Below are 112,780 nucleotides of genomic sequence, written 5' to 3'. Positions count from 1 at the left end.
GTCGTTCGCTGGCGCACTGGTGCGTTGGTTGAGGATCACCGTATGAGTGCTGTCGGTTGTCTCGGTCGCGTAATTCGATCCCTGCATGGAAGACCTCATGAATTGGAATCCGCGCAGGGTGCCGCAGGGCAGTAACGACCGTATGTCCGATTGATGTCGGGCGGGCAGGAATGTTTCCGGTTTGAAATATATGACCCTGGCCGCGGAATGGTTTTAGATACGCTCTTTTTTTGACCCTGGATCCCCTGAACGTGAGCAGACTGCTGATCGTCGACGACGATGTGGAAATCCTGTCCCTGCTGAAGCAGTTTTTTATCCAGCATGCCTACGAGGTGGACCTGGCCACCCATGGCGAGGCCATGTGGACGATGATCGAGAAAAATCGTCCGGACATCATCATCCTTGACCTGATGCTTCCCGGCGAAGGTGGCCTGAGCCTGTGCCAGAAATTACGCGCGCAGACGGACATTGCAATCGTCATGCTGACCGCGATGGGTGAACTGAGCGACCGCATCGTCGGCCTGGAACTGGGCGCCGACGATTACCTGACCAAACCTTTCGACCCGCGGGAATTGCTCGCCCGACTGCGCGCCGTGCAGCGTCGCGCTGGCGAGAAAAGCCAGGGGCGCGAGCCGTCGCGGCCGATCATCACGTTCGCCGATTGGCACCTGGATATCACCTGCCGCGAATTGCGCTCGCCCGAGGGCGTGATGATTCCGTTGTCCGCTGGCGAGTTCGATCTGCTGTTGGTGTTTCTCGAGCATCCGCAGCGCATTCTCACCCGGGAACAGCTGATCGACCTGGCTCGCGGCCAGAACCACGAGGCCTATGACCGCAGCATCGATGTGCAGGTCAGTCGACTGCGCCGCAAGATCGAGCCCGACAGCAAGCGCCCGGACCTCATTCGCACGGTGCGTAATGGGGGCTATATGTTCTGCGCCAAGGTGACCCGCTCGTGATTCGGCGCCTCGATACCCTCAGGTCGCGGATTGCACTGACAATCGTCGCGGCGATGCTCGCTTCGCTGGCCCTCAATGGCCTGTTCGTGCAGCTGGCGGGCACCTGGGGGCGCCCGCCGATCGACCGCACCGGCCTGCTGGAGCAGATTGCCGCGAACGTCCGGGTGATCGAGGCGGCGCCCGTCCCGTTGCGCTCGTCATTGGCTACCGCCGCGAGCCATCCGACGCTTGAGGTGGTCTGGCACGAACGGCGGGGCGACTTCCATCTGCCCTCGAACGGTACGCAGGTGGGGACTGAACATTCGCCGCTGCAAGAGTTGCTCGGTGATGTCCCCCGGGACATCCAGGTCTTCAACCCCGGCGACTGGCCGGACCACAGCCCCCAGGCGCACTACGTGGCCCTGGTTCAGCTACGCGATGGCAGCTGGCTGTCGTTCACGCCCCCGGAACGCAGCTGGGGGCTCGATTCCAATGTACGGATCCCGATCATCATCGCCTTGGGGCTGGTGGCAACCCTGCTGGTCGCCTGGATTGCCACGCGACAACTGGCCAACCCGCTGCAGCGTTTTTCCAGCGCGGCACGGCGCTTTGGAGGTGACCTGCGCGCGCCGCCGATCAAGATCGAAGGCCCCCATGAGATACGCCAGGCAATCATTGCCTTCAACACCATGCAGGCACAGATCCGCCACTTTCTCGGCGAGCGCACACAGATGCTCGCGGCGATCTCCCACGACTTGCGCGCGCCCCTGACGCGGATGCGCCTGCGCAGCGAATTCATGGAAGACCTGGAACAGCAGCGCAAAATGGTCCGCGACATCGAAGAGATGCAGACGATGATCAACGCGGCGCTGGGTTTTTTCCGGGATGAAAGCCACGGGGAGCAGAGCACCGCATTCGACCTTTCGGAACTGCTGCAGACGATCGTCGACGACTATCGCGACCAGGACATCGTCGTCGACTTCAGCGGTCCAGCCCATCTGGTGTACGAAGGCCGTCCGCTCGGGATCAAGCGGGTGATCGTCAACCTGCTGGAAAACGCCGTGAAATATGGCCAGAAACCGGCCATCGGGCTGACGGGGGATGGGCGCAGGGTCTGCATCGAAGTCAGCGACGAGGGCCCCGGTATCCCGGAGTCCGCCCTCGAACAGGTGTTCGATCCCTTTTACCGTCTGGAGACTTCACGCAACCGGGATACCGGTGGCGTGGGGCTGGGACTGTCCGCCGCGCGGGCGATCGTGCGCGAGCAGGGGGGGGAGCTGACGCTGCGCAATCGCAGCGGCGCGGGGTTGCTGGCGCGTGTTGAACTGCCGGGCGCTCGCGGCGCAAAGGCTATCGACCGTTAGTCGTTGATCAACCGTTAGTCAGTCCGGCCGCAAACCGTTGCCTTGGCTTAATAGGAAGCATTACTATTCACGCCCTCGCACCCACAGCACACCGCAATGACCCCCAAGCTGCCCCGCAGACACGGCTTTTTCGAGCACTACGAAGAGTTGGTTGGCACCTGGACCCGTCGCCTGAGAAACCGTCAACAGGCCGAGGACCTAGCCCACGATACCTTCGTGCGGGTGCTCGAGTCGGATTCGGCGGTGGTGCAGCAGCCCCGGGCCTATCTGCACCAGACGGCGCGCAACATCGCGGTGGACGGTTATCGGCGTGAGGATCGGCGGGGCGCCATGGAGTCGGAGGCGATCGATCTCAGTGTGTCGTCATCCGGCGACCCGGAGCATTTCATGCAAGCGATCCAGTTGGCGGATTCCATCGAACGGGCGCTCACCGAGCTGCCGGTCAACTGCCGCAAGGTGTTTGTCTGGCAGAAAATCGAAGGCCTGACCCAGGCTGAAATCGCCGAACGCCTGGGACTGTCCAAGAACATGGTGGAAAAGTATATGATCCGCACGCTGCGGCATCTGCGCGACCGCCTGGATGAGTTGCAGTCATGATGTGCGGTGGCCTTGAAAATACCCGTAGGAGCTGCCGCAGGCCGCGATCTTTTGGCGGTCTTGAAGTGGCCGAAGATCAAAAGATCGCAGCCTTCGGCAGCTCCTACACCAACCGCATACCGCGTGATTTCTCATCCCCGGCCAAACAGGAACTTCCATGATGGATACTCGTGATTGTGCGTGCGGGCAAACAGCGGTTCGCGATGAAGCGGCGCGGTGGTTTGTGCGTTTTCAGGAACCCGCGGTCGATGTCGAGGCGTATCGCCAATTCGACAGCTGGCTGAACCAGCATCCTCAACACCGCAACGAATTCGAAGTGCTCCAGGGCCTGTGGAGCGCCGCCGACCTGCTGCCGACGACGCGTCTGCAGGCGTTGTGCGAGGAAGCGCCGAATCGCAGCAAACGACGCCCGTTGCTGCGCTACGCGGTTGCGGCCAGTGTGTTGGCGATGGCCGTCGGCCTGGGGCTATTCAACGTTTTGCAGCAACCTTCGCCCTACACCGCCGAGTTCTCCACGGCGCTGGGCGAGCGTCGCCAGGTCGCCTTGCCCGACGGCTCGACAGTCGATCTGGATAGCCGCAGCCGCATTCAGGTGCGTTTTGAAAAGGATCGTCGCGCCATTGAACTGAGCGATGGCGAAGCGCTGTTCAACGTCGAACACGACAGCAACCGGCCCTTTGTGGTCGAGGCGGGTAGCGGCAAGGTCATCGTCACCGGCACGCGCTTCGATGTGCGCCGGGGCAGCAGCGACACTCGGGTGGTGGTGGAGCAGGGCACGGTCAAGGTGCAGGGACGCGACGCCGCCGCCGACGACTTCATCAGCCTGACCGCCGGCCTGGGCAGCCATGTCGATGCCGCGGGCAAGGTCGCGCCGGCCTACGCGGTCAATCCCGCCGAACTGACGGCCTGGCGCAGCGGCAAACTGGTGTTCAACAACGCCAGCCTGGCCGACGTTGCCGAGCAGGTCTCGCGCTATCGGGAAAAGCCGCTCAAGGTCGGCAATGCCGCCGTGGGCAATCTGCGCCTGACCAGCGTGTTCAAGTCCGACAATACCGACGCCTTGCTCAAGGCCTTGCCGAACATCCTGCCGGTGGCCGTGCGCACCCTCGACGACGGCAGCCAGGAAATAATTTCAAAATAAAATTCAGGTTTTTTTCGAGTTCATCGTCTTCCTGTTCAACTGCAACTGGTTTGCATTAACAAGCGCACACTCTTGCGATCTTCAGGATTACGTTCGACGTGAAAAAGACCACCGCTAAAAACAACAAATCCACTTGGTTGCCGCTGGCCCTTGCACTGGCGGTCAACCTGGCGCTGCCTCAGGCATTCGCTGCCGACGCTATCCACATTCCGGCGCAACCCCTGGGTCAGGCCCTGAGTCAGCTGGGCCAGCAAACCTCGCTGCAGGTATTTTTCAGTCCGGAATTGGTGGCCGGCAAACAGGCCCCGGCGGTGGAAGGCAATATCGCCCCGGAAGAAGCGCTGCGCCAGTTGCTGCAAGGCAGCGGCCTGCAGTACCAGATCGATGAAGGCTCGGTGACGCTGCTGCCAGCCGCGGCAGCGACCTCTGCGGCGAACGGCCCGCTGGAGCTCGGCGTGACCGACATCAAGGTGGTGGGCGACTGGCTCGGTGATGCCGATGCCGCGGTGGTACAGAACCACCCCGGTGCCCGTACCGTGATTCGCCGCGAGGCCATGGTCGAGCAGGGCGCAATGAATGTCGGCGACGTCTTGAAGCGTGTGCCGGGTGTCCAGGTGCAGGAGGCCAACGGCACCGGTGGTAGCGATATTTCGCTGAACGTCGGCGTGCGCGGATTGACCTCGCGCCTGTCGCCACGCTCGACTGTGTTGATCGATGGCGTACCGGCAGCCTTCGCCCCCTATGGCCAGCCGCAATTGTCCATGGCGCCGATTTCCTCCGGGAACCTCGACAGCATCGACGTGGTACGTGGCGCAGGCTCCGTGCGTTACGGGCCACAGAACGTCGGCGGGGTGATCAACTTCGTGACGCGAGCAATCCCTGAAACAGCCTCGGCGGAAATCGGCAGCACCCTGGAAACCTCCCAGCATGGTGGCTGGAAGCACATCGATACAGTTTTCGCCGGCGGCACCGCCGACAATGGCATGGGCGTGGCGCTGTTGTATTCCGCGGTGAACGGCAACGGTTACCGCAAGAGCAACAACGGCAATGACATCGACGACGTGATCCTCAAGACGCACTGGGCGCCGACCGATGTGGATGACTTCAGTCTCAATTTCCACTACTACGACGCCAGCGCCGACATGCCCGGCGGCCTGACCCAGGCCCAATATGACGCCGATCCGTTCCAGTCCGACCGCGACCACGACAACTTCAGCGGCCGGCGCAAGGATGTGTCGTTCAAGTGGATTCGGCAACTTGACGACCGCACCCAGGCCGAGGTGCTGACCTACTACACCGACAGTTTTCGTGGCAGCAACATCGCCGCTCGCGATCAGAAAACCCTCGGCTCGTTCCCGCGCACCTACTACACCTTCGGTATCGAACCACGGGTCTCCCATGTGTTCGATGTCGGCCCGAGCACCCAGGAAGTCAGCGTCGGTTATCGCTACCTGAAAGAAGCCATGCACGAAGAAGCCAGCCGCCTGGCGCTGGTCAACAACGAGCCGGTGGTGCGTCCGGGTTCGGACGGCCACGTCTATCAGGACCGTACCGGTGGCACTGAAGCCAACTCGGTGTACATCGACAACAAGATCGACGTCGGCAACTGGACCGTCACCCCGGGTATCCGTTTCGAACACATCAGCACCGATTGGCATGACCGCCCAGTGCTCGACACCGCTGGCAGGCCGGTGCCGGAGAAGAACCGCAGTATCGAAAGCAACGAGCCGCTGCCGGCCCTGAGCGTGATGTATCACATCTCCGATGCCTGGAAACTGTTCGCCAACTACGAGACTTCGTTCGGCAGCCTGCAGTACTTCCAGCTGGGCCAGGGCGGCACGGGTGACGAGACCGCCAATGGCCTTGAGCCGGAAAAAGCCAAGACCTACGAGCTCGGTACGCGCTACAACGATGAAGTGTGGGGCGGTGAAGTGACGCTGTTCTACATCGACTTCGATAAAGAGCTGCAATACATCAGCAACGATGCCGGCTGGACCAACCTCGGCGCCACCACGCACCAGGGGATCGAGGCTTCGGTGCACTATGACATGGCGGCCCTCGACCCGCGCCTGGCCGGCCTGACCGCCAACGCCGGCTACACCTACACCCGCGCTGTCTATGAAGGCGAGATTCCGGACTTCAAGGGCCGCGACCTGCCGTTCTACTCGCGCCAGGTGGCGACGGCCGGGCTGCGCTACGACATCAATCGCTGGACCTACAACCTGGATGCCTTTGCCCAGTCCAAACAGCGCTCGCCGGGCGTGGCGGTGAACGCTGACGGCAGCTTCAGCAACAACTACATCACCGAAGGCACGGCGGATGGGCAGTACGGCGACATTCCGGGCTACGTCACCTGGAACGCGCGTGCGGGCTATGATTTCGGTCCGCAGGTGTCGAACCTGAAGCTGGGGGCCGGGGTGAAGAACATCTTCGACAAGCAGTACTTCACTCGCTCCAGCGACAACAATGCGGGCATGTATGTGGGTACGCCGCGCACGTTCTTTGTGCAGGCCAGCGTCGGGTTCTGACAGACCGAGGTGCCTGCATTCGCTGGCAAGCCAGCTCCTACAAGGGTCGCGCAAACCCTGTAGGAGCTGGCTTGCCAGCGAAGCTTTTAAACCTTCAACACCTTCCCGCCAATCGCCACCGCCAGCAACAACAGCGCCATCAAGCCGAAGGCAAAACTCAAGCTGGCGGCATGGGCGACAAATCCGATCACCGCGGGCCCGGCGAGTATGCCCGCGTAACCCAGGGTGGTAATGGCCGGCACGGCGATGCTTTCCGGCATCACGGTTTGCTTGCCTACTGCGGTATACAGCACCGGCACGATGTTGGAACAGCCGGCGCCCAGCAATGCATAACCCACCAGCGCCGCTTCCCAACTGGGGGCGAACGTGGCCAGGCACAGCCCGGCCGCCGCCGTCACCCCGCCGAAGACAATGACCCGGGTCGCACCCAGGCGCCGCACTATCGAATCGCCGGTCAGGCGACCCACCGTCATGGTCAGGGCAAATGCTGCGTAGCCCAAACCGGCATAGGCCTTGTCGATGCCGCGTTCCTGCGCCAGGAATACCGCGCTCCAGTCCAGGGCGGCGCCTTCGGCGAGGAACACGATGAAACACATCCCGCCGATAAACAGCACGATGCCGTGGGGAACCGCGAACGCCGGCCCCGAACTTTCGCTGCCATAGGGCAGCATGTGCGGTGCAGCCTTCAACAGCGCAACCAGCAGCAGGACAATGACCACCAGCATCGCGCCCAGCGGCGCGAGCCCCAGGCCGAGCAGCGCACTGACGCCCGCCGCGCCGACGATTCCGCCCAGGCTGAACAAGCCGTGGAACCCCGACATCATGTTTTTGCCGCTGGCCCGTTCGACGATCACCGCTTGCAGGTTCACCGTCGAATCCACAGTGCCCAGGCCCGCGCCGAACATGAACAGTGCGCCAATCAGGGCTGGAATCGACGTTACCGTAGCCAGCAGCGGCAGCGCCGCACAGATCAACAGGGTGCCGCCGGTCGCCACCTTGCGGCAACCGAAGCGCGAGGCCAGGAGGCCGGCCACGGGCATGGCCAGTATCGAGCCGACACCCAGGCACAGCAGCAGCAAACCCAGGGTGCCTTCATCCAGCCCGGCCCGCGCCTTGGCATAGGGCACCAGCGGCGCCCACGCGGCGATACCGAACCCGGCGATGAAAAAGGCGATGCGCGTGGACATCTGTTCCTGGCGTCCTGGCACGAATGAGGTCCGGGTGTTGAGGTTGGTCATATCAATCCTTGGCAAAAAACGTCGCGTCTGCAAGGGACAATGACTTGCCCCGTGGGTTCGTTCAGCGGTCGTGGCGTCCTGCACGCCAACAGGCTGACATCCTTGCACAGCCAGGGCGTGTTTCGCGATATGTTGTGCCAAAGCCAAATATCCATCAGGGAGGGGCGCCATGGCGCGGATGTACGATGCACGGGGCAATATCTACGGGGTGGTGGCGCCAGAGACGCTGCGCCGGCAGGGCATCGATGTGCCCGGTCAGGCCGACCACGCCGCACAGACCCGTGAGGCCTGGACGCTGGCGGCCATCAATGCGTGCTGTGCCTGGGCACCCGGCACGCAACCGCCGGGCAGCAAGGATCATCGCAGCGACGGCTTGCTGGTCGGCCCCTTTCAGTCAGCGCCGCCCTTTGATCTGTTGATCGTCAATACCGACGGCACCCTGGCCGAGCGCAGCGGTAACGGGCTGACGATTTTTTCCCAGGCGTTGAGCGACCAGGGGCTTTTTCCCGGCGACGAAGCCTGCGTGCTCAGGGTGCATCACGACAAATCCGACACGCCTTCACCGGGGCAGACCGCAGTGAAAGCTGCGCAAGTCGAGGGCGTGCAGGGTTTCTGGCTCGACCTGGGCCAGCCTGGATTCGGGCCGTCGGCGGTCAGTGCCGTTGGTGTTGAAGCTGCCCAATTGAACGGGTGTGAGCTCAGTCACGTGCGGCAATTGTCGGCGCTTAATGGCGCCTGGTCGCGCAGTCAGTTCGTACGGGTCGGCAATCCCCATTGCGTGACGCTGGTGGACAGCGCCGAGGCCTTGCCGAGCAATGAGCAGATGCGCGAGCCGGCGATGGGCGAAGGGCTGACGCGTATCGCGTTCGCCATGCCCACCGGGGCCGGGCAGCCTTGTGCGGCGGGGATCAATTTGCAATGGGCGATGCATGAATCCGGGCAGTGCGTGGTTGCGCGAGTGTTCGAGCGGGGCGAAGGGCCGACGGCGTCCTCGGGGACGAGTGCGACGGCGGTGGCGTGTGCGGCGTGGCGGGTCGGTTGGGTCCGCGCTGGCGAGGTGAAGGTGACGATGCCTGGTGGCACGGCGCCGATTTTGCTGGAAGAAGAGCTGGGAGAGCTGAGTCGGGTCAGCCTGTTTGGTACGGCTCGATTGATCGGTTGAATTTGAAGTCGCCTTCGCGAGCAAGCCCGCTCCCACAGTGGGTCAGTGTTCGCAATCCACTGTAGGAGCGGGCTTGCCCGCGAAGGGGCCAGCCCAGTCACCGCAACCTTCAGATCTGCTCGCCGGAGAACTCCACCACCGGCATCGTCCGCTTCATCAACACCTTGCCGCCACGCACCGAATACAGCGGCAAGCCCTGGCTGCGAATGACCTCGTAATCGTTCTCCGCGGACAGGATCAGCAAGTTCGCCGGCCGTCCGGGTTCAAGCCCGTAGCGCTCATCCAATGCCATCGCCCTGGCGCTGTGGACGGTGACCAGGTCCAGGGCGTTTTGCAGGTTGCGATAACCGAGCATGTGACAGATGTGCAGGCCGGCTTCGAGCACCCGCAGGATGTTGCCATTGCCCAGGGGGTACCAGGGGTCGACGATCGAATCCTGGCCGAAACACACGTTCATGCCGGCTTCCAGCAGCTCGTTGACCCGGGTCACGCCCCGGCGTTTCGGGAAATTGTCGAAACGCCCTTGCAGGTGGATGCTTTCGGTGGGGCAGGAGACGAAGCTGATCCCCGCGTGCCCGAGCAGGCGAAACAGCTTGGCGCAGTAGGCGTTGTCATACGAGCCCATCGCCGTGGTATGGCTGGCGGTGACCCGCGAGCCCATGTCGCGGCTGCGGGCTTCTTCGGCCAGCACTTCGAGGAAGCGTGACTGCGGGTCATCGGTTTCATCGCAATGCACGTCCACCAGGCAACCGGTGCGCTCGGCCAGGTCCATGAGGAATTTTATCGAGCTGACGCCCTGGTCGCGGGTGTACTCGAAATGCGGAATGCCGCCCACCACATCGGCACCCATGCGGATGGCTTCTTCCATCAGCTCGCGGCCATTGCGGTACGACTCGATGCCCTCCTGGGGGAATGCGACGATCTGCATGTCGACCAGATGCCGGCTTTCTTCGCGCACCTCGAGCATGGCCTTGAGCGCGGTGAGCTGCGGGTCGGTGACATCGACGTGGGTGCGCACATGCTGGATGCCGTGGGCGGCAAGGGCCTGGAGGGTTTTCCTGGCGCGCACCTTGGTGTCTTCCTCGGTGATGGTGACCTTGCGCTCGCCCCAGCATTCGATGCCTTCGAACAGCGTGCCGCTCATGTTCCAGCGCGGTTCGCCAGCGGTGAGGGTGGCGTCGAGGTGGATGTGCGGTTCGACGAAGGGCGGCACCACCAGGTTGCCACCGGCGTCCAGATCGTCGGGACCCAGGGTCGGCGCTTCGGTCTGCCGGGCGATGTTGCTGATCAGGCCGTTTTCCAGGTGCAGTTCATGCAGGCCTTCCTGGTTGCGCAGCCGGGCGTTGATGATGTGCATCGGGCAGATCCTTTCAGAGAACCGTTTGGACGATATCTCTACGTTAGCTCGGCAGCGGCAAATGCCGCCAGCGGTCTTTTTTAGCGCCGCCATATGTTTTGTTGACCGCGTACATATCCATTCCTGCGGTAACGGCCACTTATGGTTTCGCTCTTACAGCGAGTCACTTGGAAAAACGGAACGCCGCCCGGCCCCAAGTAACCAAGGGCTCTTGCCCCTGGCGTTCGGTGCCTCGCTGTGGCTCGGCATGCCCTCGCTCCGGTCCTGCTCCGTGGGCCCGCCGCGATGGGCCATCCATGGCCCAGCGCGGCTAAACCGGCATCCATGCCGGTTTGCCCACTGCGCAGAACCTCCAATCGGCCTCTCGATGGGGCAAGAAAATCAAAAGCAAAAGCAGAGCAAAAGCCAAAGCGAGGCGAGCTAACGCTCGACCTCGTTGTCAGGTGGTGCGCGTTCCCCTGTAGGAGCTGGCTTGCCAGCGATGGCGGCCTCAAGACCAACCCAATGTTCAAGGCGGCCGCGTCAAACCGTCATGTTCAACGGCAAAAAACGCATCAATGCAGCGACAACGGCTTCCGGTGCATCTTCCTGAACCAGATGCCCGGCTTTAGCCACCGCATGAAACTGCGCCCCCGGAATCATGGCCTGCAGGGCCCGCCCGCGATCGATGGGAATCCACTGGTCGTCCTCGCCCCAGAGAATCTGCACCGGGCAGCGAATCGTCGGGTACAGCCCCTCGGCCTCGCGGGTGTAGCGCTCGTCCATCTGCGCGATCTGGCGATAGAACGCCGCCTGCCCCGGATCGCCCAGCCACGGTTGCACATAGGGTGCGAGTTCGTCATCCGGGATGTCGCGCTTGATCGCCCCGCGGATATAAGCCGGGACTATGGCCCGCTGAATGTAGTCCGGCACACCGCTGAACGCAGCTTGGTGCTGACGCACATGTTGCACGAACGGCGAACCCCAGGGCGTCAGTGCCACCGGGTCGATCAGCGTGAGGCTGCGGTAATCCTTGCCGTTGAGCAAATGGCAGCGCAGGGCGGTTGCCCCGCCAAAGTCGTGGGCCACTACGTCCGGGTGATCCAGGCCCCAGTGTTCCAGCAACTGCGCCATTAACTGGTTTTGCACACCCAGGGAGACGTCGCCATCGACCTTTTCCGATTGCCCGTAGCCCAGCAAGTCGAAGTAGTGCACCCGATGCGTGGTGATGAAGTGCGGCGCAATCCGGTGCCAGACATGGGAAGAGAAGGGCGTGCCATGCACGAACACCAGCGGCGGGCCATCGCCGCGCACGGCATAGCGAACGGAATGCCCATTGAAGCGATAGCTTTGAGCCAGCGGCCAGTCAGTCATGTGCGTGTCCTCTTGGCGGATGCGAGCCAAAAAGCATAGGCATAAAAAAACCACCGGTCTCGGTGGTTTTTTTGATCGATTGGCTCACTCGCCGCGATAGATGCACCCGCTGGTGCAGGTCTCGTGAATCCGGATGGCGCTCAATTCCGGCAGCAGCGGCTTGAGCTCAGCCCAGATGAATTTGGCCAGCACTTCACTGGTCGGATTCTCCAGGCCAGGAATATCGTTCAGGTAGTTGTGGTCCAGACGCTCATACAGCGGCTTGAAGATCGCCTTGATTTCCGAAAAGTCACGAATCCAGCCGGTGTGCGGATCGAGGTCGCCACTGAGGTGAATCGCCACTTTGAACGAGTGACCGTGCAGGCGGCCGCACTTGTGGCCGTCCGGGACGTGGGGCAGGCGGTGGGCGGATTCGAAGGTAAATTCTTTGAAGATTTCCACAGTGGTTTCAGCTCTGTTCAGGTGGCGATCGCCGCGGCGATGTGGGCAGGTGGCGAGTTTAACAGCTTGTCCTGACTAAAGGGTCAGCAAGCGTTCGGCGAGACGACCGTTGGCCGCCAGTTCGAGAAACTCGTCGCCCAGGCGGCGGCTTTCATCCATGGTCGTGCGCCAGTATTTCTGACGGCTCGGGGCGTCGCCCATGAAACGCTTGAAGTCATTGCGGTCTGGCAATTTGCCATAGGGCAGGCGCGCCAGGTACTCCTTCGAAGGCGCAAGCAGCAGCACATCCTGCAAGCGCTTGGGGCAGGCGCGACGCCATGGCAGGGTCTTGTCGAACCAGCCGGGAATCACCCGGTCGGTGAAGTGCGGATAAAGCACGATGTCGTTGCCGCTGTAGGGCAAGTCCAGGTGATAGTCCAGCAGACCGCCATCGCGGAATGTACCCGTACCTGCGCCAGGAAGATGACGCACGCCTTCCATCACCATCGGGATAGAACCCGAGGCGAGCAGGGCTTGGCGCAGATTGGCGCTGTCCAGGGCGACGAAGCGCGACGGAAAGTCGTTCAGCGCGTTGACCGGCGGTGCCAGGCGCGGATCGTGGATGATCAGCCGCTCGAAGTGCCGGGACAGCCGCGCACGTCCGCGCAGGTTGTCGGCGATCACTGACGACAGGCCCAGGCCCAGTCGGCCCCGGTGGTCGTCCGCGAGCAGTCCGTGGCTTTTGACCACCATGATATTCAAGCGGTAATGGGGGTTGTCGAGCACAGCCGCGTCACGCCCGTCGAGCAGATCATCGAGCATGCGCCGGGAGCTTTCGCTGATCTGCGCCATGGTCACGCCTTTGGCAAAGTTCTGCTCGGTATACAGCTGGCCGAGGCGCCGCAGGCCTTCGGCGGCATCCGGCAGGCAGGCACTGGCGAAACGCCAGGAGCCCACCGATGCACCGATCAACGAGCGCTCGCGCGGCACCGCCGGCAACCATTCGCCAAACAAGGCCAGGTCCAGTCCCTGAATGCCCAAGGCCTTGGGACCGCCGGCGGCACCGGGCAGCGTGCCGACATCGGCGGCGCTCAAGCCGTTCTGGCGAATGCGTGCCAGTGCCCGGGCGCCGGCCTTGAGCGTCAGGGAGGGGAACTTGATATGGATAGCGGTCATACCGGTCTCGAATGCGGGCGAACCGGCGGATTATAAGCGTGCTTACACGCAATTTCCCTGACGTGGTTCCCGTCTTTGGCCGATGACCGCTTGCGTGGGCCGTTTACTGGCGTGAAGTGACTTTGTCCGACGAGGCTACAGTACCGCCGCCGCAATTGATGTAAGAAGACGATTTCAGCCAACGCTGGTCCGGATAGTAGGAAAACAGCAGCTGTCCATCCTTCATCGAGTCAATCAGGCGATGAGCGATGGCGGGCCTGACCGCCGGGCAACCCAGGCTCCTGCCGATCCGGCCGTTGGCGCGAGCCAGCACCGGGCTGACATAGGGCGCGCCGTGAATGACGATGGCCCGGTCAAAGGCGTTATCGTTGAAGCCAGGCTCCAGGCCTTCCATGCGCAAGGAATAGCCGTTCTTGCCGACGTAACTCTGTTGGGTGCGGTACAGGCCAAGGCTGGTGGCGAAGCTTTCATTCTGGTTGGAAAACTGGGTGGTCATGTTTTCGCCGCTGTTGCGGCCATGGGCGACAAGTTCGTGGAACAGCAGCTTGCGTTTTTTCAGATCGAACACCCACAGGCGTTGTTCGGTCGAAGGTAGGGAATAATCGATCACTGCTAGTCTCTGTGCCGGAACAGAGCCTTGGGCGCGGGTACACTGTGTGGCGCGCACCGCCAGGGCAATGACCTTGGCATTGGCGTTTGGAGCCGCTTTGGCCAGCGCGACTTCGAGCGAATCGGCGTAGGCTGACGGGAGGATAGCCGACGTCAGCAACAGGGCTGTCAGGCCAAAGCGATGTAGCGCCATAAAAATGTCTCTTCAGGAATATTTCGAGTCTAGCAGTGAGTTGGACGCTAGCCCTTTGATTACAGGCGATTAAGGATTATCCATGGGTCAATTAACAAGGTCATTCGTCATAAGCCGTGTATTTTTTATGGTCTTTCTGATCAGCGGCGTTGCGATGGGTGAAACTTCGCCGATCGTGCAGGTATCTCCGGCGCTAGTGAGTGTGCTCGGTGCCGCGCCCGATGACGTCGTTGGTCAGGCCATCCAGTCGGAGCTCGAACCGCTGCAATCTTCATTCCCGCCTCTGTTGACCTCGCGCAAACATCAACGGGTGGATGTCGCCCGGGTAGTCCTGGATTTCTATTCGCATCGCAATTTCCGCGCCGCCTGGACCAACGGGCGAGATGTCAGCCAGTTGCTCCAAGGACTTGATGGTACCCAGGCCGATGGCCTGATCCCCGAGGATTACCGGGCTGGCGAACTGGCCCAGGCGCAACTGGCGCTGCAGGCCACGGCGCCGACGCCGGCGCAATGGGCGGCTTTCGACATCGCGGCAACTCGTACGTACATCACGGCGCTGCTGCAGTTGCGCCGTGGCAAGGTAGATCCGGCCCGGTTGGATTTTCACTGGAACTTCGAGCCCGAGGGCATTGACCCGCGCGAGGATATGAACAGCTTCTTTACTGCCCTGGATGATCACGACGTCGCTCGTGCGTTCGTTCTGGCGCCACCTCAGGAGGCGGTTTATCGCAGCCTGCGCGAGAGCCTTGCGCAGTTGCGCCAGATTCGTGACGCCGGTGGCTGGCCAAAAGTCGCCGAAGGGCAGTCGCTCAAGCCCGGCATGGACAATGCCGCGGTCCGGCAATTGCGCGCACGCCTGGTGGCAGCCGGTTATCTGGACCCGCACAAATCGAAGCGTACCGATTACGACGACAGTGTCATCGCCGCGGTGAAGAAGTATCAGCTCGAACAGTACCTCGGCGCCGATGGCGTGGCGGGGGCGACGACGCTGGCGGCACTGAATGTGCCGGTCGAGGCGCGAATCGATCAGGTTCGGGTGAACATGGAACGGGCGCGCTGGTTGCTCTATAAGCTGCAAGGCACTTTTGTCATCGTCGATATCGCCGGCTACAAGGTCGCCTTGTACCGCGACGGCCAGCCGGTCTGGCGTTCCCGGGTGCAGGTCGGCAAACCGTTTCGCAGCACGCCGGTGTTCCAGTCGGAAATCACCTACGTCACGTTCAACCCCACCTGGACCGTTCCGCCGACGATTCTGGTCAAGGATATGCTGCCCAAGATCCAGCAGAATCCGGGCTACCTCGCGGCCAACCGGATTCGCGCCCTGGACCGCGAAGGCAACACGCTCGATCCGTCGACCGTCGACTGGTCCAACGCGCGCGGCATCACGCTGCGCCAGGACGCCGGTCCGGAAAACTCACTGGGGCAGGTGGTCATCCGCTTCCCCAACGACTATGCGATCTACCTCCACGACACCCCCCATCGCGAGCTGTTTGCCAAATCCATGCGGGCCACCAGCTCCGGCTGCATCCGGGTGGAGAATCCGTTGCAGTTGGTCGAACTGCTGTTCAACGACCCTGTGCGCTGGAATTCGGCGGGTATTCAAAAGCAACTGGCCAACGGTAGAACCGAAAACATCAAGCTTCCCGTCAAGGTGCCCGTGCTGCTGGCCTATTGGACGGTGGACCTGAATACCGACGGACGGGTGACGTTCAAACCCGACGTTTACGGTTACGATTCCCCGGTGCTGCGACTCTTGAACCAGCCGTCGAAGTTGCCCGCTCTGGAGTTGCAACGTGCAGAACCGCCAATGGTGGTCACAGGCCAGGACAAATCGTAACCCCAGGCGTCTTTTCGAGATGCCGAGCCGAAGGTTTACCCGCTGAAAACTATCGACATGGAAGTGGGTCACAGTTGATCAATAACAGGGATAGAGACATTGACGATGGATGTTGCCGATAAAAAAATGACACACATCACAGATTCGTTTCGGGTGCATGATCTGGATGAGTGCCGCAACACTCAAACGGGTCCCGTGTTCATCGTGGCGTCGGGTGCGTCGGCAAAAGATTTCCCGTTACACAAGTATGCCGGCGTTCCAATGATTACCATGAACGGTGCCATTTCGAAATTCACCGGGACGGGGATCAAGCCGTACTTCTATGTCTGTACGGATCAGGGTTTTTCCGAGCAGCAACCGGAACTGTTTACCGAAGCCATGCGCCTCAGCGAGCGGGTTGCGCTGTGGGAAAAACATATCTGGCACACCTCGGTAAAGCCTCAGGGCAAGCTGTACTTGCTGAGCCGGGCACCCAGGCTTTCGTGGAGCGAGTTTTTCAGGACAGACAAGGATTTGGTCAGGGTCCGCAGGCTAGGCAGTGGCCGCAACAAAACCCTGGGTTTCAGCAAGAATCTCAAACGTGGTTTTTTTGACGCCCGTACCGTCGCCTACCTGGCTTTGCAGCTGGCCTACCACCTGGGATTTACCCGGGTATTCCTGGTGGGCGTCGACCTGGACCCGACGGCGGGGCGCTTCTATGAGAGGTCGGGCAGTTTCGCTTCTCCCTGTGTGCTCGATGAGCATTTTCATACGCGAATCCTGCCGTCGTTCAAGATCCTGTCGCAGCAGGTGGTGAACAAGGATTTTCAGGTTTACAACCTGTCCGACATCTCGAAAATTCCACCGCGGGTGATCCCCCGGATGACGCTGCAAGAGCTCGACAGGTTGCTCTGACGGATCACGCGACATTAATTATTTCGACTCACTCTCGTGGTGCGAAAGCGCTGGTGGCTATGCCAAAGTAGCGGCTTTTGATCGACCCATCGTCGGTCAAGCCACCCTGCGGGAGCGTGCCGATGAACAGACTTTACGCCGTGGTCGCGCTGATCCTGTTGACGTTCGCCAGCGTCGGCACGAGCAGCGCCCGGGACTCGCGAAATGGCGGGCCGGCATCCGTGGCAGGGGTGTTTGATTACTACCTGTTGGCGCTGTCCTGGTCACCCACTTACTGCCTGACCCATGCTGACGACGCGCAATGTTCCGGCAAAGGCTATGGCTTTGTGCTTCACGGCCTCTGGCCGCAATACACCGGGGGCGGTTGGCCGAAGTCCTGCGCGCCGAGGGAGAAGCTCTCGGCAGAGGAGCGGGCCAAGGGCTTGATGTTGTACCCGTCGAGGAAACTACTCGAGCACGAATGGGCCAAGCACGGCACGTGCAGCGGCCTCGGCGCCGACGGGTACCTGGAGGCCTCCGACAAGGCCCTGGGCGCGGTCAGCATTCCCGAGCAACTGCAACCCTTGAGCACCACGCATTATTTTACTGCGGCGGACATAACGCGGATGTTCCGCCAGAGCAATCCGCAGATTCCGGCGGATGGCATTGTGGTGATCTGCAACGGGCCGCAGTTGTCGGAGGTTCGGGTCTGCATGGACAAGGACCTGGCGTTTGCCTCTTGCGGCAAAGGCGTGAAGACCCAATGCCGCGCCGGGGATATCCGGGTTCCACCTTTGCGCTGATCAGAGCGCCAGTCCTGCCTGTACCACCGACAGCAGATTGTTTTCTGTCAGCGCCACCGCATCCGGTCGCGTGGCAGCCTGCTCGATCCCTTGCAGCCACCAATGTGTTGCACCGTGTTCGTCCACGGTGCGCAACAGGGCAAGTTCGTTGCCCTGGCAGTGAATTTCGACTCGCCCTTCGCCATCCGCCGTAAAGCGCGCAACAGGGTCGAACGTGATGCTCAGGCGATTGGCGCTGATCACCAGTTGGTCGATGGCATAGTCGAACGTGTCACCCAGCGGGTGACTCTCGAAGACGTGAGTGGGGTTGCGCCGCAGGACCAGACCGGCCTCGGTCAAAGGCTGCAGCCAGGCCTCGATCTGGTGATACAGCTCGTAGACCTGGCCCGGCCAGCTGTCGATCGCCTGATCAATACCGGTAGATCGGGTCTGTTTCAATTTTATCGCGAGCTCGTCTGCCTTGCTCATGTTCAATTCCCTGACGTGGTGTAAGACACATCCTAGCTGGTTGAGGGCGATCAGGTTGTTGTCCTGCGTCAGGCCCTCTGACGGTTTCCAGGTGGGCGGGGCAACCATTTGGCGTCTGGTGCCCTTTTCCCGTTTGGAACACCGTAGACTTGGCGCCCGAAACCAGGGGCATGGGGTGTCGCTCATGCCTTGCCCTTTCAGGGAGCGCATTTTTGCCAACACGCCTTGATGACCTGTACCACGCCCCCGGCGTCGCCCTGAAGCGCATCCCGCTGCGCAAGGCGGCAGTGTGGTTTATCGGCACGGTGTGCCTGTGCCTGTGCGCCTTGCTTTATCTGCAACTGGAACAATCCCGGCGCCACGACCTGAGCCAGGCCCAGGTCGCTTCGTCGAACCTGACGCGGGCCATGGCACAGCAGGCCGAAGACACCTTTATGCAAGCCGACCTGGTGCTGACCAGCCTGGTGGACTGGATCCAGGCCGACGGGTTCGGCGCGGCCCAGCGTCCGCGCTTGCAGAAGACCTTCACCCGACGGGTGCAGGCGCTCAGCCAATTGCACGGCATCCTGCTGTTCGACCAAAAGGGCCAGTGGGTCGTCACCTCATTTGCGGCACTGCCCCGCGGGGGCGGCGTGGCAGATCGCGAGTACTTCAAGTTTCACCAACAGAACGTCTCGACCGTGGCGCACATCGGCCCGGCCATCCGCAGTCGGGAAAATGGCGAATGGATCATTCCGATCTCCCGGCGGGTCAACGACCGCAATGGCCAGTTCCAGGGGGTGCTGTTGGCCGGGATCAAGATGTCGTACTTCGAGCAGTTCTTCAAAAGCTTCAGTATCGACGACAACGGCGCGATGTTTCTGGCGCTGACCGATGGCACGCTGCTGGCCCGTCGACCCTATGTGCAGGCGCAGATCGGTACCTCATTGGCCAAGGGGGAAATCTTTCAGAACCTGTTGCCCCAGGCGACTTCCGGCAACGCGATGTTCGCTTCCCAAGTGGATGGCATTGTCCGCCTGTATGGCTATCGGCAGCTGGAGGCATACCCCCTCGTGGTCTCGGCGGCCTCGTCCCGGGACTCGATCCTGGCGGACTGGTACGACACGGCGTTTCGTTCCAGTGCGATCGTCGTGCTGGTGATGCTGGGCGTTGGCCTGATCGGTTGGGTGTTCATTCGCCAGGTGCGTGTCGGTGAACAGGTCGAGGCGGATCTGCGCATGGCTCAGCAGGCGCTGGAGCTGATTGCCACCCACGACAGTCTGACCGGCCTGGCCAATCGGAGGCTGTTCGAGCGAGCCCTGGATATCGAATTCGGCCGCGGCGCCCGGCAAAACAGCCCGTTGAGCCTGATCATGCTCGATATCGATTTCTTCAAGCGCTACAACGACACCTACGGTCATGTGGTGGGCGATCACTGCCTGGCCGAAGTGGCCCGGGCCGTGAAAAGCTGCTGCCATCGCAAGGCCGACCTGGCGGTGCGTTACGGTGGAGAAGAGTTTGCGGTGTTGCTGCCTGACACCGATCTCCATGGTGCCATGACCCTCGCCGAACAGATTCGCCGCAGCGTCATGGGCAAGAACATCGTCCATACGGGCTCGCCTACCGGATACGTGACCGTAAGCCTCGGTTGTTATTCGTTCGTGCCGACGGGGCGTGACAGCATGGAGGTGTTCATCCAGCGCGCGGATGCTGCCCTGTATCAGGCCAAACATTCGGGTAGAAACCGTTCGGCGGTGTTGTCGATGGAGGGCGGGGTCGAGGCGCTGATGCGATCGGATCGTTGAGGCGAGGTTCGATTGCCCGATTGTCCGCCTGTCAGAACTTGGGCAATTGATCGTCTAGAGTTGCGGTAGCTCTGCCGCTCCCGGCAGATCTCCCCATCGCACGGACGATCGCCACCATGTCGATAACCCAAGCATTGACCGCCATTGCCCTTACCCTTGTGTCCAGCGCTGTCTTGCCGCTGGTCAGTCATGCGCAAGCGAAAATGACCGCAGAAGAAGCCCACCCCATCGGCGTGGATGCCTACGTTTATTTTTATCCGCTGTTGACCATGGACATCACCCGCAAGCAATTCACCAACATCGAACCGGGAAAGGAGTTCGGCAAGGGCCCGATGAACATGTTCGTGAGTGTGCCCGAGTACCCGCCGGCGAATTTCAAAGGGGTGGTGCGCTCGAACTTCGACACCTTGTATTCCATTGCATGGCTCGACCTGACCAAGGAGCCGCTGGTCATCGCCGCCCCGGACACCGCCGGACGTTTTTACTTGCTGCCGATGCTCGACATGTGGAGTGACGTATTCGCATCGCCCGGATGGCGCACCACGGGTACCAACGCCGCGCAATTCCTGGTAACGCCACCGGGCTGGACCGGCACTGTGCCTGCTGGACTCAACCACCTGCCGGCGCCGACGCCCTTTGTCTGGGTCATCGGGCGAACCAAGACCGATGGCGCGGCGGACTACGCGGCGGTGCACAAGATCCAGGCCGGCTACACCGTGACGCCGTTGTCGCGGCTGGGCAAGGGCGCAGAGCCGGTCAGTGTCAAGATCGACCCGGCCGTGGACATGACGACCCCACCGAAAATCCAGGTCGACACCCTGTCGGCGGCCGACTACTTCGCCTATGCCGCCGAGCTGCTCAAGGTGCATCCCGCCCACAGCACCGATCAGCCGCTACTGGCGCAGCTCAAGCGTATCGGCATCGAGCCGGGCAAGTCGTTCGACATGAATGCACTGGACCCGGAAATAAAAGCCGCCCTGGAGACTGCACCCAAGGACGCACAAGCGCTGATGGCGTGGAAGGTGCCGACCCTGGCGCGAGTAGTCAACGGGTGGTCGATGAACACCGACACCATGGGCGTCTACGGCAACTACTACCTCAAGCGCGCGATCGTGGCGCAGATGGGGCTCGGCGCCAACTTGCCCGAAGACGCGATTTATCCGTTGAATATGGGCGATGAAAACGGCAAGACCCTCGATGGAGCGCACAAGTACGTACTGCATTTCCCCAAGGACGAGACGCCTCCGGTGAACGCCTTCTGGTCGATCACGCTGTACGACCCCGAAGGTTTCCAGGTGGGCAACGGGCTCAACCGCTTCGCGGTCAGCAGCTGGATGCCGTTCAAGAGCAACGCCGACGGTTCGCTGGATATCTATTTCCAGAACGAAAGCCCCGGCAAGGAGCTGGAAGCCAATTGGCTGCCGGCGCCCAAGGGGCCGTTCAACCTGACCATGCGCTTGTACGGTCCGAAGGCCGAGGCGTTGAATGGCAAGTGGAATCCTCCGGCGGTCAAGCAGATGTAGGCGCATCCTATAAAGGCAGCCGACGCTGAATCACCATCGGCTGCCTTTACGCGTTCAGCTACCCGTCCCGCCGCCAGCCCCGCCAGTCCCGCCGCCGGCCCCGGTACCCCCTCCGGCACCCGAACTGCTGCTGCCACCCGCACTCCCACTCGAAGAGCCGGTTGCGCCACCGTCACCGGCGTTGCCGCCCGAGGGCGAGCTTGGCGTGTTGTCGGGCGGCATGACCGGGCCGCTGGTAGCACCGGATTTGGTGCCCGTCGCGTCAGCGCCATCGCCGGATTCTGCGAAAGTGGCCAAGGGCGCCGCGCAGAGCAATCCAGCGAGAAACAGCGAAGTGATTTTGGTGTTCATCATGGTCCGTCTCCAAAAGATGAGTCGTTACCTGAAGTTGGTGTGAAGGGCAGGGTGGTTGGTGCCGGCTGGATGACGAGTGGCACAGGCCGTGACCGACCGAACACCTTGCAGGCGGCGCGGTCACACCCAAAAGGCCCAGCCAAACGGGACGGTGGTCATGAAAAAGTTGCGAATCGCGACGTTCAACGTCAACGGCATGCGCGCCCGCCTGCCGAATCTGTTGGCCTGGCTGGAGCGTGAGCAGCCGGACATCGCCTGTCTGCAGGAGCTCAAGTCGGTCGACAGCGCATTTCCCGCCGCGCAGCTTGAGGCCATCGGCTACGGGGCGATCTGGCAGGGGCAAGCGTCGTGGAACGGGGTGGCGATACTGGCCCGGGATGCGCAGCCGCTGGAAAGCCGCCGAGGTCTGCCGGGCGATGACGACGATAATCACAGTCGGTATCTGGAAGCGGCCGTCCACGGGGTGCTGGTGGGTTGCCTGTATTTGCCCAATGGCAATCCGCAACCCGGGCCGAAGTTCGATTACAAGCTGGCCTGGTTCGAGCGCCTGATACGCTACGCGCAATCGCTGCAGGGCAGCGAGCATCCGGTGGTGCTGGCGGGTGACTACAATGTGGTGCCCACCGATCTCGACATCTATAACCCGCGTTCCTGGCTCAAGGATGCCTTGCTGCAACCCGAGAGCCGTGAGTGTTATCAGCGTCTGCTGGACCAGGGCTGGACCGATGCCGTACGTCATCTGTATCCGCAGGAGAGGGTCTACACCTTCTGGGACTATTTTCGCCAGCACTGGCAAAAGAACTCCGGCTTGCGCATCGATCACCTGTTGCTCAACCCGGCCTTGAGTCCTTACCTCGAAGAAGCCGGGGTCGATGCCTGGGTGCGCAACGAGCCCCATGCCAGCGACCATGCGCCCACCTGGATTCAATTGGGCTCGCGCAAGCGCCGGTGAATTGTCTTGCCGGCCGATTGGCTAAATCAATTGTCGGCCGTGGCCCTTCATCCTTTATACATAGCCCCCCTGGCGGAGCGATCCGCAGCTTGCGTGCATAAGGATCAAGCGATGAGCGAGCCACGTCTGACTAACCTTGCGTCATACCTGCAACGTCTGGGCTTCGATGCTCCCCCGGCACCGACCCTTGACACCCTGCGCCTGCTTCAATTGCGCCACACCGGCGCCTTTGTGTTTGAAAACCTCACTACGCTGGCGGGCGAGCCGGTGCGCATCGATCTGACGTCGATCGAGCAAAAGGTCCTGCAGGATGGACGTGGCGGTTACTGCTACGAGCTCAACTGTCTGTTTCTGGCTTTGCTGCAGGCGCTTGGCTACGAAGCGCGGGGCATCAGCGGGCGTGTGGTGATGGGCCAGCCAGAAGGCGCCTGGACCGCTCGAACGCACCGCTTGAGCCTGGTGACGCTCGATGGCGTGCGCTACATCACTGACGTCGGCTTCGGCGGCATGGTGCCCACCGCACCGCTGTTGCTCGACAGCCGTGATGAACAGTCGACGCCTCACGAGCCGTATCGGATCGAGCAGCATGCCGACGGCTACACCCTTCGCGCGAAGGTCGGGGAGGAGTGGCGCGCGATGTACATCTTCGACCTGCAACGCCAGGAGGACATCGATTACGCCGTCGGCAACTGGTATGTCTCGACCCACCCCGAATCGTCCTTCGCCAGGCAACTGATGGTGGCGCGGACGGGGGAGGGCTGGCGTCGTACCCTCAATAACGGCAGCTTTGCGATCCATCGCATGGGGCATGACAGCGAACGCCGGGAAGTGGCCGATGTGCAGGAGTTGATGGGTGTACTGGAAAGCGAGTTCGGGATTCGGGTGCCAAACAATGCGACATTGATGCGCACACTTGAGAGATTGATAGTGCCGCAATAGGCGGTTCATCGTGCACACAAAAAAGGGGCAGATTGGATCAGCCTGCCCCTTTTTCGTGCCTACGGACGGGCTTCGGGCTCCATCAGCCGCTGAATTTCGCTAAGGGCTTGCGCGAGCTTTTTTTCCAGGCTTTTCAGATCAGAGCCGGTGATCCCCTTTTTCAGGTGTTTAACAGTTCCGGTCCCTGCCTTGTCGTGTTCGGTCAGCAACGCCCGGCGCAGCGTGTTGTTGATCGCGGTCTGGTAGCCATAACCCTCGCTTTCCGCGAGCGCTCGCGCTGCCTCGATGACGACGTCGTCGAGCATGATGGTGATGCGGGTCTTGCCTTTGCCGGGGGCAACCGCCCCGCGGCTGGCATGGCTGAAGTCGTACTCGTCTTTCATGGGTCAAGCCTCCAGATACTGGCGGCGCTCGTTTTTGCTGGCGAGGCGCGCGGAAATGATTCGAACGAAATTCGGTTCACGGTAGGTGTACGCAACGACCAGCAAACGCCCCTTGCCATCCAGCCCCATGATGATCCAGCGCGGTTCATCATGGTGATCGTCCTGCAAGGTCAGGGCACGTTCGTCGTAGAACACGGGCTCTGTCTCTGCGAGGCTGATGCCCAGATGCTTGAGTTTGTTGGCCGCGTTCTTCGCCTTGTGATACTGAATTTCGAATGGCTTCATTATGCATACTTTATATGTATTTGGAAGGCGGCGATTACTACCGATGGTCGCCATGAATTCAAAAGACTAGTGGGCGCAGGACAATGGGCCGGACGGATGTATTTCAAGGTTTTTTACGAGAAGGAGCGTGGTGGCACACAGTCTGCATGAACGACCGTTCATAATTTGACTGGCAAGTTGTATACAACTCTATGGACATTTGTCCTGAGTATTGAATACAGTGTGCGCATAACAAAAACCAGGGAACCCCCTAACATGAAAACGCCCCATGTTTCACACCAACGGCCTGAAGATGAAAATCTCGGGATCGGCGCGAATATGGCTTACGGCCTGCAACATGTTCTGACCATGTACGGTGGCATCGTCGCGGTGCCTTTGATCATTGGTCAGGCGGCCGGCCTCTCGCCGGCGGACATTGGATTGTTGATTGCTGCTTCATTGTTTGCGGGGGGGCTGGCCACGTTGCTGCAAACCCTGGGTCTACCGTTTTTCGGTTGTCAGTTGCCGCTGGTGCAGGGCGTGTCGTTTTCCGGCGTCGCGACCATGGTGGCGATCGTCAGCAGTGGAGGCGAGGGTGGATTTCAGTCGATCCTGGGGGCGGTGATAGCCGCGTCCCTGATCGGGTTGCTGATCACACCGGTGTTCTCGCGAATTACCAAGTTCTTCCCGCCGCTGGTCACGGGTATCGTGATCACCACCATCGGCCTGACGCTTATGCCGGTGGCGGCACGCTGGGCCATGGGTGGCAACAGTCATGCCCCTGACTTTGGCAGCATGGCCAACATCGGCCTGGCAGCGATGACGCTGGTGTTGGTGCTGTTGCTGAGCAAGATCGGCAGCGCCACCATCTCCCGGTTGTCGATCCTGTTGGCGATGGTCATCGGTACGGTCGTCGCGGTGTTCCTCGGCATGGCGGATTTCTCCTCCGTCGGCCAGGGCCCGATGTTCGGTTTCCCTACACCTTTCCACTTCGGCATGCCGACCTTCCACTTCGCGGCGATCCTGTCGATGTGCATCGTGGTCATGGTGACGCTGGTGGAGACGTCGGCTGATATCCTGGCCGTGGGTGAAATCATCGACACCAAGGTCGATTCCAAGCGCCTGGGCAATGGTCTGCGCGCGGACATGCTGTCGAGCATGATCGCACCGATCTTCGGCTCCTTCACCCAAAGCGCCTTCGCCCAGAACGTCGGGCTGGTGGCGGTGACCGGGATCAAGAGCCGCTATGTGGTGGCCACCGGCGGCCTGTTCCTGGTGATCCTCGGCCTGCTGCCGTTCATGGGGCGCGTCATCGCCGCCGTGCCGACTTCGGTCCTCGGCGGGGCCGGTATCGTGCTGTTCGGCACCGTCGCGGCCAGCGGCATTCGTACGCTGTCCAAGGTCGACTACCGCAACAACGTCAACCTGATCATTGTCGCGACCTCCATCGGTTTCGGCATGATCCCGATTGCCGCGCCGAACTTCTACGATCACTTCCCAAGCTGGTTCGCGACGATCTTCCATTCGGGCATCAGCTCTTCGGCAATCATGGCCATCGTGCTCAACCTGACCTTCAACCACCTCACCGCCGGTAACTCCGACCAGCAGTCGGTGTTTGCGGCGGGTACCGAGCGGGTACTGCGCTACCAGGACCTGGCGGCATTGCGCGAAGGGGATTACTTCAGCGACGGCAAGTTGCATGACTGTGATGGCAAGGAAATCCCGGTGGTTGAAGTGGATCACGGGCATGGCGAGCCACGGGCGGTGCATGCCAAAAGCAGTGAGCATGTCTGACGGTTTAAACGCTTAAGATCAAAGGATCGCAGCCTGCGGCAGCTCCTACATGCCGCAGGCTGCGATCTTTTAACTTTTACATCGGCCACAAAAAAGCCCCTGGATCTTTCGATTCAGGGGCTTTTCGATTTTGCTGTCTGGCTCCACGACCTGGACTCGAACCAGGGACCCAGTGATTAACAGTCACTTGCTCTACCAACTGAGCTATCGCGGAATGGCGCCTATGTTACTGATTCAAAAAGAGAAGTCAAGCATTTGATAGCAGCGGGAGGGTTTTCTCGGGACGGACGGTGGTTTATCGGTGATTGGCGGTTACCGGAATTGCCTGTGGGGGCTAACATGGCGGCCCGGAAGTGGTTACACGCGCTGCCGGCCATTCGCCGATAAGGTAAGCGCCATGACTTGCTTGACCGCCACACAACCTCGAAGCAACGGGGTGTTCCCATGAGCATCGCGCAAATCAGCCTGCCCAAGGGGGTCGGCCCGCACGCCGAAAAACTGTTCGATGCCATCACCCAGGCCAGCAACGCCGATGAGCTGAACCGTGCAGGGGGGAAGGCCGAGGGGTTTGTCCTGGGCCTGGAAAGCACCAAGGCGATCAAGAGCCAGGTTGCTGAATCGCTGTATGTCGCCTATGACGACGCTGCCAGCCAGCGCGCGAGCGAACTGGCCTAGCCGCCGAAGGTAATGGTGCCCAGCATCAGTTTGGCGTAGAGCGCGGTGGCGCCCAGCTGCACCAGCCACAGGGCCAGGCCGCCGAGAAACACGCCGGCAGCGACTTGCATCACCAGGTTGTTGCCGCGTTGTTTGGCCGGGGTGCGGGGGATGAAGTCATCCAGGTCATCGCGGTCGGCGCGTAGGTCATCGTTTTTCATGTGGGTTCTCGAAAAATCCGGGTGGAACACAACCTGTAGGAGCCGGCTTGCCGGCGAAGAGGCCATCACGGGCAATATTAATGTCGGCTGGTAAATCGATTCGCTGCGATGCGGCGACCCGACAAGCCAGCTCCTACAGGATAGATGTGTGCAGTCTAGGGGGGCTGGTTGGAGGTTTGAGAATTATCTGCGACAAATAAAAAACGGGAAGCCCAAAGGCTTCCCGTTTTTCGTATCACGCGAAAGTCAGATCACCTGAACAATCGCATCCGTCACAACCTTGATGTTGCTCTGGTTCAACGCAGCCACGCAGATACGGCCGGTGTCCAGGGCGTAGATGCCGAATTCGTTGCGCAGGCGATGCACTTGTTCAACCGACAGACCGGAGTAGGAGAACATGCCGCGCTGACGACCGACGAAGCTGAAATCGCGCTGCGGCGCGTTTTTCGCCAGGGTGTCGACCATCTGCGTGCGCATGCCACGAATGCGCAGGCGCATTTCGGCCAGCTCGGCTTCCCACTGGGCGCGCAGTTCCGGGCTGTTGAGCACGGCAGCGACGATGCTTGCGCCGTGGGTCGGCGGGTTGGAGTAGTTGGTGCGGATCACACGTTTGACTTGCGACAGGACGCGTGCGCTTTCTTCTTTCGATTCGCTGACGATCGACAGGGCACCAACGCGCTCGCCGTACAACGAGAACGATTTGGAGAACGAGCTGGAGACGAAGAAGGTCAGGCCCGATTCGGCGAACAGGCGCACGGCAGCGGCGTCTTCGTCGATGCCATCGCCGAAACCCTGGTACGCCATGTCGAGGAACGGCACGTGACCTTTGGCTTTCACCACTTCCAGGACGTTGTTCCAGTCCGCGGGGCTCAGGTCCACGCCGGTCGGGTTGTGGCAGCAGGCGTGCAGGACAATGATCGAGCCGGACGGCAGGGCGTTCAGGTCTTCCAGCAGGCCGGCGCGGTTAACGTCGTGGGTCGCGGCATCGTAGTAGCGATAGTTCTGCACCGGGAAACCGGCGGTTTCGAACAGCGCGCGGTGGTTTTCCCAGCTCGGGTCGCTGATCGCCACGACGGCGTTTGGCAGCAGTTGCTTGAGGAAGTCGGCACCGATTTTCAGGGCGCCGGTACCGCCAACGGCCTGGGTGGTGATGACGCGGCCAGCGGCGATCAGCGGCGAATCATTGCCGAACAGCAGTTTTTGCACCGCCTGGTCGTAGGCGGCGATGCCGTCGATTGGCAGGTAGCCACGGGAAGCGTGTTGAGCGACGCGAATGGTTTCGGCTTCGACAACGGCGCGCAGGAGTGGAATTTTCCCCTCCTCGTTGCAATAAACACCGACGCCCAGGTTGACCTTGTTGGTACGGGTATCGGCGTTGAATGCTTCGTTGAGGCCCAGGATTGGATCGCGTGGTGCCATTTCGACAGCGGAGAACAGGCTCATTTTTGCGGCGGCTCTGAATGGAGAGTGGAGGGACGTGTCGCGCTCCAGCCGAATGCACTAGAGCGGTGCACAAACGGGGAGCTAGTATAGAGGCCATCCGCGAGTGATGGCGACAGACGAATCGGCTTTTAAGGTAAGTTTTTCCGATTATTTTTCGACCGTTAGTCGATTGGCGTCGTCTAAGTCTTTACCCGTTGTAGGACGTTTGCCTTGAAAGCGCTGGCAATCGACTCCACATTGAGCGCAATCCAGTTTTTTCCTCGGGCGACATCGGTCGTTTGTGGTCTTTCTCGTTCGTGTCGGTTTCACCGGCAAGAGTGATCCCAGAGGTTCTACATGTCTGAATTCCAGCTAGTCACCCGTTTCGAGCCCGCCGGCGATCAACCGGAAGCCATCCGCCTGATGGTCGAGGGCATCGAAGCCGGGCTGGCGCACCAGACGTTGCTCGGTGTGACCGGTTCGGGCAAGACCTTCAGTATCGCCAACGTGATCGCCCAGGTGCAGCGCCCGACCCTGGTGCTGGCGCCGAACAAGACCCTGGCCGCGCAGTTGTACGGTGAGTTCAAGGCGTTCTTCCCGAACAACGCCGTCGAGTACTTCGTTTCCTACTACGACTACTACCAGCCCGAAGCCTACGTGCCGTCCTCGGACACCTTCATCGAGAAAGACGCCTCGATCAACGATCACATCGAGCAGATGCGGTTGTCCGCGACCAAGGCATTGCTGGAGCGCAAGGACGCGATCATCGTTACCACGGTGTCGTGCATCTACGGCCTGGGCAGCCCGGAAACCTACTTGAAGATGGTTCTGCACGTGGATCGCGGCGACAAGCTCGACCAGCGTGAACTGCTGCGGCGCCTGGCCGACCTGCAATACACCCGCAATGACATGGAGTTCGCCCGTGCGACCTTCCGTGTGCGCGGCGACGTGATCGATATCCACCCGGCGGAATCGGATTTCGAAGCGATCCGCATCGAACTCTTCGACGATGAAGTGGAAAGCCTGTCGGCCTTCGATCCGCTGACCGGAGAAGTCATCCGCAAGCTGCCGCGTTTCACCTTCTACCCGAAAAGCCACTACGTGACGCCCCGGGAAACCCTGATGGGCGCCGTCGAAGGCATCAAGGTCGAGTTGCAGGAGCGCCTGGAATACCTGCGTTCCAACAACAAGCTGGTGGAAGCCCAGCGCCTGGAGCAGCGCACCCGGTTTGACCTGGAGATGATTCTCGAGCTGGGTTATTGCAACGGCATCGAGAACTACTCGCGTTACCTGTCCGGTCGCGAAGCCGGGGCGCCGCCGCCGACCCTTTACGATTACCTGCCGGCCGATGCCTTGCTGGTGATCGACGAATCCCACGTCAGCGTGCCGCAAGTTGGCGCGATGTACAAAGGTGACCGGTCACGCAAGGAGACGCTGGTGGAATATGGCTTCCGCCTGCCGTCGGCGCTGGACAACCGGCCGATGCGTTTCGACGAGTGGGAAAGTATCAGCCCGCAGACGATTTTCGTCTCGGCAACGCCGGGCAACTATGAAGCCGAACACGCCGGGCGCGTCATTGACATGGTGGTGCGCCCCACTGGCCTGGTGGACCCACAAATCGAGATCCGCCCGGCACTGACCCAGGTCGACGACTTGCTGTCGGAAATCACCAAGCGCGTCGCCCTGGAAGAGCGGGTGCTGGTGACGACGCTGACCAAGCGCATGGCCGAAGATTTGACCGATTACCTGGCCGATCACGGCGTGCGCGTGCGCTACCTGCACTCGGACATCGACACCGTGGAACGTGTGGAAATCATCCGCGATTTGCGCCTGGGCACCTTCGATGTGCTAGTGGGGATCAACCTGCTGCGCGAGGGCCTGGACATGCCGGAGGTGTCGCTGGTGGCGATCCTCGATGCCGACAAGGAAGGTTTCCTGCGTTCCGAGCGCTCGCTGATCCAGACCATCGGTCGGCGGCACGTAACCTCAATGGCCGGGCGATCCTGTATGCCGACCGGATCACCGGCTCCATGGAGCGGGCGATTGGCGAAACCGAGCGTCGCCGCGACAAGCAGATCGCCTTCAACCTGGCCAACGGCATCACGCCCAAGGGCGTGTTCAAGGACGTGGCCGACATCATGGAAGGCGCCACCGTGCCGGGCTCGCGCAGCAAGAAGCGCAAGGGCATGGCCAAGGCCGCCGAAGAAAACGCCAAGTACGAAGCCGAATTGCGCTCGCCGGGCGAGATTGCCAAGCGCATCAAGGCGCTGGAAGAGAAGATGTACCAGCTGGCGCGGGACCTGGAGTTCGAAGCGGCGGCGCAGATGCGTGATGAGATTGCCAAGTTGCGCGAGCGGTTGATCACAGTCTGAAAAAGCACGGACACCGTTGACCTGTAGGAGCTGGCTTGCCAGCGAAGGCGGCATCAGGGCCACCATCGATTCGCTGGCAAGCCAGCTCCTACAGAGGTTGCGGTGGCCTCAATGGGCTTCGCCGGCCTTCAACCCCTCCGGCAACTTCCTGGTCAACAACACCGCCAGCATGCTGATCCCCAGCGCTATCCCGACAAAATGAAAGGCATCGTTATAGGCCATGATCGACGCCTGCTGGTGGGCGATCTCACTGAGCTTGCCCAAAGCTGCGGCTTCACTGCCAAACCGATCCGTCAGTGACGCCATCCGCTCCGCCACCTGCGGGTTGGTCGGCACGATCGCTTCGCGCAAATAATCGTAGTAAGTCTTGGTTCGCGCATCCAGCAGCGTGGCGAGCAGGGCGATGCCGATGGCGCCGCCGAGGTTGCGCAGGATGTTGAACAGGCTCGATGCCGACCCCGCATCCTGGGGCAGGATGTACGCCGTGGCGATCAGGGAAATGGTGACCATGATCAGCGGCTGGCCCAAGGCACGAATGATCTGGATCTGATTGAACTGCGGCCCGGCGAAGTCCGGATTCAGTACGCCCGAAGAAAAACTCGCCAACCCGAAGAGTCCGAAGCCCACCGTGCACAGCCATTTCGGCGAGACATACTTCATCAGCTTGGGCACCAGCGGAATCAGGAACAGCTGCGGCACGCCCATCCACATGATCACTTCGCCGATCTGTAGGGCGTTGTAGTTCTGGATCTGCGCCAGATACAGCGGCAACAGGTAGATCGAGCCGTACAGGCCAACCCCCATCCCGATGCTGGAAATGCTCGACAGGCCGAAGTTGCGATTGCCCAGGATGCCGAGGTTGATCAGCGGATTGGGTTTGGAAAACTGCACGATCACGAAGGTGATCAGGCTGATCAGGGCGATGCTGCCCAAGCTCACGATCAGGTCCGACTCCAGCCAGTCCTTGCGATGGCCTTCTTCGAGAAACACCTGCAAGCAGCCCAGGCCGACGCCCAGGGTAACGATGCCGGCGTAGTCGGTGCTTTTAAGCAGTTCCCAGTGCGCTTCCTTCTTCTCCAGGCCGTACAGCAGGCCGGCGATCATGATCAGGCCGGGCGGAATGTTGATGTAGAAGATGTATTCCCAGCCCCAGTTTTCGGTCAGCCAGCCGCCCAGCGTCGGGCCGATGGAGGGCGCGAAAGTGGCGGTCATGGCAAACATGGCCATGCCTTTGGCACGGTGATGTTCAGGGAGTTTGATCAGCGTCATGGTGAACGCCAGCGGAATCAGGGCGCCGCCGGTAAAACCCTGGAGGGCGCGGAAGACAATCATGCTTTCCAGGCTCCAGGCCATGGAGCACAGCAAGGAGGCGACGAGGAAGCCGAGGGACACCCACACCGCCAGGCGCCGCGCCGACAATAGCTGCACGAGCCAGGCGGTGAGGGGAATCATGATGATTTCCGCCACCAGGTACGAGGTGGAAATCCACGAGCCTTCTTCCAGGGTTGCCGACAGCGCGCCCTGGATGTCCTTGAGCGAGGAGTTGGTGATCTGGATATCGAGCACCGCCATGAAGGCGCCGAGCATCACGCTCATCACCGCGATCCAGTCCCGCCGGGTCGGCTCGCCGACCGGGCGGATCAGTTGATCACCGGCCATCGTCAGGGTTGTCTTGGCTGCTCAATTTGGCGCTGGCGTTGTCCGGTGCGTCCTTGATATTCACCTTGGCGGTGACCGACATGCCCGGGCGAATCTTGCCGCGCAGCGGGTTGTCGGCGGCGAAAGTCAGTTTGACCGGTATGCGTTGTACGACCTTGGTGAAGTTGCCGGTGGCATTGTCTGGCGGCAGCAGGCTGAACTGCGCACCCGAGGCGGCGAACAGGCTGTCGACCCGCGCCTCGATCGGCGTGTCGCCGTAGGCGTCGAAGGTCAGCTCAGCCTTCTGCCCGGGCTGCATGTGGCCGATCTGGGTTTCCTTGAAGTTGGCCTGGATCCAGATGTCTTCATCGGGCACCACCGACAGCAGGTAGGCGCCGGCCTGCACGTACTGGCCTTCACGGGCGGCACGTTGGCCGATCAGGCCGCTGATCGGCGCATGGATTTCACTGCGGGTGAGGTTCAGCTCGGCCTGGGCCAGGTCGGCCCTGGCATTGGCGATCTGCGCGTCGAGGCGTTTGATTTCAGCGGTCAATGCGTTGACCTGCTGGCGTTGTCCCTGGGCATCCGCCTGGGCTTTGGTCAGTTGCGAGCGGGCGATGTGGTTGTCGGCGGAGAGGGTGGTCACGCGCTCTTCGGAGACATAACCGGGCTTGCGCAAGGTCTCGGCGCGGGTCAGGTCGATCTGGGAACGGCCCAGGCTTGCCTGGCTGGATGCCACTTGCGCATCGCTGGCGGCAATCAGGCTGGCCTGCTGGGTCAGTTTGCTCTGGGCTTGCAGGCGTTCGGCCTGGCGGGTGGCGAGGGTCGAATTGGCGCGGTCGACGGCGAGGCGGAAATCGTCGCCTTCGAGCCTGATCAGCAACTGGCCTTTCTCGACGTGCTGGTTGTCCTGCACCAGCACCTGATCGATTCGTGCACCCAACTGGCTCGACACGCGGGTGATCTCGCCCTGGACATAGGCGTTGTCAGTGCTTTCATAAAAGCGCCCGTTGAAAAACCAATGGGCAAAAAAGCCCCCGGCGATCAGCAGGACAATCAACAGGAAGATGGATAGGCGACGCTTGAGTTGGGCAGGCATGGGGCAAACTGTAGTCGAGAATATGTAAGGAAAGTTATCAGCAGGTGAATCTGGCATACAGCCGATAAACGGTAAATGCCATCGGCTGATATTCGGCCATTCACCACGCTATACGCGCGTTGTAGACGCAACCTTGGCTTAAATGCCCTGTTCACTGGAGCGGGGCGGGTGTCGCCTGTTACCATTCGCCCTTTGTTTGACCTTCTTTTTCGAGACTTGCCATGACCACCGTCCGCACGCGCATCGCGCCATCGCCTACCGGGGACCCCCACGTAGGTACCGCTTACATCGCATTGTTCAACTACTGCTTTGCCAAGCAGCACGGCGGTGAGTTCATCCTGCGGATCGAGGACACCGACCAGCTGCGCTCGACCCGCGAATCGGAACAGCAGATTTTCGACGCCCTGCGCTGGCTGGGCATCGACTGGAGCGAAGGCCCGGACGTCGGCGGCCCGCACGGTCCGTACCGGCAGAGTGAGCGCGGCGATATTTACCAGAAGTATTGCCAGCAGTTGGTCGAAATGGGCCATGCCTTCCCGTGCTTCTGCACCGCCGAAGAGCTGGACCAGATGCGCGCCGAGCAAATGGCCCGTGGCGAAACCCCGCGTTACGACGGCCGCGCGCTGTTGCTGTCCAAGGAAGAAGTGGCGCGCCGCCTGGCCGCTGGTGAACCCCACGTGATCCGCATGAAGGTGCCGAGCGAAGGCGTCTGCGTGGTGCCGGACATGCTGCGTGGCGACGTGGAAATCCCGTGGGACCGCATGGACATGCAAGTCCTGATGAAGACCGACGGCCTGCCGACGTACTTCCTGGCCAACGTGGTCGATGACCACCTGATGGGCATCACCCATGTATTGCGCGGCGAAGAGTGGCTGCCATCGGCACCGAAACTGATCCTGCTTTACGAGTACTTCGGCTGGGAACAACCAGAGCTGTGCTACATGCCGCTGCTGCGTAACCCGGACAAGAGCAAGCTGTCCAAGCGCAAGAACCCGACGTCGGTGACCTTCTACGAGCGCATGGGCTTCATGCCTGAAGCCATGCTCAACTACCTGGGCCGCATGGGCTGGTCGATGCCGGACGAGCGCGAGAAGTTCTCGCTGCAGGAAATGGTCGACAATTTCGACCTCAAGCGCGTCTCCCTCGGCGGGCCGATTTTCGACATCGAGAAGCTGTCGTGGCTCAACGGCCAGTGGCTGCGTGACCTGCCGGTGGAAGAATTCGCCGCGCGCGTGCAGAAGTGGGCGATCAATTCCGAATACATGATGAAGATCGCGCCGCACGTGCAGGGCCGCGTCGAGACCTTCAGCCAGGTGGCACCGCTGGCCGGGTTCTTCTTTGCCGGTGGCGTGAACCCCGACGCCACGCTGTTCGAATCGAAGAAGCTGTCGGGTGACCAGGTTCGCCAGTTGATGCAGTTGATCCTGTGGAAACTCGAAAGCCTGCGCCAGTGGGAAAAAGACAACATCACCGCGACCATCCAGGCGGTGGTCGAATCCCTGGAGCTGAAGCTGCGTGATGCCATGCCGCTGATGTTCGCCGCGATCACAGGGCAAGCCAGTTCGGTGTCGGTGCTTGATGCAATGGAAATCCTCGGGCCGGACCTGACCCGTTTCCGTCTGCGCCAGGCGATCGACCTGCTGGGCGGCGTGTCGAAGAAAGAAAACAAGGAGTGGGAAAAGCTGTTGGGCGCAATCGCCTGATTTCCCCCTTTAGGAGCTGCCGCAGGCTGCGATCTTTTGATCTTGCTTCTATAAAGCCAACGTCAAAAGATCGCAGCCTGCGGCAGCTCCTACAGGTCCGTGTTCTGTGTAAACCTCCCGGATTTCTTGGGCGAGGGCGGTAAGTGGTTGTTATGTCGGCAAAAAATTTTAAATTTTTTGAAAAATAAGTTTGACAGGCTTTCGATACGCCCTTAAGATTCGCCCCGTCCTCAGCGATGACATCGAAGATGCATCAACGATGAGGGGCTATAGCTCAGCTGGGAGAGCGCTTGCATGGCATGCAAGAGGTCGACGGTTCGATCCCGTCTAGCTCCACCAATTTACACTTCAAGGTCTGGCCACACCGGCCTTGAAGCGATCAACACTCAGCGTTGATCTGTTGTATAGAAGGGTTTGCGTCCCCTTCGTCTAGTGGCCTAGGACACCGCCCTTTCACGGCGGTAACAGGGGTTCGAGTCCCCTAGGGGACGCCAGTTTTACAGAAACGATGTTGCAAGATGTCGTTCCGCCGCGAGGCGAAAAATCCGGGGCTATAGCTCAGCTGGGAGAGCGCCTGCATGGCATGCAGGAGGTCAGCGGTTCGATCCCGCTTAGCTCCACCAATTTTACAAGTTCAAGGTCTGGCCACACCGGCCTTGAATCGATCAGCTCTCAGCACTGATCAGTTGTATAGAAGGGTTTGTGTCCCCTTCGTCTAGTGGCCTAGGACACCGCCCTTTCACGGCGGTAACAGGGGTTCGAGTCCCCTAGGGGACGCCACGATTACCCGCTCTGCGGGATTTTATAAGGGTCATTCAATTATTGAATGGCCCTTTTGTTTGTCTGGCGTTTGGCCAAATCCCCCTCTTTCTCTCAAACTGTTCTTCAGACCAGCGGTCACACCCATGACTTGCAGAATATTATTATGAGAATAATATTCTAGTCGTAATATTCGGAGGCAACGATGAACGATAAAAAAGCTCAAACCCGCGAACGCATCCTCAAGGCTGCCAGCGCCGCGCTGATCCAGCGTGGTCCGGCCGAGCCGAGCGTTGGCGAAGTGATGGGCGCAGCCGGCCTGACGGTCGGCGGCTTTTATGCGCACTTCGAAAGCAAGGACGCCATGATGCTGGAGGCGTTCAAGCAGTTGCTGGGTCACCGCCGTGACCTGATTGCCGACATGGATGCCCAATTGACCGGTGAAGAGCGCCGCACCCTGGTCGCAGCGTTTTATCTGTCACGCAAGCACCGCGACTCCAGCGAGTCGGCGTGCCCGATCCCGGCCTCGATCGGTGAGCTCGGTCGCCTGCCCGAGGCGTTTCGAATCGCGCTGAATGAACATATGGAGCTGATGGTCGCGCAGTTGGCGGCCAGTCCTGAAGACACCGACAAAGCCCTGGCCGACCTGGCCTTGATGGTGGGCGGCCTGGCGCTGGCACGGGCGCTGGGCCCCGGTGATTTATCCGATCGATTGCTGCGCGCGGCCAAGTCGGCGGTGCGTTGACCTGAAGGCTGCGGCCTGGGGAGAATGCGATGAGCACGTTGAAGTGGGTTCGTGGCGTTAATGGCACCTTGGGCTGGTTCGCCCCGAAGCTGGTGGCGAGCAAGATGCGCCTGGCGTTCATGACGCCGCGCGACTTCCCGCCCCGTGACTGGGAGCTGCCGCTGCTGGCAAAGTCGGAGCGCATCACCCTGCGTTTCGGTCTGTCGGCACTGCGTTGGGGGCAGGGCCCGGCAGTATTGCTGATGCACGGCTGGGAAGGGCGGCCCACGCAGTTCGCCAGCCTGATAACGGCGCTGGTCGATGCCGGTTATTCGGTGGTCGCCCTGGACGGCCCGGCCCATGGTCGGTCTCCCGGGCGCGAGGCGAACGTGGTGCTGTTCGCCCGTGCCATGCTCGAAGCCGCCGCCGAGTTACCGCCGCTGCAAGCGGTCATCGGCCACTCCATGGGCGGCGCCAGTGCGATGCTCGCCGTGCAGTTGGGCCTGCGCACCGAAACCCTGGTCAGCATTGCTGCCCCGGCGCGGATCCTCGGAGTATTGCGCGGTTTCGCCCGCTATGTAGGGCTGCCGCCGAAAGCCCGTTCGGCGTTCATCCGCCAGGTCGAGACCGATGTCGGCATGCGCGCTGCGATGCTGGATGTCGCGCACTACCAGCTCGACATGCCAGGCCTGATCGTGCATGCCGAAGACGACACCCACGTTCCGGTCAAGGAATCGCAACTGATCCACGAATCCTGGTTCGACAGTCGTCTGCTGCGCCTGCAGGAAGGCGGCCATCAGCGGGTACTGGCCGACCCACGGGTCATTGATGGCGTGTTATCACTGCTGGCCGGTCGCAGCCTGCAATCGCGCCAATCGGCCTGAGCATCCGTTACACTGCCCCGGTCGAATCAATCTGACCGGGGAGTGGGGCATGGGCTGGGATCGGGCAACGCCGTTTATCATTGATCTGCAAGTGGGTGCCGAGGACATCGATGGGCTGGGGCATGCCAATAACGCGGTGTACGTGAGCTGGCTCGAACGCTGTGCGTGGCGCCACTCCCAGCGCCTTGGCCTGGATCTGGTCGAGTATCGGCGCCTGGACCGGGCGATGGCGGTGGTGCGCCACGAGATCGATTACCTGGCGGCTGCCTATGAAGGCGACGAGTTGCAATTGGCGACCTGGATCGTCGATTGGGACCAGCGCCTGAAAATGACCCGGCATTTCCAGTTGAAGCGTCCCAGCGACAACACCACCCTGTTGCGCGCCCAGACCACTTTCGTCTGCATTGAACTGTCCAGCGGCAAGCCCAAGCGCATGCCGGCCGAATTCATCGAAGGCTATGGCCCCGCCATCCAAACCCCTGCCTGACACAATCCCCCTGTAGGAGCTGCCGCAGGCTGCGATCTTTTGATCTTAAAATCAAAGTCAAGAGATCGCAGCCTGCGGCAGCTCCTACAGGGGGGTGAAACCCGGTAAACTACCGCACGTTTTTTCCTTGAGTAGTGTTTTCCCCATGCAAATTGCCCTGGCGCCCATGGAGGGGCTGGTCGACGACATCCTGCGCGACGTACTGACCCGAGTGGGTGGCATCGACTGGTGCGTGACCGAGTTCATTCGGGTCAACGACCAGTTGCTCACGCCGGCCTACTTCCACAAATTCGGCCCGGAATTGCTCAACGGTGCCCGGACGGCCTCCGGTGTGCCGTTGCGTGTGCAGCTGTTGGGTTCGGATCCTGTGTGCCTGGCGGAAAACGCCGCGCTGGCCTGCGAGCTGGGCTCTGAAGTGATCGACCTGAACTTCGGCTGCCCGGCCAAGACCGTGAACAAGTCCCGTGGCGGCGCGGTGTTGCTCAAGGAGCCCGAACTGCTCAACCAGATCGTCGAGCACGTGCGACGCGCCGTGCCCGCGCACATTCCGGTGACCGCCAAGATGCGCCTGGGCTTCGACAGCCCGGACGGTTCGCTGGTCTGCGCCACCGCGCTGGCCGAGGGCGGCGCCGAGCATATCGTGGTGCATGCCCGGACCAAGGTCGATGGCTACAAGCCGCCGGCGCATTGGGAGTGGATCCCGCGCGTGCAGGAAGTGGTCAAGGTGCCGGTGTTCGCCAACGGCGATATCTGGAGCGTCGAAGACTGGCGCCGTTGCCGGGAAATCAGTGGGGTGGAAGACATCATGCTCGGTCGCGGCCTGGTCTCGCGCCCCGACCTGGCCCGGCAGATTGTCGCGGCCAAGGCCGGTGAAGAGGTCGTCGAGATGACCTGGGCCGAGCTGTTGCCATTGATCCAGGATTTCTGGCTGCAAGCCAAGGCGCAGATGACCGCGCGTCAATCGCCCGGTCGCCTGAAGCAATGGCTGGCCATGCTGACGCGCAACTATCCCGAGGCGGTCGAGCTGTTCAGCGTGCTGCGCCGTGAGACGGAACTGGACCAGGTGTCGCGTTTGCTGGGGCTCCAGGTGGCTGAAGCGGCCTGAAAAAAATCTTCAAAAAATCTCTTGAAATGCACTCAGCGGTCCCTATCTAAGGGGTACGCGATGCCGAATTCGGGTCGCGGAGACAAAAAACCTTGCTGATTGTTTTCAGGAGATTTGAATCATGAGTACTGCATTTTCCCTGGCTCCACTGTTCCGTTCCTCTGTCGGTTTCGACCGTTTCAACGACCTGTTCGAAACTGCGCTGCGCAACGAGCCGGGCAGCACCTACCCACCCTACAACGTTGAAAAACACGGCGACGATCAATACCGCATCGTCGTGGCGGCGGCCGGTTTCCAGGAAGAAGACCTGGACCTGCAAGTCGAGAAGGGTGTGCTGACCATCAGTGGTGGCAAACGCGACGCCAATGAGGACGTGACCTTCCTGCACCAGGGCATCGCCCAGCGTGCGTTCAAGCTGTCGTTCCGCCTGGCCGATCACATCGAGATCAAGGCCGCGGACCTGCGCAACGGTCTGTTGAGCATCGACCTGTTGCGGGTGGTTCCGGAAGAGGCGAAAGCCAAGCGCATCCCGATCAACGGGACGCAAAAACCGGCTCTGCAACACTAAGCCAGAGCAGAAAAAGGGCGCCATCAGGCGCCCTTTTTTGCGGGCGTGATTCGGTGGGGTCAAGTCCAGCCATAGCGCACCAGATGGAAGAAGATCGGCGCCGCAAAGCACACCGAGTCCAGTCGATCGAGCATGCCGCCATGGCCTTCGATCATGTGCCCCCAGTCCTTGACGCCACGGTCGCGCTTGATCGCCGACATGACGATGCCGCCGGCGAACCCCAGCAAGTTGATCAGCAGGGCGATGACCAGTGACTGCCAGGGGGTGAACGGCGTGATCCACCACAAGGCACAGCCGATCAGCGAGGCCAGGACAATGCCGCCGACAAACCCTTCCAGGGTCTTGGAGGGCGACAGGTTCGGGGCGATCTTGCGTTTGCCGAACAATTTGCCGCACACGTACTGCAGTACATCCGACATCTGCACCACGATCACCAGATAGGCGATCAACAGCAGGTTTCGTCCCTCATACCCGACGATGTCCAACGTCAGCAGGGCGGGCACATGGGAGACGCAGAACACCGCGATCATCAGGCCCCACTGGACTTTCGAGGCGCGCTCGAGGAAGTGCGTGCTGTCGCCGCCCAGGGAAGCGAGGATCGGCAGGAGCAAGAACACGTAGACCGGAATGAAGATCGAAAACAGCCCGTACCAGTCGTAGTAGATCAACAGGTACTGCAGCGGCAGCGCCAGGTAGAAGGCCGCGACCAATGCCGGGTAGTCGCTGCGGCGGGTGGGCGTGAGGGTGAGGAATTCGCGCAGGGCGTAGAACGACACGGTGTAGAACAGCAGGATCACCGCGCCGGTGCCGAGCCAGAAGGCGACCCCGATCACCAGCACCATCACCCACCAGGCGTTGATCCGCGCGTTGAGGTTGTCGATCACCGGGTTGTCGGTACCGCGGGTGCGGCGCTTGAGCACCAGGCCGATGATCGAGGCCAGCAGCAGGAACGCGCCAATCCCGGCGAACAACATCAAGGTCTGTCTGTCCATGTCAGGCATGCTCCCCGGCCAGGCTCAGCAGCGCTTCGCGACTGCGTTCGAGGAACTGCGCCTTGCTTTCGTCTTCGTCGATGGCCAGCGCGGCACCAAAGCTGATGGTGCATAACAGCGGCAGCGGCAGCACACGCCCCTTGGGCATGACGCGGTTGAGATTGGCGATCCACACCGGGATTACCTGCGCCTGGGGATACTGCTTTGCCAGGTGATACAGCCCGCTCTTGAAGGGCAGCAGGCCGTCTTCGGGATTGCGGGTGCCTTCCGGGAAGAGGATCAGCGAATCGCCGCTCGCCAGGGCGTCGAGCATTGGCTGCAAGGGATTGTCGGTACTGTCCTTGCGCTCGCGGTCAATCAGCACGCCGTTGAACACCTGGTTGATAATGTACCGGCGCAGGGGGCTCTTGAGCCAGTAATCCGCACCGGCAACCGGTCGCGTGATGCGGCGCAAGGTCGGCGGCAGGGAGGCCCACAGCAGGACGAAATCGCCATGACTGCTGTGGTTGGCGAAATAGATGCGCTGTACCGGTTGCGGCGCACAACCGAGCCAAAGGCTGCGCGCTCCGGTGAGCAGGCGCGCGGCCGAGGTGATGAGGGTGGCAACCACGGGTTCCAGCATGAGAGCTCCTTATTCGGCATAGGCCAGCCAGGGGTTGGCCAGGATGAACACCAGGGTCAACAACAGTTGGGCCGCCACCAGCAATGCCTGGCGTCGTAACAGTTTCAAGGCGCCGGCGATGCGTTCGCTCCAGGGGCGGCCGCCGCGCTCGGCAGGTTGCAGGCCCAGGGCCGTCAGCGCCTGGTCCAGGTCTTGGGTGCGCTGGGGCAGGTCTTCGGCACGGTCGGCCAGATGGCGGAACAGATCGGCGTCGAAGGCTACCCGCAGTGCCCAGTATTTTTGCCACAGGCCGAGCACCAGTAGTCCGCCGCTGCAGGCCAGGCTCCACAACCCCGGGCCGGGCATCAGGTACTGGCCCAGGCCGAGCAAGACGCCGAGCAGGGTAAGGCCGCTGGACAATCGATCCAGGGAGTCGCCACGACGCAACAGACTGGCTGTCACCTGCAGTTGCATATCAATGGACACCTTTCTTCTCCAAGCGGGTCGCCAACGGCTCCAGCGCCTCTCGGTGCAGGAGACCCAGAACAATCCCCGGGCGTGCGCGCTGGATCACCAAAAAGGCTTCGGCGACACTGCTGGCCCGCCCGGTGTGCAGCAGCCAGGCGGCGACTGCGGTGGCGCTGCGCGAATAGCCCAAGGCGCAGCAGACCAGTAGCGGCCCGTGCTGGCGCAGGCTTTCGATGGCCAACGCGGCTTGCTGGCATTGCAAGGGGGTGGGGGTGGTCAAGTCCAGCACCGGTAGCGTGCGATAGGCGACGCTGCCAGGATCGAGCGACAGTTCGGAACACAGGTCGAACACGGCACTGAAGGGGCTGCCCTTGAGTTCCCGGCCAGTCGGTATGCGCCCCAGCCAGACGTCATCGAGCACCTGGTCAGGCTGCGGATTGTTGCGCGTCCACAGGCGCGAGTTGAGCCAGGCGGCAGCCAGGTAGGGCGCCATCAACCAGCGTGCGGCAGGGGACAGGCGTCCATCGGCGCCTTTCTGAAAACCTTCTGCACCCAGCACGGCGTAATTGAGCACCACCAGCAGCAAGGCCGATGCAGGCCAGGTCAGCCACAGCCAGATGCCCCCGAAGCTGAAGGCCGGGACGGCGAAAGCAGCAGCCCCCACCAGGTAATACAGCGCCAATTGCCAGCGTTTTTTCCCGGTTGCCAGTCGGGCGCGCTGCAAAGGGCCAGGTCCCTCCAGTGGCCACAGCCAGACACACAGCCAGCCAAGCAGCACGCCGGTCGGCAGATCGATGAAGTGGTGCTGGTAAGTGGTCAGCACCGAGATCCCGATGAGGATGAACCAGGCATGCATCAATCCGCGCCAGAGGCCCTGCAAGTGCCGGTGGTAGCAAGTCCACAGGATCACCAGCAAGGCGATGTGCAGGGATGGCGCCTGATTGAATGGCTTGTCAAAGCCTGCCAGGACATCGAACAGCCAGCCGAATACGCCGTCCAGTTCCGGCCGGGCGAAGGTGAAGCGCAACGGCCAGATCAGGAAACAGCTGACCGCAATGAGTTGCGCGGTCAGCAGGCGCAAGGCGTGGCGCTTGAGTTCCTGGCGACTGTCGGGCAGCAGCAGGGATAGGCCGTACAGCAAGTCGATGGACCAGTAGGGGACGATGGTCCAGGCCCAGAACGGCATGTGGTTTTCCCAGCCGAATACCAGGCTGCCGACATCGTCGCGCTGGGTGGTGAACCAGGTGGCAAACCCGTAGGTGCCGAAGAACAACGGCGCCAGGAGCAGCAGCCAGAGCAGCGCAGGTTTGAGCAAACCGGGTTCGCGTGTCGTCGTCGTGTTGCGCAGCATCAAGACACCCGTTGCGCGAGAGCCACGCTGAAAATGCCCCACTCGTCGACGCGCATGCTGACCTTGCGAAAACCGGCGGCCTCCACCCGTTGGTCCATTTCCACCTGGGTGCGCCGGCGCATGACCCAGGCCTGGCCTTCACGGTGGCTGGTCAAGGCGCGGGCGATCAGTTCCAGTTGCGGATGCCAGGGTTGGCCGGTATAGACCAGGTATCCGCCAGGCTCCACGGCTTCGGCCAGGCCAGCTAGGGAAGCCGCGACCATCTGGTTGTCTGCGAACAGCTCGTACAGACCGGAGACCACCGCCAGGGTCGGCTTGGGTTGCAGCGCAGCCAGGTCGGCACGGTCGAAGGCGTCGCCCTTGACGAATTGTGCGATCCCTTCCAGGCCTTTCTCGCGGATCAGCGCGCTGCCGTCGCGCACGTTGATGTCGCTGTAGTCGCGCAACAGGATCGACTCGGGTAACGGGCTGACGCCCTGCAAGGCTTCGAGAATGTAGCGTCCGTGGCCGGCGGCGATGTCGACGATGCGCACTTCGCGGCCCTGGTCGCGCAATTGCTGCATCGCCAGGCGCAGCAGTTCTTCGACGTGCAGCTTGCGTTGGCGAATGCCGCGCCAGCCGATGGAATCGAGGTAATTGCGGTCGATCAGGCGGCCGACGCCTGACTTGCCCGTGGCTGTGTTGCGATAGACGTAGTCCAGAGTGCTGCCGGAGTCGAAGCCGGTGTCGAACCCCAGCTTGATCCCGGACGACAGTTGGCTGCCCAGGTGCATGCTGGCGCGGGTCATGCGCCAATACAGGTCGCGCAGTGAGTTGTGCGGCAGCGGCGCGGCCAGCGATTCGGATTCGGCGCAGGTCAGGCCCAGGCGATCGGCATTCAGCAGGCTGGGGCGTTCGCTCGGCTGTGCGAAGTTCTGCAGGATGAAGCGACGTGCGCTGGCGACGGCGTGCCCGCGGTTCTTTTCGCCCAGGGTGTCGTGGAAGAACCCCGGCAGGATGTGTTTTTCCTTGCGCAGGCTGCCCAGGCGCTCGAAGAACTGCTCCTGGGGTTGGCGATGCACGACGAAGTCGGCACCGGAGATCAACAGCTGGGTGGGTATTGTTATGGCCTGGGCATCGGCCACGACCCGTTCGGCGGCCTCGTAGAGACCGAGCAGGACATTGACTGAAATGGCCTTGGTGATCAGCGGATCGCTGTCATAACTGGCGACGCGCTGCGGGTCGTGGCTGAGAAAGCGCGCCTTGACGTAGCTGTTGACGAAAAAATTGCCGCGCCATCGACGCATCAGTGCCAATCCCTGGCGGGCGAAGGGCACATAGAGCTTGACCTTGAACGCCGGGGACGCCAGCACCAGCGCTCGGATGCGTGGCGCGTAATCGTGGGCCCAGGTGGCGACGATCACCGCGCCGACGCTTTGCGCGATCACCGCAGTATTTTCTTCGTCGATCTGGTAGGTCGCGCTCAGGTGCTCACAGAAAGTCTGCACGTCCCGCACGCTGGTGGCAAAGCCGGGGCTGTCGCCCCGGGCGCCCGGCGAGAGGCCATGGCCCCGGGCATCCCAGGCAAAGAAGTCAAAACCGGGCAGGTCCAGTTCATCCACCAGATGGGCAATGCGCCCGGAGTGTTCGTGGCCGCGGTGAAACAGCAGCACGGCCTTGCGCGGCTCCCCAGGTTCCGGGGTGCCGGGCCAGTGTCGGTAGAACAGTTGCACGTCATCGTGGGTGGTGAATGTCTGTTGTTGTGCTTCGCGCATTGCCATTTCCTTAGGCTGAAGAGCTGTCAATTTGTGCTTCCCTGAGGCCCTGGCGGACCCGGTTGATCAAGGTATAAACCAGCAGCATCGCGATGATCGCGAACACCGTGTTGATCCAGAACGCGCCGATCCAGCCCGGTACGATGCCAGCGGCCACCACCCCCAGGACAAACGCCCGGTCACTTTTGCCCATGGGCCCGTCATAGCGCCGCGAAGCCCCGACCATCGGCCCCAGCACGCCGCTGTACTCGCTGAACAAGGCGAGCAGCGCCACCAGCAACACCAGCCACAGGCTGACGCCGGGCAGCAGGGCGAACGGCAGGATCAGGGCGCAGTCGGCAGTGATGTCGCACAGCTCATTCAAATACGCCCCCAAACGCGACTGCTGGTTGAATTCCCGAGCCAGCATGCCGTCGATGGCGTTGAGCGCCATGCGCACGATCATCCAGATGGGTACCAGTGCAAAGATCCAGGGGTGATGCACGAAACTTGCGATCACCAAGCCCACCAGGATCGAGCCGATGCCGGCGATCAGGGTGATCTGGTTGGCGGTGGTGCCCTTGTCGAACAGGCGCCGGACCAGGGGGCGCAGGAGGTTTTGGAACGCGGGTTTGATCTGGTAGATGCTGGGCACGTTGGAGAGGTCTCGGGGGAGGCGATATGGTTACTGAGTGTAGATGGCATCTTGGGATGGATTTGGCGACAGCTTCCGATGCATGGGGTTAATGCTGAAAGCTTGATCTTGTCGCGATGAGTAAAAGTCAGGGATTCGTCCATGGCTTGGCCAGTGCCAGCGTGATGAGGTAGCGCTCCTCTGTGGGACGCTTCTCGTCCCTGAAACGACCAACCACCAGCATCACCTGGTACTTGTCGTCTGCATGCCAATAGGATGTTCCGCCCTTGTTCACGTCGCGCAATCGGGCTCGCCACTCTGGCGTGTCGGCGAACGGTGGGTCTTCCTTGATGCGGATGGGTGTCCAGCCGGCCTTGCATAATTGGTCTTGCAGATCCAGTACGACCTTGAGGGTATCGTCGAGCAGCAGTGGCTCGACTTGTGGGGACATACGGACACCGTCTATCCGTTCATCACGTCCAAAACCCACCGTGAAGAACCGGGCCAGTGGGGTTACAAAGCCAAACTCAGGATCTGCGAAACGCAGGCGGGCATCAGACTTGGGAGCATTGAACCAGGAGTGCCCAGATATGACTGGATCGATTCTTGCGCTGGAACGCTGGCGCATGGCTTCGTACGGCTCACCAATTACCAGCGAAATTTCCGGTTCATTCGATAGGGCCTCAATCGCGGCCAGTGTCACGAGGACCGCGACCGGCAGTGCCAATATGCCGTGTCGCCAACCCATGCGTTGCATCAGGTTCATCGCACGCCTCCACCCCAGGCAATATCCCGAATCGATTGCTCAATCTGCTCGCGCTGGTCGCCCTGCAGCAGATCATCAAATTGCTGCGCCGCCCTCAGCACGAAAGCCATGCGCTAGTCGATGTTGGCCAGGTTGGCAACGGGGTTGTTGCCAAAACCAATAGTGCGCCTGTCATCGACGGGGCTGCATTGGCTAGCCAGCGTCAGTTCAATGGCTTGGGCAGCACCGGAGGGCAAGTTAGTGACGCTTCAAAGGCTTGCAGGATTTCCTTATGGTCAGTCCCGAATCTCAGCTTTTCCTGTCCGACCGGCCACAGCACCGGATACTGCCCACTCCCATAGATGTTTTTCCGTGAAGGCAGGCAATCCTTCAGCGCCTCCAGCCCACGTTCCCTGTAGAACACATGCAGCGGATACACATCCAAAAACAGCGTGGTATTGCCCATCGCCAGCATCTCGTACACAAACCGGTACATCCGTTGCGAGTACGACAAGGGCATGTCGGCACCCCAGTGGGTGAAGCCCCACACCGGGTTGTCACGGTTGGCCTGTTCGTACTCGTGCTGGCGCTGCTCGAACTCGCGAATTTTCGCGCGCTTTTCCCACTCGCTGCGGCTGAACAAGCCTCCGAGTCCTTGTCTGGCACTGTCCCTCAGTTGCTGTATCGCCTGCTCTTCCGCTTGCATCTTCTCGATCGTCTCGGCCGCGTGCAGCAATCCACAGCCCACCTGTTTCGAGGCGAAGGCCGCCAGCCCTGCCCACTGAAATCGTGGATCGAGGCGCCACAATTGCGCGTAGGCGGCATTGATCGCCTTGTTGCGCGTCTTCGGATCTGCGATCAGTTTGCCGCCCGGCGCCACGACGTTTTCGACCCTTTGCTGATACCCCTCGCGAGCATGGGCGAAGCCGAACATCATGATGCGGGTATCGGTTTCCAGCACCTCGCCACCGCAACTGGTCTTGTCGCCCTTGCGAATGAAATATCCCTTGGCCATGGCTGCAACTCCTTGTCTGATGACGATCAAATTGCGCCTGCCTCCGAAGGAATGAAGGCAGGGCAAAGTGCAGCGCAAGGGTTCTATACGAGGCAGTCAGGCGTAAATCGGACGCTTCCGGCATGCTTGTAGGAAAGGGATATTCAGCCAGTGAGTTCGTTCCTACAGGAGCTTCTGCAGATCCTCCACCGGTAGCGGCCGGCTATGCAGGTATCCCTGGTAGAGATGGCAGCCCAAGCCTTGCAGGAACTCCAGCTGTTCCACGGTCTCCACCCCTTCGGCGATGATCTTCAGTTCCAGGCTGCGGGCCATGGCGACGATGGCGCGGATGATCTCGGCGTCGTTGGGGTCGGTGGTGGCGTCGCGGATGAACGACTGGTCGATTTTCAGGGTGTCGACCGGCAGGCGCTTGAGGTAGGTGAGCGAGGAGTAACCGGTGCCGAAATCGTCCATGGCAAAGCTCACGCCGAGTTTTTTCAGGCGCAGCATCTTGTTGATGGTGTCTTCCAGGTTCTGGATGACGATGCCTTCGGTGATTTCCAGTTTCAGCAGCGAGCAGGGCAGGCCGTAGGTGGCGAGGCTGCTTTCGATGCGCTCGACGAAATCGTTCTGGCGGAACTGGCGCGGGCTGATGTTGACGCACAGGCTGAATTGCAGCGGGTCCACCAGGCCGTCGGCGATCAGTTTCTTGAAGGCCTGGCAGGCTTCGTCGACGATCCAGGTGCCGACCTCGAGGATCAGTCCGCTGTCTTCCAGGACCTTGATGAACTCGGTGGGCGACTGCGCGCCGAGCTCTGGATGATTCCAGCGCACCAGCGCTTCGGCACCGACGATCCGGTTGTCCCGGGCGTCCACCTGGGGTTGGTAATGCACGCGAAACTCACCACGCGACAGTGCCAGGCGCAGGTCGGTTTCCATGCGCAGGCGTTCGCTCGCGGCCTTCTGCATGGTGTTGTGGTACATCTGCGCGGTATTGCGCCCCGAATCCTTGGCCCGATAAAGGGCGATGTCGGCGCGCTTGAGCAAGTCGGTCGGCGTCGAGCCGTGGTCGGGAATCAAGGCAATGCCGATACTCGGCGTGACCTGCAGGCGCTGGCCGTCGAGGAACATCGGTTCGGACAGCAGCTCACGAATGGTATCGGCCAGCTCGCGGACCTGATCGCTGACCTGGTTGCGCGTGCCTTCGAGGCCACTGAGCAACACCACGAACTCATCACCGCCCAGGCGCGCGACGGTGTCTTCCATGCGCACGCTGGCTTCCAGGCGCGCGGTGATGATTTTCAGCACCGTGTCGCCCACCGGATGGCCGAGGGAATCGTTGATGTGCTTGAAGTGGTCGAGGTCGAGGAACATCAACGCGCCGCGCAGGTTGTGGCGTTTGAGCAGGGCGATCTGCTGGCTCAGGCGATCCATCAGCAGGGCGCGGTTGGGCAGGTTGGTCAGGGGGTCGTGGTAGGCCAGGTGGCGGATCTGCGCCTCGGCATTTTTCAGCAGGCTGACGTCCCGGGCGGTCAGCAGCAGGCACGCGGTTTCGTTGAGGGTGATCGGTTCTACCGAAACCTCGACCGTCAGCAGCTCGCCGCGCTTGTTGCGCCCGAGCATCTCCAGGTGATGTACCCGGCCCTTGATCTGCAGTTCGGCGAGTAAGGTCGAGCGCTGTTTCTCTTCGGCCCAGATCCCCACCTGGTACACGGTGCGGCCGATCACTTCGTCGGCGCGGTAGCCGGTCAGGCGGCAGAAACCGTCGTTGACCTCCAGATAACGTCCGGTATCGCGTTCAGTGATGGTGATGGCGTCGGGGCTGGAGTGGAAGGCCTTGGCGAACTTCTCTTCGCTGGCCTTGAGCGCCGCTTCCGAGCGTTGCTGCTGGGTGATGTCGCGTAAGGTGGTGACGACGCACGGCTGTTCGCTGACATTGATCTGGCGGCTGGAGATCACGCAGGTCAGCGACTGCCCGTCCTTGTGCTGGACGAGGATCGCCACATTGTTCAGGCCTTGCTCGCGGATCACCTGTTCGATCCGCTGCAGGCTTTTTGCCGAGGCGTCCCACAGGCCGATTTCGTCGGCGCTGCGGCCGATCACATCGGCGGCACTCCAGCCGAAGGTCTGGGTGAAGCTGGAATTGATTTCGATGAATTGCCCGGTGTCCTGGCGGGTCACGCAGATCGGGTCGGGGCTGACCTGGAACAGGGTGGCGAATTTCTCTTCGGAGGCCACCAGGCGTTGTTCGCGCTCGACCTGGTCGGTGATGTCGAGCAGGGTGCCGGCCATGCGCAAGGGCACGCCGTTTTCATCGCGGTAGAGGCGGGCGCGGCTCTCCAGATAGCGTGAGCTGCCATCCGGCATTTGCACCCGATAGGTCAGCTGATAGTTGCCGGCCGGGCCTTCGCGCAGGCTGCGGTAGGCATCGCGCATGGTGTCGCGTTCTTCGCCGGGCACGCCTTCGAAAAACTCGTCGAAGGATTCATGGAACGGCTTGGCCTCCATGCCGTGCAACTGTGCGGCGCGGGCCGAGCCATACAACATGCCGCTGGGAATGTGCCAGTCCCAGGTGCCCAGTTGCGCCGAGTCCAGGGCCAGGTCGAGGCGCTCCTGGCTGTCTTTGAGGGCGTGTTCGGCGGCTTTGCGTTCGGTGGTGTCAAGGAAGGTGCTGAGCAGATAGGGCTGGCCTTCGAGTTCGACCTTTTGCGCACTGAGGATGCCATCGTGGATCTGCCCGTTGCTGGCGCGAAACTGCACCTCCATGCTGGTCAGCTCACCTTTGGCCTTGGTGGCCTTGACCAGTTGTGCGCGTTGTTCGGGGTTCACCCAGAGGCCCAGTTCCAGGGTGGTACGGCCGATCGCGTCCTGGACCGGCCAGCCGAACAGGCTTTCGAAATACTGGTTGGCTTCGGTGATCAGGCCGTCTTCCTGGCGCGTCAGCAGGACCATGTTCGGGCACAGGTGGAACAGCGTGGCGAAGCGTTTCTCCGAGCTACTCAGCGCCTGTTCGCGCTGGCGTTGGTGGGTGATTTCGCGGATCACGCCAATCATCCGTGGACGGCCGTGCTTGTCCGGCAGCAGGCTGCCGCTGATCTCCAGCCAGTGCAGGCTGCCGTCGGGCCAGCGAACGCGATGGTGCATTGCCTGCTCCAGCGGCGCGCCGCCGATCACGGCATGGAAGGCGCGAAGGGTCTTGGCCCGGTCTTCCACAGGCAACAAGTCAAGGTATTCCAGGTCGGCCGGCAACGGTTGCCGGGGATCGAAGCCAAACAGCGCCTGGGTGCCCCGGGACCAGCTGATCTGCCCGCGCTCGATGTCCCAATACCAGGCGCCCAGGCGCGCGCCGTTGAGCGCGGCCAGCAGTTGCGAGGCACTTTCCCAGCTCTGTTCGGAGCTTTTCGGGTCAAGCGCCTGGATGCGCGGCATTGGCGGAATACGGTCAACAGATTTCGGCATTGGCAAGCCTTGGGCTGAATTGTGTATCGGGTACAGGAATTCGCGGCTCTATAGGAGTAGCACAAGTTAGCCTTGAGTCCCTGGCAGATCGATCTGGCCATCCAGCAAGGCCATGAAGGCCCGTGCTGCATTCGATAGCGTCCTTTCAGTGTGCAGGATATAGCCTAGCTGGCGAGTCAGTTGTATGCCCGGCAAAGGTATCCGCGCAACCTGGTCATCGAGCATGGTGCGTGGCAGGACGCTCCAGGCCAGGCCGATCGACACCATCATCTTGATCGTTTCCAGGTAATTGGTGCTCATGGCGATGTTCGGCGTCAGGCCCTGTGCTTCGAACAGGCGCTGGACGATGTGGTGGGTAAAGGTGTTGCCGCCGGGAAACACTGCCGGGTGGCGGGCGATGTCCGCGAGGCTGACCTTGCCATTGTTGAGCAGCGAATGCTCGGGGGCGACCACGAAGTCCAGCGGGTCGTCCCACACCGGCGTGGCCTTGACCAGGGCGTGGGGTTCCGGCGCCAGGGTGATCACCGCCAGTTCAGCCCGGCCATGGAGGATTTCTTCGTAGGCGACTTCCGAGTCGAGAAACTGGATATCCAGCGCCACCTCGGGATAGCGCCGGGTGAACTCCCTTAATAAGGGTGGCAAACGGTGCAGGCCGATGTGGTGACTGGTGGCCAGGGTCAGACGACCGCTCACCTGCCCGGTGAGGTTGGTCAGGGCGCGGCGCGTATCATCGAGGACATTGAGAATCTGGTAGGCCCGGGGCAGCAGGGCGCGGCCGGCTTCGGTCAGGCCGACTTCGCGGCCCAGCCGATCGAATAGCCGCACCTTCAGTTGCTGCTCCAGCCCGGCGATGCGCTTGCTGATCGCCGGCTGAGTCAGGTGCAAGCGTTCGCCGGCTCCGGAGAAGCTTCCGGTCTCGGCGATGGCAATAAAGGCATTAAGGTTGGCCAGGTCCATGCTCGTATTCCAGTTGGTTATCCAAAGCATAAAAAATATGAATTTGAGTTATTTAATGTAACCCCATAGGATCAGCCTCACAAGCCAAGGGGTTATTGAATCGCTCAAGACCCAGGGCATAGAAAGAAGCTGATGAGGAAACCGTCTGATGGCCGGCAAAACGCTCTACGACAAGCTCTGGGATTCGCATTTGGTCAAGCAGCGCGACGATGGCTCCGCGCTGATCTACATCGATCGTCACATCATCCATGAAGTGACCTCGCCACAAGCCTTCGAAGGCCTGCGGCTGGCCGGGCGCAAGCCATGGCGCATCGATGCCAACATCGCGACCCCGGACCACAACGTACCGACCACCCCTGAGCGCAAGGGCGGCATCGCGGCCATTGCCGACGAGGTTTCGCGTTTGCAGGTCCAGACCCTCGACGACAACTGCGATGAATACGGCATCGTCGAATTCAAGATGAACGACGTCCGCCAAGGCATCGTCCACGTCATCGGCCCGGAGCAGGGTGCCACCTTGCCGGGCATGACCGTGGTCTGCGGCGACTCCCATACCTCGACCCACGGCGCGTTTGGTGCCCTGGCTCACGGTATCGGCACCTCCGAGGTCGAGCATGTGCTCGCCACCCAGTGCCTGGTCGCCAAGAAAATGAAGAACATGCTGGTTTCCGTCGAAGGCAAATTGCCGTTCGGCGTGACCGCCAAGGACATTGTCCTCGCCGTGATCGGCAAGATCGGCACCGCCGGCGGTAACGGCCATGCCATCGAGTTCGCCGGCAGCGCGATTCGTGACCTGTCCGTCGAAGGCCGCATGACCATCTGCAACATGTCCATCGAGGCCGGTGCCCGCGTTGGCCTGGTCGCCGCTGACGAAAAAACCGTGGCTTACGTGAAGGGCCGTCCATTCGCCCCGAAAGGCGCGGAATGGGACCTGGCCGTGGAAGCCTGGAAAGACCTGGTTTCTGATAAAGACGCCAAGTTCGACACTATCGTTGAACTCGACGCGACCCAGATCAAACCGCAAGTCAGCTGGGGCACCTCGCCTGAGATGGTCCTGGCGGTCGATCAGAACGTGCCGGACCCTGCCAAGGAGATGGACCTGGTCAAACGCGATTCGATCGTGCGCGCCTTGAAATACATGGGTTTGACTGCCAACCAGGCGATCACCGACATTCAGCTGGACCGCGTATTCATCGGCTCCTGCACCAACTCGCGGATCGAAGACTTGCGCGCCGCAGCCGTCATCGCCAAGGGCCGCAAAGTGGCCTCGACCATCAAGCAGGCGATCGTGGTGCCGGGCTCGGGCCTGGTGAAGGCGCAGGCCGAAGCCGAAGGTCTGGACAAGATCTTCCTTGAAGCCGGTTTCGAATGGCGTGAGCCGGGTTGCTCGATGTGCCTGGCGATGAACCCGGACCGTTTGGAGTCCGGCGAGCATTGCGCTTCCACGTCGAACCGAAACTTCGAAGGCCGTCAGGGCGCCGGTGGCCGTACCCACCTCGTCAGCCCGGCCATGGCCGCGGCCGCCGCTGTGAACGGTCGTTTCGTCGACGTCCGTGAATTGATCTAAAGGAGCGCAGCATGAAAGCTTTTACCCAGCACACTGGACTTGTCGCGCCTCTGGATCGTGCCAACGTCGACACCGACCAGATCATCCCGAAGCAGTTCCTGAAGTCGATCAAGCGCACCGGTTTCGGTCCGAACCTGTTCGACGAGTGGCGCTACCTGGATGTGGGGCAGCCGTATCAGGACAACTCCAAGCGTCCGCTGAACCAGGACTTCGTCCTCAACGCCGAGCGTTACCAGGGCGCCAGCGTACTGCTGGCCCGCGAGAACTTCGGTTGCGGCTCCAGCCGCGAGCACGCGCCATGGGCTTTGGAAGAATACGGTTTCCGCAGCATCATCGCGCCGAGCTATGCCGACATCTTCTTCAACAACAGCTTCAAGAACGGCTTGCTGCCGATCATCTTGAGCGATGCCGAAGTCGATGAGCTGTTCCAGCAGGTCGAGGCCAACCCCGGCTATCAGTTGCAGATCGATCTGCAGGCCCAGAGCGTGACCCGTCCGGACGGCAAGGTGTTGAACTTTGAGATCGATGCCTTCCGCAAGCACTGCCTGCTCAACGGCCTGGACGATATCGGCCTGACCTTGCAGGACGGCGATGCGATTGCGGCGTTTGAAGCCAAGCATCGTGCGAGCCAGCCGTGGTTGTTTCGCGACGCTTGATTGATCCGATATTGATGTAGGCAGGGCCGGCCCCATCGCCGGCAGGCCAGCTCCCACAGGTTTTGTGAGCACCGCAAATCCCTGTAGGAGCTGGCTTGCCAGCGATGAGGCCCGGACAGACGACACAAGGCTAAATCCCAAAAAGGAAGTTCCCATGACCAGCACCGCCCAGCACAGCCAGGTAGTCCAAAAGCAATTCGGTGAACAGGCCGCGGCCTACCTGAGCAGCGCCGTACACGCTCAAGGCACCGAATTCGCGCTGCTACAGGCCGAACTGGCAGGGCAGGGCGAAGCTCGGGTCCTGGACCTGGGCTGTGGCGCTGGTCATGTGAGTTTCCAGGTGGCATCGCTGGTCAAGGAAGTGGTCGCCTACGACCTGTCGCAACAGATGCTTGACGTGGTGGCCGCTGCCGCCGTCGATCGTGGCTTGAGCAATGTCACCACGGTCAACGGCGCCGCCGAGCGCCTGCCGTTCGCCGATGGCGAGTTCGACTTCGTGTTCAGTCGTTATTCGGCGCATCACTGGAGCGATCTCGGCCTGGCCCTGCGGGAAGTGCGGCGGGTATTGAAGCCGGGCGGTGTCGCGGCATTCGTCGACGTGTTGTCGCCGGGCAGTCCATTGTTCGACACTTACCTGCAAAGCGTCGAAGTGCTGCGCGACACCAGCCATGTGCGCGACTATAGCGCCGGTGAGTGGTTGCGCCAGGTCAGTGAGGCCGGGCTGCATACCCGCAGCACCACCCGTCAGCGGCTGCGCCTGGAATACAGCTCCTGGGTCGAGCGCATGCGCACGCCACAGGTGATGCGCGCGGCGATCCGCGAATTGCAGCAGTCGATGGGCAACGAAGTACGCGAATATTTCGAGATTGAGGCCGATGGTTCGTTCAGCACGGATGTGCTGGTATTGATGGCCGAGCGATAGAATTTTTCCGGGCGCGCCCCCAGGGCGCACCGACTGATGACATGAGGAAAGCATGAGCAAGCAGATTCTGATTCTCCCAGGTGACGGTATTGGCCCGGAAATCATGGCCGAAGCGGTCAAGGTGCTGGAATTGGCCAGCGACAAGTTCGCCCTGGGCTTCGAGCTGAGCCACGACGTAATCGGCGGCGCGGCCATCGACAAGCACGGCGTGCCACTGGCTGACGAAACCCTGGAGCGTGCCCGCGCCGCCGACGCGGTATTGCTGGGCGCCGTGGGAGGCCCGAAATGGGACACCATCGAGCGTGACATCCGCCCTGAGCGCGGCCTGTTGAAAATCCGTGCGCAACTGGGCCTGTTCGGCAACCTGCGTCCGGCGATCCTGTACCCGCAACTGGCCGAGGCTTCCAGCCTGAAGCCGGAAATCGTTGCCGGCCTGGACATCCTGATCGTTCGCGAGCTGACCGGCGGTATCTACTTCGGCGCGCCACGTGGCACCCGCACCCTGGAAAACGGCGAGCGTCAGTCCTACGACACCCTGCCGTACAGCGAAAGCGAAATCCGCCGCATCGCCCGAGTCGGTTTCGACATGGCCATGGTCCGCGGCAAGAAGCTCTGCTCTGTGGACAAGGCCAACGTATTGGCCTCCAGCCAGCTGTGGCGTGAAATCGTCGAGGAAGTGGCCAAGGACTACCCGCAGGTCGAACTGAGCCACATGTACGTCGACAACGCCGCCATGCAACTGGTGCGCGCGCCGAAGCAGTTCGACGTGATCGTCACCGACAACATGTTTGGCGATATCCTGTCCGACCAGGCGTCGATGCTCACCGGTTCCATCGGCATGCTGCCGTCGGCGTCCCTGGACACCAACAACAAGGGCATGTACGAGCCGTGCCACGGTTCGGCGCCGGATATCGCAGGCCAAGGCATCGCCAACCCGTTGGCGACCATTTTGTCGGTCTCGATGATGCTGCGCTACAGCTTCAACCAGCAGGCCGCGGCCGATGCCATCGAGAAAGCCGTCAGCCTGGTCCTGGACCAGGGCTTGCGCACCGGTGACATCTGGTCGGCCGGTTGCACTAAAGTCGGTACGCAGGAAATGGGCGACGCAGTAGTCGCCGCGCTGCGGAATCTGTAATCTCTCGGGCCCGCTGCCGCTTTTACCCCCGGAAGCAGCGGCCCACTTTTCAAGAAGGTGTAGTTGCGATGAAACGTGTAGGTCTGATCGGTTGGCGCGGTATGGTCGGTTCCGTGCTCATGCAGCGGATGCTGGAAGAGCAGGATTTCGATCTTATCGAGCCGGTGTTTTTCACCACTTCCAATGTCGGTGGCCAAGGCCCGTCCGTGGGCAAGGACATTGCTCCGCTCAAGGACGCTTACAGCATTGAAGAGCTGAAAACCCTCGACGTGATCCTGACCTGCCAGGGTGGCGACTACACCAGCGAAGTGTTCCCGAAGCTGCGCGAAGCCGGCTGGCAGGGTTACTGGATCGACGCCGCTTCCAGCCTGCGCATGCAAGATGACGCGGTCATCGTGCTGGACCCGGTCAACCGCAAGGTCATCGACCAGCAGCTGGACGCGGGCACCAAGAACTACATCGGCGGCAACTGCACCGTCAGCCTGATGCTGATGGGCCTGGGTGGCCTGTTCGAGGCCGGCCTGGTGGAGTGGATGAGCGCCATGACCTATCAGGCGGCATCCGGTGCCGGCGCGCAGAACATGCGTGAACTGATCAAGCAGATGGGTGCGACCCACGCCGCTGTCGCCGATCAACTGGCCGATCCGGCCAGCGCGATCCTCGACATCGACCGTCGTGTGGCCGAAGCCATGCGCAGCGACGCATACCCGACCGAAAACTTCGGCGTACCGCTGGCCGGCAGCCTGATCCCGTGGATCGACAAGGAACTGCCGAACGGTCAGAGCCGTGAAGAGTGGAAGGCCCAGGCCGAAACCAACAAGATCCTCGGTCGCTTCAAGAGCCCGATCCCGGTGGATGGCATCTGCGTGCGCATCGGCGCCATGCGCTGCCACAGCCAGGCGCTGACCATCAAGCTGAACAAAGACGTGCCGATCGCCGATATCGAAGGGCTGATCAGCCAGCACAACCCTTGGGTCAAGCTGGTGCCGAACAGCCGCGAAACCAGCATTCAGGAGCTGAGCCCGAACAAGGTCACCGGCACCCTGAACATCCCGGTAGGCCGTCTGCGCAAGCTGAACATGGGCTCGCAGTTCGTCGGCGCGTTCACCGTCGGCGACCAGCTGCTGTGGGGCGCGGCCGAACCGCTGCGTCGCATGCTGCGGATCCTGCTCGAGCGTTGATCGTTTGATGCAATGAAAAACCCGCGCCTTGCGAGAGGCGCGGGTTTTTTTATTCCGGGTTTCTCGGTTGTCTGGTCTGGCCCCTTCGCTGGCAAGCCAGCTCCTACAAGGACAGCGCAATCCCTGTAGGAGCTGGCTTGCCAGCGAAGGGGCCATAACGGGCGCCGAAGGGCTCGCCCGAATTGCCTGTACATCCACCACCCGGTAAAGTGCCGCTCCCCCCGTTTCGCCAGAGGTAAAACCCATGAGCCAGACCATTGATATTGCCGTGATCGGCGCCACCGGTACTGTCGGCGAAACGCTGGTGCAGATTCTCGAAGAGCGCGATTTCCCGATCGGCACCCTGCATTTACTGGCCAGCAGCGAATCCGCCGGCAGTTCGGTGCCGTATCGCGGCAAGAACGTGCGGGTGCGCGAAGTCGATGAGTTCGACTTCAGCAAGGTTCAGCTGGTGTTTTTTGCCGCCGGTCCCGCCGTGACATTGAGTTATGCCGCCCGTGCCACCGCCGCCGGTTGCTCGCTGATCGACCTCTCCGGCGCCTTGCCGGCCGACCAGGCGCCACAGGTGGTCCCGGAAGCGAATGCGCAGGTGCTGGCCGGCCTGAAAAAGCCATTTCAGGTCAGCAGCCCGAGCCCGTCGGCCACCACCCTGGCAGTCGTGCTCGCCCCCTTGCTGGGTTTGCTCGATTTGCAGCGCATCAACCTGACCGCCAGCCTGGCAGTGTCGGCCCAGGGCCGCGAAGCCGTGACCGAACTGGCCCGGCAAACCGCCGAACTGCTCAATGTGCGCCCACTGGAGCCGACCTTCTTTGACCGGCAGATGGCATTCAACCTGCTGGCCCAGGTCGGCAAACCGGATGAACAGGGCCATACCGTGCTGGAAAAGCGCCTGGTGCGCGAGCTGCGCCAGGTCATGGCGCTGCCTTCTTTGAAGATTTCCGTGACTTGCATTCAAGCCCCGGTGTTTTTTGGCGATAGCTATAGCGTGACTCTGCAGTCCGCGAGCGACATCGATCTGGTCAAGGTCAATGCCGCACTCGAAGACGCGCCCGGTATCGAGCTGGTGGAAGCCGGCGACTACCCGACAGCGGTTGGTGATGCCGTGGGCCAGGATGTTGTCTACGTTGGTCGGGTGCGCCTGGGGATCGACGAACCGTCGGAACTTAATCTGTGGCTGACGTCAGATAACGTACGCAAAGGCGCGGCCCTCAATGCTGTGCAGCTGGCCGAGTTGTTGATAAAAGACCTGCTGTAAAAGATACTTCCAAACGAGCGCCATGCCTGGCCGTAATGCCGAAGGCGAGCCACCCTGCAGGGCGTTGCAGGGCATGCATGAAACGATCGCGCGCGGCGACCTTCGCCCGCGCGCAATGCCTTACGGCAGCGGCTACTTACCTCGCTGGCCGAGGAATGTAAAAACTAAGGATAAGCTATGGTTCAAGTTCGCAAACTGGTGTTAGCAATAGCGGCCGCCTCGGCGCTGTCCTCCGGTATGGCGCATGCCCTCGGGCTCGGGGAACTGACCCTGAAATCGACGCTGAACCAGCCGCTGGTGGCGGAAATCGAGTTGCTCGACGTCAAGGAACTCACCGCCGCCGAAGTGGTGCCGAGCCTGGCTTCACCAGAAGATTTCGCCAAGGCCGGTGTCGACCGCCAGGCGTTTCTCAACGACCTGACCTTTACCCCGGTGCTCAACGCCAGCGGTAAAAGCATCCTGCGCGTGACCTCCAGCAAGCCCCTGAGCGAACCGATGGTGAAATTCCTGGTTCAGGTGATGTGGCCCAACGGTCGTCTGCTGCGCGATTACAGCGTATTGCTCGATCCATCCAAATTCTCGCCGCAGACCGCTGACGCGGCTGCGCAGCCTGCACCTGTTCAAACCGGTACGACGCCCGTCACCGGTGCGACCCCACCGGCTGAATACACCACCACAAAGCGCGATACCCTGTGGGAAATCGCCGCGAAGGCTCGCAATGGCGGTTCGATCCAGCAAACCATGCTCGCCATCCAGGCGCTGAACCCGGATGCCTTCATCGATGGCAACATCAACCGGCTCAAGACCGGCCAGGTGCTGCGTCTGCCGGATCAGGCCCAAACCACGAGCCTGCCGCAAGCCAAGGCCATCGCCGAAGTGGCTGCACAAAACACCGCCTGGCGTCAGGGGCGTCGTTATGTCGCCAAGCCGGGTACTGGCCAGCAGCAGCTCGATGCGACCAATCGCGGTCGCGGTGAAGCACCTTCGGCACAAGCCGCCCAGGACAAGCTGAGCCTGGTGTCCGCCGAATCCGGCAAGGCCGGTGCCAAGGGCGCCGCGGGCGATGCCAAGGCCTTGAACAACCAGCTGGCGGTGACCCAGGAAAGCCTCGATACCAAGCGCCGTGACAGCGCTGAACTGAAAAGCCGCATGACCGATCTGCAAAGCCAGATGGACAAGCTGCAACGTCTCATCGAGCTGAAGAACAACCAACTGGCCAAATTGCAGGCCGACGGTGCGGCCGGGGCGCCTGCGGAGACTGCAACCGTTGCGGCGATCCCGGCTGAGCCGGCGACCGATCCTGCGGCAACGCCTGCCGAAGCGCCGGCGCCAGCCGAAGCGACAGCGCCCACGGCAGACTCGGCTGCAGCGGCGCCTGAAACGGCTGCAGCTCCAACTGCGGTTCCGGCCGACACTCCGATCGAACCGAAGCCTGCTGCCTCCAACGATCAGAAATTCAACGAGCTGCTGACCAATCCGTTGCTCTTGGGCCTGGCGGGTGGCGGGGCAATCGTGGTGCTGCTGTTGCTGCTGTTGCTGGCCCGTCGCCGCAAAGCCCAGCAGGAAGCCGAAAAACACCTGCGAATGGCCCGCGCCCTGGCAGAAGAGCAGGAGTTCTCCAGCGAGCTTGACCTGTCCAAAGGCATCTTCGAGGACCTGGACGTCGAGCCGCCGACCCCGAAACTGGCCACGGCACCCGCTCCAGCGCCAGCTCCAGCCCCGGTGATTGCCCCGGTTGTAGTCACGCCGCCGATTGCTGCACCCTTGGTATCGCCCGCCGCCGAGCATTCCGACGACGTGCTGGGCCGCGCGCAGTCGCACATCGACGGTGGTCGCCTGAACCAGGCCGCCGCGCTGCTGGAAGAGGGCGTCAAGCAGGAGCCGCAACGCAGCGAGTTGCGCCTTAAGCTGATGGAAGTCTACGGCTTGCAGGGTGACCGCGACGCGTTCGTGGTCCAGGAGCGGCAGTTGGTGGCCAACGGCGACAACTATGCCCAGGTCGAAAAACTCAAGAGCCGTTTCCCGGCCATGGCACTGGTCGCTGCCGGCGGTATTGCCGCTGCCGCCGCTGCTGCGGAACTGGACGCGCAGTACGTCAAGGACCTGTTGCTCGACGAGCCGCAATCGCCGGCTGCGGTCGAAGACGATTTCGACAGCGCTTTCGACCTGAGCCTGGATGACCTGGAAAATGTCACGCCGGTCACGGTTGCGCCAGTACCGGAGCCGGAGCCATTGCCAGAGCCAGCACCGGAAGCAACCCTGGCCGACCTGGAAGACTTCCCCCAGGACGATGACCTGAGTTTCGAGTCGGTCTTGCAGCAACAGACTGAAATCAAGGAAAACCTCGATGACCTGTCGGAGTTCGACCTGGACATGGACCTCGGTGGCGAGCCTTCGCCGGCGATCCTGGCCGAAGACGATTTCCTGCTGAGCCTGGACGAAGACATCAAGGACCTGCCGGCCGCGCCAGTACCAGACGTGCCACAAGTGACCCTCGACGATCTGGACCTACCGGCCGATTTCGACTTGTCGCTGGCCGATGAAATGGACGAAACGCCGCCTGCGCAGGCGTTCAGCACTGAGCTGGATGACGTCAGCGCCGAACTGGACGACCTGTCCCGGAGCATCAGCGAGCCGAGCTTCACGGTAGATGACGCCCTGGCCACCGTGGATGACGAGCCGGAGTTCGATTTCCTCTCCGGCACAGACGAAGTCGCCACCAAGCTCGACCTGGCCCAGGCCTATATCGACATGGGCGACAACGATGGTGCCCGCGACATCCTCAACGAGGTGGTGACCGAAGGCGACGACGGCCAGAAGAGCGAAGCCAGGGAGATGCTGGCGCGTCTGGCTTGAGTCATTTGTTGCAAGCAGAACGGCAGCCCATCGAGGCTGCCGTTTTTGTTTGCGGGTGATGTGATGGTGTCTGAGGTGCCGCTATCGCCAGCAGGCTAGCTCCCACACAAACCCCTTGTGGGAGCCAGCCTGCTGGCGATGGGGCCCTCCCATTCACCGCAGGAACCTCTGTTGTACTGGCGTCCTCGTCTGGCCGCCTTATAATGCCCCCCTTTGCGCACATCAGCAGGCTGTCCCTCCTTGGCAAACATAGATAACCCGGCCGCCGAAATGGCGGCCGACGGCTTTTTCCGGATCGCGTTGGGCGTTGAATACAAGGGCTCGCGTTATCGTGGCTGGCAGCGCCAGGCCTCGGGCGTGCTCACGGTGCAGGAAACCCTCGAAAACGCCTTGTCCAAGGTGGCCGACTCCCCCGTTTCGCTGCTCTGCGCCGGGCGCACCGATGCCGGCGTGCACGCCTGTGGACAGGTCGTGCACTTCGACACGCAGGTCGAGCGTTCGATGAAGGCCTGGGTCATGGGTGCCAATATCAATCTGCCCCACGATGTCAGCGTCAGTTGGGCCAAGGTCATGCCGGCGCATTTCCATGCCAGGTTCAAGGCCATTGCCCGGCGCTATCGCTATGTGATCTACAACGACCAGATCCGTCCGGCGCACCTGAACGAAGAAATCACCTGGAACCACCGCCCGCTGGATGTCGAGCGCATGGCCGAAGCGGCCCGCTACCTGGTGGGCACCCACGATTTCAGCGCCTTCCGTGCCGGCCAGTGCCAGGCCAAGTCGCCGATCAAGGAGCTTCATCACCTGCGCGTCACGCGTCACGGCAAGATGATCGTGCTGGATATCCGTGCCAGCGCCTTCCTGCACCACATGGTGCGCAACATTGCCGGCGTACTGATGACCATCGGTTCCGGCGAGCGTCCGGTGGAGTGGATGAAGGAAGTGCTGGAGAGCCGTATTCGCCGTTCCGGCGGGGTGACAGCGCATCCGTTCGGCCTGTATCTGGTGCAGGTCGAGTATCGTGACGAGTTCCAGCTGCCGGAGCGTTTCATTGGCCCACATTTCCTCACCGGTTTCAGCGAACTTGACGGCTGACGCCTTCGAACGCTTTTGTTACCATCCGGGACTTTCTCGGATTTGCCGTGGGGATTAATCGACATGTCAGCCGTTCGCAGCAAGATTTGCGGGATTACCCGCATAGAGGATGCGTTGGCGGCGGTCGAGGCCGGGGCCGATGCCATCGGTTTTGTGTTCTACGCCAAGAGCCCGCGGAACGTGACGTTCCAGCAGGCGCGCGCGATCATCAAGGCGTTGCCGCCGTTCGTCACCACCGTGGGCCTGTTCGTCAACGCCAGCCGTTGCGAGCTGGGAGAAATCCTCGACGCGGTGCCGCTGGACCTGTTGCAGTTCCATGGCGATGAAAGTTCTGAGGACTGCGAAGGCTGGCATCGTCCGTACATCAAGGCGCTGCGGGTCAAGGCCGGGGACGATATCGCGGCGGCTTGCGACGCTTATCCGGGTGCCAGCGGTATTTTGCTCGACGCCTATGTCGAAGGTGTTCCCGGTGGAACCGGTCAGGCGTTCGACTGGTCATTGATACCGCAAGGCTTGAGCAAGCCGATCATCCTGGCGGGCGGCCTGACCCCGGAAAACGTCGCCGAGGCGGTGGCGCGGGTTCGACCGTATGCGGTGGATGTCAGTGGCGGGGTAGAGGCGAGCAAGGGCATCAAGGATCACGCAAAGATTCAGGCATTCATCAAGGCAGTCCGTGGCACCTTGATGTGACGGCTGGCAGACTGCCGCCGTCCACTGCACTGTACAAAACGGCTGAGGATTGATGGGCTGTACGCAGGTCACGCTTCACTGACCCGGCACCCATCGAACATCGCCGCACACATGAATTTAGCTCAAGGGCATACGCGGGGCTGCGAACCAGAGCGTTCGGGCCGCCGGTACTGGAGAAAGAAAGCATGAGCAACTGGTTAGTAGACAAACTGATCCCTTCGATCATGCGTTCCGAGGTCAAGAAGAGCTCGGTGCCTGAAGGTCTTTGGCACAAATGCCCGTCTTGCGAGGCTGTGCTGTATCGTCCAGAGCTGGAAAAGACCCTGGACGTTTGCCCCAAGTGCAATCACCACATGCGTATCGGCGCACGCGCGCGCATCGACATCTTCCTCGATGCCGAAGGTCGTACCGAACTGGGCGCCGACCTGGAGCCGGTTGACCGCCTGAAATTCCGCGACGGCAAGAAGTACAAGGATCGCCTGACCGCGGCGCAGAAGCAGACCGGCGAAAAAGACGCGCTGATCTCGATGAGCGGTACCCTGCTGGGCATGCCGGTGGTGGTGTCGGCGTTCGAATTCTCCTTCATGGGTGGTTCGATGGGCGCCATCGTCGGTGAGCGCTTCGTGCGCGCCGCCAACTACGCCCTGGAAAATCGCTGCCCGATGATCTGCTTCTCCGCCTCCGGTGGCGCGCGGATGCAGGAAGCCCTGATCTCCCTGATGCAAATGGCCAAGACCTCGGCGGTCCTGGCGCGTCTGCGTGAAGAAGGCATTCCGTTCATCTCCGTGCTGACCGACCCGGTCTACGGTGGTGTTTCCGCCAGCCTGGCGATGCTGGGCGACGTGATCGTCGGCGAGCCGAAAGCCCTGATCGGCTTTGCCGGCCCGCGCGTGATCGAGCAGACCGTGCGCGAAAAACTGCCGGAAGGCTTCCAGCGCAGCGAGTTCCTGCTGGAGCACGGCGCGATCGACATGATCATTCACCGTCAGGAACTGCGGCCGCGCCTGGGTAACCTGCTGGCGCAAATGATGGGCCTGCCGACGCCGAAATTCGTCGCTGCACCCATCGAGCCAATCGTCGTTCCACCGGTACCTGCCAACATATGACCGAACGTACCCTTGGCGAGTGGCTCGCCTACCTTGAGCAGTTGCACCCTTCGGCCATCGACATGGGCCTTGAGCGCTCGCAGCAGGTAGCGTCCCGCATGGGACTGGGCAAGCCGGCGCCTCGGGTGATCACGGTCACCGGCACCAATGGCAAGGGCTCGACCTGTGCGTTCGTGGCGTCATTGCTGCGGGCGCAGGGCCTGAACGTCGGTGTCTACAGTTCTCCGCACCTGCTGCGTTACAACGAGCGGGTGCAGGTCAATGGCGTCGAAGCTACTGACGCCGAGCTGTGCCGGGCTTTCACGGCGGTCGAGGCCGGCCGCGGCGACACATCCCTGACCTATTTCGAGATGGGTACCCTGGCAGCGTTCTGGCTGTTTCAACAGTCCAGACTCGACGCCGTGGTGCTGGAAGTCGGCTTGGGCGGGCGTCTGGACACGGTCAACGTGGTGGACGCCGACATGGCGCTGGTCACCAGCATTGGCGTCGACCATGCGGATTACCTGGGCGATACCCGTGAGTCCGTGGCTTTCGAGAAGGCCGGGATCTTCCGTCAGGGCGCGCCCGCGCTCTGCGGTGACCTGAATCCCCCGCAACCCCTGCTGGACAAGGCGCGCGAGCTCAACTGCCCGTTTTTCCTGCGTGGGCGCGATTTCGACCTGGGTGTGACTGACCACAGCTGGCAGTGGCGTGGTGTTGACGCGCAAGGGCGTGCAGTCGAGCTGCGCGACCTGCCGTTGCTCGACCTGCCGATGGAAAACGCCGCCTTGGCGTTGCAGGCCTATCTGCTGCTCGGTTTACCTTGGGTGCAGGCGCAGATTGTCCAGGCGCTGCAAGCGACGCGGATGATCGGTCGTCTTGATCGTCGGCAAGTCGACTGGCAGGGCAAGCGCCTTAACTTGTTGCTGGATGTGGGGCATAACCCCCATGCCGCCGAGTATCTGGCCCGTCGCCTGGCCAGCCGACCACCGGCTGGCAAGCGCCTGGCGGTCTTCGGATTGCTGGCGGACAAGGATCTGGATGGTGTTGTGGGCGAATTGAGTGCTAGTGTCGAGCACTGGGCCGTTGCGCCGCTGGATTCGCCGCGGGCGCGACCGGTGGCTGACTTGCGCGAGGCGCTGGACAAGCGCGGTGCTGCGGTGACGTCCTATGACAGCGTGGCCGCCGCCCTGGAAGGGCAGTGTGCGCGGGCGACGAGCGACGACGAGATTCTGTTGTTCGGATCATTCTATTGTGTTGCCGAGGCCCTCGAGTGGCTGGCCCGGCGCTCCACGGAGGAAGCGGCAAATGGCATTGCTGGATAAGGCTTACAAGCAGCGCATGGTCGGCGCCCTGGTTCTGGTGGCGTTGGCGGTGATCTTCCTGCCGATGCTGTTTTCCCGCCAGGACGAGCAGCGCCAGGTGACGGTCCAGGCCCCGGCGGCGCCGCAAGCGCCGGTGATGCCGCAAGTGCAGGTGGAGCCGGTGGTGGTGCCTGAACCCCAGGCCCTGCCGCAGGAGCCCGTGCCGAGCGACGAGGAAATCGCCCAGCAGGAAGCGCCGGTTGCCCCGGTTGCGCCTGCCGCTCCGGCGCCTGCCGTCAAACCGGTCACACCGCCCCCGGCACCTGCGCCCGTCCCGGCGCTGGCTGCCAAGCCTGCCACGGCGCCGTCGCAACCGATCAGCGCCGCACCGGGCAAGCCGGATACCACGCAAAGCCGTGTCGACGCCAATGGCCTGTCGGTCAGCTGGTCGGTGCAACTGGCCAGCCTGGCCAACCGTGAGAGTGCGGAAAAGCTGCAGAAAACCCTGCGCAGCCAGGGTTACAATGCCTACATCCGCACTGCCGATGGCAAGAATCGGGTGTTCGTCGGGCCGCTGATCGAGCGTGCAGAAGCCGATCGCCTGCGCGACTTGCTGAACCGCCAGCAGAACCTCAAGGGCTTTGTCGTGCGCTTTCAGCCAGAGCGTGGCTAAATCTATCGACACGATTTGAAATGCACTGACAATCGCAGCTTACCGATAAGCATGGGCTCTGCTAAAATGCGCCGCCTTATCCGTCTGTAGGCTGCACTGTGCCATTTACCTGGGTTGACTGGGCGATCGTTGCAATCGTCGCCATCTCCGCATTGATCAGTCTGAGCCGCGGCTTCGTCAAGGAAGCACTGTCGCTCGTGACCTGGATCATCGCAGGAGCCGTTGCCTGGATGTTTGGTGGCTCATTGTCCGAGTACCTCGCCGGATACATCCAGACCCCATCGGCTCGTATAATCACGGGCTGTGCCATCATGTTTGTCGCCACGCTGATCGTAGGCGCAATGATCAATTATCTTATCGGCGAGTTGGTTCGCGTCACCGGGTTGTCCGGGACCGATCGATTCCTCGGCATGGCCTTCGGCGCGGCGCGTGGCGTGTTGCTGGTGGTCGTGGCGGTCGGGCTGTTGAGCCTGGGGCCGGTACAGCAGGACGGGTGGTGGAAAGAGTCCCAGCTCGTGCCAAGATTTTTATTGGTCGCCGACTGGTCCAAGAACCTGATTCTCGGGTGGAGCAGTCAGTGGCTTGCCAGCGGTATCAGCGTACCCGCTGATATACCGTTCAAGGAGCAGCTCTTGCCGATGGCCAAAACGCCTCAGTGAGTGTTGTTCAGTTCAGATCCATTAAGTAGGGGTTGCGTCGCATGTGTGGCATCGTCGGTATCGTCGGTAAGTCGAACGTCAATCAGGCGCTGTATGACGCGCTAACCGTCCTCCAGCACCGCGGCCAGGACGCTGCCGGTATCGTGACCAGCCATGATGGCCGGTTATTCCTGCGCAAGGACAACGGCCTGGTGCGTGACGTGTTCCAGCAGCGTCACATGCAGCGCCTGGTCGGCCACATGGGCATTGGCCATGTGCGCTATCCGACCGCGGGCAGCTCGACTTCGGCCGAAGCTCAACCGTTTTACGTCAACTCGCCTTACGGCATCACCCTGGCGCACAACGGTAACCTGACCAACGTTGAACAGTTGGCCAAGGAGATTTACGAATCTGACCTGCGCCACGTCAACACCAGCTCCGATTCGGAAGTACTGCTGAACGTGTTCGCACACGAGCTGGCCCAGCGCGGCAAGCTGCAGCCGACCGAAGAAGACGTGTTCGCTGCCGTTACCGACGTGCACAACCGCTGCGTCGGTGGCTACGCGGTAGTGGCCATGGTGACCGGCTACGGCATCGTCGGTTTCCGCGACCCGCACGGCATCCGCCCGATCGTGTTCGGCCAGCGTCACACCGACGAAGGCGTCGAGTACATGATCGCCTCCGAGAGCGTGTCCCTGGACGTGCTCGGTTTCACCCTGATCCGCGACCTGGCACCGGGCGAAGCGGTCTACATCACCGAAGACGGCAAGCTGCACACCCGTCAGTGCGCGACCAACCCGTCCCTGACCCCGTGCATCTTCGAACACGTCTACCTGGCGCGTCCGGACTCGATCATCGACGGCGTGTCGGTGTACAAGGCGCGCCTGCGCATGGGCGAGAAGCTCGCCGAGAAGATCCTGCGCGAACGTCCTGATCACGACATCGACGTGGTCATCCCGATCCCGGACACCAGCCGCACCGCGGCCCTGGAGCTGGCGAACCACCTGGGCGTGAAATTCCGCGAAGGTTTCGTGAAGAACCGCTACATCGGCCGGACCTTCATCATGCCGGGCCAGGCTGCGCGGAAAAAATCCGTACGCCAGAAGCTCAACGCCATCGAACTGGAATTCCGCGGCAAGAACGTGATGCTGGTGGACGACTCGATCGTGCGCGGCACCACCTGCAAGCAGATCATCCAGATGGCACGCGAAGCGGGCGCCAAGAACGTCTACTTCTGCTCCGCAGCCCCGGCCGTGCGTTTCCCGAACGTCTATGGCATCGACATGCCGAGCGCCCACGAGCTGATCGCCCACAACCGTTCGACCCAGGACGTTGCGGACCTGATCGGCGCCGACTGGCTGATCTATCAGGACCTGCCTGACTTGATCGAAGCGGTCGGTGGCGGCAAGATCAAGATCGAGAACTTCGATTGCGCGGTGTTCGACGGCAAGTATGTGACCGGCGATGTCGACGAGGCTTACCTGAACAAGATCGAACAGGCACGTAACGATGCCTCCAAGGTCAAGACCCAGGCGGTCAGCGCGATCATCGATCTGTACAACAACTGAGTAAAGCCGGCCTTGTAGGAGCGAGGCTTGCCGCGAAGCTTTTGGCGTATCCAAAGGATCCTTCGCGGGCAAGCCACGCTCCTGCAGGGCCGGTTTCGTATCTACTACCGAATAAGGCAAGGAGTGACAGCATGAGTCAGGATTGGGATGCCGGTCGGTTGGACAGCGACCTCGAAGGCGTAGCGTTCGATACCCTGGCCGTACGTGCCGGTCAGCACCGTACGCCGGAAGGCGAACACGGTGATCCGATGTTCTTCACTTCCAGCTATGTATTCCGCACCGCTGGCGACGCCGCCGCACGTTTTGCCGGGGAAGTGCCGGGTAACGTCTACTCGCGCTACACCAACCCGACCGTACGTGCCTTCGAAGAGCGCATTGCCGCCCTGGAAAGCGCCGAGCAAGCCGTGGCCACCGCCACCGGCATGGCCGCGATCATGGCGGTGGTGATGAGCCTGTGCAGTGCCGGCGACCACGTGCTGGTGTCGCGCAGCGTATTCGGCTCGACCATCAGCCTGTTCGAGAAGTACTTCAAGCGCTTCGGTGTCGAAGTCGACTACGTGCCCCTGGCGGACCTGTCCGGCTGGGACGCGGCGATCAAGGCCAACACCAAGTTGCTGTTCGTCGAATCGCCGTCCAACCCGTTGGCTGAGCTGGTGGATATCGCCGAACTGGCGAACATCGCGCACGCCAAGGGCGCGATGCTGGTGGTCGACAACTGCTTCTGCACCCCGGCGCTGCAACAGCCGCTGAAACTGGGTGCGGACATCGTCGTGCACTCGGCGACCAAGTTCATCGACGGCCAGGGCCGTTGCATGGGCGGGGTCGTGGCCGGGCGCAGCGAGCAGATGAAAGAAGTGGTTGGCTTCCTGCGCACCGCCGGGCCGACCCTGAGCCCGTTCAACGCCTGGATCTTCCTCAAGGGCCTGGAAACCCTCAACCTGCGGATGAAGGCCCATTGTGCCAACGCCCAGGAGCTGGCCGAGTGGCTGGAGCAGCAGGACGGCATCGAGAAAGTCCATTACGCCGGTCTCAAGAGCCATCCGCAGTACGAGCTGGCCCTGCGTCAGCAGAAGGGCTTCGGCGCGGTAGTGAGTTTCGAGGTCAAGGGCGGCAAAGAGGGCGCCTGGCGCTTCATCGATGCGACCCGCCTGATTTCGATCACGGCGAACCTGGGCGATAGCAAGACCACCATCACCCACCCGAGCACCACCTCCCACGGCCGCCTGGCGCCCCAGGAGCGTGAAGCTGCGGGTATTCGTGACAGCCTGATCCGCATTGCGGTCGGCCTGGAAGACGTGGCAGACCTGCAAGCCGACCTGGCGCGCGGGTTGGCTGCCTTGTGATCGAGTTGTCCACGCCACCGGGTTCCAATGGTCGCGTCGCGCTGGTGACCGGCGCGGCGCGGGGCATTGGCCTGGGTATTGCGGCCTGGTTGATCAGCGAAGGCTGGCAAGTGGTGCTCACGGACCTGGATCGCGATCGTGGCTCGAGGGTGGCGAAGGTGCTGGGCGACAACGCCTGGTTCATCGCCATGGACGTCTCCAACGAAGGGCAGGTGGCCCTGGGCGTTGCCGAGGTGCTGGGGCAGTTCGGGCGCCTGGATGCGCTGGTGTGCAATGCAGCGGTGGCCGATCCGCATAACATCACCCTGGAAAGCCTCGACCTGGCGTACTGGAACCGGGTGCTGGCGGTGAACCTCAGTGGGCCGATGCTGTTGGCCAAGCACTGTGCGCCGTACCTGCGGGCCCATAGCGGGGCGATCGTCAACCTGGCCTCGACCCGCGCCGGGCAGTCGGAACCGGACACCGAGGCCTATGCCGCGAGCAAGGGCGGTTTGTTGGCCCTGACTCACGCACTGGCGATCAGTCTTGGTCCGGAGATTCGGGTCAATGCCGTGAGCCCCGGCTGGATCGATGCGCGGGACCCTTCGCTGCGTCGTGCCGAGCCGCTAACCGATGCCGACCATGCCCAGCATCCGGCGGGCAGGGTAGGGACGGTTGAGGATGTGGCGGCGATGGTGGCCTGGCTGCTGTCGAAGAATGCTGGTTTTGTCACTGGCCAGGAGTTTGTGGTCGATGGCGGCATGACCAAGAAGATGATCTATGAGCAGTGAAGGGCAGCTTCAAGCTTCAAGCTGCAAGTTAAAGCCTGACAGCGGTGCGCCTGCTTCGTGGGTAACCGCTTCTCTCTTGTAGCTCAAAGCTTGCCGCTAAAAGCTGTTTTTAAAAAAAACTTCAATCCTGCTATTGACTTAGGTTCGCTACCTGCGTAAATTTCGCGGCCTCGGAGATGCAAACGGGTGATTAGCTCAGCTGGGAGAGCGTCTGCCTTACAAGCAGAATGTCGGCGGTTCGATCCCGTCATCACCCACCACTCCCGAGAAACTTGCGAAAGCAAGCCGTAGGCTGAAATGCCTGCACCGACGCGCAGCGGTAGTTCAGTCGGTTAGAATACCGGCCTGTCACGCCGGGGGTCGCGGGTTCGAGTCCCGTCCGCTGCGCCATATTTTCCGAGTCAGGCCTGCCTGGCTCGAGATTGAAAAGCTACTGAGTTTTCAATCAGACGAGTTACTTGAGCATCTGCTCAAAGCGATACGCAGCGGTAGTTCAGTCGGTTAGAATACCGGCCTGTCACGCCGGGGGTCGCGGGTTCGAGTCCCGTCCGCTGCGCCATATCTGCTCCAAGGCCCACTGAACGCCTTGGAGCTACGAAGAAAGCCACTGGCTACTTCGAGTCGATAGCAAAGACCCTGGTCGAAAGACCGGGGTTTTTTGTTTCTGGAATATGCCTTTTTCTCCTCGATGACGCTTGCCGTCCAATCTTTCTGCGCATCCGCTGCATAAAGCACTTGGTGCTGCCTCGTGACATTAATTAGAATCACTCTCATTTACGATAACGCCTGGCACAGGGTTTCTTCAGATGAGTGATGCAGCGATGGCGAAGGAGCAAACCCTTCACGACCTGTACCGCGATCACCGTAGCTGGCTTGAGAGCTGGCTGAGGCGACGCATGGGCAACGCTTGTGATGCGGCGGACCTGAGCCAGGATACCTTCTTGCGTTTGCTCGCCAGCTCCCAGCGCATTGCCGACCTGCAAGAGCCCCGTGCCTATCTGCTGACGGTGGGCAAGCGCCTGCTGAGCAATTTCTACCAGCGGCGCAGTCTGGAACAGGCTTACCTGAGTGCGTTGGCGTCCCTGCCCGAAGAATGTGCGCCGTCCCCGGAACAGCGTTGGCTGCTGCTGGAAACCCTGCAAGCGCTGGACGAACTGCTCGATGGTTTGCCCAGGGCCGTGCGCCGGGCGTTTCTCTGGAGTCAGCTCGAGGGCTTGACCTACCAGCAGATCGCCGAGCGCCTGTCGGTGTCGGAACGTACGATCAAACGCTACATGGCCCAAGCCTATGAGCATTGCCTGTTGGTGGACCTGTGACCAGCCCGGCGGCCGACGTTCGCCAGGCCGTGCGCGCCGCCGCGCAGTGGCTGGCGTTGCTCGAGTCCGGAGGTGCCACCGATCAGGACCGGGCGAACCTGCAACGCTGGCGCGACAGCTGCCGCAGTCATGAACACGCCTGGCAAAAGGCCCAGGCCTTGCGCCAGCGCTTTGCCGACCTGCCTCCCGCGCTGGCCATGAGCAGCCTCGATCGCCCCGATCCTGCGCGACGCGTAGTGCTCAAGCGCGCATTGGGCGCGGTGGCGCTGGTGCCGGCAGCCTGGCTGATCAGCCGGCAATTGCCACTGGACGTCTGGCGCGCCGACCTGCACACCGCCACGGGCGAGCGCAAGCAGGTACCCCTGGCCGATGGCAGTGTCCTGCAGCTCAATACGGCCAGCGCCGTCGATGTGGATTTGCCGAATCGTCGGGTGAAACTGGTGGAGGGCGAAATGTCGCTGAAGGTGCCGGGTGCATCGCCCTTGATGATCCAGACCCGGTTCGGTCAGGTGACCGTCAGTCAAGGCGAAGCCTGCGTGCGCCAGGGCAGCCGCGGATGCCGGGTATCGGTGTTCAGCGGTGCCGTGCAGTTGCAACCCTTGCAGGGCGCGGCGCTGACGTTGCGCGCGGGCCAGCAGGTCGATCTGCAAGCGGCAGGTGCCGCCGCGATACAGGCTTTTGATGTGTTGCAACCCGGCTGGCGCGAAGGCGTATTGATGGCCAGCAACCAGCCACTGGGGGAATTCCTGCGCGAACTCGACAGCTATCGACCGGGTGTCCTGCGTTGGGCGCCGGAACTCGAAGCGCTGCGGGTCACTGGCAGTTTCCGCCTGGACGACACCGATCGCATCCTCGCGCTGCTCGCGGCCAGCCTGCCGCTGGAGGTGGAAATGCGTACTCGCTATTGGGTAACGCTGACGCCGCGCAAAAAAGTTGCGTGAAGCCTGTCCCCTTTTTTCGACTCGCTTGTCATTCAAGGCAACTGAACGCACAAGAGAGCCTTTTCAATGCCCGCCGTAAAGTCTTGCCGTCCACGCCCGGCGTCGTCCGGTCTGCGCCCGTTGTTGCGCCTGAGCCTGTTGTTGAGCCTGAGTGCCAGCCCGATCTTCATCAGCCATGCCTGGGCCGAAGACGCCACTCGTCGCAGTTATCAGGTGCCGGCCGGCAGCCTGAGCGATGCGCTCACCCGGTTCGCCGGCCTGGCCGGGGTCAACCTGTCGGTGGATCCGGCGCTGGTCAGCGGTCGCAGCAGTGCGGGACTTTCCGGTAACTATGGGGTGGAGGAGGGCTTCGTGCGCCTGTTGCAGAATTCCGGCCTGCAACTGCAACCGGTGGGCGAGCAGGCGTACATCCTGATTCCCGAACCATCGGGCAGCAGCCTGCAACTGGGCGCCACTTCCATTTACGCGACAGCGGGTGACGCCGTCGACCCGGTGTACGCCGGTGGCCAGGTTGCACGCCGTGGCTCGCAAGGCTTGCTCGGCTCGCAAGACTTCATGGAAACGCCGTTCAGCATGACCACCTACACCAGCGAGGCGGTGAAAAACCTGCAGGCGCGTACCCTGGGCGACCTGGTGGCCAGCGATCCCTCGGTTCGCGCGACCAATCCGGCGGGAGGGCGTTATGAGCAGTTCACCATTCGCGGACTCAGCCTGTTCAACAGCGATGTTTCCTACAACGGTCTGTACGGTGTCCTGCCGACCTATACCATCGACATGGAGATGGCCGACCGCGTCGACATCCTCAAGGGCCCCAGCCAGCTGGTCAACGGCATCTCGCCACGGGGCAGCGTGGGCGGCGGGATCAACGTGGTGCCAAAGCGTGCGACCGACCAGCCGATCACCTCGTTCACCGGCAGTTACGCCTCCAACAACCAGCTTGGCGGTGCCGTGGATGTAGGCCGGCGCTTTGGTGAGGAGGACATGTTCGGCATTCGTTTCAACGGCGTGAAGCAGTCTGGCGACACCGACTGGGATCACCAGAGCGTCGACCGCGAGATGGCGGTGCTGGGCCTGGATTTTCGCGGTGACCGCCTGCGCCTCTCGACCGACATCGGCCACACCGAACGTAATACCGATGCCCCCCAGGAGCGCGTGCAGATTGGCGTCAACGCGAAGGTGCCGAATGCCAACGATGTCCGCGACAACTATGCGCAGCCCTGGAGCCAGGCGCGCACCACGGACACTTTCGGCACGCTGAACGGTGAATTCGATGTCAGCGATTCAGTGCTGTTGTACGGCGGTGTGGGCGCGCGCAAAAGCAACCATGACTTTCTCAGGCATGCCGTAGCGGTCACCAACGATGCGGGTGATTTCAGCGTGCTGCCGCGGGACTTCACCCGCGACGAAAACGTGCGCACGGCCACGGCCGGCGTGCGCAACTGGTTTCATACCGGCCCGGTCAGCCATCAGGTCAACCTGGCCGCCAGCTATTTCTACATGGACTTCGAGAATGGCGGCGCCCGTTACGCTGCGGCCCCCAGCAACCTTTACGACCCCGTGGAAACCCCGACACCCGTACGGCCCACGCGCTTCGACCCAGAGGTCTATACCGAGAACCGCTTCAGCAGCGTGGCCTTGTCCGACACCCTGGGTTTCTTCGATGACCGCCTGCTGCTGACCCTCGGCGGCCGCTGGCAGCGGGTGCAGGTGGATGACTGGTCGGATGACGTCAAGGGCGACACCGCCTATGACGAGGAAAAATTCTCGCCATCGGGTGGCATCCTGTTCAAGGCCACCGACAAGCTGTCGCTGTACGCCAACTACATGGAAGGCCTGAGCCAGGGCAAGATCGCCCCGTCCACCTCGATCAACGAGGATGAAATCTTCCCGCCGTTCATCAGTCGCCAGGTCGAGGTCGGCGCCAAGTACGACGCCGGTGCGTTCGCGGTCACCGCTGCGGTGTTCCGGATCAAGCAACCGGCCTACGAGACCAACGCCACAACGCGGGTCTTCGGCCCCAACGGCAAGCGGCAGAACGATGGTGTGGAGCTGAGCGTGTTCGGCGAACCGCTCGACGGATTCCGGCTGCTCGGTGGGGTGATGTACATCGACAGCGAGTTGAACGACACCACCAATGGCACCTTCGACGGCAACCGCGCGCCGGCCACGCCGAAGTACAACGTCAACCTGGGCGCCGAGTGGGACGTGCCGAACGTCCAGGGCCTGACCCTGACCAGTCGCGGCATCTACTCCAGCTCGCAGTACCTGGACCAGTCCAACAACAAGGAAATCGATTCGTGGGAGCGTTTCGACGTGGGCGCGCGTTATGCGTTCAGGGTTGATGAAAAGACCATTACCGTGCGGGGCAATATCGAGAACGTGGCGGACAAGCGCTACTGGAGTTCGGCGGGGGCTTCGGATGACAGCGAGCCGGGGTTGACGCTGTCGACGCCACGGACCTATTTGCTGTCGGCGACTGTGGACTTCTGATGGTCTTGTGTTGACTGATCTGACGTCTTCGCGAGCAAGCCCGCTCCCACATTTGATTGTGTGTTCGACACAGAAACCAATGTGGGAGCGGGCTTGCTCGCGAAGGCGGCATCAGCAACACCGCAGGTATTCAGCCCTGCAGATACACCGCATGAGTATGGGTGTACTCATACAACCCATGCTTGCCATCCGCCCCGCCAATCCCCGATTTACGCACCCCGGCATGAAACCCCTGCATCGCTTCGAAGTTCTCGCGATTGACGTAGGTTTCGCCAAAATCCAGCTCGCGCATGGCGTGCAGGGTCTTGCTCAGGTCCCGGGTGTAGATCGACGAGGTCAGGCCATAGTCGCAGTCGTTGGCCAGGGCGATGGCTTCATCCAGGTCGTCGACGATCTGGATCGGCAGCACCGGACCGAAGATTTCCTCGCGCATGATCTCCATGTCGGCGCGGCAGCCCGCCAGGACCGTGGGCTGGAAGTGAAAGCCGTTCGGCAGGTCGGCAACCTGCCCGCCGCTGATCAGGCTGGCGCCCTGGCTCAGTGCTGTACGGACTTTACGGTTGACGCTGTCCAGGCCCTGGCGATTGATCAGCGGGCCCATCTCCACATCGGGTTGCGCAATCGGGTCGCCATAGCGGGTCGCGCTCATGGCGGCGGCGATGCGCTCGATGAATTGATCCGCCACCTTGCGTTCGACATACACCCGCTCGGCGCAATTGCACACCTGGCCGCTGTTGATGATCCGCGAATCGCGAATGGCCTTCACCGCCAGGTCCAGGTCGGCATCCGCCAGCACGATGGCCGGGGCCTTGCCACCCAGTTCCAGATTGAGCTTGGTGATGTTCGGTGCGGCGGCGGCCATGATCCGTGAACCGGTGGCGACGCTGCCGGTGAAACTGATCATGTCCACGCCTTTGTGCCCACTGAGCGCCGCGCCAACCTGGCCGTCACCGCAAACCACGTTGAATACACCGGGCGGCAGGTCGGTTTCTGCCACCAGTCGGGCGAACTCGAAACAGTTGTTCGGCGTTTCTTCACTCGGTTTGATGACGATGGTGTTGCCGGTCAGCAGGGCGGGGGCCATCTTGCGGGCAATCAGGAAGAACGGGAAATTCCACGGCAGGATCCCCGCCACCACCCCCAGGGGTTTGCGGAACAGGAAGATGTTTTCGTTCTGGCGGTCGCTGGTGATGATTTCACCTTCGATGCGCCGCGCCCACTCGGCCATGTAGTCGAGGTAGTCGGCGGTGAAGTTGACTTCGACTTCGGCCAGGCCGCTGATCTTGCCTTGTTCCAGGGTGATGGTGCGCGCCAGGTGCGCAACGTTTTCCCGCAGTTTGGCGGCGATGCGCCGTAGGTAACCGGCGCGCTCATTCGCCGGCTTGCGCGCCCAGTCCTTTTGCGCGGAGCGCGCCGCAGCGAGGGCGCGATCGACGTCTTCGGCATTCGACGCCGGCACCTTCGACAACAAGGCACCGGTGGCCGGGTTGATCACGTCAATGTGGGCAGCGCTGGCCACGAACTGGCCGTTGATGAAGTTTTCGTAAACAGGCACGGATGACATGGAACGACTCCTTGGCTGATCAGTAGGTACGCGACGGCGCGTGTTCGGTGGCCGGTGTGCGGTAGCGGGCGAGGGTGGCCATGGCGCTCTGGCGCAGCAGGCTGATGTCGATGGCCACGGCGATGAACTGGCAGCCCCAGCCCTGATAGCGCCGCGCGTCTTCTTCATTGGGTGCGAGGATGCCGCAGGCCTTGCCGGCCGCCAGCGTCGCGTTGACCGCGTGTTGAATGCGTTCCTGAACTTCCGGGTGACCGGGATTGCCGGCATGGCCCAGACCAATGGACAGATCCGCCGGGCCGATGAACACCGCGTCGACGCCTTCGACGGCGGCAATGGCTGCGACGTTTTCCACGCCGAGCCGCGATTCCACCTGCACGATCAGGCACAGCTGTTCATGGGCGGTGTTCAGGTAATCCGGCACGCCGTCCCAGCGAGTGGCGCGGGTCAGGCCGCCGCCGACGCCACGGATGCCGTGGGGTGGGTACCGCATGGCGCGGACCAGGGCCTGGGCCTGTTCGGCGGTTTCGACCATCGGGATCATCAGCGTCTGCGCACCGATATCCAGCACCTGCTTGATCAGGTTGGCGTCGCCATTCACGGCGCGCACGATGGGTGCCGTGGGGTAGGGCGCCACGGCCTGCAATTGGGCGAGTACGCCGGGCACGGTATTGGGTGCGTGTTCACCGTCGATCAGCATCCAGTCATAACCGGTGGTGGCGACGATCTCGGCGGCGTAGCCGGTGGCGAACCCGGCCCAGATGCCATATTGCGGCGCAGGTTTGTTCAGGGCGGCCTTGAAAGCGTTGTGCGGCATGTTCATCACGAACTCCTGGCTCAGCGGCTATACGGCCGATGCAGTTGGCATTCCGGGTTGAGGGTCACGCCGAATCCTGGCTGGTCGAGTGCCGACAGGCGCATGCGACCGTTCACCGGTACCGGTTCGCCGAGCAATTGCGGATGGAACATCGGCACCACTTCGTCGGCTTTGGGCGCCATCATCAGGAATTCGGCGAACGGGCTGTTATGCCGGGTGGCGACGAAGTGATAGCTGTACACCGACGAGCCGTGGGGAATGACCAGGGCGTTGTGGGCGTCGGCCAGGGCCGAGATCTTCACCAGTTCGGTGAGGCCGCCGCACCAGCCGACATCCGGCTGGATGATGTCGCAGCAGCCCATCTCCAGCAGCATGCGGAAGCCCCAGCGGGTGGCTTCATGTTCGCCGGTGGTCACCAGCATGCCTTTGGGCACGTTGTTGCGCAGGGCCGCGTAGCCCCAGTAATCGTCCGGCGGCAGGGCTTCTTCGATCCACTTCAAGCCATGTTCGTGGGCGCCGACCGCCAGTCTGGTGGCGTAGTTGAGGTCCAGGCTCATCCAGCAATCGAGCATCAGCCAGAAGTCCGGGCCGACCCGTTCGCGCATGGTCGCCAGTTCTTCGAGGTTCTTGCGCAGGCCTTCCTCGCCTTCGGCCGGGCCATGGTGCAGCGGCATCTTGCCGCCGATAAAACCCATTTTCTGCGCCAGGTCCGGGCGGGCGCCGGTGGCGTAGAACTGCAATTCATCGCGCACCGCGCCGCCGAGCAACTGGTGCACCGGCTCCTGGCGGATCTTGCCGAGCAAGTCCCACAGCGCCAGGTCGACCCCGGAAATCGTGTTGATCACGATGCCTTTGCGCCCGTAATACAGGGTCGATTGGTACATCTGGTCCCAGATCTTTTCGATGTCGGTGACTTTCGCCCCTTCGAGGAAGCGCGCCAGGTGTTTCTCGACGATGTAGGCGGCCGGCTCGCCGCCCGTGGTCACCGCAAAACCAACCGTGCCGTCGCTGGCTTCGATCTCCACCACCAGGGTGCCGAGCACGTTGATGCCGAAGGTGCGGCGGCTCTGGCGGTACTCCGGGTATTTGCTCATCGGCGTGGCAATGTGATCGTCGATCCAGTGGCCATCGGCCTGATCGTGGTAATCCGCGCCGCCGCCTCGCAGAGTGAAAGCGCGGACGTGCTTGATGGTTGGAATGCCCATGGTGTGATTCCTTTTTTTAACGGCGGTCAGGTTTAAACGGTGGCCGGTTTGTTCGAAGCTTCATGCCCGGGCGAACGCACGCCCAGGACCAGCAACGCGGCGATGACGGTGGTGGCGGACAGCAGGTACAGGCCGGCTGCCGGAGAATGGAAGGCGCCTTCGGCCCAGTTCTTCAGCACCGGGGCGATGAAGCCGCCGAGGGCACCGAACGAGTTGATCAGGGCGATGCCGGCCGCCGCGGCGCTGCCGGCGAGGTAGCTGGAAGGGAAGGTCCAGAACACCGGTTGCACGGCGATGAAACCGGACGCGGCGAAGCACAGGGCGACGATGCCCAGGAACGGACTGCTGAAGGTCACCGAGCAGGCGATACCGGCGGCGGCCATCAGCAGGGTCAGGCTGGCGGTGCGGCGGCGTTCGCCGGTGCGGTCGCTGTAGCCGGGAATCAGGTAAGCCGCCACCAGCGCGCAAATCCATGGGATCGCCGTGACCAGCCCGACCATCAGCCCGACCTTGGTGCCCAGCAATCCGCCGACCTGGGTCGGCAGGTAGAACACCACGCCGTAGACGCTGGCCTGGATCAAGAGGTAGATCAGGCACAGGTACAGCACCGACGGCTGGCAGATCACGTTGAGCAGGCTGCGACCGTGATTCTGTTTGTGGCTGTCTTCCTGATCGAGCAGGTTCTGCACCTGCTGGCGTTCTTCGACCGTCAGCCATTTGGCATCCGCCGGGCGGTTGTCCAGGTAAAAGTACGCCCAGATACCTACCGCCGTGGCCATCAAGCCTTCAACGGCGAACAGCCACTGCCAGCCGTGGAAGCCGACAAAGCCGTCCAACTCCAGCAGCAGGCCGGACAACGGGCTGCCGAAGATGAACGCCAGCGGCGCGCCGAAGTAGAAGAAACCCATGGCCTTGCCGCGTACGGCGCTGGGGAACCAGTAGGTGAGGTAGAGGATCACGCCGGGAAAAAATCCGGCTTCGGCCACGCCCAGCAGGAAGCGCAGGATGTAGAAGCTGGTTTCGGTGTGGGCGAAGACCATGGCTGCGGAGACCAGGCCCCAGGTGACCATGATCCGGCACATCCACAAACGGGCGCCGACGCGGTGCAGGATCAGGTTGCTCGGCACTTCGAGCAGGGCATAACCGACGAAGAACACCCCGGCGCCGAAGGCGAAGGCGGCGTCACTGATATTGGTATCGGCCTGGAAAGCTTGCTTGGCGAACCCGACGTTGGCGCGGTCGAGGAAGGCCATGATGTACATCAGCAGGAGAAATGGGAGCAGCCGCCAGGAAATCTTGGCGAGCAGAGGCGCGGGTAGAGTCTTCATCGCGGTTTTCCTTTGGTAGGGCATTTGTTCTTATGGGGAAGACTGTACGGCCGCTGATCGATGCGTTACAAATCGAATCTAGCTAACAACTGATACCCTAAGGGTATCGATAACAAGGCCCGCCATGACCACGCCCATCATCTCCCGCAGCCTGCTCAACCGCCTGCGCTACAAGCATTTGCACATGCTGGTGACGCTCAATTCCAGCCAGAACCTGCACCGCGCTTCGCAAAGCCTGAACATGTCGCAACCGGCCGCCACCCGCATGCTCCATGAAATTGAAGACATGTTTGGTTGCGACCTGTTCGAGCGTTTACCCCGGGGCATGCGACCGACGGCGCTGGGTCAGGAATTGATTCGCTTTGCCGAGTCGGCCATCAGTGGCCTCGACCGTTGCGCCGAGGATCTGATCGCGCGGCAACAGGGCGGTTACGGCTATCTGTCGATCGGCACCATCATGGGCGCGGCGCCGGACCTGGTGATGGATTCGATTGCCGAGATCAAGGCGCTCAACCCGCAGCTGCGGATTCGCATCATGGGCGACACCAGCGACCAGGTGATCCAGTTGCTGGAACAGGGCCGCATCGACCTGGCCATCGCCCGGCGCAATGCCGCCACCGATAGCGAGCACTATGAATTCGAACAACTGGGCAACGAACGCCTGCTGGTGGTGGTGCATGCCGGCCACCCGCTGGCCAGGCGCGAGACACTGGAGATGGCCGAACTGGTCAACGGCTGGCCGTGGATCCTGCAACCGGAAACCAGTCCGGCGCGCATCGGCCTGGACCAGGCCTTGCAGCGCCTGGCCTTGCCGCTGCCGGCGGACATCATCGAGTGCAGTTCGGTGTACTCCATGCAGCAGCTGATTCAACTGACCGATGCGATCATGGTCCTGTCGGAAACCGCATTGCGCGACTACCTTAAAATGGGCTTGGTGGTGGCGTTGCCGGTTGAGCTGGATGTGCAATTGGCGCCGTTCGGGTTGTTGTTGCGCAAGGGCGAACACATCAGTCGGGAGCTGGGCCTGTTCATCGATCTGCTGCGTCGAAAAGCCGCGGTTTTTTGATTCCTTGGTCAGTTTTTTGTTTTCCGCGAGCGCATAAACCTTTAAAGTTAACCTTTCGGTCAGCTTTGCACTGTCATTACAGCCCTTTGCATCGTCAAGAAGGGCTTCTGCAAGACTCGAGATTTCCAGAACATAACCAGAAGGGCGGCCCCCATGACCGCCCATAGGATGATCCATGTCCAACCGTGAAATATCCCGGCGCTCGTTCCTCCAGGGCGGGCTGGTGGCGGGTGTGAGCGTGACGCTTGCACCGCTCGGCAGTCAGGCGCTGGCAGCCTTGATGGAAAACAGCGTGACCGTGCCGTCCGAGCAGTGGCTCGGCAACAACGGCCAGGCGCGCGCCCGTAACGATGCCTTGTCCAAGGTCTGCGGCAGCAAGGTCTTTGCCCGCGACATCCGTGCCAAGGACATGCCGGGCTGGCCGCAACAGCAAGGCCACGCCATGCTGCTGAAAACCATCAAGGCCGACCGCATCTACGCAGGTTATGACCTGTCGTGGCTCGGCGCCGACCTGCAGCCTGACCGCATCGTCACCGCCGACGACCTGGTCAAGGACGGCATCGTCTTCCCGGAAGAGCACGCGCCGGATCCGTTGCTGCCTGAAGGCAAGGTGCCGATGTTCATCGGTCACCCGGTGGCGATCCTGATCTGGAATGATTTCGAACGTTTCCGCCAGGCCAAGGCCCAGCTCAAGTTCAATGACAAAGCAATTCGTTACGGCGCCCAGGTGCCATATTACGAAGGCGATCCCTACGGCAGCTTCCGCTACGTGCGCGTGGGTGGCCCGACCTCGGCCGACGAAGACGAATTCGCCAGCCTCAAGGACTCGATCCTGTTCCCGATGCTGAAGAACCGTCGCCCGGTGTGGAATTCCCAGCCGAACCTGCACGGCAACCTGACCGAGCGCGGCCTGTTCTACGCCGACCGCATGAAGCAGCAGATCGATACGCCGCCGGACAACTGGCTGGTGTTCGACGAACGCTACAAGACACCGTCGATCGAGCCGGCCGCCATGGAGCCGGACAACGGCAACGGCTGGTACGACCCGGCGACCAGGACACTGCACTTTGTGGTTGCGACGCAGTGCCCACTGGAGACTGCTACCGAGACCGCGAAGATGATCGCGCCGTCGCGTTTCGGCCTGGCCAACCTGAACATGCACCCTGGCTACACCGTCGGCTACGGCTCGAAAGACCATAACATCTTCGTCTACTACGCAGCCTTGGCGGCGTTGTACGGCGCCGGTGTGCCGGTGCGCCTGGCCAACGACCGCTACGAGCAGTTCCAGAGTGGCATCAAGCGTCACCCGTTCGACATCCGCTACCAGCTGGCGGTGGACAAGACCGATCACAGCTTCAAGATCTTCCGCGCCGAAATGAGCGTCGACGGCGGCGGCCGGGTCAACTACAGCCCGTCCGTGGCAGCAGTCGGCGCCACGGCGGCGCAGTCGATCTACTACATGCCGCAGAACGACCTGCAGGTCACCGCCTATCACTCGCGCGCGGTGGAAGCCGGGTCGATGCGCGGCTACGGCACGCTGCAGAGCATGGCGTCGACCGAGATGATGGTCGACGAAATCGCCGATCGCCTCGGTGTCGATGCCATCGAATTGCGCCGCAAGAACGCCTTGCGCTCGGGCATGAAGAACACCCAGGGTGCGGTGCCGGCCGGTGCCTTGCGCCTGCACGAAATTCTCGACAAGGCCGCCGTCAACGAAGTCTGGAAAAACCGCAACGCGATCAAGCAACAGCGCGAAGCCGCCGACCCGGATAACTGGTATGGCGTCGGTTTCGCCATTTGCCAGAAAGACTTCGGCACCGGTTCCGAAGCGCCGATGGCCAGCATCGAATACACCGTTGACGGTCGCATCACCCTGCGCCACATCGGTATCGAAATCGGTACCGGCATGTCCACCTCCCAGGCGATGGTGGTGGCCGATTTCCTCGGCAACCCGGCGCACGAAGTGAAGACCGGCGAAACCGAATGGAAAGAGTTGCAGCTGATCAGCGGCGGCAACCCGTACATCATGAGCCAGGCCGAGCAGGATAACTTCCTGCGTAACCCGCGCTGGGTCGGCAAGGTCGCGTCGGCCTCGTCGGCGACCAACTCCGCCTACTACTTCAGCCACGCCACCCGTGAAGCGGCGCGCGTGCTGTTCAACCACGGTTTGTGGCCGGCGGCGCTGGAGATCTGGCGACAAGGCCCGTACGGCGGCCAGGCCAACCCTTACGTGGTGCGCCGTGAAGACGCCCATTGGGTCGATGGCAAACTCACCGCCAACGGCATGGAACCGCTGCCGTTCGACGTGCTGGCCAAACGTGCCCACGAGCGCGGGCTGGTCACCGGTGCCACGGTGCACGGCTTCAACCGCTGGAGCTGGGCCGAGGCCGAGTTCAGCATCGATGGCGTGCGTGAGCGTCTGCCGCTCGATGGCCTGGCGGTCAAGTACGGCGACGGTGCACCGAAGGCGAAGAAGGCGCAAATGAGCAGCGCCGGTTTCCATCTGCTGGACCGGCAGAACATCGCCTACCCGGCGACCCAGTTGAACAACGCGGCGGTGACTTACTACAGCCCGGTGGCGACGCTGGTGGAAGTGAAGGTCAACAAGGGTTCCAACGAAGTGTCGGTGCTCAATCACCACTCGTGGGTCGAGTGCGGCCGGGTGCTGGTGCCGGAACTGGTCAAGGGCCAGCTCGAAGGTGGCATCGCCATGGGCATCGGGCATGCCTTGATGGAAGAAATGCCGCTGTACGAAGGCGGGCCGGGGGAGGGCGACTGGAACTTCAACCGTTACCGCCTGCCGATGGCGCGGCACGTGGCGGTGTGGAAACAGACCGCGGAAATCCTCCCGCCATTGTCGCCAAGCGACCCGTCCAAGGGCATTGCCGAGGTGGTGATGATCCCGGTGGTCGGCGCCATCGGCAACGCCGTGGCCCACGCCATCGGCAAGCGCGTTCGCGACCTGCCTATCACTTCTGCACGCATCAAGGAGGCCCTCAATGGCTAACCGTCCGCTTCAACTGACCCTCAACGGTCAATCCGTCGGCCCGGTGGACATCCCTGATGACCTGCCGATGATCGACTACCTGCACGAATACAAGAACCTCACCGGCTCGCGCCTGGGCTGCGGCCAGGGCATCTGCCATGCCTGCGTGGTGATCGTCGACAACCCCGATGGCACCAGCGAGGAAGTGCGCACCTGCATCACCGGCGCGCACTATTTCGAAGGCAAGAAAGTGCGCACCATCGAAGGCCATGCGAGCCGTGACGAGCAGGGCAAGGTCACCGAGCTGAACCCGATCCAGCAGCGCTTCGTCGACGAATTCGCCTTCCAGTGCAGCTACTGCGCGCCAGGTTTCGTGAATGCCGCGACGGTGCTGGTGGAAAAGCTGCAGCGCCAGCCGATCGTCAAGAGCCAGCTGGAAAAAGTCATCGAGGACAGCCTCGGTCATCACATCTGCCGTTGCACCGGGTACGTGCGCTACTACAGCGCCACCCGCAACGTGCTGACCGATCTCGGCCTGGTCAAGGAGGGTTGAGCATGAAGCATCTAATGACCCGCCTGACCCTGGCGGTCGGCCTGGCTGCGCCTGTGTTGCTGGCGCAGGCGGACGATCAGGTCGCTCGTGGGGCTTATCTGGCCCGCGCCGCCGACTGCATGGCCTGCCACACCGCGCCGGGTGGCGCGCCGTACGCAGGTGGCCTGCCGATCGTTTCGCCGTTCGGCACGATCTACGGCACCAACATCACCCCGAGCAAAGAGCACGGCATCGGCCTGTACAACGATGACGAATTCTTCGCTGCGCTCACCGAAGGCAAGCGTCGTGATGGCGCCAACCTGTACCCGGCGATGCCGTACACCTCGTATCACCTGATGCCGCGTGAAGATTCCGACGCGATTCACGCCTACCTGAAAACCGTCGCGCCGATCGAACGTGCCGCGCCGGTCACCAGCCTGAGCTTTCCGTTCAACGTGCGCCTGGGCCTGATGGGCTGGAACATGATGTACGGCAAGGACGTCAAGCTGGAACCGGCCGAAGGCAAGAGCGAAGCCTGGAAGCGCGGCCAGTACATGGTCGACGTGCTCGGTCACTGCGGCGAATGCCACACCCCACGTGGCTTGCCCGGCGCGATGCAGCAGGACAAACGCATGACCGGCGGCATTCTCAACGGCTATCTGGCCCCGAGCCTGCTGGCCACCGACCTGGCCGCGCGCGGTTGGAATCACCAGGACCTGAGCTCGTTCCTCAAGCACGGCATGAGCGCCCAGGGCACCATGTTCAACGAGATGTTCCCGGTGTTCCACAACAGCACCCAGGGCCTCAACGATGCGGACCTGGCGGCGATGGCGACCTTCCTGCTCGGTGATCAACCACCGGCGGCGAAAGTCCTGACCGACGTGCCGCTGGACCAGCTCAGCGCCAGTGCCCAGCGCGGCCGTCAGGACTACCTGAACGTCTGTGCCGGTTGCCACGCGCCAGGTGGCGAGGGCAAGCCGCACATCGCCGTGGCCATGCGTGGCAATACCACCTTGCGCCTGGAAGACCCGCGCAACCTGGTGCGGGTGATCGACGATGGCATTGGCGAGCAGAAATTCTCCGGCTTCGAACACATGCAGCCGATGCCGGGTTTCGCGCAGAAGCTGAGTGATGAGCAGCTGACCGATCTGTTGAATTACCTGCGCCAGGGCTGGGGCGGTCAACCGGGTGACCTGGCCTTGGGCGATGTGCAGAAGCTGCGGGCCGACGCGCCGCCGCTCGAGCACAAGGCGCACTGACATGCAGCATCTGGATCTGCAGGTGGTGCGGCGGGCGCTGGCGTGGTCGATAGGCGGGCAGCGTGTCTGGCTGTGCACTGTGCTTGCCACCTACGGCTCGGCGCCCCGGGCGCCGGGTTCGTTGCTGGCGGTGAATGCCGGCGGGCAGTGGATCGGATCTTTGTCCGGCGGCTGTGTCGAGGAAGACTTCCTCGCGCGCGTCGGCGAAGGTGCATTCGAGCAACCGGTCAGCGTCGTGCGCTACGGCGAAGGCGATGACCCGCGCTCGCGGGTCAGCCTGCCCTGCGGCGGTGTGCTCGATGTGCTGGTGGAGAAGCTTGAGCCGGTCTGTGAGGTGCAGGCGCATCTGCGGGAGCTGGAATCGGCGCTGTTGGGCCGGCGTCGGCTGATCCGTGAAGTCGACCTGGCCAGCGGCGCGCGCAGTCTGTTGGATGATCGCGAGCAGGGCGTACGCGTCGAACGCGAGATCGATCGCGTCAGGCTGCGCATCGGCGCGGCGCAGCGCCTATTGCTGGCCGGTTATTCCAGTGTCGCGCAGGCCTGCGCGGAGTTTGCCGTGGGCCTGGGTTTCGAGGTGATTCTGTGCGATCCGCGGGACGAAGTGCTGGAAGGCGTGGTGCTGGACAACGTGGAAATTCGTCGTCAACTGCCGTCGGTGTTCATCGCCGACGGCGGCTGCCACAGCGACACGGCGGTAGTGGCGCTGACCCACGATCCGCGCATCGATGACCTGGCGATGATGGAAGCGGTGCGCACCGACGCGTTCTACATCGGCGTGATGGGCTCCCTGCAGACTTCGCAAAAGCGTTTCGAACGGCTGCGGCGCATTGGTGGGCTGGAGGAGGCGCAACTGGCGCGGATCCATGCGCCCATCGGGCTGAACCTGGGCAGCAAGACCCCGGCGGAAATCGCCCTGGCGGTGCTCGCCGATATCCTGCGCATTCGCAGCGGGATCGCTCGCGATCGCCTCTGATGCAGGCCCTGTCAGGGGCAAGGCTGGTTTAGAACAAGGCTCGTCGCTGGATTGGACGAGCCTTTTTTGTTGGGCGTCATTCTTGACACTGTCCGGTCAGCTTCTCTAGGATGCTGCCCATGCGCCGATTTAAACAGCTACTTGCGGGGCGCCAGGTGACTTCATTCAGTTGCCGACAGAAGCTTGAAGCAGGCTTCGAAATACCGCTAAAGCGCTGGTTCGGTGTTGCCTCTCACCTGCCATGCAGACTTTTTGAGGCAGAGACACGACACGATGAATGCACTAAACCCCGTTGTACGTCCTGCGCCGATCACGGCACATCTCACCCAGCGCAATCCAAAAATCCTGCTTGGCGGCAAACATCAGCCGACGCTCCTGCGTTACCTCGATGGTTGGCCACGGCGTACCGGTGGGCCCGCCGCCTTCCTGATCCAGTTTGTCGAAGACGGTGAATCCCTGGCGCGCTTTGCCACGGACAGTTTCGACCTGGCGGTGATTCAGTCGCCCAGCGTCGAAGACGCCCCTGAAATGATCCGGCAACTGACCCGCGTCGCCCGGCAAGGGCTGATTACCCGTCGCTGATTACCCGTCGCTGAGGCTCATGGCGCTGCGGCTCATAGATACTCGATCGCCACGATATACACACACTGCTCACCCGTCGGTGTCTGGACCCGTACTTCGGCGTCCAGTGCCTTGCCGATCAGCGCGCGGGCCAATGGCGAGTCAATGCTGATCAGGCCCTGTTTCAAATCCAGCTCATCCGGCCCGACGATGCGATAGCGTGACTCCTTGCCGTCCTCGTCCTCGATCGTGACCCAGGCGCCGAAATACACCTTGTTCGGGTCGCTGGGTTTTTCACTGACGACCTTGAGTGCTTCCAGGCGTTTGGTCAGGAAGCGCACGCGGCTGTCGATCTCGCGCAACATCTTTTTGCCGTAGGTGTACTCGGCGTTTTCCGAGCGATCGCCCTGGGCTGCGGCTTCGCTGACCGCTTGCGTCACCTGGGGGCGGCGGACGTGCCACAGTTCATGAAACTCGGCGCGCATCCGCGCTTCACCTTCGGGGGTGATCAGCGCGGTGCCGGCGGAACGGGGAGGGCGATAACGGCTCATGGCAACTTTTCTTCGAATCAGGAGCGCCTGAGTCTATCAACCCTCGCGCAGGACTGTCAGGGGGCTGGCGTTCAAGGCGCGCCGGGTGCCGAACACGCCGGCGCCACCGATCAGCACGGCGCCGATCAACGGCAGCACCAGCAGCCACGGATGCGGATGCCAGGGCAGATCAAAGGCGTATCGGTAGAGCACCAGGCTGACGACTTCCGAGCCCAGCGCCGCCAGCAAGCCGCTGACCGCACCCAGCAAGCCGAACTCGATACGTCGCGCCTTCACCAGCAGTTGCCGTTCGGCCCCCAGTGCTCGCAGCAGCGCGCCCTGGCGGATGCGTTCATCCAGCGTCGCCTGCAAACCTGAGAACAGCACCGCCATGCCCGCCGCCAGCACGAACAACAACACGTACTCCACCGCCAGGGTGACCTGGGCGAGGATGCTGCGCAGTTGCGCCAGCAACGCCTCGACCTGCAGGATCGTCACCGCCGGAAAACTGCGCGACAGGTCGACGATCTGCTGGTCATGCCCCGCCGCCAGATAGAAGCTGGTCAAGTAGGTGGCCGGCAGATCCTTCAAGGTGCCGGGCTGGAAGATCATGAAGAAGTTCGGCTGGAAGTTGTCCCAGTTGATCTCCCGCAGGCTGGTGACTTTGGCCTCGCGATTGGCCCCGCCCACGGTAAAGACCAGATGATCGCCGAGCTTGAGCTTCAGGCTTTCGGCGACCTTGCCCTCCACCGACACGCCGGGGATTTCATCCGGCGGCGGCTGCGGCCACCAGTTGCCGGCGGTGATCGTGTTGCCCTCAGGCAGGTCGGCCGCCCAGGTCAGGCTCAGGTCACGCTGGATGGCCCGGTCACCGGCCGATTCCTTGGTGACGATTTGCTGCACCGGTTCGCCGTTGATGCTGATCAGCCGCCCCGGGACTACCGGATACAGTGGCGCCGATTTCGCCGACAACGCGATCAGGCGATCGGTGAACGCCTGCTTGTCCGCCGGCAGGATGTTCAGGGCAAAATAGTTCGGTGCGTTCTTCGGTAGCTGGTTCTGCCAGGTGTCCAGCAACTCGCCGCGCAGTAGGGCGATCAACGCCATCGACAGCAGGATCAGGCCGAATGCCAGGGCCTGCCCAGCGGCTGCCAATGGGTGGCGCAGCAACTGGCCCAGCCCCAGGCGCCACGGCAGGGAGGCGCGGGCCAGCAGGCGGCGCAGGCTTTTCAACAGCAGCAACAGCAGGCCGCCCAGTACCAGTGCCGCGACCACGCCGCCACCGAGCAGGGCGAAGGTCAGTACCAGGTCCAGGCTCAGGCGCCACATGATCAGCCCGAGAGCGCCCAATGCAGCGCCGTAGACCATCCAGGTGCTGGAGGGAATCGGCAGCAGGTCCCGGCGCAATACACGCAAGGGCGGAACCCGACCCAATGCCGCCAGCGGCGGCAGGGCAAAACCGGCCAGGGCCACCAGTCCGGTACCAATCCCGGCGATGGCGGGGAACAGGCCGCCCGGTGGCACGTCGGTCGGCAGCAAGTCATGCAGCAGGGCAAACAGTCCCAGCTGCGCCAGCCAGCCGATGACGGCGCCACTGAGGCTGGCGAGCAGGCCGAGCACGGTCAGTTGCAAGCTGAACAACACCATGGTTTCCCGACGGGACAGGCCAAGGCAACGCAACAGCGCGCTGGCATCGAAGCGGCGAGTGGCGAAGCGAGTCGCCGACAACGCCACGGCCACCCCGGCCAGCAGCACCGCCACCAGGCTGGCCATGTTCAGGTAGCGCTCGGCCTTGCCCAGGGCGCCGCCAATCTGCCGGTTGCCATCGCGGGCATCCTGGATCCGCTGGTTGGCCGCCAGGCCGGGCTTGATCAGTTGACGATAGGTTTCCAGCGCCGCTGCATCGCCGCGCCAGAGCTCGCGGTAGCTGACCCGACTGCCGGGTTGCACCACGCCAGTCGCCTGCAGGTCACCGAGGTTGATCAACACCCGCGGCGTCAGGCTGTAGAAATTGCCGGCGCGATCGGGCTCGTAGGTCAGCACTCGTGCCAGCTTCAGGGTTTTCATGCCGACGTCGATGCTGTCGCCGATCTTCAGGTCCAGCGCCGTCAGCAATCGTGCCTCGACCCAGGCCTCACCGGGTTTCGGCCCGCCGCCGGGTTCTTCCGGGGCGAAAGGCTCAGGGGCGCTTTTCAGTTCGCCGCGCAGTGGGTAGACGTCGTCGGCGGCTTTGATACTGGAGAGCTGGATGCCGTTGTCGGTGGCGATGACGCTGGAGAACTCCACCACTTGCGCATGCTGCAGGCCCAGCTCGGTGCCGCTCCTGATCTGTTCGGGGCGTGCTGGCGAACTGCCTTCGAGCAGCAGGTCGGCGCCGAGAAACTCGGTGGCGCGCAGCATCATCGCGCCATTGAGGCGGGCGCCGAAGTAACCGATGGCGGTACTTGCCGCCACGGCCACGACCAGGGCGAAGAACAACACGCGCAATTCACCGGCGCGGGCATCGCGCAGCAACTGGCGGACGGCGAGACTGAACAGGCGCAACAGCGGCAGACGTGCCATCAAGGCTCCAGGGGGGCGACCAGCAGGCCGGCTTCAAGGCGGATCAGGCGCCGGCAGCGGTGTGCCAGGCGTTCATCGTGGGTCACCAGCACCAGGGTCGTGCCGCGCTCCTGGTTGAGTTCGAACAGCAGGTCGCTGATGCGCTCGCCGGTGTGGCTGTCGAGGTTGCCGGTGGGTTCGTCGGCGAACAGCACATCGGGTTCGGCGGCAAACGCGCGGGCAATCGCCACGCGCTGCTGTTCGCCTCCTGAGAGCTGGCGTGGCGAGTGGGTCAGGCGTTGCCCCAAGCCGACCCGCTGCAACAGCTCGGTGGCGCGGCCGCGGGCATCCTGGCGGCCATCGAGCTCCAGCGGCAGCATGACGTTTTCCAGGGCGTTGAGACTGTCGAGCAGCTGGAACGACTGGAAGACAAAGCCCACGTGCTCGGCACGGATGCGTGCGCGCTGGTCCTCGTCGAGGTTGCTCAGGCCTTGGCCGGCGAGGGTGACTTCGCCGCTGCTTGGCAAGTCGAGGCCGGCGAGCAGGCCGAGGAGGGTGGATTTGCCGGAACCGGAGGCGCCGACGATGGCCAGGCTGTCGCCCTTGTTCAGTTCCAGGCTGAGTTCGTGCAGGATAGTCAGTTCACCTTCCGCGCTAGGGACCACTTTGCTGAGGTTCTTCGCGGTGAGAATGCTTGCGCCCATGGAGAATCCGATGCGTGTGTGGTTTTTGAGTGCTGGCCTGGCCTTGATGTGCATGGCCCAGAACGCAGCGGCGGGTACAGTCCTGATCGTTGGCGATAGTATCAGCGCCGGTTTCGGGCTGGATACCCGCTTGGGGTGGGTGTCGTTGCTCGAGCAGCGGCTCAAGCGCGAAGGTTTCGACGATAAGGTGGTCAATGCGTCCATCAGCGGCGACACCAGCGCCGGAGGCCAGGCACGCCTGCCGGCGCTGCTTGCAGAGCATAAGCCGGATCTGGTGATCCTGGAGTTGGGGGGCAATGACGGCCTGCGCGGACTGCTGCCATCGCAATTGCAACAAAATCTTGCGTCGATGATTCTGCAGTCCCAGCAGGCGGGCGCCAAGGTGCTGCTGCTCGGCATGCAATTGCCGCCCAATTACGGCGCTCGCTACACCAAGGCCTTCACTGAGGTTTACAGCAACCTGGCCGATGAGAAAAAAATCCCGCTGGTACCGTTTTTCCTCGACGGCGTGGGCGGTCATCCGGACCTGATGCAGGCCGATGGCATACACCCGGCAGCCGGGGCCCAGGACAAGTTGCTGGAAAATGTCTGGCCTACGCTAAAACCGCTGTTATGACACTTTTCTAGGAGCAGGCTTTCGGCTAAGGTGGCGCCCCCGATTTGGAGCCCCCGATGCCGCGTTCTGCCTGGTCACTTTATGCCTATCAACTGATCGAGCCTGACGAACAGCTGGATCTGTTCGCCTGCCAGGAAGTGCGGGTACACCTGGTGACCCGACAACTGGAGCTGGGCGGCTCGGCGGACCGGACCCTGTGCGGCAGTCTGCTGCCGGCTCAGCCGCGCTGGTCGAACGTCGACCGCCGGGTGTTCCAGGACCAGCGCCTGTGCTCGTTGTGCCGGGCCATTCTTGAATCGCAGAAGCGCGGCACGTCGCCAATCTGGCCGGAGTTGCGGTTCGAGCTTTGATCCTTTCTGCGGTGACGGCGGCTTCGTTGGCGGGTGAAAACCCTGTAGGAGCTGGCTTGCCAGCGAAGGCGGCCTCATGGCCGACCAATCTCCCACAGATGTACTCCGATCAAACTGTAGGAGCTGGCTTGCCAGCGAAGGCGGCCTCATGGCCGACCCATCTCCTGTAGATGTACTCCGATCAAACTGTAGGAGCGAGCTTGCTCGCGAAAAACGTCTGGACGCCGCATTCATTCAGACAGCGCACGTCATCGTTGACGACCATCGCTGCGATGCGGCGACCCGACAAGCCAGCTCCTACAGGTAAGAGGCAAGCCATAGACGGCCGTTACCGCAGTAATGGATATGTACTCCATCAACAAACAACAGGCCGCCAGGAAATGCCTTGCATCGCCTGCACTACCCGCGACCTCCCCGAAATAACGGCCGGCGGTGTACAATCGCGTTCTTATACCCTCTGTCGATCATGCAAAGGATTTTCCGGATGTTGCCGCGCTTTCCCGCCGTCACCCGCTGCCTGACACTTGCCGCCCTCTGTGTAGCGGGTCCCGTCGCAGCATTGGAGCTACCCCTGCCACCGCCTGGTGAAGACATCGTCGGTCAGGTGCAAGTGATCCAGGCCAAGTACGAAGACACCTTCGCCGACCTGGGCACGACCTACGACCTGGGTTATTCGGAAATGGTCGCGGCCAACCCTGGCGTCGATCCATGGCTGCCTGGCGCCGGCACTGAAATCGTGCTGCCGACCCGCTTCATCCTGCCGCCGGGCCCGCGTGAAGGCATTGTCATCAACCTGGCCGAGTACCGCCTCTACTACTTCCCGAAAGGCAAGAACGTGGTCTACACCTTCCCGCTGGGGATCGGTCGTGAAGGCTGGGGCTCGCCGATTGCCCACACCAGCATCATCGCCAAGACGCCGAACCCGACCTGGACGCCTCCGGCGTCGATCAAGGCCGAGCATGCCGCCGATGGTGATCCGCTGCCAAATGTGGTGCCGGCCGGCCCGGACAACCCCCTGGGGCCGTTCAAGTTCACCCTGGGGACTCCAGGCTACCTGATCCACGGTTCGAACAAGAAGTTCGGCATCGGCATGCGCACCAGCCACGGCTGCTTCCGCATGTTCAACAACAACGTGCTGGAGATGGCGGGCATGGTGCCGGTCGGGACGTCCGTGCGGATCATCAACGACTCCTACAAGTTCGGCGTGAGTGGCGGCAAGGTTTACCTGGAAGCGCACACACCGCTGGACGACAAGGGCAACCCGTCGGTGGTCGACAAGCACACTGCCGTGATCAACGCGATGCTCAAGCGTGAAGACATCACCAACAACCTGCGCATGAACTGGGATGTGGTACGTGATGTTGTCGCGGCCGAAGATGGCCTGCCGGTGGAAATCGGCGTGCCGAACACGACCGCGCCGATGGTGACGAGTGCACCGATCGATCCGCTGCAGTAATGCCTGAAACAAACCCGCCGACGCAGGCCGCGTCGGCGGGTTTTTTATTGGCTGCAGGAAACAGCAGGCAATAAAAAAGCCGACCCAAAAAATGGGTCGGCTTGATAATAATCCCGAAGGACTATTACTTGCGGCTAGCTTTTTCCAGCATGCGCAGAGCACGCTCGTTAGCTTCGTCAGCAGTCTGTTGTGCTTTTTGAGCAGCAGCCAGAGCTTCATCAGCTTTACGGTAAGCTTCGTCTGCACGAGCCTGGGAGCGAGCTGCTGCGTCTTCAGTAGCGGTCAGACGTGCTTCGGTTTCTTTCGATGCGCTGCTGCAACCGGTAGCCAGAACTGCGGCCAGAGCCAGAGCAGAGAATTTCAGAACGTTGTTCATCGTGTTCCCCTTCAAGGACTTTCTAGTAAGTGGCTGTCTCCTCCGAGTGAGGAAATAGCCGGCGTACATACTACCCATTACTTGTCGTAAGTAAACTGACGTGAAGCAAGAAGCAAAAAAAATTGTAGGCGTTGATTCTTTTTCGAGCAACTTTTAACTGCGTTGTATAAAAAATATCCAGCTAGAAGGCCCGAGATGAGCGAGCCGCCAAGGAAAAGTTCCCCATGCCCAAAGCTCTTTTTGCGGTCTTGGCTAAAGTCCATCTAGATGCATTCGTCTACACTTTTGTTCGGAATTTGCGTGGCGTCTCTCATATCTTTCTCCATGTTACAGGTGACTTTAACGAGGGGCGCTCGTCTTATGTCTCAACATCCGGCAATGTTCAGGCTACCGACCGCTGCAAGACCCTCGGTCGAGCTGTTCCTGCGTTATCCACAGCAGCACCCGCCAACCAGCATGATGACGAGCGAACCTTGAGCATTTCTGCCAATGGCGCCTACTATTTGTACGTGCTCGGTTGCGCGAGATCGGTGTAGCTTTTCTCGGTGTCGATTCAGGCACGGGGTGGCGTAGTTGTTCCTTCGCCGGAAAAACATCGGTAAGGTAGGGGTCAGAAATCCAGACCCGCGAGGAGTAGTGATGAGCGAGGCGTTGTCCATCCACCATGACCAGGCTGGTCATCAATTCGAGACCAATGTGGACGGTCATCGTGCCTACCTGACCTATATGGATCTGGGGAAACAGACCCTGGATATCTATCGCACGTTTGTGCCCAACGCATTGCGCGGTCGCGGCATCGCCGCGGCCCTGACCGAACAGGCGCTGCAGTACGCCGAGGAAATGGGCTATACCGTCATTCCCTCGTGCTCCTACGTCGAGCGCTACATGGAGCGTCACCAGCGTCATGCTGCCAAGCTGAGCCAGTGACCTGCAACGAATCGGATGCATAAAAAAACGCCGGGCTCAGCCCGGCGTTTTTTTGTCTGCGACAAGCGTCGGTCAGGTGCGCTCGCGTTTTGGCAGCACTTCCTTGAGCTTGGCATGCATGCTGCGCAAGGTGTTCTCGGTGGCCGTCCAGTCAATGCAGGCATCGGTGATCGACACGCCGTATTGCAGGTCGGCGAGGTCTTTCGGAATGGCCTGGCAGCCCCAGTTCAGGTGGCTTTCGACCATCAGGCCGATGATCGACTGGTTGCCTTCGAGGATCTGGTTGGCGACGTTTTCCATCACCAGCGGTTGCAGGGCCGGGTCCTTGTTGGAGTTGGCGTGGCTGCAATCGACCATGATGTTGGGCTTGATCTTCGCCTTGTTCAGTGCCTGCTCGCAGAGGGCGACGCTGACCGAATCGTAGTTCGGCTTGCCGTTGCCGCCGCGCAGTACCACGTGACCGTAGGCATTGCCCTTGGTGGTGACGATCGACACGCCACCTTCCTGGTTGATGCCCAGGAAGCGGTGCGGGCTGGAAACCGATTGCAGGGCGTTGATCGCTACGGTCAGGCCGCCATCGGTGCCGTTCTTGAAGCCGACGGCCGAGGACAGGCCGGAGGCCATTTCCCGGTGAGTCTGGGATTCGGTGGTGCGCGCGCCGATGGCCGACCAGCTGATCAGGTCCTGCAGGTATTGCGGGGAGATCGGGTCGAGCGCTTCGGTGGCGGTCGGCAGGCCCATTTCGGCCAGGTCCAGCAACAGTTGGCGACCGATATGCAGGCCATCCTGGATCTTGAACGAGTCGTCGAGGTACGGGTCGTTGATCAAGCCTTTCCAGCCAACGGTGGTGCGTGGCTTCTCGAAATACACGCGCATGACCAGATACAGGGTATCGGACACTTCCGCCGCAAGAACCTTCAGGCGCTCGGCGTACTCGTGGGCCGCCTTGATGTCGTGGATCGAGCAGGGCCCGATGACCACGAAAAGGCGATGGTCGGTGCCATCCAGAATATTGCGAATGACTTCGCGGCCCTTGGTGACGGTGCGCAGGGCGGCATCGCTCAGGGGGATATCACGCTTGAGCTGGTCGGGAGTGATCAGCGTCTCGTTGGAAGCGACGTTTAGGTCGTTGATCGGTAAATCAGCCATCGTTTACTCGTCAGGTCACGGGTGCCGGCCGCCAGCGAACCCGCGCGGCGGAGCACAGCAAATTAAGCGCGTCGGGGAACGGAACCTTAGCGCGTTACACCGTGGCTCGACAATGGGCTGGCCCGGTTTAATCCAGCACAGCCTGTGCAAAAGCCTTGCGAACCGTGTCGTGGGAGAACTCGTCGGCATGCTGCTGGACCCACTCGAGGGCCAGGGCCTGGATATCCTGCAGATCGTTGTGGGCATCATGTTGACGGCAGTAGCGCTCGATCTGGCACACCTGCTCGCCCATGCGGGCACTGAAAAGCGTCTGTTCGTCGACGAAGGCGATGCCGACCAGGTAGCCGCGCTTGCGTCGCAGGCACCAGGCCACGTAGCCCAGGAAACACAGGTCCGGGTTCAGGCTTGGCATGCGTACCTGCAGCGCCGTACCGTGGCGCCAGGCGCGGTGATAATTGCAAGCCATGCCCCCGAGGCTGATAGTGTGCAGCTGTTGGCGGGAGATGCACTCAGGTTTGAGCAACGTCAACTCGACAGGTATATCGTCAGGATGAGGAAGAAAACGTCCCATGAGCACGGACTCCATGTGTCGGCCATCTGACATTGTTTCCCCCAGTATAGTGGTCGAATTGGAACTGACCGATTTCGACGCCGACCAACGGCTGCTGGCAATGAACGGCGTATCGCTGGTGATTTTCACCAGTGTCGGCTGCGCCAGTTGCCGTTTTGCCCGCGAGCAGCTGCCTGCGCTCGATCTGGATGTCGATCGATTGTGCTGGATCGACGCTGGCAACAATGGCGGGGTGGTCGAGCGTTATCAGGTCTTTCACTTGCCGGCGCTGTTTGTCGTACGCGACGGCGAATTCTTCGGGGCACTAAAGTCGCGCCTGACCCGCACCGAGCTGAACACGGCCTTGGGGCAGGCGCTCAGTAGAACAGCAGAGGAGTTGCCATGACGGGAGCAGTTGCCAAGCCGAGAATCGGCATAATCGGGACCGGTGCCATCGGCGGGTTCTACGGGGTGATGCTGGCGCAGGCCGGGTTCGATGTGCATTTTCTGTTGCGCAGTGAGTTTGCCGCGGTGGCCGAGCGCGGGTTGCAGCTGCACAGCGCGGTACATGGCGCGCTGACGCTGAATCCGGTGCAGGCCTATTCGGCGGCCGAAGACATGCCACCCTGCGACTGGTTGCTGGTTGGCGCAAAAACCACCAGTAACCGCGACCTCGCGCCGGCCATCGTGCAGGCCGCCGCGCCGAATGCCAGGGTGCTGCTGTTGCAAAATGGCCTGGATGTCGAAGACGACCTGCGTGAACTGCTGCCCGACGCTCTGCATGTGCTGGGCGGGCTCTGCTATATCTGCGTGCATCGCCAGGGGCCGGGGGTCATTACCCATCAGGCGCTGGGGGCGGTGCATGTCGGCTATCACAGCGGGCCGGCGCCGGGTCAGCCTGAACGTGCGGCCATTGTCGAGGAGGGGGTTGGGCTGTTCCGTGCGGCCGGCATTGACGCCCAGGCCATGGCGAACCTGCACCAGGCGCGCTGGCAGAAACTGGTCTGGAATATCCCGTACAACGGCCTGTCCGTGCTGCTCGGGGCGAGCACTACGCCGCTGATGGCCGATGCCGACAGCCATGAGCTGATCCGGTCGCTGATGGCCGAGGTTATCCAGGGCGCAAACGCCTGCGGTCACGAGGTGCCCGCCACCTATGCCGATCAGCTTTTGCAGGTGACGCAGCGAATGCCCGACTACTGGCCCAGCATGTACCACGACTTTCTGCACAAGCGGCCGCTGGAGCTGGAGGCCATATACGCCCGGCCACTGGCCGCGGCGAAAGCCGCCGGCTGTGACATGCCGCGCATCGAGGCGATGTATCGCAGCTTGAGTTTCATCGATCGACGTAATACCTGAGTCGATCTATCAGAGGGGGAAGCGGATGCCAAAGTCCATAGACGACAAGCTGGTGCTGGCGATTTCGTCGCGAGCGTTGTTCGACCTGAGTGAAAGCCACAAGGTCTATCTGTCGAGTGGCGTCGAGGCCTACCGGCAATATCAGATCGAACACGAAGACGAAATCCTCGAGCCCGGTGACGCCTTCCCGCTGGTGCAGAAACTCCTCGCCCTCAATGCCCACCTCGGCCGCGCCCGGGTCGAGGTGATCCTGGTGTCGCGCAACAGCGCCGACACCGGCCTGCGTGTGTTCAACTCGATCCACCACTATGGCCTGGCGATTTCCCGTGCGGCGTTTGTCGGCGGGCGCAGTCCATATCCCTACCTCAAGGCCTTTGGCTGCGACCTGTTTCTCTCAACCCACGCCGAAGACGTGCGCAGTGCGCTGGACGCCGGGTTCGCCGCGGCGACCATTCTGTCCGGTGGCGCCAGCCGTGCGGCCAGCGATGAACTGCGCATTGCTTTTGACGGTGATGCCGTGCTGTTTTCCGACGAGTCCGAACGCGTCTATCAAGCCGGTGGCCTGGAAGCGTTCCAGGCCAGCGAGCGCGAAGCGGCTCGCGAGCCCTTGCGCGGCGGGCCGTTCAAGGGCTTCCTCGCCGCCCTTAATCTGTTGCAGCGCGAATTCCCGGATGACGCCTGTCCGATTCGCACGGCACTGGTCACGGCGCGCTCGGCGCCGGCTCATGAGCGGGTGATCCGCACGTTGCGCGAGTGGGATATTCGCCTGGATGAATCGCTGTTCCTCGGTGGACTGACCAAGTCGGCCTTCCTTGAAGCCTTCGCCGCGGACGTGTTTTTCGACGATCAGGCCGGCCATTGCGAGTTGGCCCGCGAAGTGGTCGCCACCGGCCATGTGCCACATGGCATAAGCAACGAGCAAAAGGTTTAAGCCCGCCGTTCAACGTGTTACGCCGGACGTCGTACTCGCCAAGGCACTGCTAAGCTGAATCAATCTCCGCCATGTTGGCACGCGAGGAGGTCATATGATTCGTTCGATGCTGTATGCCACTGACCTCGGGCTGTATGCACCTGTGGTGATGCAGCATGCCCTGGAATTGGCGCGAACATTCAATGCCGACCTGTATGTGGTGCACGCCGTCGAACCCATGGGGCTGTTCGCCGAATCGGTGCTGCAGAGTTATCTCGACGAGCAGGCGTTGAACGAATTCCATAGCCAGGGTCTTAACACCGTGATCGCCAGCATCGAGCAGCGGGTGCTGGACAATTTTCGCGAAGAGCTGGGCGACGAGGGCGAGCAGGACCTTGAGCGGATCAAGGCGGTGCGGGTGCTGCAGGGTGATCCGTCACAGGTGATCCTCGACCAGGCGCACAAACTCTCGGTGGATTTGCTTATCGTCGGTAGTCACAGCCATGGTGCGGGGGCGGAAACGCCTTTGGGCCGGACCGCCGCCCGGGTGTTGCAACTGTCCACGGTGCCGGTCTACCTGGTGCCGCTGGTGCAACGTCGTCGCCAAGGGGATCGCTAGAACACGAATAATGGCCTTTTGATAAAAAGTTCTAGATTTATTCTTCAAACCATTAATATAGTTATATACCGTCGCTGATGCCCGTGGCGTCTACCTGCTTTGAGGGATTCATATGAAGCTCCAACAACTGCGCTACATCTGGGAAGTGGCGCACCACGACCTCAACGTTTCCGCTACAGCCCAAAGTCTCTACACCTCTCAGCCGGGCATCAGTAAACAGATCCGCTTGCTGGAAGACGAACTGGGTGTCGAAGTGTTCGCCCGCAGCGGCAAGCACCTGACCCGCGTCACTCCGGCCGGTGAGCGCATCATCACCACCGCTGGCGAAATCCTGCGCAAGGTCGAAAGCATCAAGCAGATCGCCCAGGAATTCTCCAACGAGAAGAAAGGCACCCTGTCGATCGCCACCACCCACACCCAGGCGCGCTACGCCTTGCCGCCGGTGATCAGCAATTTCATCAAGCAGTACCCGGATGTTGCCCTGCACATGCATCAGGGCTCGCCCATGCAGATCGCCGAGATGGCCGCTGATGGCACCGTGGATTTCGCCATTGCCACCGAAGCCCTCGAGCTGTTCGGCGACCTGGTGATGATGCCTTGCTATCGCTGGAACCGCTGTGTGGTCGTGCCCCAGGGACACCCGCTGACCAAGCTGTCGAAATTGACCCTCGAGGCCCTGGCCGAATACCCGATCGTCACCTACGTGTTCGGTTTCACCGGCCGTTCCAAGCTCGACGAAGCCTTCAGCCACCGCGGCCTGACGCCCAAGGTGGTGTTCACCGCCGCTGACGCCGACGTGATCAAGACCTACGTTCGCCTGGGCCTGGGTGTGGGCATCGTGGCGAAAATGGCCGTCGATACCAAACTCGACAGCGACCTGGTGGTACTCGATGCCAGCGAACTGTTCGAGTCCAGCGTGACCAAGATCGGTTTCCGTCGCGGCACCTTCCTGCGGGGTTTCATGTGCGACTTCATCGAGAAGTTCGCTCCGCACCTGACCCGCGAAGTCATGGCCAAGGCCATCCAGTGCCACAACAAGCAGGAGCTGGAAGAGCTGTTCGACGGCGTCGAACTGCCTGTTCACTGATAGCCCGTCCTGCTGCGCCGGCAGGACAGCCGGTCAAACCACCTCGGTGACAGCGAACTGTTGCCGAGCGCCCGCCACCAGAATCTCCACCTCGTCGCCTTCGAACTTGCCCAGCAGGCTTTTGCCCAGCGGCGAGCGCGGGGTGATGACGGTAATCAGTTGCCCCACCAGGTCAACCTTCAGCCCCGCCGCATCCGGCGCCAGGAACAGCCACTGCTCGCGGCCCTTGTCGTCTTCCAGGCCGAGCAGGGCACCGATCTCGATACCCCGTTGATCGTCATAGGGACGCAGTGCCAGGTTCTGGCAAAGCGCCAGTGACAGGCGAATCTCTTCGACACGCCTGGCCTGCCCGGCGGCCAGGTAAGACGCCTCCAGGCCCAGGGTGTCGTACTTGTTTTCGGCGATGTTTTCTTCGTGGGTCGCGGTTTCGTAGGCGGTTTGCGCGGCGCGCTCGGCAATGTCGAGATCGACTCGCAGCTTGTCGAGAATCAGTTGGTGCACGGTATGCTTATTCATGATCAATCGCAGAATTGCAGGACGTTGGCGCGGCTTTTTTCGCTGGGTGCCGTCTGGTCCTGTTGCAACCAGAACTGGCATTTGGGGTTCGCCAGGTTGCGGTTGCTGGCGCGTGCCTGGTCGAGTCGTTGCGCCTGCTCGTTCCTGCGCAGGTTTTCTTCATACTGCTCGAACAATGGGCTCTGTGCCGGGATATCCGGCACCGGTCGAGTCACCACCGGCGGTTTGGCCAGTTGCTCCACCGCGGCTGCGACCGGTGCCAGTTGTTCGCTGAAAAACAGCCGGGACACCAGCCAGACGGTCAACACAATGGCGATAAAGCCTAGCCACATGCCAAGGGCGATACTGCCGGTCAGTTGCAGGGCATTGAGTTGAATCGAAAAGGATCGGCGCGGAGTAGGGCGGTAGGGCATGGTTGCCTCCTGGCGAAGGGTCGCGGGCGAGTGAGGATTGTCGCACGAAGATTAATCGTCGTCGGCTCTTCTGCGCGGGCTGATTTATGCGGACAATCGCTGCCTTTGCCAACGGGAGCCTGGAATGCCTGATATGAAAACCCGCTGGGATATTTTTTGCACCGTGGTCGACAACTATGGCGACATCGGCGTGACCTGGCGGCTGTCGCGGCAACTGGTGGCCGAACATGGGCTGGCGGTGCGTTTGTGGGTGGACGACCTGCGTGCCTTCGAACGCTTGTGCCCGGAAATCGACATTCACGCAGGCCAACAATGGCAGGAAGGTGTCGAAGTGTGCCAATGGTCGGCGGACTGGCAACCGGTCGAGGCGGCCGATGTGGTGATCGCCGCGTTTGCTTGCCAGTTGCCCGGCGCCTACATGGACGCCATGGCCCAGCGGGAAAAAACACCGCTGTGGATGAACCTCGACTACTTGAGCGCCGAGGACTGGGTGATCGGCTGCCACGGCTTGCCGTCGGTCAAATACAAACACGTACAGAAGCACTTTTTCTTCCCGGGGTTCCACAAAAATACGGGTGGCCTGCTGCGTGAAAGCGGATTGCTCGAACGGCGTCGACAGTTTCAGCAGAGTGCCGAGGCTCAGCGGGCCTTCCTGCAAGACCTGGGGGTCGACCGCTCACCGGGTGCGCTACTGATTTCGCTGTTTGCCTATGAAAATGCCGGCTTGGCCAGTTGGCTGGACACATTGGCCAGCGATTCGACGCCCACTCATCTGCTGGTGCCGCAAGGGCGGATCCTGGGGGATGTCGAGCGCTGGCTGAATGTGCAGGACCTGCAGGTCGGGTCGCTGCATGTGCGCGATGCCTTGACCGTGCAGGTACTGCCGTTCGTCCGACAGGACCAGTACGACCCGTTGCTCTGGTGCTGTGATTTCAACGCCGTACGCGGCGAAGATTCCTTTGTCCGCGCGCAATGGGCAGGGCGGCCAATGCTGTGGCACATCTATCAGCAGGAGGAAGATGTCCATCTGGACAAGCTCGAAGCCTTCCTCGCGCTATACGTCAAGGACCTGCCGCCTGCGGCCGGCGAGGCGATCAGCGGTCTCTGGCGGGCCTGGAATGCCGGTGAGACAATGACCGACCACTGGCAGTCGACCCGCAAACACTGGCCACAGCTGCAAAAACACGCCGAGACCTGGTGTCTGGAACAGGCCTTGCAGACCGATCTTGCCGCGGCGCTGGTACAGTTTTATGTAAATTGGATATGATACGCGGCCTAGATTTTTGTAAATCCCATCCAAATTCGGATATTCGCAATGAAAACTGGTAAAGAACTCAAACCCGGTACCGTGATCCGTATCGACAACGATCCTTGGCTGGTTCAGAAAGCTGAATTCACCAAGTCGGGCCGTAACAGCGCGATCATGAAGACCAAGCTGAAAAACCTGCTGACCGGTTACAAGACCGAGACCGTCTACAGCGCCGACGACAAGCTGGACGACGTGATCCTTGACCGCAAAGAAGCGACCCTGTCCTTCATCAGCGGCGACAGCTACACGTTCATGGACACCACCGACTACACCATGTACGAACTGAACGCTGAAGACATCGAAGCCGTTCTGCCTTTCGTTGAAGAAGGCATGACCGATGTTTGCGAAGCCGTGTTCTTCGAAGATCGTCTGGTTTCCGTAGAGCTGCCGACCACCATCGTGCGTCAGGTTGACTACACCGAAGGTTCCGCTCGCGGCGACACTTCCGGCAAGGTGATGAAGCCTGCCAAACTGAAGAACGGTACCGAGCTGTCGGTTGCTGACTTCATCGAAATCGGCGACATGATCGAGATCGATACCCGCGAAGGCGGTTCCTACAAAGGCCGTGCCAAATAAGCACTGCTTGAGGAATGAAAAAGCCCGACCATTGAGTCGGGCTTTTTTGTGCCTGTTTGTAGGAGCCCGGCTTGCCGGCGAAGGGGTATTCGAGATCGCTTTCGCCGGCAAGCCGGGCTCCTACAGTAAAGCGTGTTATTTCAGATGTTGCTTGAGCTCTTCAGAGGCCTGCAACATCGCCGATCGCACCGCCGGCACCTGGCTCACCACGTTGAGCAAACCGTAGTCGTGGATCATGCCGTTGTAGCGAACCGATGTCACCGCCACGCCAGCCTCGTCGAGTTTGCGGGCGTAGGCTTCACCTTCGTCGCGCAACACGTCGGCACCGGCGGTCTGCACCAATGCTGGCGGCAACCCTTTCAACTGGGCAGTGGTTGCGCGCAGAGGTGAGGCGTAGATTTCGTTACGCTGGTTGGCGTCGGTGGTGTAGTTATCCCAGAACCACTTCATCGCATTTTTGGTGAGGAAGTGCCCTTCGGCATACTGGTTGTAGGAAGCGGTTTCGAAGTTGGCATCCGTGACCGGCCACAGCAACACCTGGAACTTGATTGCCGGAGTGCCCTTGTCCTTGGCCATCAGCGCAACCACCGCCGCCATGTTGCCGCCGACACTGTTGCCGGCTACTGCCAGGCGCTTGCCATCGACGTTGATCTCCTTGCCGTGCTCGGACACCCATTTCGTCGCGGCGTAAGCCTGGTTGATCGCCACCGGGTAATGGGCTTCCGGAGATGGCGTGTAGTTCACGAACACGGCCGCGGCCCCCGAACCCGTCACCAGATCACGCACCAGCCGCTCGTGGGTCGGGAAATCCCCCAGCACCCAGCCACCGCCGTGGAAGAACATGAACACGGGCAGCTCACCCTTGACCCCGGCCGGCCTGACGATGGTCAGTTTCAGCGGTTGGCCGTCGACTTGAATGGTCTTCTGGCTGACATCGGCTTTTGGCAGCGTCAGTTTCACCCCGGCCTGTGCACCCGTCAGCACGGCGCGGGCGTCTTTCGGGCTGAGTTGTTCAAGCGGCTTGCCGGTACCTGCATTCAGCACATCGAGGAATGCCTGGGTGTTGCGTTCAACGTCGCCGGCGAATGCACTGTGCACGGACAGGGCGAGAAGGGTACCGGTCAAGACTTTGCTGAAAGCGTTCATGTTCGTTTCCTGTTCGGGCCTGGGTGATCAGCGGTTAGACGGTGACGTGCAGACGTACTTCGACGTTGCCGCGGGTGGCGTTGGAGTACGGGCAGACCTGGTGGGCCGCCTCGACCAGGGTTTGTGCGTCGGCTTGTTCAAGCCCTGGCAGGCTGATGTGCAGGTCGATGTCCAGGCCGAAACCGCCAGGGATCTGGCCGATGCCGACGTGGGCGGTGATCGAGGCGTCGTCGGGGATCTTGCGTTTGGTCTGGCTGGCGACGAATTTAAGTGCGCCGATGAAGCAGGCGGAGTAGCCGGCGGCGAACAGTTGCTCCGGGTTGGTCGCCGCGCCGCCAGCACCGCCGAGTTCTTTCGGGGTGGCGAGCTTGACGTCGAGAATGTTGTCGCTGGAGATCGCACGACCGTCACGGCCACCGGTGGAGGTTGCGATTGCGGTGTAGAGAGTTTGCATGGTGAAAGCCTCGTTCGGGTCTGGTTAGTTGCGCTAAATGTTTGCGCGCTAAGTAAGTGCGAAATAAATGTATCGCGCTAATGTTTAGTGCGCAAGATAAATTTTGAAAAAATGCAGATCAGCTGATTTTCCAGCACAAGCGCAAAACAAACTGTGGGACGTTCGGTGGTTTGAAAGTCAGAGGTTTTCTTGCAGGTGACGCCTCAGTTCCTGCAGTTCCGCTTGAAGCTTTTGCAGTCGCTCCAGGGTCATCCCACTGGCGCCGAGGATGCACTGGGGAATGCCCCGGGCCTTGTCGCGCAAGGCACGGCCCTGTTCGGTGAGTTCGACGATCACCACGCGCTCGTCCTCACGGCTGCGGGTGCGGCTGAGCACGCCTTCGGCTTCCAGGCGCTTGAGCAGCGGGGTCAGCGAGCCGGGATCGGTCAATAGGCGCGCGCTGATTTCACCTACGGTCAAGCCGTCCTGTTCCCACAGCACCATCATCGCCAGGTATTGCGGATAAGTCAGGCCCAACGCCTGCAGCAAGGGTTTGTAGACCTTGGTCAGCATCAGCGAAGTGGAATGCAGGGCGAAGCAGGCCTGATTGTCCAGCAGCAGGTCGTCGCAGTTATCCGGGGTGTCGCGCTTGGTGGTCATTTGGAAGCCTTGATCAGTGATCCTGATAAAACTAGCGGTCAAATCTTTAACGCGCCAGCAATTTTCGACTAATGCCGGCCCAGGTTGGTTTGCAACGCCAGGTCCCAGGGCGGAATGGGGCTGAAGCGGGTTTTCAGATACTCCAGCAACAGGCGGCTGCGAGAGTTAGGCTGCTGCTGCAGTCGCAAGGCGTAGATCCCGGAGCTTTCCGGTTTCGGCAGGCCGTTTTCGCAGAACAACGGCAGCAGTTCGCCACGCAACAGGTATTCGCTGACGAGCCAGGTCGGCAGGTGGGCGATGCCCAGGCCGGCCAGTGCGCTGTAGATCAGCGCTTCGGCATTGTTGGCGCTCATGCGCACGCGCGACGGCCGATGCAGTTGCATCTGGCCATCCCGTTCGAAGCGCCAGGCGAAGGGCGGGGCCAGGCCGGCCCAGTCGAGGCCGTCATGTTCGACCAGCTGCGCCGGATCTTTCGGCACGCCGCGGCGCTGCAAGTAGTCGGGGCTGGCGCAGGCGACACGCACCATGCTCGCCAGCGGCGTGGCCACCAACCGCGTATCGGCCAATTGCCCGGCGCGCAACACCAGGTCGACCTTGCCCAGGTTCAAGCCCTGCATGTCGACAAAACTGTCGATCAGCTGCAATTGCACGTCGAGGCCGGGATAAAGCAGCAGGAAATCGGCAATCACCGGTGCCAGATGTCGCCGCCCGAACGCAGCCGGTGCGTCGATACGAATCAGGCCTTCCGGAGCACTGCTCAGGGACACCGCCTCGGCCCGGGCCAAGCGCAGTTCGGCGACTATCCGCCGTGCCCGTTCGGCAAACGCCAGCCCCGCCGGCGTCGCGCGCACCGCGTGGGTACTGCGAATGAACAACTGGCTGCCGACGGCGCTTTCCAGGCTGTCGATGCGCCGCGCCACTGCCGAGGGCGTCAGGGGATGACGGCGGGACGCTGCGGAAAAGCTGCCGGTTTCCAGCACATCCAGAAACAGACCCAGTTGTTCGGTCAGTTGATTGGGATTCATGTTTGGCTCGATGCTTGTGCAGGTTTGGCATAGCCATTGTGCGTTGCTGTGCGTTTCCCCGCTAGAACCAGTTGCGTAGGATGAATCGCCTGACGTGTGGAGAAATGCGCTGTGATTGAATTTGTGTTGTATCTGGTATTCGGCGCGGCCCTGGGAACCCTCGGCGGCCTGTTTGGCATTGGCGGGGGATTGATCGCGATTCCGTTGCTGGGCGTGTTGTGCGGTCTCGATCAGCAGATTGCCCAGGGGACGGCGTTGGTGATGGTGGTGCCGAACGTGATGTTGGCGCTATGGCGCTACCACCAGCGCAACAGGATCGAGTTGCGCCACGCACTGCCGCTTGCGTTGATGGGATTCTGCTTCGCCTGGCTTGGATCGATCTGGGCAGTAGGGGTCGATGCGCAAACCATGCGTATCGGATTTGTCGCATTCCTGGTCGCACTTTGCGCCTACAACCTCGCGCGGATGTTCATGGCCAGCACGCCGCCTTCGGCGCAGATGAACCATTCATGGCCCTGGCTGGGCGTACTCGGTGCGGCATCCGGCACCATGGGCGGTTTGTTTGGCGTGGGCGGGGCCGTGGTGGCAACACCGGTGTTGACCAGTGTGTTCGGCACCACCCAGGTGGTTGCCCAGGGTCTGTCCCTGGCGCTGGCCCTACCGAGCACCGGCGTCACCCTGGTTACCTATGGGGTGCATCACCAGGTGAACTGGATGATTGGTGTGCCGCTGGCGATCGGTGGGTTGATGAGCATCAGTTGGGGCGTGAAGATCGCCCACAGCCTGCCGGAGCGCCTGCTGCGCGCCTTGTTTTGCGGCTTTCTGCTGTTATGTGCGGTCATGCTTGTTTTTAAAGCTTGAAGCCTTCGACGATGTGCTCGGCCAGGCACTCGGTGATCGGTGACGGATTATGCAGGTTGCGCACCAGCATGATGCTGGCCTCGGGCAGCACCGGCAGATCCTCGGCTTCACCGAGGATGCGCATGTCCGCGGTGATCAGGCTTTCCAGTTGCGCGGTGACGGCCAGGCCGGCGCTGACCACCGCCATGATCGCCGACAGGCTGTCGCTGTTATACGCCACGCGATAATCGCGCCCTTGGGCATCGAGGGCGTTGCAGGCCCACATCCGGCAGAAACAATCACTGTTGAACATCGCCAGGGGCAAGGGCGTCTGCTCGTGGGCGCTGTAGCACTGCGCCTCAGCCCAGACAAAACGTTCCTTGCGCAACAACTGGCCGATTTCGCTGCCCGGCTCGCGAGTGACGATGGACAAGTCCAGGTCCTGGCGCATCAGCAGTTGTTTTGATGATTCACAGTGCACTTCGATCTGTACCAGCGGGTAGGACTGGGCAAACTGGCGCAGGATCCCTGGCAGGAAACGCATCACGTAGTCGTCCGGGGTACCGATGCGCACCGTGCCGACCATGTGTGGCTCACGCAGGGTGTTGAACACCTCGCTGTGCAGCTTGAGGATTCGCCGCGCATAACCCAGCAACACCTGGCCTTCGGCTGTGAGCCGCACCTGGCGTCCGTCGCGCTGGAACAACTGGCGCTGCAGCACATCTTCTTCCAGCCGCTTCATCTGCATGCTGACAGCTGACTGGGTGCGATGGACCAATTCACCGGCGCGGGTGAAACCACCCTGGTCGGCGATGGCGACAAAGGTGCGCAGCACTTCGGTATCGATACTCGGGTAGGCCGACATGCATCAATCTCCGAGATGGTTACCATCAGAAACATTCGTTGGATTGATCTTAGTCCCGGGCAGAGACTTGAGCCATCCAAACGGAGGGCAACAAGATGAAAGGTCAACATGAAATCCATGGCGCTGAAAAACATTCGGTTCACCTGATTTCCGATCTGTTGCACAAGGTCGGCCGCTGGTACGAGCTGCACCGTGAGCGCGAAATGCTGGCGAGCATGAGTGATGAAGCGTTGAAGGACATCGGCTTGAGTCGTGCCGACGTCGCTCACGAAGCAGAACTGCACTTCTGGCAAGACCCGATGGGCAATGGAAAGTAGGCTCGACACCCCATGAAATGTCCCGACACTACCCCGTCATCCCGGCAAAGGCCCGGGCTGACGGGGTTGTCGCGAGCCCGAAACAGATGGTCATAGAGCTTTGCTGGAGCCTGTTTTTACACTGGCCGAAGATCCTCTCCCCAACATCGAGGAGTGGTGTCATGGAACGACGAAGCATTGAAGGAATACGCGCGAGGCATGGCGTGCGAACTGCACTCCACAGGCTTCGAGAGCCAGTCTGGGCAGCGATCACACGACTGCAGCGCTGGCGCCAACTGAGCAGGGATCGCAGCGAGCTGGCGCAATTGAGCGATGACTGCCTGCGCGATATTGGCTTGAGTCGAGCCGATGTCCGCCGGGAGGCGACTCGCCCGTTCTGGGATGATCCACTCAAGCGATGAGACGTGGCCATTGGCGTTTTTCCCGCCTGCCGCTAAGGTGGGGAGAGCCTTGCCGATGAGCCTTCAGATGCCTGCTTCCCTGTCTTTTTCCTTGAAACAAGCCAGACGCCTGGCGCTGGCCGCCCAAGGTTTTGCCGGGCGCCAGTCGCCAGCGTCGGTCAAGCCTGCCGCGATCAACCGCTTGATCGAGCGCCTGGGCATTTTGCAGATCGACTCGGTCAATGCACTGGTGCGCTCGCACTACCTGCCGCTGTTTTCCCGGCTTGGGCATTATTCAGCCGACTTGCTCGACCGGGCGGCCTGGAGCCAGGGGCGACACCGTACCTTGTTCGAGTACTGGGGGCATGAAGCGTCCCTGCTGCCCTTGTCGCTGTACCCGCTGATGCGCTGGCGCATGGGGCGGGCCAGCCGTGGCGAAGACATTTATCAGCAACTGGCGCGTTTCGGTCGCGAACAGCAGGACACGGTGCGCCGGGTGCTGGCCTGCGTTGAAGAGCGCGGTGCGTTGGGCGCCGGCAGCCTGTCGACCCGCCAGGAGCGGGCAGGGCCCTGGTGGGACTGGAGCGCGGAAAAGCATGCGCTGGAATGGCTGTTCGCCGCCGGCGAGGTGACAGTGGCTGGCAGGCGTGGCTTCGAACGGCTTTATGACCTGCCGGAGCGGGTCATTCCTTCGCAGGTTCTGGCACAGCCGCTGCTCAATGAAGCCGAGGCCCAGCGCGGTTTGCTGCTGCATGCCGCGACAGCCTTGGGCGTGGGTACCGAGAAGGACTTGCGCGACTACTTCCGTCTGAATCCTGCCGACAGTCGTCCGCGTCTGGCGGAGTTGGTCGAGGATGGCGAGTTGCTCATCTGCGAAGTCCAGGGCTGGAAGCAACCGGCCTATTGCCTGCCCGGGCCCAAGGTGCCGCGCAAGGTCGAGGCCAGCGCGTTGCTGTCACCTTTTGATTCGCTGATCTGGGAGCGCAGCCGTACCGAGCGCCTGTTCGATTTTCGCTACCGGCTGGAGATCTACACGCCGCCGGACAAGCGGGTCTACGGCTACTACGTGCTGCCGTTCCTGCACAATGAGCGGATTGCCGCGCGGATCGACCTGCGTGCCGAGCGGGCTGCCGGGCGGTTGGCGGTGCATGCCGTGCATGAGGAGGAGATGGGGCTGGATGACGAGGGGATGTTGGCGTTGGCTGTGAATCTGCGACGGATGGCGGATTGGTTGGGGCTGGAGCGGGTGCAGTTGAATTGCCCTAGGGCGAGCGCGTACAGGTTGCGGGTGGCATTGGCACAGATAGGGGGATGAATGATCTGGCCCAATCGCCAGCAGGCTGGCTCCCACATTGGACCTGTGTCGTACACAAAACCCATGTGGGAGCCAGCCTGCTGGATCAAAAACTACCGCCGAACTTGCTTCAAAGTTTCAGCAATCAAAAACGCCAACTCCAGCGACTGATCGGCATTCATCCGCGGGTCGCAATGGGTGTGGTAGCGATCCGACAAACCGTCCTCGGTGATCGGCCGCGCACCACCGATGCACTCGGTGACGTTCTGCCCGGTCATCTCGATGTGGATGCCGCCGGCGTAACTGCCTTCGGCCTCGTGAACCTGGAAGAACTGCTTCACTTCGCCAAGGATCTGCGCGAAGTCGCGGGTCTTGTAGCCGCTGCTGGCCTTGATGGTGTTGCCGTGCATCGGGTCGGAACTCCACAGCACCTGTCGGCCTTCACGCTGCACGGCGCGGATCAGCTGTGGCAAATGATCGCCGACCTTGTTCGCGCCCATCCGTGCGATCAGGTTCAGGCGACCGGGATCGTTGTCGGGGTTGAGCACGTCGATCAGGCGGATCAGGTCTTCGGGGTTCATGCTCGGGCCGACCTTGACCCCGATCGGATTGTTCACCCCGCGCAGGAATTCGACATGCGCGCCGTCGAGCTGGCGGGTGCGGTCGCCGATCCACAGCATGTGCGCCGAACAGTCGTAATAATCGTTGGTCAGGCTGTCGCGACGAACGAAGGCTTCCTCATAATTGAGCAGCAGCGCTTCGTGGGCGGTAAAGAAACTGGTTTCGCGCAGTTGTGGCGAGCTGTCCATGCCACAGGCGCGCATGAACGCCAGGGTTTCATCGATGCGGTCGGCCAGGTGGCTGTACTTTTCCGCCAGGGCCGAGTTGGCAATGAAATCGAGGTTCCACTTGTGTACCTGGTGCAGGTCGGCAAACCCGCCCTGGGCGAAAGCGCGCAGCAGGTTCAGAGTGGCGGTGGACTGGTGGTAGGACTGCAGCAGGCGTTCCGGGTCCGGCACGCGGCTCTTTTCATCGAAACCGATGCCGTTGACGATATCGCCACGGTAGGCCGGCAGTGTCACGCCGTCGATGGTCTCGTCATTGGCCGAACGAGGCTTGGCGAACTGTCCGGCCATGCGTCCAACCTTGACCACCGGGCAACCGGCCGCGAACGTCATGACAATGGCCATTTGCAGCAGCACCTTGAAGGTGTCGCGGATCTTCGCGGCGGAAAACTCGGCGAAACTTTCGGCGCAGTCGCCGCCCTGCAGCAAGAACGCGCGCCCCTGGGTCACTTCGGCAAACTGACGGCGCAACTCCCGGGCTTCCCCGGCAAACACCAGCGGCGGGTAGCTGGCCAGGGTCTGCTCGACGTGCTGCAGATGCGCCGCGTCGGGGTATTGGGGTTGTTGCTGGATCGGCAGGGCGCGCCAGCTGTCAGGGCTCCAGGGTTGGCTCATCATGATCTCTAGTGTTTTCCGCTCGGACGTCCATGTTATCAGCAATTAGTGCGTGACCTGTTCCCGTCGCTTCGCCGACAATCGCGCCTTTGCCGCTTCCGCTGCGGTTTATCGCGTTGCTGTTTGCCCAAGAAGGCCCGGTGACGATCAGGAGACGAAATGACTGAGGAGCGCGTCGAGCATCTGCTCGCCGAGGTGCAGGACGAATTTGGCGTGATCCGCGTGCTGGAAGTGGCCGATTACCGTTTTCTCGAATTCGGTGATGCCATCGAGCAAAGTTGCGTGTTCACCGCTGATCCGAGCTGGCTCGAGTACGACTATACCCGGGCGATGCTGATTGGCGCGCTGTGCCATGAACAGCCGGAAAGCGCGCTGTTCCTGGGGCTCGGTGCCGGTACGCTGACCCAGGCCTGCCTCAAGTTCCTGCCGTTGGAAGATGTCGAAGCCATCGAGCTGCGCCCGGATGTGCCGCGCCTGGCGATCGAATACCTGGGGCTGGACGATGATCCGCGCCTGTATATCCGCGTGGGCGATGCCCTGGAGCTGCTCGACACCGCTGAACCGGCGGACCTGATTTTCGTCGACCTGTATACCGACGTCGGTCCGGGTGTCGGGCATCTGGCCTGGTCGTTCCTGGAAAACTGCCAGAAACGCCTGAATCCGGGGGGCTGGCTGGTGATCAACCAATGGGCCACCGACGATGGCAAGCCACTGGGCGCTGCGTTGCTGCGCGGGCTTTATCACCGACATTACTGGGAGCTGCCGGTGAAGGAGGGCAACGTGATCCTGATCGTGCCGTCGGAACTGGATCAGGTGCTGGACATGAAGGCCCTGACCGCCCGGGCCGAAGCGCTGGCGCCGCGGTTGGGGTATTCGTTGCAGTCGTTGATCAAGGCGATTCGCCCGGCGACATGAAGATCACCTGTAGGAGCTGCCGCAGGCTGCGATCTTTTGATTTTAAAGATCAAAAGATCGCAGC

At 61.8% G+C, this 112,780-nt stretch carries 106 protein-coding genes, 8 tRNA genes and 1 pseudogene (1 of these 115 cut by a window edge); 71 read left to right on the top strand and 44 right to left on the bottom strand.

Annotated features, from left to right (window positions below):
• Window positions 1-87: the beginning of a hypothetical protein gene (locus SOP95_RS08965; RefSeq protein ID WP_274075466.1), read on the bottom strand. It extends 228 nt beyond the left edge of the window; the window shows 87 of its 315 coding nt (coding positions 1-87); its start codon is at window positions 85-87; the stop codon falls past the left edge of the window.
• 164 nt (window positions 88-251) lie between these two features.
• Between SOP95_RS08965 and SOP95_RS08960 the strand changes: the two genes are divergently transcribed.
• The 5 genes from SOP95_RS08960 to SOP95_RS08940 all read left to right on the top strand — a co-directional run bounded on the left by SOP95_RS08960 (window position 252) and on the right by SOP95_RS08940 (window position 6,568).
• A complete protein-coding gene (locus SOP95_RS08960; protein ID WP_323606862.1) occupies window positions 252-959 on the top strand; it encodes a response regulator in 708 nt (235 codons plus the stop codon).
• On the top strand, window positions 956-2,302 hold the full coding sequence (locus tag SOP95_RS08955) for an ATP-binding protein (RefSeq protein ID WP_323606861.1): 1,347 nt from the start codon (window positions 956-958) through the stop codon (window positions 2,300-2,302). Before SOP95_RS08960 ends, SOP95_RS08955 begins: the two co-directional genes overlap by 4 nt.
• Window positions 2,303-2,398: 96 nt before the next feature.
• Complete coding sequence (locus SOP95_RS08950) at window positions 2,399-2,899, top strand: sigma-70 family RNA polymerase sigma factor (protein WP_274075463.1); 501 nt, start codon at window positions 2,399-2,401, stop codon at window positions 2,897-2,899.
• A gap of 157 nt (window positions 2,900-3,056) precedes the next feature.
• Window positions 3,057-4,040: a FecR family protein gene (locus SOP95_RS08945; RefSeq protein WP_323606860.1), complete on the top strand. Its 984-nt coding sequence runs from the start codon at window positions 3,057-3,059 to the stop codon at window positions 4,038-4,040.
• A gap of 98 nt (window positions 4,041-4,138) precedes the next feature.
• Entirely contained in the window at window positions 4,139-6,568 is a 2,430-nt protein-coding gene (locus SOP95_RS08940; protein WP_274075461.1) for a TonB-dependent siderophore receptor, read from the top strand.
• An 86-nt stretch (window positions 6,569-6,654) separates the two neighbouring features.
• Here SOP95_RS08940 and SOP95_RS08935 read toward each other — a convergent pair whose 3' ends face one another.
• Window positions 6,655-7,806 (bottom strand): MFS transporter, encoded by a 1,152-nt coding sequence (locus SOP95_RS08935; RefSeq protein ID WP_274075460.1) that lies wholly within the window; start codon window positions 7,804-7,806, stop codon window positions 6,655-6,657.
• A gap of 169 nt (window positions 7,807-7,975) precedes the next feature.
• Between SOP95_RS08935 and SOP95_RS08930 the strand changes: the two genes are divergently transcribed.
• Window positions 7,976-8,968, top strand: coding sequence for a diaminopimelate epimerase (locus SOP95_RS08930; RefSeq protein WP_323606859.1), 993 nt, complete (start codon window positions 7,976-7,978; stop codon window positions 8,966-8,968).
• Between the two features lie 109 nt (window positions 8,969-9,077).
• On the opposite strand, the gene codA is transcribed toward SOP95_RS08930, so the two are convergent.
• From codA to SOP95_RS08905, 5 genes are all read right to left on the bottom strand, one after another.
• The gene (gene codA / locus SOP95_RS08925) at window positions 9,078-10,325 is read right to left on the bottom strand and encodes a cytosine deaminase (RefSeq protein WP_323606858.1); all 1,248 of its coding nucleotides are present in this window, start codon (window positions 10,323-10,325) and stop codon (window positions 9,078-9,080) included.
• A gap of 522 nt (window positions 10,326-10,847) precedes the next feature.
• Window positions 10,848-11,678, bottom strand: a complete 831-nt coding sequence (locus SOP95_RS08920) for an alpha/beta fold hydrolase (protein ID WP_274075457.1) — start codon at window positions 11,676-11,678, stop codon at window positions 10,848-10,850.
• A gap of 84 nt (window positions 11,679-11,762) precedes the next feature.
• Entirely contained in the window at window positions 11,763-12,119 is a 357-nt protein-coding gene (gene queD / locus SOP95_RS08915) for a 6-carboxytetrahydropterin synthase QueD (RefSeq protein ID WP_008056290.1), read from the bottom strand.
• A gap of 75 nt (window positions 12,120-12,194) precedes the next feature.
• Entirely contained in the window at window positions 12,195-13,274 is a 1,080-nt protein-coding gene (locus tag SOP95_RS08910; RefSeq protein WP_323606857.1) for a patatin-like phospholipase family protein, read from the bottom strand.
• Window positions 13,275-13,377: 103 nt separating this feature from the next.
• Window positions 13,378-14,076, bottom strand: a complete 699-nt coding sequence (locus tag SOP95_RS08905) for a murein L,D-transpeptidase catalytic domain family protein (protein ID WP_274075455.1) — start codon at window positions 14,074-14,076, stop codon at window positions 13,378-13,380.
• A gap of 82 nt (window positions 14,077-14,158) precedes the next feature.
• On the opposite strand from SOP95_RS08905, the gene SOP95_RS08900 reads away from it, so the two are divergent.
• The 3 genes from SOP95_RS08900 (at window position 14,159) to SOP95_RS08890 (ending at window position 17,589) form a co-directional block, all read left to right on the top strand.
• On the top strand, window positions 14,159-15,913 hold the full coding sequence (locus SOP95_RS08900) for a L,D-transpeptidase family protein (protein ID WP_323606856.1): 1,755 nt from the start codon (window positions 14,159-14,161) through the stop codon (window positions 15,911-15,913).
• 105 nt (window positions 15,914-16,018) lie between these two features.
• Entirely contained in the window at window positions 16,019-16,807 is a 789-nt protein-coding gene (locus SOP95_RS08895; RefSeq protein WP_274075453.1) for a lipopolysaccharide biosynthesis protein, read from the top strand.
• Window positions 16,808-16,929: 122 nt separating this feature from the next.
• Window positions 16,930-17,589: a ribonuclease T2 gene (locus tag SOP95_RS08890; RefSeq protein WP_323606855.1), complete on the top strand. Its 660-nt coding sequence runs from the start codon at window positions 16,930-16,932 to the stop codon at window positions 17,587-17,589.
• On the opposite strand, the gene SOP95_RS08885 is transcribed toward SOP95_RS08890, so the two are convergent.
• On the bottom strand, window positions 17,590-18,057 hold the full coding sequence (locus SOP95_RS08885; RefSeq protein ID WP_323606854.1) for a hypothetical protein: 468 nt from the start codon (window positions 18,055-18,057) through the stop codon (window positions 17,590-17,592).
• 212 nt (window positions 18,058-18,269) lie between these two features.
• On the opposite strand from SOP95_RS08885, the gene SOP95_RS08880 reads away from it, so the two are divergent.
• Window positions 18,270-19,841, top strand: coding sequence for a sensor domain-containing diguanylate cyclase (locus SOP95_RS08880; RefSeq protein ID WP_323606853.1), 1,572 nt, complete (start codon window positions 18,270-18,272; stop codon window positions 19,839-19,841).
• Between the two features lie 116 nt (window positions 19,842-19,957).
• Window positions 19,958-21,364, top strand: a complete 1,407-nt coding sequence (locus tag SOP95_RS08875) for a DUF1254 domain-containing protein (protein WP_323606852.1) — start codon at window positions 19,958-19,960, stop codon at window positions 21,362-21,364.
• 54 nt (window positions 21,365-21,418) lie between these two features.
• Here the strand turns inward: SOP95_RS08875 and SOP95_RS08870 are convergent, their stop codons facing one another.
• Entirely contained in the window at window positions 21,419-21,718 is a 300-nt protein-coding gene (locus tag SOP95_RS08870) for a hypothetical protein (RefSeq protein ID WP_323606851.1), read from the bottom strand.
• Window positions 21,719-21,875: 157 nt separating this feature from the next.
• Here SOP95_RS08870 and SOP95_RS08865 point away from each other — a divergent pair, with 157 nt between their 5' ends.
• The gene (locus SOP95_RS08865; protein WP_274075447.1) at window positions 21,876-22,670 is read left to right on the top strand and encodes an exodeoxyribonuclease III; all 795 of its coding nucleotides are present in this window, start codon (window positions 21,876-21,878) and stop codon (window positions 22,668-22,670) included.
• Between the two features lie 111 nt (window positions 22,671-22,781).
• Window positions 22,782-23,609 (top strand): arylamine N-acetyltransferase family protein, encoded by an 828-nt coding sequence (locus SOP95_RS08860; protein WP_323606850.1) that lies wholly within the window; start codon window positions 22,782-22,784, stop codon window positions 23,607-23,609.
• A gap of 59 nt (window positions 23,610-23,668) precedes the next feature.
• Here the strand turns inward: SOP95_RS08860 and SOP95_RS08855 are convergent, their stop codons facing one another.
• Both SOP95_RS08855 and SOP95_RS08850 read right to left on the bottom strand, forming a co-directional pair.
• A complete protein-coding gene (locus SOP95_RS08855; RefSeq protein ID WP_274075445.1) occupies window positions 23,669-23,992 on the bottom strand; it encodes a BrnA antitoxin family protein in 324 nt (107 codons plus the stop codon).
• Between the two features lie 3 nt (window positions 23,993-23,995).
• Window positions 23,996-24,277: a BrnT family toxin gene (locus tag SOP95_RS08850; RefSeq protein ID WP_274075444.1), complete on the bottom strand. Its 282-nt coding sequence runs from the start codon at window positions 24,275-24,277 to the stop codon at window positions 23,996-23,998.
• 255 nt (window positions 24,278-24,532) lie between these two features.
• Here SOP95_RS08850 and SOP95_RS08845 point away from each other — a divergent pair, with 255 nt between their 5' ends.
• Complete coding sequence (locus SOP95_RS08845; protein WP_274075443.1) at window positions 24,533-26,050, top strand: nucleobase:cation symporter-2 family protein; 1,518 nt, start codon at window positions 24,533-24,535, stop codon at window positions 26,048-26,050.
• A 138-nt stretch (window positions 26,051-26,188) separates the two neighbouring features.
• Here the strand turns inward: SOP95_RS08845 and SOP95_RS08840 are convergent.
• Window positions 26,189-26,264: transfer RNA gene (locus SOP95_RS08840), tRNA-Asn, on the bottom strand.
• 230 nt (window positions 26,265-26,494) lie between these two features.
• Here SOP95_RS08840 and SOP95_RS08835 point away from each other — a divergent pair.
• Window positions 26,495-26,725 carry a hypothetical protein gene (locus tag SOP95_RS08835; RefSeq protein ID WP_274075442.1) on the top strand — a complete coding sequence of 77 codons (231 nt, stop codon included), beginning with the start codon at window positions 26,495-26,497 and terminating at the stop codon, window positions 26,723-26,725.
• On the opposite strand, the gene SOP95_RS08830 is transcribed toward SOP95_RS08835, so the two are convergent.
• Together SOP95_RS08830 and SOP95_RS08825 are read right to left on the bottom strand one after the other, a co-directional pair.
• Complete coding sequence (locus SOP95_RS08830; protein WP_111282164.1) at window positions 26,722-26,925, bottom strand: hypothetical protein; 204 nt, start codon at window positions 26,923-26,925, stop codon at window positions 26,722-26,724. The genes SOP95_RS08835 and SOP95_RS08830 overlap by 4 nt on opposite strands.
• Before the next feature lie 246 nt (window positions 26,926-27,171).
• Complete coding sequence (locus SOP95_RS08825) at window positions 27,172-28,368, bottom strand: amino acid aminotransferase (protein ID WP_274075441.1); 1,197 nt, start codon at window positions 28,366-28,368, stop codon at window positions 27,172-27,174.
• 336 nt (window positions 28,369-28,704) lie between these two features.
• On the opposite strand from SOP95_RS08825, the pseudogene uvrB reads away from it, so the two are divergent.
• Window positions 28,705-30,719, top strand: a pseudogene (gene uvrB / locus SOP95_RS08820) (excinuclease ABC subunit UvrB).
• Between the two features lie 108 nt (window positions 30,720-30,827).
• Here the strand turns inward: uvrB and SOP95_RS08815 are convergent.
• Both SOP95_RS08815 and SOP95_RS08810 read right to left on the bottom strand, forming a co-directional pair.
• Window positions 30,828-32,318 (bottom strand): MDR family MFS transporter, encoded by a 1,491-nt coding sequence (locus SOP95_RS08815; protein WP_274075522.1) that lies wholly within the window; start codon window positions 32,316-32,318, stop codon window positions 30,828-30,830.
• A 49-nt stretch (window positions 32,319-32,367) separates the two neighbouring features.
• Window positions 32,368-33,456, bottom strand: a complete 1,089-nt coding sequence (locus tag SOP95_RS08810) for an HlyD family secretion protein (RefSeq protein ID WP_323606849.1) — start codon at window positions 33,454-33,456, stop codon at window positions 32,368-32,370.
• A 221-nt stretch (window positions 33,457-33,677) separates the two neighbouring features.
• Between SOP95_RS08810 and gltX the strand changes: the two genes are divergently transcribed.
• From gltX to SOP95_RS08760, 10 genes are all read left to right on the top strand, one after another.
• The gene (gene gltX / locus SOP95_RS08805) at window positions 33,678-35,159 is read left to right on the top strand and encodes a glutamate--tRNA ligase (RefSeq protein ID WP_323606848.1); all 1,482 of its coding nucleotides are present in this window, start codon (window positions 33,678-33,680) and stop codon (window positions 35,157-35,159) included.
• Between the two features lie 263 nt (window positions 35,160-35,422).
• Window positions 35,423-35,498: transfer RNA gene (locus SOP95_RS08800), tRNA-Ala, on the top strand.
• A 79-nt stretch (window positions 35,499-35,577) separates the two neighbouring features.
• Window positions 35,578-35,653 (top strand) — tRNA-Glu (locus SOP95_RS08795).
• A gap of 53 nt (window positions 35,654-35,706) precedes the next feature.
• Window positions 35,707-35,782, top strand: a tRNA-Ala gene (locus SOP95_RS08790).
• A gap of 81 nt (window positions 35,783-35,863) precedes the next feature.
• Window positions 35,864-35,939 (top strand) — tRNA-Glu (locus SOP95_RS08785).
• Window positions 35,940-36,123: 184 nt separating this feature from the next.
• A complete protein-coding gene (locus SOP95_RS08780; protein WP_274075437.1) occupies window positions 36,124-36,663 on the top strand; it encodes a TetR/AcrR family transcriptional regulator in 540 nt (179 codons plus the stop codon).
• Window positions 36,664-36,692: 29 nt separating this feature from the next.
• Window positions 36,693-37,526: an alpha/beta fold hydrolase gene (locus SOP95_RS08775; RefSeq protein WP_274075436.1), complete on the top strand. Its 834-nt coding sequence runs from the start codon at window positions 36,693-36,695 to the stop codon at window positions 37,524-37,526.
• Between the two features lie 49 nt (window positions 37,527-37,575).
• Window positions 37,576-38,013, top strand: a complete 438-nt coding sequence (locus SOP95_RS08770; RefSeq protein ID WP_323606847.1) for an acyl-CoA thioesterase — start codon at window positions 37,576-37,578, stop codon at window positions 38,011-38,013.
• A gap of 145 nt (window positions 38,014-38,158) precedes the next feature.
• Window positions 38,159-39,118 (top strand): tRNA dihydrouridine synthase, encoded by a 960-nt coding sequence (locus SOP95_RS08765; protein ID WP_274075434.1) that lies wholly within the window; start codon window positions 38,159-38,161, stop codon window positions 39,116-39,118.
• A gap of 121 nt (window positions 39,119-39,239) precedes the next feature.
• On the top strand, window positions 39,240-39,686 hold the full coding sequence (locus SOP95_RS08760) for an Hsp20 family protein (RefSeq protein ID WP_323606846.1): 447 nt from the start codon (window positions 39,240-39,242) through the stop codon (window positions 39,684-39,686).
• Window positions 39,687-39,745: 59 nt separating this feature from the next.
• Here SOP95_RS08760 and SOP95_RS08755 read toward each other — a convergent pair whose 3' ends face one another.
• The 10 genes from SOP95_RS08755 to SOP95_RS08710 all read right to left on the bottom strand — a co-directional run bounded on the left by SOP95_RS08755 (window position 39,746) and on the right by SOP95_RS08710 (window position 51,620).
• The gene (locus SOP95_RS08755; protein ID WP_274075433.1) at window positions 39,746-40,678 is read right to left on the bottom strand and encodes a phosphatidate cytidylyltransferase; all 933 of its coding nucleotides are present in this window, start codon (window positions 40,676-40,678) and stop codon (window positions 39,746-39,748) included.
• Window position 40,679: 1 nt separating this feature from the next.
• Complete coding sequence (locus SOP95_RS08750) at window positions 40,680-41,300, bottom strand: lysophospholipid acyltransferase family protein (protein ID WP_323606845.1); 621 nt, start codon at window positions 41,298-41,300, stop codon at window positions 40,680-40,682.
• Window positions 41,301-41,309: 9 nt separating this feature from the next.
• Complete coding sequence (locus SOP95_RS08745; RefSeq protein WP_323606844.1) at window positions 41,310-41,765, bottom strand: hypothetical protein; 456 nt, start codon at window positions 41,763-41,765, stop codon at window positions 41,310-41,312.
• A complete protein-coding gene (locus tag SOP95_RS08740; RefSeq protein WP_323606843.1) occupies window positions 41,755-43,098 on the bottom strand; it encodes a phosphatase PAP2/dual specificity phosphatase family protein in 1,344 nt (447 codons plus the stop codon). The genes SOP95_RS08745 and SOP95_RS08740 overlap by 11 nt, the downstream gene beginning before the upstream one ends.
• On the bottom strand, window positions 43,098-44,852 hold the full coding sequence (locus SOP95_RS08735; protein ID WP_323606842.1) for a bifunctional alpha/beta hydrolase/class I SAM-dependent methyltransferase: 1,755 nt from the start codon (window positions 44,850-44,852) through the stop codon (window positions 43,098-43,100). Before SOP95_RS08735 ends, SOP95_RS08740 begins: the two co-directional genes overlap by 1 nt.
• Window positions 44,853-44,862: 10 nt before the next feature.
• The gene (locus SOP95_RS08730; protein ID WP_323606841.1) at window positions 44,863-45,486 is read right to left on the bottom strand and encodes a CDP-alcohol phosphatidyltransferase family protein; all 624 of its coding nucleotides are present in this window, start codon (window positions 45,484-45,486) and stop codon (window positions 44,863-44,865) included.
• A gap of 127 nt (window positions 45,487-45,613) precedes the next feature.
• Complete coding sequence (locus tag SOP95_RS08725) at window positions 45,614-46,231, bottom strand: hypothetical protein (protein WP_323606840.1); 618 nt, start codon at window positions 46,229-46,231, stop codon at window positions 45,614-45,616.
• Between the two features lie 202 nt (window positions 46,232-46,433).
• Window positions 46,434-47,303 carry a DUF2515 family protein gene (locus SOP95_RS08720; RefSeq protein ID WP_323606839.1) on the bottom strand — a complete coding sequence of 290 codons (870 nt, stop codon included), beginning with the start codon at window positions 47,301-47,303 and terminating at the stop codon, window positions 46,434-46,436.
• Between the two features lie 84 nt (window positions 47,304-47,387).
• Complete coding sequence (locus SOP95_RS08715) at window positions 47,388-50,663, bottom strand: PAS domain S-box protein (protein WP_274075425.1); 3,276 nt, start codon at window positions 50,661-50,663, stop codon at window positions 47,388-47,390.
• A gap of 66 nt (window positions 50,664-50,729) precedes the next feature.
• Window positions 50,730-51,620, bottom strand: a complete 891-nt coding sequence (locus SOP95_RS08710) for a LysR family transcriptional regulator (RefSeq protein WP_274075424.1) — start codon at window positions 51,618-51,620, stop codon at window positions 50,730-50,732.
• A gap of 148 nt (window positions 51,621-51,768) precedes the next feature.
• On the opposite strand from SOP95_RS08710, the gene leuC reads away from it, so the two are divergent.
• The 22 genes from leuC (at window position 51,769) to SOP95_RS08600 (ending at window position 75,105) form a co-directional block, all read left to right on the top strand.
• Entirely contained in the window at window positions 51,769-53,187 is a 1,419-nt protein-coding gene (gene leuC, locus SOP95_RS08705; RefSeq protein ID WP_274075423.1) for a 3-isopropylmalate dehydratase large subunit, read from the top strand.
• A gap of 11 nt (window positions 53,188-53,198) precedes the next feature.
• The gene (leuD, locus tag SOP95_RS08700) at window positions 53,199-53,843 is read left to right on the top strand and encodes a 3-isopropylmalate dehydratase small subunit (RefSeq protein WP_323606838.1); all 645 of its coding nucleotides are present in this window, start codon (window positions 53,199-53,201) and stop codon (window positions 53,841-53,843) included.
• Window positions 53,844-53,997: 154 nt separating this feature from the next.
• Window positions 53,998-54,765, top strand: coding sequence for a class I SAM-dependent methyltransferase (locus tag SOP95_RS08695; protein WP_274075422.1), 768 nt, complete (start codon window positions 53,998-54,000; stop codon window positions 54,763-54,765).
• Between the two features lie 52 nt (window positions 54,766-54,817).
• Window positions 54,818-55,900 (top strand): 3-isopropylmalate dehydrogenase, encoded by a 1,083-nt coding sequence (gene leuB, locus SOP95_RS08690; protein WP_274075421.1) that lies wholly within the window; start codon window positions 54,818-54,820, stop codon window positions 55,898-55,900.
• Window positions 55,901-55,968: 68 nt separating this feature from the next.
• Window positions 55,969-57,081, top strand: a complete 1,113-nt coding sequence (asd, locus tag SOP95_RS08685) for an aspartate-semialdehyde dehydrogenase (protein ID WP_007975660.1) — start codon at window positions 55,969-55,971, stop codon at window positions 57,079-57,081.
• 244 nt (window positions 57,082-57,325) lie between these two features.
• On the top strand, window positions 57,326-58,336 hold the full coding sequence (locus tag SOP95_RS08680; RefSeq protein ID WP_274075420.1) for an aspartate-semialdehyde dehydrogenase: 1,011 nt from the start codon (window positions 57,326-57,328) through the stop codon (window positions 58,334-58,336).
• 177 nt (window positions 58,337-58,513) lie between these two features.
• The gene (locus SOP95_RS08675) at window positions 58,514-61,192 is read left to right on the top strand and encodes a FimV/HubP family polar landmark protein (RefSeq protein ID WP_323606837.1); all 2,679 of its coding nucleotides are present in this window, start codon (window positions 58,514-58,516) and stop codon (window positions 61,190-61,192) included.
• Between the two features lie 270 nt (window positions 61,193-61,462).
• A complete protein-coding gene (gene truA, locus SOP95_RS08670) occupies window positions 61,463-62,287 on the top strand; it encodes a tRNA pseudouridine(38-40) synthase TruA (RefSeq protein WP_274075521.1) in 825 nt (274 codons plus the stop codon).
• Between the two features lie 63 nt (window positions 62,288-62,350).
• Window positions 62,351-62,977, top strand: a complete 627-nt coding sequence (locus SOP95_RS08665; protein ID WP_274075418.1) for a phosphoribosylanthranilate isomerase — start codon at window positions 62,351-62,353, stop codon at window positions 62,975-62,977.
• A 185-nt stretch (window positions 62,978-63,162) separates the two neighbouring features.
• A complete protein-coding gene (gene accD / locus SOP95_RS08660) occupies window positions 63,163-64,083 on the top strand; it encodes an acetyl-CoA carboxylase, carboxyltransferase subunit beta (protein WP_323606836.1) in 921 nt (306 codons plus the stop codon).
• The gene (gene folC, locus SOP95_RS08655) at window positions 64,080-65,387 is read left to right on the top strand and encodes a bifunctional tetrahydrofolate synthase/dihydrofolate synthase (RefSeq protein ID WP_323606835.1); all 1,308 of its coding nucleotides are present in this window, start codon (window positions 64,080-64,082) and stop codon (window positions 65,385-65,387) included. The genes accD and folC overlap by 4 nt, the downstream gene beginning before the upstream one ends.
• On the top strand, window positions 65,371-66,039 hold the full coding sequence (locus tag SOP95_RS08650) for an SPOR domain-containing protein (protein WP_323606834.1): 669 nt from the start codon (window positions 65,371-65,373) through the stop codon (window positions 66,037-66,039). Before folC ends, SOP95_RS08650 begins: the two co-directional genes overlap by 17 nt.
• A gap of 98 nt (window positions 66,040-66,137) precedes the next feature.
• Window positions 66,138-66,698, top strand: a complete 561-nt coding sequence (locus SOP95_RS08645; protein ID WP_274075414.1) for a CvpA family protein — start codon at window positions 66,138-66,140, stop codon at window positions 66,696-66,698.
• A gap of 41 nt (window positions 66,699-66,739) precedes the next feature.
• Window positions 66,740-68,245 carry an amidophosphoribosyltransferase gene (purF, locus tag SOP95_RS08640; RefSeq protein WP_274075413.1) on the top strand — a complete coding sequence of 502 codons (1,506 nt, stop codon included), beginning with the start codon at window positions 66,740-66,742 and terminating at the stop codon, window positions 68,243-68,245.
• Between the two features lie 131 nt (window positions 68,246-68,376).
• Window positions 68,377-69,588 carry an O-succinylhomoserine sulfhydrylase gene (locus SOP95_RS08635; RefSeq protein ID WP_323606833.1) on the top strand — a complete coding sequence of 404 codons (1,212 nt, stop codon included), beginning with the start codon at window positions 68,377-68,379 and terminating at the stop codon, window positions 69,586-69,588.
• A complete protein-coding gene (locus tag SOP95_RS08630) occupies window positions 69,585-70,358 on the top strand; it encodes an SDR family oxidoreductase (protein WP_323606832.1) in 774 nt (257 codons plus the stop codon). Before SOP95_RS08635 ends, SOP95_RS08630 begins: the two co-directional genes overlap by 4 nt.
• A 184-nt stretch (window positions 70,359-70,542) precedes the next feature.
• Window positions 70,543-70,618, top strand: a tRNA-Val gene (locus tag SOP95_RS08625).
• A gap of 53 nt (window positions 70,619-70,671) precedes the next feature.
• Window positions 70,672-70,748: transfer RNA gene (locus SOP95_RS08620), tRNA-Asp, on the top strand.
• 92 nt (window positions 70,749-70,840) lie between these two features.
• A tRNA-Asp gene (locus SOP95_RS08615) sits at window positions 70,841-70,917 on the top strand.
• A 247-nt stretch (window positions 70,918-71,164) separates the two neighbouring features.
• Entirely contained in the window at window positions 71,165-71,674 is a 510-nt protein-coding gene (locus SOP95_RS08610) for a sigma-70 family RNA polymerase sigma factor (RefSeq protein ID WP_274075410.1), read from the top strand.
• The gene (locus tag SOP95_RS08605; protein WP_323606831.1) at window positions 71,671-72,615 is read left to right on the top strand and encodes a FecR domain-containing protein; all 945 of its coding nucleotides are present in this window, start codon (window positions 71,671-71,673) and stop codon (window positions 72,613-72,615) included. The genes SOP95_RS08610 and SOP95_RS08605 overlap by 4 nt, the downstream gene beginning before the upstream one ends.
• A gap of 66 nt (window positions 72,616-72,681) precedes the next feature.
• On the top strand, window positions 72,682-75,105 hold the full coding sequence (locus SOP95_RS08600; RefSeq protein WP_323606830.1) for a TonB-dependent receptor: 2,424 nt from the start codon (window positions 72,682-72,684) through the stop codon (window positions 75,103-75,105).
• A gap of 130 nt (window positions 75,106-75,235) precedes the next feature.
• On the opposite strand, the gene aldA is transcribed toward SOP95_RS08600, so the two are convergent.
• Genes aldA through SOP95_RS08580 form a run of 4 tightly spaced genes read right to left on the bottom strand, consistent with a single transcriptional unit; the run spans window position 75,236 to window position 80,016 of the window.
• Entirely contained in the window at window positions 75,236-76,669 is a 1,434-nt protein-coding gene (gene aldA / locus SOP95_RS08595; RefSeq protein WP_323606829.1) for an aldehyde dehydrogenase, read from the bottom strand.
• Window positions 76,670-76,688: 19 nt separating this feature from the next.
• Complete coding sequence (locus SOP95_RS08590) at window positions 76,689-77,489, bottom strand: HpcH/HpaI aldolase/citrate lyase family protein (RefSeq protein ID WP_323606828.1); 801 nt, start codon at window positions 77,487-77,489, stop codon at window positions 76,689-76,691.
• Between the two features lie 14 nt (window positions 77,490-77,503).
• Window positions 77,504-78,688, bottom strand: a complete 1,185-nt coding sequence (rhmD, locus tag SOP95_RS08585) for an L-rhamnonate dehydratase (RefSeq protein WP_274075405.1) — start codon at window positions 78,686-78,688, stop codon at window positions 77,504-77,506.
• A 32-nt stretch (window positions 78,689-78,720) separates the two neighbouring features.
• Window positions 78,721-80,016, bottom strand: coding sequence for an MFS transporter (locus SOP95_RS08580; RefSeq protein ID WP_274075404.1), 1,296 nt, complete (start codon window positions 80,014-80,016; stop codon window positions 78,721-78,723).
• 124 nt (window positions 80,017-80,140) lie between these two features.
• Here SOP95_RS08580 and SOP95_RS08575 point away from each other — a divergent pair, with 124 nt between their 5' ends.
• The 6 genes from SOP95_RS08575 (at window position 80,141) to SOP95_RS08550 (ending at window position 87,414) form a co-directional block, all read left to right on the top strand.
• Window positions 80,141-81,082, top strand: coding sequence for a LysR family transcriptional regulator (locus SOP95_RS08575; protein WP_323606827.1), 942 nt, complete (start codon window positions 80,141-80,143; stop codon window positions 81,080-81,082).
• Window positions 81,083-81,257: 175 nt separating this feature from the next.
• Window positions 81,258-84,089: a xanthine dehydrogenase family protein molybdopterin-binding subunit gene (locus tag SOP95_RS08570; RefSeq protein WP_323606825.1), complete on the top strand. Its 2,832-nt coding sequence runs from the start codon at window positions 81,258-81,260 to the stop codon at window positions 84,087-84,089.
• Complete coding sequence (locus SOP95_RS08565) at window positions 84,082-84,621, top strand: (2Fe-2S)-binding protein (RefSeq protein WP_046817930.1); 540 nt, start codon at window positions 84,082-84,084, stop codon at window positions 84,619-84,621. Before SOP95_RS08570 ends, SOP95_RS08565 begins: the two co-directional genes overlap by 8 nt.
• Before the next feature lie 2 nt (window positions 84,622-84,623).
• Window positions 84,624-85,859: a c-type cytochrome gene (locus SOP95_RS08560; protein WP_323606823.1), complete on the top strand. Its 1,236-nt coding sequence runs from the start codon at window positions 84,624-84,626 to the stop codon at window positions 85,857-85,859.
• Between the two features lies 1 nt (window position 85,860).
• Window positions 85,861-86,832 (top strand): XdhC family protein, encoded by a 972-nt coding sequence (locus SOP95_RS08555; protein ID WP_323606822.1) that lies wholly within the window; start codon window positions 85,861-85,863, stop codon window positions 86,830-86,832.
• Window positions 86,833-87,105: 273 nt separating this feature from the next.
• The gene (locus SOP95_RS08550) at window positions 87,106-87,414 is read left to right on the top strand and encodes a class I SAM-dependent methyltransferase (RefSeq protein WP_274075399.1); all 309 of its coding nucleotides are present in this window, start codon (window positions 87,106-87,108) and stop codon (window positions 87,412-87,414) included.
• 32 nt (window positions 87,415-87,446) lie between these two features.
• Here the strand turns inward: SOP95_RS08550 and greB are convergent, their stop codons facing one another.
• The 3 genes from greB to SOP95_RS08535 are packed head-to-tail and all read right to left on the bottom strand — an operon-like array spanning window position 87,447 to window position 91,168.
• Window positions 87,447-87,944 (bottom strand): transcription elongation factor GreB, encoded by a 498-nt coding sequence (gene greB, locus SOP95_RS08545; RefSeq protein WP_274075398.1) that lies wholly within the window; start codon window positions 87,942-87,944, stop codon window positions 87,447-87,449.
• A 36-nt stretch (window positions 87,945-87,980) separates the two neighbouring features.
• The gene (locus tag SOP95_RS08540; protein ID WP_323606820.1) at window positions 87,981-90,485 is read right to left on the bottom strand and encodes an ABC transporter permease; all 2,505 of its coding nucleotides are present in this window, start codon (window positions 90,483-90,485) and stop codon (window positions 87,981-87,983) included.
• Window positions 90,485-91,168, bottom strand: coding sequence for an ABC transporter ATP-binding protein (locus tag SOP95_RS08535; RefSeq protein ID WP_274075396.1), 684 nt, complete (start codon window positions 91,166-91,168; stop codon window positions 90,485-90,487). The genes SOP95_RS08540 and SOP95_RS08535 overlap by 1 nt, the downstream gene beginning before the upstream one ends.
• Before the next feature lie 10 nt (window positions 91,169-91,178).
• On the opposite strand from SOP95_RS08535, the gene SOP95_RS08530 reads away from it, so the two are divergent.
• The 3 genes from SOP95_RS08530 to SOP95_RS08520 all read left to right on the top strand — a co-directional run bounded on the left by SOP95_RS08530 (window position 91,179) and on the right by SOP95_RS08520 (window position 93,590).
• The gene (locus tag SOP95_RS08530; protein ID WP_323606819.1) at window positions 91,179-91,784 is read left to right on the top strand and encodes an arylesterase; all 606 of its coding nucleotides are present in this window, start codon (window positions 91,179-91,181) and stop codon (window positions 91,782-91,784) included.
• 56 nt (window positions 91,785-91,840) lie between these two features.
• Entirely contained in the window at window positions 91,841-92,134 is a 294-nt protein-coding gene (locus SOP95_RS08525) for a hypothetical protein (RefSeq protein WP_008055299.1), read from the top strand.
• 484 nt (window positions 92,135-92,618) lie between these two features.
• Window positions 92,619-93,590 (top strand): L,D-transpeptidase family protein, encoded by a 972-nt coding sequence (locus tag SOP95_RS08520; RefSeq protein ID WP_274075394.1) that lies wholly within the window; start codon window positions 92,619-92,621, stop codon window positions 93,588-93,590.
• Between the two features lie 124 nt (window positions 93,591-93,714).
• Here SOP95_RS08520 and oprI read toward each other — a convergent pair whose 3' ends face one another.
• Entirely contained in the window at window positions 93,715-93,966 is a 252-nt protein-coding gene (gene oprI / locus SOP95_RS08515) for an outer membrane lipoprotei OprI (protein WP_003183784.1), read from the bottom strand.
• A gap of 224 nt (window positions 93,967-94,190) precedes the next feature.
• On the opposite strand from oprI, the gene SOP95_RS08510 reads away from it, so the two are divergent.
• Complete coding sequence (locus SOP95_RS08510) at window positions 94,191-94,502, top strand: hypothetical protein (RefSeq protein WP_274075393.1); 312 nt, start codon at window positions 94,191-94,193, stop codon at window positions 94,500-94,502.
• A 103-nt stretch (window positions 94,503-94,605) separates the two neighbouring features.
• Window positions 94,606-94,893, top strand: coding sequence for a GNAT family N-acetyltransferase (locus tag SOP95_RS08505; RefSeq protein WP_020800382.1), 288 nt, complete (start codon window positions 94,606-94,608; stop codon window positions 94,891-94,893).
• 72 nt (window positions 94,894-94,965) lie between these two features.
• On the opposite strand, the gene SOP95_RS08500 is transcribed toward SOP95_RS08505, so the two are convergent.
• Together SOP95_RS08500 and SOP95_RS08495 are read right to left on the bottom strand one after the other, a co-directional pair.
• Window positions 94,966-96,042, bottom strand: a complete 1,077-nt coding sequence (locus SOP95_RS08500; RefSeq protein ID WP_274075392.1) for a 3-deoxy-7-phosphoheptulonate synthase — start codon at window positions 96,040-96,042, stop codon at window positions 94,966-94,968.
• 127 nt (window positions 96,043-96,169) lie between these two features.
• Entirely contained in the window at window positions 96,170-96,613 is a 444-nt protein-coding gene (locus tag SOP95_RS08495) for a PilZ domain-containing protein (protein WP_274075391.1), read from the bottom strand.
• On the opposite strand from SOP95_RS08495, the gene SOP95_RS08490 reads away from it, so the two are divergent.
• From SOP95_RS08490 to cysB, 5 genes are all read left to right on the top strand, one after another.
• On the top strand, window positions 96,612-96,998 hold the full coding sequence (locus SOP95_RS08490) for a thioredoxin family protein (RefSeq protein WP_323606808.1): 387 nt from the start codon (window positions 96,612-96,614) through the stop codon (window positions 96,996-96,998). The genes SOP95_RS08495 and SOP95_RS08490 overlap by 2 nt on opposite strands.
• Window positions 96,995-97,951 carry a putative 2-dehydropantoate 2-reductase gene (locus SOP95_RS08485; protein ID WP_323606807.1) on the top strand — a complete coding sequence of 319 codons (957 nt, stop codon included), beginning with the start codon at window positions 96,995-96,997 and terminating at the stop codon, window positions 97,949-97,951. Before SOP95_RS08490 ends, SOP95_RS08485 begins: the two co-directional genes overlap by 4 nt.
• Before the next feature lie 25 nt (window positions 97,952-97,976).
• Window positions 97,977-98,882 (top strand): 5'-nucleotidase, encoded by a 906-nt coding sequence (locus SOP95_RS08480; RefSeq protein WP_323606806.1) that lies wholly within the window; start codon window positions 97,977-97,979, stop codon window positions 98,880-98,882.
• Between the two features lie 94 nt (window positions 98,883-98,976).
• Window positions 98,977-99,480 carry a universal stress protein gene (locus SOP95_RS08475; protein ID WP_274075387.1) on the top strand — a complete coding sequence of 168 codons (504 nt, stop codon included), beginning with the start codon at window positions 98,977-98,979 and terminating at the stop codon, window positions 99,478-99,480.
• Window positions 99,481-99,592: 112 nt separating this feature from the next.
• Window positions 99,593-100,567 carry an HTH-type transcriptional regulator CysB gene (gene cysB, locus SOP95_RS08470; protein ID WP_008049066.1) on the top strand — a complete coding sequence of 325 codons (975 nt, stop codon included), beginning with the start codon at window positions 99,593-99,595 and terminating at the stop codon, window positions 100,565-100,567.
• Between the two features lie 33 nt (window positions 100,568-100,600).
• Here the strand turns inward: cysB and SOP95_RS08465 are convergent, their stop codons facing one another.
• Window positions 100,601-101,083 carry a GreA/GreB family elongation factor gene (locus SOP95_RS08465; protein WP_323606805.1) on the bottom strand — a complete coding sequence of 161 codons (483 nt, stop codon included), beginning with the start codon at window positions 101,081-101,083 and terminating at the stop codon, window positions 100,601-100,603.
• 2 nt (window positions 101,084-101,085) lie between these two features.
• On the bottom strand, window positions 101,086-101,496 hold the full coding sequence (locus tag SOP95_RS08460; RefSeq protein ID WP_274075385.1) for a hypothetical protein: 411 nt from the start codon (window positions 101,494-101,496) through the stop codon (window positions 101,086-101,088).
• A gap of 124 nt (window positions 101,497-101,620) precedes the next feature.
• Here SOP95_RS08460 and earP point away from each other — a divergent pair, with 124 nt between their 5' ends.
• Both earP and SOP95_RS08450 read left to right on the top strand, forming a co-directional pair.
• A complete protein-coding gene (earP, locus tag SOP95_RS08455; protein ID WP_323606804.1) occupies window positions 101,621-102,763 on the top strand; it encodes an elongation factor P maturation arginine rhamnosyltransferase EarP in 1,143 nt (380 codons plus the stop codon).
• A 48-nt stretch (window positions 102,764-102,811) separates the two neighbouring features.
• Window positions 102,812-103,381, top strand: a complete 570-nt coding sequence (locus tag SOP95_RS08450; RefSeq protein WP_017125860.1) for an elongation factor P — start codon at window positions 102,812-102,814, stop codon at window positions 103,379-103,381.
• A gap of 135 nt (window positions 103,382-103,516) precedes the next feature.
• On the opposite strand, the gene SOP95_RS08445 is transcribed toward SOP95_RS08450, so the two are convergent.
• The 4 genes from SOP95_RS08445 to SOP95_RS08430 form a co-directional block, all read right to left on the bottom strand.
• A complete protein-coding gene (locus SOP95_RS08445) occupies window positions 103,517-104,527 on the bottom strand; it encodes an alpha/beta hydrolase (RefSeq protein WP_323606803.1) in 1,011 nt (336 codons plus the stop codon).
• A gap of 34 nt (window positions 104,528-104,561) precedes the next feature.
• Complete coding sequence (locus SOP95_RS08440) at window positions 104,562-104,981, bottom strand: organic hydroperoxide resistance protein (protein ID WP_110749149.1); 420 nt, start codon at window positions 104,979-104,981, stop codon at window positions 104,562-104,564.
• Between the two features lie 177 nt (window positions 104,982-105,158).
• Window positions 105,159-105,620 carry a MarR family winged helix-turn-helix transcriptional regulator gene (locus SOP95_RS08435; protein ID WP_274075382.1) on the bottom strand — a complete coding sequence of 154 codons (462 nt, stop codon included), beginning with the start codon at window positions 105,618-105,620 and terminating at the stop codon, window positions 105,159-105,161.
• A gap of 68 nt (window positions 105,621-105,688) precedes the next feature.
• On the bottom strand, window positions 105,689-106,645 hold the full coding sequence (locus SOP95_RS08430) for a LysR family transcriptional regulator (RefSeq protein ID WP_274075381.1): 957 nt from the start codon (window positions 106,643-106,645) through the stop codon (window positions 105,689-105,691).
• Window positions 106,646-106,756: 111 nt separating this feature from the next.
• Between SOP95_RS08430 and SOP95_RS08425 the strand changes: the two genes are divergently transcribed.
• Entirely contained in the window at window positions 106,757-107,506 is a 750-nt protein-coding gene (locus SOP95_RS08425; RefSeq protein WP_323606802.1) for a sulfite exporter TauE/SafE family protein, read from the top strand.
• Here SOP95_RS08425 and SOP95_RS08420 read toward each other — a convergent pair.
• The gene (locus SOP95_RS08420; RefSeq protein ID WP_274075380.1) at window positions 107,496-108,350 is read right to left on the bottom strand and encodes a LysR substrate-binding domain-containing protein; all 855 of its coding nucleotides are present in this window, start codon (window positions 108,348-108,350) and stop codon (window positions 107,496-107,498) included. The two genes, SOP95_RS08425 and SOP95_RS08420, sit on opposite strands and share 11 nt — an antisense overlap.
• A gap of 95 nt (window positions 108,351-108,445) precedes the next feature.
• Here SOP95_RS08420 and SOP95_RS08415 point away from each other — a divergent pair, with 95 nt between their 5' ends.
• From SOP95_RS08415 to SOP95_RS08405, 3 genes are all read left to right on the top strand, one after another.
• On the top strand, window positions 108,446-108,667 hold the full coding sequence (locus SOP95_RS08415; protein ID WP_274075379.1) for a DUF1127 domain-containing protein: 222 nt from the start codon (window positions 108,446-108,448) through the stop codon (window positions 108,665-108,667).
• Between the two features lie 161 nt (window positions 108,668-108,828).
• Window positions 108,829-109,068 carry a DUF1127 domain-containing protein gene (locus SOP95_RS08410; RefSeq protein ID WP_408597690.1) on the top strand — a complete coding sequence of 80 codons (240 nt, stop codon included), beginning with the start codon at window positions 108,829-108,831 and terminating at the stop codon, window positions 109,066-109,068.
• Between the two features lie 67 nt (window positions 109,069-109,135).
• Window positions 109,136-110,362 (top strand): winged helix-turn-helix domain-containing protein, encoded by a 1,227-nt coding sequence (locus SOP95_RS08405; RefSeq protein ID WP_323606801.1) that lies wholly within the window; start codon window positions 109,136-109,138, stop codon window positions 110,360-110,362.
• 92 nt (window positions 110,363-110,454) lie between these two features.
• Here SOP95_RS08405 and SOP95_RS08400 read toward each other — a convergent pair whose 3' ends face one another.
• Entirely contained in the window at window positions 110,455-111,801 is a 1,347-nt protein-coding gene (locus SOP95_RS08400; protein WP_110749138.1) for a class II 3-deoxy-7-phosphoheptulonate synthase, read from the bottom strand.
• Window positions 111,802-111,960: 159 nt separating this feature from the next.
• Here SOP95_RS08400 and SOP95_RS08395 point away from each other — a divergent pair, with 159 nt between their 5' ends.
• Window positions 111,961-112,716: a spermidine synthase gene (locus SOP95_RS08395; RefSeq protein WP_323606799.1), complete on the top strand. Its 756-nt coding sequence runs from the start codon at window positions 111,961-111,963 to the stop codon at window positions 112,714-112,716.
• The last annotated feature ends 64 nt before the right edge of the window (window positions 112,717-112,780 follow it).

It is taken from the genome of Pseudomonas sp. YuFO8, assembly GCF_035065025.1.
Taxonomy (GTDB): domain Bacteria; phylum Pseudomonadota; class Gammaproteobacteria; order Pseudomonadales; family Pseudomonadaceae; genus Aquipseudomonas; species Aquipseudomonas putida_AE.
The sequence above is the reverse complement of the archived record's forward strand: the minus strand, read 5'-3'. Positions and strand labels throughout refer to the sequence as shown.

Excerpts from the sequence above, each read along its gene's own strand:
- SOP95_RS08590 (WP_323606828.1), bottom strand. The coding sequence starts at position 77,489 with ATGAACATGCCGCACAACGCTTTCAAGGCCGCCCTGAACAAACCTGCG.
- codA (WP_323606858.1), bottom strand. The coding sequence starts at position 10,325 with ATGCACATCATCAACGCCCGGCTGCGCAACCAGGAAGGCCTGCATGAA.
- SOP95_RS08850 (WP_274075444.1), bottom strand. The coding sequence starts at position 24,277 with ATGAAGCCATTCGAAATTCAGTATCACAAGGCGAAGAACGCGGCCAAC.
- SOP95_RS08555 (WP_323606822.1), top strand. The coding sequence starts at position 85,861 with ATGCAGCATCTGGATCTGCAGGTGGTGCGGCGGGCGCTGGCGTGGTCG.
- SOP95_RS08435 (WP_274075382.1), bottom strand. The coding sequence starts at position 105,620 with ATGACCACCAAGCGCGACACCCCGGATAACTGCGACGACCTGCTGCTG.
- SOP95_RS08610 (WP_274075410.1), top strand. The coding sequence starts at position 71,165 with ATGAGTGATGCAGCGATGGCGAAGGAGCAAACCCTTCACGACCTGTAC.
- SOP95_RS08475 (WP_274075387.1), top strand. The coding sequence starts at position 98,977 with ATGATTCGTTCGATGCTGTATGCCACTGACCTCGGGCTGTATGCACCT.
- SOP95_RS08395 (WP_323606799.1), top strand. The coding sequence starts at position 111,961 with ATGACTGAGGAGCGCGTCGAGCATCTGCTCGCCGAGGTGCAGGACGAA.
- SOP95_RS08945 (WP_323606860.1), top strand. The coding sequence starts at position 3,057 with ATGATGGATACTCGTGATTGTGCGTGCGGGCAAACAGCGGTTCGCGAT.
- aldA (WP_323606829.1), bottom strand. The coding sequence starts at position 76,669 with ATGTCATCCGTGCCTGTTTACGAAAACTTCATCAACGGCCAGTTCGTG.
- gltX (WP_323606848.1), top strand. The coding sequence starts at position 33,678 with ATGACCACCGTCCGCACGCGCATCGCGCCATCGCCTACCGGGGACCCC.
- SOP95_RS08550 (WP_274075399.1), top strand. The coding sequence starts at position 87,106 with ATGAATGCACTAAACCCCGTTGTACGTCCTGCGCCGATCACGGCACAT.
- SOP95_RS08560 (WP_323606823.1), top strand. The coding sequence starts at position 84,624 with ATGAAGCATCTAATGACCCGCCTGACCCTGGCGGTCGGCCTGGCTGCG.
- SOP95_RS08460 (WP_274075385.1), bottom strand. The coding sequence starts at position 101,496 with ATGCCCTACCGCCCTACTCCGCGCCGATCCTTTTCGATTCAACTCAAT.
- SOP95_RS08775 (WP_274075436.1), top strand. The coding sequence starts at position 36,693 with ATGAGCACGTTGAAGTGGGTTCGTGGCGTTAATGGCACCTTGGGCTGG.
- SOP95_RS08635 (WP_323606833.1), top strand. The coding sequence starts at position 68,377 with ATGAGTCAGGATTGGGATGCCGGTCGGTTGGACAGCGACCTCGAAGGC.
- SOP95_RS08430 (WP_274075381.1), bottom strand. The coding sequence starts at position 106,645 with ATGAATCCCAATCAACTGACCGAACAACTGGGTCTGTTTCTGGATGTG.
- SOP95_RS08895 (WP_274075453.1), top strand. The coding sequence starts at position 16,019 with ATGGATGTTGCCGATAAAAAAATGACACACATCACAGATTCGTTTCGG.
- SOP95_RS08935 (WP_274075460.1), bottom strand. The coding sequence starts at position 7,806 with ATGACCAACCTCAACACCCGGACCTCATTCGTGCCAGGACGCCAGGAA.
- SOP95_RS08665 (WP_274075418.1), top strand. The coding sequence starts at position 62,351 with ATGTCAGCCGTTCGCAGCAAGATTTGCGGGATTACCCGCATAGAGGAT.
- SOP95_RS08825 (WP_274075441.1), bottom strand. The coding sequence starts at position 28,368 with ATGAGCCTGTTCTCCGCTGTCGAAATGGCACCACGCGATCCAATCCTG.
- SOP95_RS08580 (WP_274075404.1), bottom strand. The coding sequence starts at position 80,016 with ATGAAGACTCTACCCGCGCCTCTGCTCGCCAAGATTTCCTGGCGGCTG.
- SOP95_RS08565 (WP_046817930.1), top strand. The coding sequence starts at position 84,082 with ATGGCTAACCGTCCGCTTCAACTGACCCTCAACGGTCAATCCGTCGGC.
- SOP95_RS08445 (WP_323606803.1), bottom strand. The coding sequence starts at position 104,527 with ATGAACGCTTTCAGCAAAGTCTTGACCGGTACCCTTCTCGCCCTGTCC.
- SOP95_RS08870 (WP_323606851.1), bottom strand. The coding sequence starts at position 21,718 with ATGATGAACACCAAAATCACTTCGCTGTTTCTCGCTGGATTGCTCTGC.
- SOP95_RS08860 (WP_323606850.1), top strand. The coding sequence starts at position 22,782 with ATGAGCGAGCCACGTCTGACTAACCTTGCGTCATACCTGCAACGTCTG.
- SOP95_RS08780 (WP_274075437.1), top strand. The coding sequence starts at position 36,124 with ATGAACGATAAAAAAGCTCAAACCCGCGAACGCATCCTCAAGGCTGCC.
- greB (WP_274075398.1), bottom strand. The coding sequence starts at position 87,944 with ATGAGCCGTTATCGCCCTCCCCGTTCCGCCGGCACCGCGCTGATCACC.
- SOP95_RS08845 (WP_274075443.1), top strand. The coding sequence starts at position 24,533 with ATGAAAACGCCCCATGTTTCACACCAACGGCCTGAAGATGAAAATCTC.
- asd (WP_007975660.1), top strand. The coding sequence starts at position 55,969 with ATGAAACGTGTAGGTCTGATCGGTTGGCGCGGTATGGTCGGTTCCGTG.
- SOP95_RS08695 (WP_274075422.1), top strand. The coding sequence starts at position 53,998 with ATGACCAGCACCGCCCAGCACAGCCAGGTAGTCCAAAAGCAATTCGGT.
- SOP95_RS08400 (WP_110749138.1), bottom strand. The coding sequence starts at position 111,801 with ATGAGCCAACCCTGGAGCCCTGACAGCTGGCGCGCCCTGCCGATCCAG.
- SOP95_RS08710 (WP_274075424.1), bottom strand. The coding sequence starts at position 51,620 with ATGGACCTGGCCAACCTTAATGCCTTTATTGCCATCGCCGAGACCGGA.
- SOP95_RS08650 (WP_323606834.1), top strand. The coding sequence starts at position 65,371 with ATGGCATTGCTGGATAAGGCTTACAAGCAGCGCATGGTCGGCGCCCTG.
- SOP95_RS08920 (WP_274075457.1), bottom strand. The coding sequence starts at position 11,678 with ATGACTGACTGGCCGCTGGCTCAAAGCTATCGCTTCAATGGGCATTCC.
- SOP95_RS08500 (WP_274075392.1), bottom strand. The coding sequence starts at position 96,042 with ATGGCTGATTTACCGATCAACGACCTAAACGTCGCTTCCAACGAGACG.
- SOP95_RS08570 (WP_323606825.1), top strand. The coding sequence starts at position 81,258 with ATGTCCAACCGTGAAATATCCCGGCGCTCGTTCCTCCAGGGCGGGCTG.
- SOP95_RS08735 (WP_323606842.1), bottom strand. The coding sequence starts at position 44,852 with ATGCGCGAAGCACAACAACAGACATTCACCACCCACGATGACGTGCAA.
- folC (WP_323606835.1), top strand. The coding sequence starts at position 64,080 with ATGACCGAACGTACCCTTGGCGAGTGGCTCGCCTACCTTGAGCAGTTG.
- SOP95_RS08495 (WP_274075391.1), bottom strand. The coding sequence starts at position 96,613 with ATGGGACGTTTTCTTCCTCATCCTGACGATATACCTGTCGAGTTGACG.
- SOP95_RS08715 (WP_274075425.1), bottom strand. The coding sequence starts at position 50,663 with ATGCCGAAATCTGTTGACCGTATTCCGCCAATGCCGCGCATCCAGGCG.
- SOP95_RS08875 (WP_323606852.1), top strand. The coding sequence starts at position 19,958 with ATGTCGATAACCCAAGCATTGACCGCCATTGCCCTTACCCTTGTGTCC.
- truA (WP_274075521.1), top strand. The coding sequence starts at position 61,463 with ATGGCGGCCGACGGCTTTTTCCGGATCGCGTTGGGCGTTGAATACAAG.
- SOP95_RS08855 (WP_274075445.1), bottom strand. The coding sequence starts at position 23,992 with ATGAAAGACGAGTACGACTTCAGCCATGCCAGCCGCGGGGCGGTTGCC.
- SOP95_RS08750 (WP_323606845.1), bottom strand. The coding sequence starts at position 41,300 with ATGCTGGAACCCGTGGTTGCCACCCTCATCACCTCGGCCGCGCGCCTG.
- SOP95_RS08540 (WP_323606820.1), bottom strand. The coding sequence starts at position 90,485 with ATGGCACGTCTGCCGCTGTTGCGCCTGTTCAGTCTCGCCGTCCGCCAG.
- rhmD (WP_274075405.1), bottom strand. The coding sequence starts at position 78,688 with ATGGGCATTCCAACCATCAAGCACGTCCGCGCTTTCACTCTGCGAGGC.
- SOP95_RS08680 (WP_274075420.1), top strand. The coding sequence starts at position 57,326 with ATGAGCCAGACCATTGATATTGCCGTGATCGGCGCCACCGGTACTGTC.
- SOP95_RS08830 (WP_111282164.1), bottom strand. The coding sequence starts at position 26,925 with ATGAAAAACGATGACCTACGCGCCGACCGCGATGACCTGGATGACTTC.
- SOP95_RS08420 (WP_274075380.1), bottom strand. The coding sequence starts at position 108,350 with ATGTCGGCCTACCCGAGTATCGATACCGAAGTGCTGCGCACCTTTGTC.
- leuD (WP_323606838.1), top strand. The coding sequence starts at position 53,199 with ATGAAAGCTTTTACCCAGCACACTGGACTTGTCGCGCCTCTGGATCGT.
- SOP95_RS08910 (WP_323606857.1), bottom strand. The coding sequence starts at position 13,274 with ATGACCGCTATCCATATCAAGTTCCCCTCCCTGACGCTCAAGGCCGGC.
- SOP95_RS08600 (WP_323606830.1), top strand. The coding sequence starts at position 72,682 with ATGCCCGCCGTAAAGTCTTGCCGTCCACGCCCGGCGTCGTCCGGTCTG.
- SOP95_RS08890 (WP_323606855.1), top strand. The coding sequence starts at position 16,930 with ATGAACAGACTTTACGCCGTGGTCGCGCTGATCCTGTTGACGTTCGCC.
- SOP95_RS08755 (WP_274075433.1), bottom strand. The coding sequence starts at position 40,678 with ATGGACAGACAGACCTTGATGTTGTTCGCCGGGATTGGCGCGTTCCTG.
- SOP95_RS08865 (WP_274075447.1), top strand. The coding sequence starts at position 21,876 with ATGAAAAAGTTGCGAATCGCGACGTTCAACGTCAACGGCATGCGCGCC.
- SOP95_RS08450 (WP_017125860.1), top strand. The coding sequence starts at position 102,812 with ATGAAAACTGGTAAAGAACTCAAACCCGGTACCGTGATCCGTATCGAC.
- SOP95_RS08810 (WP_323606849.1), bottom strand. The coding sequence starts at position 33,456 with ATGCCTGCCCAACTCAAGCGTCGCCTATCCATCTTCCTGTTGATTGTC.
- SOP95_RS08535 (WP_274075396.1), bottom strand. The coding sequence starts at position 91,168 with ATGGGCGCAAGCATTCTCACCGCGAAGAACCTCAGCAAAGTGGTCCCT.
- SOP95_RS08465 (WP_323606805.1), bottom strand. The coding sequence starts at position 101,083 with ATGAATAAGCATACCGTGCACCAACTGATTCTCGACAAGCTGCGAGTC.
- SOP95_RS08525 (WP_008055299.1), top strand. The coding sequence starts at position 91,841 with ATGCCGCGTTCTGCCTGGTCACTTTATGCCTATCAACTGATCGAGCCT.
- SOP95_RS08885 (WP_323606854.1), bottom strand. The coding sequence starts at position 18,057 with ATGAGCAAGGCAGACGAGCTCGCGATAAAATTGAAACAGACCCGATCT.
- SOP95_RS08405 (WP_323606801.1), top strand. The coding sequence starts at position 109,136 with ATGCCTGCTTCCCTGTCTTTTTCCTTGAAACAAGCCAGACGCCTGGCG.
- SOP95_RS08520 (WP_274075394.1), top strand. The coding sequence starts at position 92,619 with ATGTTGCCGCGCTTTCCCGCCGTCACCCGCTGCCTGACACTTGCCGCC.
- oprI (WP_003183784.1), bottom strand. The coding sequence starts at position 93,966 with ATGAACAACGTTCTGAAATTCTCTGCTCTGGCTCTGGCCGCAGTTCTG.
- SOP95_RS08440 (WP_110749149.1), bottom strand. The coding sequence starts at position 104,981 with ATGCAAACTCTCTACACCGCAATCGCAACCTCCACCGGTGGCCGTGAC.
- SOP95_RS08950 (WP_274075463.1), top strand. The coding sequence starts at position 2,399 with ATGACCCCCAAGCTGCCCCGCAGACACGGCTTTTTCGAGCACTACGAA.
- SOP95_RS08505 (WP_020800382.1), top strand. The coding sequence starts at position 94,606 with ATGAGCGAGGCGTTGTCCATCCACCATGACCAGGCTGGTCATCAATTC.
- SOP95_RS08740 (WP_323606843.1), bottom strand. The coding sequence starts at position 43,098 with ATGCTGCGCAACACGACGACGACACGCGAACCCGGTTTGCTCAAACCT.
- SOP95_RS08765 (WP_274075434.1), top strand. The coding sequence starts at position 38,159 with ATGCAAATTGCCCTGGCGCCCATGGAGGGGCTGGTCGACGACATCCTG.
- earP (WP_323606804.1), top strand. The coding sequence starts at position 101,621 with ATGCCTGATATGAAAACCCGCTGGGATATTTTTTGCACCGTGGTCGAC.
- SOP95_RS08530 (WP_323606819.1), top strand. The coding sequence starts at position 91,179 with ATGCGTGTGTGGTTTTTGAGTGCTGGCCTGGCCTTGATGTGCATGGCC.
- SOP95_RS08760 (WP_323606846.1), top strand. The coding sequence starts at position 39,240 with ATGAGTACTGCATTTTCCCTGGCTCCACTGTTCCGTTCCTCTGTCGGT.
- SOP95_RS08480 (WP_323606806.1), top strand. The coding sequence starts at position 97,977 with ATGCCAAAGTCCATAGACGACAAGCTGGTGCTGGCGATTTCGTCGCGA.
- SOP95_RS08770 (WP_323606847.1), top strand. The coding sequence starts at position 37,576 with ATGGGCTGGGATCGGGCAACGCCGTTTATCATTGATCTGCAAGTGGGT.
- SOP95_RS08835 (WP_274075442.1), top strand. The coding sequence starts at position 26,495 with ATGAGCATCGCGCAAATCAGCCTGCCCAAGGGGGTCGGCCCGCACGCC.
- purF (WP_274075413.1), top strand. The coding sequence starts at position 66,740 with ATGTGTGGCATCGTCGGTATCGTCGGTAAGTCGAACGTCAATCAGGCG.
- SOP95_RS08415 (WP_274075379.1), top strand. The coding sequence starts at position 108,446 with ATGAAAGGTCAACATGAAATCCATGGCGCTGAAAAACATTCGGTTCAC.
- leuB (WP_274075421.1), top strand. The coding sequence starts at position 54,818 with ATGAGCAAGCAGATTCTGATTCTCCCAGGTGACGGTATTGGCCCGGAA.
- SOP95_RS08410 (WP_408597690.1), top strand. The coding sequence starts at position 108,829 with ATGGAACGACGAAGCATTGAAGGAATACGCGCGAGGCATGGCGTGCGA.
- SOP95_RS08900 (WP_323606856.1), top strand. The coding sequence starts at position 14,159 with ATGGGTCAATTAACAAGGTCATTCGTCATAAGCCGTGTATTTTTTATG.
- SOP95_RS08930 (WP_323606859.1), top strand. The coding sequence starts at position 7,976 with ATGGCGCGGATGTACGATGCACGGGGCAATATCTACGGGGTGGTGGCG.
- SOP95_RS08575 (WP_323606827.1), top strand. The coding sequence starts at position 80,141 with ATGACCACGCCCATCATCTCCCGCAGCCTGCTCAACCGCCTGCGCTAC.
- SOP95_RS08905 (WP_274075455.1), bottom strand. The coding sequence starts at position 14,076 with ATGGCGCTACATCGCTTTGGCCTGACAGCCCTGTTGCTGACGTCGGCT.
- accD (WP_323606836.1), top strand. The coding sequence starts at position 63,163 with ATGAGCAACTGGTTAGTAGACAAACTGATCCCTTCGATCATGCGTTCC.
- SOP95_RS08490 (WP_323606808.1), top strand. The coding sequence starts at position 96,612 with ATGAGCACGGACTCCATGTGTCGGCCATCTGACATTGTTTCCCCCAGT.
- cysB (WP_008049066.1), top strand. The coding sequence starts at position 99,593 with ATGAAGCTCCAACAACTGCGCTACATCTGGGAAGTGGCGCACCACGAC.
- SOP95_RS08510 (WP_274075393.1), top strand. The coding sequence starts at position 94,191 with ATGCCCAAAGCTCTTTTTGCGGTCTTGGCTAAAGTCCATCTAGATGCA.
- SOP95_RS08725 (WP_323606840.1), bottom strand. The coding sequence starts at position 46,231 with ATGAACCTGATGCAACGCATGGGTTGGCGACACGGCATATTGGCACTG.
- SOP95_RS08485 (WP_323606807.1), top strand. The coding sequence starts at position 96,995 with ATGACGGGAGCAGTTGCCAAGCCGAGAATCGGCATAATCGGGACCGGT.
- SOP95_RS08675 (WP_323606837.1), top strand. The coding sequence starts at position 58,514 with ATGGTTCAAGTTCGCAAACTGGTGTTAGCAATAGCGGCCGCCTCGGCG.
- leuC (WP_274075423.1), top strand. The coding sequence starts at position 51,769 with ATGGCCGGCAAAACGCTCTACGACAAGCTCTGGGATTCGCATTTGGTC.